Below are 81,539 nucleotides of genomic sequence, written 5' to 3'. Positions count from 1 at the left end.
TTATAATCAGCGAAGAATTCAAAAAGGCTTGGATTTTAAGACACCAAATCAAATGGCAGAAGACTTTTATCGGTTAGCTGCCTAGAATCTCCCAAGTGAAAGTCTCCTGCTAATTCAGCACACATCAAAGCGAATGCGGATGGTGTAAGGATAAATGGGGGGTATCTTGGCAAATCATCCCTAAAGCTTTGCTTGAAGCATCATACAGTTCAGACCGTGGTGTTGCTAAAAGAGCTTTTGATGCCATGATGACCATGAAGAAAATTGATGTCGCTGCAATTGAAGCTGCCATCCGAGGCTAAGGCATGGTCTCGATATCAGTGATTAATGCCATGTATTTAGTTTAAGCGTTTGGCCTTATTACTTATATAAAGTGAGAGGTCATTGATAATAATCAGAAGTTCATCCTTTAAGGTATAGCCAGTGAGTTGCTTATGGCGGCCGCTGGCTAAAATCTATTTAAGCCTTCACAATAAATAATTTTTCTTTTTTAAAATAAGTAAATAAAACTCGAAGATATCTCTGAAAGTGAAGATTCATATTTGAAATATTTGGCTTAATGTAAGATGATAAAATAGTAAGTGACTAAAATTTAAAATCTTATTTCATCTGCTAGAAGAACGAGAAAGACATGCCTCATTCCCATCATCATGAAAAACACTATATACAACGTTCTGGCTGGTTGCGTGCCGCAGTGCTTGGTGCCAATGATGGAATTATTTCCGTGACCAGTCTGGTTGTTGGGATGGCAGCCAGTGGTGCTTCCTCACAAACACTTTTGATTGCTTGTGTTGCTGGCCTGATTTCTGGTGCAGCCTCGATGGCAGCTGGGGAATATATCTCGGTCAAGTCGCAACAGGATATTGAAAAAAATGATCTCGCCATGGAAGAGCGGGAATTAAATCTGCATCCCGTACATGAATTAAGAGAACTAAAAAATATTTATATCAAGCGAGGGTTAGAAGCTGATCTGGCCGAAGAAGTGGCAAAACAGCTTACTGCACATAATGCCTTAGATGCGCATGCGCGTGATGAAATTGGAATTCTGGAACAGACAGCTGCCCGGCCCTTTACGGCGGCATTTTCTTCAGCATCAGCATTTACGGTAGGTTCTTTATTTCCATTGGTATCCATTTTGGTTTTGCCTTCACATTTGCTAGATCAGGGCGTCATGCTGGTGGGAGTGCTTAGTCTGGGAATGATGGGAGCATTAGCCAGTTATGCAGGTGGTGGCAGCATGTGGAAAGGCGCACTGCGTGTCATGATTTGGGGCATCGTTGCCATGCTATTCAGTTTCTGGATTGGCTCTCTATTTAATATTGCTACCACCTAATCATTTAAAAAATATGGAATAAATTTTTATTAATCTAGATATATCCAAAATTTAATTGAAGTAGATAACTTGAAATTAAAATTTTCCTCATTGAATTGTATTAGACATATCTAGATTCTTAATTAGCTAACTCATTTAAAAAGTTTAAATTTTAACTACAAGTTTTTCTTTAATTAAAAATACCTGGTTTGATTATGTTCTTCCTTGCACTAAAGCTGTGCCAAATGGTGCAGTGAAGTGGCAATTTTAAAATCTGGATATGTATATTCTTAGGAAAATAAGAAAGAGCTTGGTTCGCAGTCAATATAATTTAGAAAAAATATAAAAGTACCTCTCGATAATTAATATAAATACAAATACTTATTCATAAATTTATTTTATTGGCACGCTTTGTGCTTAATAGAATTTGAGTCAAAGACGACTCTAAAGAAATTTGTAAGACGGCCAATGACGTCCGTTCTGATCGCATCTGGTGTGCAGCGATTCGCATAGCAGATAAGCCTATACGTTCAGTTCTGGAAGGAGATGGTGATGTCTTCAAATTTATATGAAAAGAAAGCAACAAAAATAAGTCTTTTGAATTTCAGCAGCGCAGCAATGAGAGCCTTCCATATGAGTTGGCTCGCGTTTTTTGTCTGCTTCTTTGCCTGGTTCGCCTGTGCACCGCTGATGCCTGTAATCGCAGGTGAATTCAGCTTAACCAAAGATCAAATCGCCAATATCAATATTGCAGCAGTCGCGATCACCATTCTGGTTCGACTGATTGTCGGTCCGCTATGTGACAAATATGGTCCACGGAAAACCTATACCGCATTACTCGTACTCGGCAGTATCCCGGTTTTTGGTGTTGCCTCTGCGAATAGCTATGAATCCTTCCTGTTTTTCCGCTTACTGATTGGTGCCATTGGTGCCAGTTTCGTCATTACCCAATATCACACCAGCATCATGTTTGCGCCGAATGTAGTGGGTACAGCGAATGCAGCATCTGCAGGCTGGGGTAATGCCGGTGGTGGTGCGACTCAAGCTCTAATGCCATTACTTCTGGCTGCACTGGTAATGTTCGGTGTTGAACAGGCGATGGGCTGGAGAATTGCCTTAATTGTTCCAGGCCTGATGATGCTGATTGTCGGTGCCTTGTACTGGAAATTCACTCAGGACTGCCCACAAGGCAACTTTAAAGAACTGCGTGCAGCAGGAATTCAGGTTGGTAGCGAGAAAAAAGGTGGCATGGCAATTCTGATGCATGCTGCACGTAACTACCGTGTCTGGATTCTATTTGGCGCTTATGCGGCCTGTTTCGGTATCGAAATCTTCATTCATAACATCGTAGCCATGTACTACGTAGAAAACTTCAGCTTTGGTTTAAAAGAAGCAGGTATGACGGCCGGGATCTTCGGTCTGCTAGCCCTATTTGCCCGTGCACTGGGTGGCATCGTTTCAGACAAAGTTGCCATCAAAAAAGGCCTGGACGGACGTACCAAAGTGCTGTTTGCCATGATCTTGATGGAAGGCTTATTCCTGATTTTATTCTCGCAAATGAACAGTGCCATGCTGGCCATCATCACCATGACTGTCTTCGCATTATTTACCCACATGGCATGTGGTGCAACGTATGCGCTGGTGCCATTTATTGACCGTGATGCCTTAGGTGGTGTGGCCGGCATTATCGGTGCAGGCGGTAACGTGGGTGCGGTCGCCGCAGGATTCTTACTTAAAGGCATGCTGGATATTCAAACCTGTCTGATGGCACTTGGCGGCCTGGTCGTGATTGCAGCAAGTTTTGTTCTGATGATTCGCTTCTCGGTTGAGCATAAGGCCAAAGAGCAAAAGCTATATGAAGAAGCTGTTCTTGAACGAAACAACCTGGCTTAAAACACAAGATACAAGATTTAGAAAATTTAGGAGAAGGAATATGAAACTGGTAATGATTGGCCATGGCATGGTAGGACACAAATTTATTGAATCTGTGCTTGAGCATGCGGGTGATGAGGTTGAAATCACTATTCTGGCAGAAGAGCCGCGTCTGGCTTATGACCGTGTACATTTAACTGAATATTTCACTGGAAAATCAGCCAAGGATTTAACCCTTTGCCGTAACGACTTTGCAGATGCGTATGGAATTGATCTGCGTTTGAGTACCAAAGCGACTGCAATCGATACTGTTAATAAAACAGTCACCACTAATCATGGCGATGTGATTGCTTATGACAAACTGGTTTTAGCTACCGGCTCCTATGCTTTTGTGCCGCCAATTCCTGGTAATGACCGTGAAAATTGCTTTGTTTACCGTACTATTGAAGATCTGGATGCCATTCGTGCAGCGAGCTTGAATGCCAAAAACGGTGTCGTGATTGGTGGTGGTTTGCTGGGGCTGGAAGCGGCAAAAGCGCTGCGTGACCTGAATCTGGAAACGCATGTGGTCGAATTCGCACCACGCTTAATGACAGTACAGATTGATGATCTTGGCGGTAAAGTATTACGCAGCAAAATCGAAGATCTGGGCGTTAAAGTCCATACCCAAAAAGCCACCTCGTCTATTGAAGATGGTGTCAATGCCAAGCACGTGATGAAGTTTGGTGATGGTGCTGAGCTGGAAACCGACATCATTCTGTTCTCTGCAGGGATCCGTCCACGTGATGAGCTGGCACGTCAAAGCGGACTGGCAATCGGTGAGCGTGGCGGGATCATGATCAATGATTATTGCCAAACTTCCAATCCAGACATTTACGCGATTGGTGAATGTGCGCTGTGGAATAACAAGATTTTTGGTCTGGTTGCGCCAGGCTACGACATGGCACGTATTGCTGCGAAACATGTACTTCAAGAAGAATGTGCCTCATTTACTGGCGCAGACATGAGCACCAAGTTGAAACTGATGGGTGTGGATGTTGCATCAGTTGGCGATGCACATGCCATGACACCAGGTTCACTGAGCTACTTCTATGCAGATGAAGCAGCGCAGATCTACAAAAAAATCGTAGTTAATGCTGAAAAAACCAAACTGCTCGGTGCAGTGCTGGTCGGTTGTGCCAAAGAATATAACGACCTGCTGCAAATGATGCTAAATGGTCTGGAAATCCCGGAAAATCCGGAAAGCCTGATCATGCCGGGCTTTGATCAGGCAGCAGCGAAAACGGGTGGCAGCGGTGTAGATTTGTTGCCAGACAGCGCAACTATCTGTTCATGTAACAACGTATCTAAAGCGGATATCTGTTCAGCGATTGCCGATGGTTCAACTTCGCTTGGTGCACTGAAAAAATGCACCAAAGCTGCTACAGCTTGTGGTGGCTGTGCACCGCTGGTGACGCAAGTTCTGAAATCTGAGTTACAACGTCAAGGCGTAACAGTAAATAACCATCTCTGCGAACACTTTGCTTATTCACGCCAGGAACTGTATCACCTGGTTCGTGTGAATGAAATCAAGACCTTTGATGACCTGATCCAGCAACATGGTCATGGTCTGGGCTGTGATATCTGTAAGCCAACAGTGGCAAACATCCTGGCATCTTGCTGGAACGACTTTGTCCTGAAACCAAGCCATGCCGGCCTGCAAGACAGTAACGACTACTACCTCGGTAACATTCAAAAAGATGGTACTTACTCTGTCGTTCCTCGTATGGCAGGTGGTGAAGTCACTCCAGATGGTCTGATCGTAATTGGTCAAATTGCTAAAGAATATGGTCTGTATACCAAACTGACTGGGGGCCAGCGTGTCGATATGTTTGGTGCGCAACTGCATCAATTACCAGAAATCTGGGAAAAACTGATCAATGCCGGTTTTGAATCAGGTCATGCCTACGGTAAATCGCTGCGTACCGTGAAATCTTGTGTCGGCAGCACCTGGTGCCGTTATGGTGTGGATGATTCTGTGGGCTTGGCGATCTATCTGGAAAACCGCTACAAGGGCTTACGTTCTCCGCATAAACTGAAAATGGCGGTATCTGGCTGTACCCGTGAATGTGCCGAAGCACAAAGCAAAGACGTGGGTGTGATTGCCACTGAAAAAGGATGGAACCTGTATGTTTGCGGTAACGGCGGTATGAAACCGCGTCATGCTGAACTACTAGCATCAGATCTGGATACACAAACTTTAGTCCGCTATATCGACCGTTTCTTCATGTTCTATATCCAGACGGCTGATCGTCTGCAACGTACTTCAGTATGGCGCGACAACCTCGAAGGCGGCTTAGATTATCTGAAAGATGTCATCGTCAATGACTCACTGGGTCTGGCAACAGAACTCGAGCGTCGTATGGAGCATGTGGTGGGCACTTATCAGGATGAATGGCGTACTGCAGTTGAAGATCCAGAAGTCCGTAAACGTTTCAAAACCTTTATTAATGCCAAGGCTGAACAGCAAAACGATCCGCACGTTCAATTTACTGAAGTGCGCGGTCAGATCCGTCCAAAAACTGAAGCTGAACGCAATGCCAGCCGTATTCCGGTAGTTGAAGCCTGATTCAAAGAATAAAGGAGCAAGAATATGACAATGTTTAAAGATATGAATGAACTGAATTGGGTTGAAGTGTGTGCACTGGATGACATCACGCCTAATACTGGCGTTGCAGCTTTGGTGGAAGATCAGCAAATTGCGATCTTTCGTGTAGGTTCAGAAAAACGTGTTTATGCACTCAGTAACCAGGATCCATTTAGTAAAGCGTTTGTGATGTCACGCGGCATCATTGGTGATCTGCAAGGTGAACGTGTAGTCGCTTCACCAATTTACAAGCAGCATTTTAGTCTGGCGACTGGCCGCTGCCTGGAAGATAAAGATCAAAAACTGCTGGTTTTTCCAAACAAAATTGAAAATGGCAAGGTGTTCATTAGCCCCGTGCCACAAAAAACCTATATCACCAACAACGGTGTTTCACCGGAAAAAATGAAACTGGTACTGGTCGGTAATGGTCTGGCAGGCATGCGTTGTCTGGAAGATCTGCTGGATATGGCACCAGAACGTTATGAAATTACTGTGATTGGTGAAGAGCCTTGGGGCAACTACAACCGCATCATGCTGTCGCCAGTGCTTTCTGGCGAGAAAACCATTGATGACATCATGCTGCATCCACATGCCTGGTATGCCGACAAAGGTATCCGTCTGATTGCTGGTGATCCAGCAGTACGTATTGATCGTCCGCGTAAGCAGGTGTATACCGAAAAAGGCGAAATGATCAGTTATGACCGTTTGATTCTGGCGACGGGTTCCAAGCCATTTGTTCCGCCAATTCCAGGTAGCGACTTAAAGGGCGTACTTAGCTTCCGCGACATTTATGACGTAAACAATATGCTGGACTACTGCAAAACCAAACAAAATGCGGTCGTCATCGGCGGTGGCTTACTGGGCCTGGAAGCTGCTTATGGCCTGAAACAGCAAGGCATGAATGTCACAGTATTGCATCTGATGGATCGCATCATGGACCGTCAGTTGGACAGTAAAGCCAGCCAGATGCTGAAAACTGCGATTGAACAGAAAGGCATCACCATTCTGACTGAAGCGAATACCGAATGCCTGATTGGTGAAGAAGGTCATGTGACCCAAGTGAAACTCAAAGATGGGACTGTACTGGAAGCTGATTTGGTGGTCTTTGCAGTTGGTATTCGTCCAAATATCGCATTGGCGCAAAGTGCTGGTCTGCGTTGTAATCGCGGTGTGCTGGTAAATGACACCATGCAGACTTTTGACCCAAGTATTTATGCGGTGGGTGAATGTATCGAGCACCGTGGTCAAACCTTTGGTCTGGTTGAACCACTTTGGGGCCAGGCGTTCATTTGTGCATCACATCTGGCCGAGCATGGCAGCTTGACCTTTAAAGCGCCGACGGTTCCGACTCAGCTGAAAGTGAGTGGTTGTGATGTGTTCTCTGCAGGTGACTTCGAACCAAAAGATGATTTTGAAGATATCGTACTGAATGATGAAAAGCGTCAGATCTATAAACGCATTATTATTCAAAAGGATAAAGTCATTGGTGCGGTGCTGTTTGGCGATACTGAGGATGGTGCCTGGTATGCCGAGTTGATTGCAGATCAAACCCCAATTGCAACGATTCGTAATAAGCTGCTTTTTGGTCGGGATTTTGCATTAAAGAAAGCAGGCTAATTAGTTCTCTGTAATTAGTACTTCATTAGGGTCGTCACAGCCTCACCTGAAGCGCTGAAGCGACTGTTTACGTGTAGGCATTCCCTTACTTTTGAAAGATCAAAAGTAACAAAAATCTTGGATTCCCATACATTACGTCCTGTAATGATGGGAATCGGTGGCATCCATGCCACCTCACGATAGTGAATGCTTACACAAATTTCGTATTTCAAATAAAGCCAAGATAAAAATCGGAATTACGTGAACTTAGATAATTTAGGAGCACAGCAGCAATGAATAGTATCCCAGTGGTGAAACTGCCTAGCTCCACAGAATTAAAAACTAAAACTACACAGACCACGTGCCCATATTGTGGCGTGGGTTGTGGTGTGACTGCACATGTAACGCCGACCACATCAGGTCCGAAAGTGACTGTTGAAGGCGATGCCAATCATCCTTCTAATTACGGTAAGCTGTGTATTAAAGGCAGTAATTTGGCCGATACCCTAGGACTTGAAACTCGTTTACTGCAGCCAATGCTGGGTCGGAAAGATCAGCGTGAAGTCACGAGTTGGGATACTGCAGTTTCGTCCATTGCCAATAAATTCCAGCAATGTATTGATCAATATGGCCGAGACAGTATCGCGTTTTATGTCTCAGGTCAGTTGCTGACCGAAGATTATTACGTGGTGAATAAATTCGTTAAAGGCTATCTTGGTACGGCGAATATTGATACCAATTCACGCCTGTGCATGTCCTCTGCGGTTGCGTCACATAAACGTGCCTTTGGCGAAGATTTGGTCCCAGCCAGCTACGAAGATTTCGAACATACTGACATGGTGGTACTGGTCGGTTCCAATACCGCTTGGTGTCATCCAGTGCTGTATCAGCGCATTATGAAAGCCAAGGAACAGCGCGACCTGTTTGTGGTCGTGGTTGATCCGCGTTTTACCAGTACCTGTGAAGCAGCAGATTTGCATTTGCCAATTCTGCCGGGGCAGGATGTGGCGTTGTTTAATGGCTTGTTGCAGTACCTCTGGAAAAATGGTTACGCAGACCAAGACTTTATTGCTCAACATACACAAGGCTTGGAGCAAGCCTTAGTACAAAGTGAAGCTGAGTCTTCGATTGAAGAAGTTGCTCAACGTACCGGTATTGCTGTCGAGAAACTGCAAACTTTTTATCAGAAATTTGCTCAAACTGAAAAAGTCATGACTCTATTTTCAATGGGGGTCAATCAGTCTTCGCAAGGGGTGAATAAAGCCAACAGTATTATTAACTGTCATTTGCTCACCGGTAAAATCGGCAAACTCGGTGCAGCGCCATTTTCCATGACCGGTCAGCCAAATGCGATGGGAGGGCGTGAAGTCGGTGGTCTGGCCAATATGCTGGCTGCACATCTGGATTTAGAAAATTCGGGACATCAGCAGTTGGTACAAAGCTTCTGGCAAAGTCCAACCATCGCGACTCAGGTTGGCCTCAAAGCAGTCGATTTATTCCAAGCCGTTGAAAGTGGCAAGATTAAAGCGATCTGGATTATGGCAACTAATCCGGTAGTCAGCTTACCAGATGCCGATCAGGTTAAACGTGCCCTGGACAAATGTGAATTCGTGGTGGTGTCTGATATCTGTCAGGACACGGATACCACACAATATGCTGATGTCTTGTTACCCGCTTTAGGTTGGGGTGAAAAAGATGGCACCGTGACCAATTCGGAACGTCGTATTTCACGTCAGCATGCATTTTTGGATGCACCGGGTGAAGCCAAAGCGGACTGGTGGGCCATTGCTCAAGTGGCAAAACACATGGGCTTTAATGGCTTCGATTTCCAGAATAGTTATGAAATCTTTAAGGAGCATGCAGGGCTTTCTGCCTATCAGAATGCCGAACTGCATAAACCTACAGACACCTCATATTTCCGCTATTTTAATTTAAAAGGCCTAACCGATTTAAGCCTAGCTGAATATGATGAACTGAAACCGGTACAGTGGCCAGTATGGAGAAAAGATCAGGCAAAAGATTCAGTAGCTCGACTCTATAGCGAAGGCCAGTATAGCCATGCAGATGGCAAAGCCAAATTCATTGCAATTTCAGCGGTCAATCCGGTTCATCAAACCTCTAGTGAATATCCTTTAATTTTGAATACTGGCCGGATTCGTGACCAATGGCATACCATGAGCCGTACCGGTCTCTCTGCCAATTTAAGTACCCATCGTGCTGAGCCGTATTGTGAAATTCATCCACATGATGCCTTGAAATATGGGATTCAGGATGGTGAATTGGTTGAGGTGAAATCGCAGTGGGGCAATTGTGTCTTGCGTGCGACTGTCAGTGACAATATCCGCCGTGGACAGGTCTTTGCCCCGATTCACTGGAATGATCAGGTCGCATCCGATGCCCGGATCGGCAAGGTAGTAAATCCGGTAGTGGATGCCATTTCGGGTGAACCTGAGTTCAAGCATACTCCGGTCATCATCCATCCATTTTATAGCCAGTGGCAAGGCGTATTTTATGTGCGTCAAGGCTTTGAAAAAATCGTACAGCCGTCGATTGAAGCTACCGTGTGGTGGACTAAAATCACTACCAGCAAGGCAATACGTTATGAACTGGCAGACCGGAAGAAATTTAGCTATACCACTGAGCATTTAAAAGAATTATTGCCATTTCAGGATGAAAGTTTTGAATGGCTGAATCTTGAAGATCAGACCGCCCATATCAGTCATAGCGTGATACTTCAGGATGGTCATGTGATTGCCAGTCTATATATTGCACCGAAGGCCTTATTGCCGGACCGCGACTGGGTGGCAAGTCTGTTTAAACGTGAACGTTTAAGTGCTATGCACCGTAAGGCTCTACTTGCCGGACAGCCGATGTCGATGGCAAATAATGAAGGTCCACTGGTGTGTAGCTGTTTTAAAGTCGGTAAAAACCGCATCATTGAAACCATTAAAACTAAAAATATTACGGATGAAAAACAGGTGACCGCATGTTTAAAAGCCGGAGGGAATTGTGGTTCGTGTTTACCTGAAATCCGTGGCCTGATTAAAACATGTCAATTGGAGACGGTAGAATGAAAAAAGGAGCCGAGAGAGAAAATAATAAAACAGCCTATCCGCGTACTGATCTGGTGATCCTGGCGGGTGGACAGGCAAGACGCATGAATGGCATCAACAAACTGTTGCAGAAATTCGATGACCAGATTCAGCTGATCAAGATTCACCAACAGCTGAAATCGAATGTTGCACAGGTCTGGATTAACAGCCATCGCGACTATTCCATTTACCAGAAACTTATTCCCAGTGTTCATTATTATCAAGATGATGAGCCGGGCTTTCAGGGGCCGTTAATGGGCATGAAAAGTGCCTGGTCGCATGTGCAGTCGGATTATGTACTGTTTGTCCCTTGTGACCTAACTTATATTCCTTCCAAAGTATTGCTCAAGTTACACCAGGCTCTAGCCAAAAATAGTCTGGCTGAAGTGGCCTATGTGGAAATTAACGGCAAGCCACTTTATCCATTTTGTCTGGTCAAACGCAGCAGTCTGGCAACCCTGAACTTACATCTTGAACAGGAACAGCGCAGTCTTAGACACTGTTTTGCTGATTTGCACGCACAAGTGGCACGTTTTAAAAATCGTGCGCTATTTTTTCACAGTATTAACTCGCTGGATGAACTGCAACAGTATCAACAGCTCAAATTTCTGCACTAAAAACTGAATATTTTGCTTTTGGCACAAAGTTGGAACACTTATTGCAATTCTAATTATTACAAGATTGGGCGATTTGAGTTTCGCGCACCGCATGTGTGCAACAACCCACCCAATGCCTGAAGATGGATGTTCAACATGAATATGATGACACAGCTTAAAAATGATGCCTTGTTTGTCGATCAATTCGGTCGTGGCAAGCGCAAGCTAAGGATTTCAGTGACCGATCGCTGCAATTTCAAATGTGTTTATTGTATGCCTGAACATCCTGAATGGATGAAAAAACACGATCTGCTCAGTTTTGAAGAGCTGTATCAATTTTGCGATTTTATGGTGCGTCATGGCATCCAGTATATCCGCATTACTGGTGGTGAGCCGTTAATGCGTCAGGGCGTAGTGCATTTTGTTGAACAACTGCAAGCGCTGAAAAAGCTGGGACTACAACGCATTTCCATGACTACGAATGCGCATTACTTAAAACAATATGCACAGGCCTTAAAGCAGGCGGGACTGGATGACCTGAATATTAGTTTGGACAGTCTGGATGCTGATCAGTTTAAACAGCTGACTCAAAAAGATTTGGCACCTGTGCTGGAAGGAATTCAGGCAGCACAAGTCGCTGGATTACCGATTAAGATCAATACCGTATTGATGCAGGGTATCAATGATGATCAGATCCTGCCATTGGCGCGCTGGTCAGTTCAGCAAAACATTGTCCTGCGCTTTATCGAATTTATGCCACTTGATGGTGATCACCATTGGTCTACTGAGCATGTAGTCAGTGAACAATACATTTTAGAAACTTTGGCGACTGAATTTACGCTCACTCAAAAAACTAATAATTCTGCCCAATCAGCTTCGGAACCCGCACGCCAGTATCTGATTGATGGCCATCCGATTGGAATTATTTCAACCATTACCAATTCATTTTGTGGCAGCTGCGACCGCTTGCGATTGACTGCACAAGGTGAATTTTATAACTGCCTGTTTGCACCTCAAGGTTTGAATCTTAGAAAGGAAATCAAATCACTAAATGCATCTGTAGCTCTAAGTGAGTTGAATTTGTATGGTGCTTTATCCCGATATATCTGGAACAAAGAACAGGGCTTTCATGCCATAGAGCAGCGTTTAAAAAATCAAAGTATGAATCAAAACAGCCGCAAAATTAGTATGCACATGATAGGAGGCTAAGATGTCACAGATCAGAATCAGAATTGAAGCCTTCGGTGCGGTAGAGCGACAGTTACCGCAAGATCTCGAAATTATCTGCAAATCTCAAAGTACCGTATCTGAAGTTTTGAATCAGGTGGGACAAGATTATCCTGATGCATTTGGCATGATTGAACGCTGTGCCTGTGCCATCGGTGAAGATATCATTTCACGTCAGACACCTCTTCATGCTGACAGTACTTTGGTGCTGTTGTCACCTGTCGCAGGAGGCTGAAATGAGCAAATTCAAACAGATATCCCGGATCCAAGATACTGCTTTAGATCTGGAAAGTTTTGATCCGATCCAGTCTTTTCCTGAATGTGGTGGAGTCGGCGTATTTATCGGAACGGTACGTAATCACCATGAAGGTAAAGCAGTCAAGGCACTGAAATATACGGCCTATACACCTGTTGCAGAAAAAATGATTCGCCAGATTGAACAAGAAATCCAGGCCAAATACGGCGTGTCCTATGTGCGGGTGATTCATCGAATTGGGGCACTAGATATTGGTGAAAAAGCCATTATTGCAATTGCTTATGCTGCACATCGACGTGAAGCTTTTGCTGCTTGTGAGGAAGCAGTAGAGCGGGTCAAACATGAGGTGCCAGTCTGGAAAGAAGAGTTTTATATGGATGGCAGCAGTCAATATGTTGAGGGGTGTTGTATCCGTAAAGATGTAGAAATTACTCATACGCATCGTCATTCAGAACATTCAGATGAGACGCATCAACATTGCCATCATGCCAAAGAAAATATGCCATTCATCTATCAATGGCCGATATAAGTCAGAACAGACACACGTTTTAAGAAGAAATGAACTATAGGAACATGCAATGAAAAATGTCGGGATGAAAGCAGAAAGTTATCGGACTGCAGTAGCTACAGGGATTCTGCATGCACCGCCACATTGCATTGAATTATTACGGAATGGCAATACGGAAAAGGGTGATGCACTAAAGACAGCTCGCATTGCCGGAATTTTAGGGGCTAAACGAACCGATGAACTGATTCCACTTTGTCATCCCTTACCAATTTATCGCGCAGATGTGGAATATGAACTGTTTGATGCGCATGTCGAAATTATTGCCACAGTAGAGACTATTGGTCCAACCGGTGTGGAAATGGAAGCCTTGACTGCCGTTAGTCTGGCTGGATTGACCCTCTATGACATGCTCAAACCACATTGTGAACCGGAAGACTTATGTCTGGATCAATGTAAATTACAAAAGAAAAAAGGCGGTAAATCGCATTTTGCCCGTGTTTTAAAAGAAGCATTGCCAGCATCTATCATTGTGCTTTCAGATACAGTCGCTGCCGGTAAAAAAACGGATACAGCAGGGCAAAATGTTCTGGAAATATTACAAGAAGCCAATTTTGAAAATATAGCCTATCAAGTGATTCCAGATGATCCTGAACAGTTATTGGCATTGGTTCATCAACAAAAAAATGACTATCCATTGATCCTGACTGTAGGTGGAACAGGCTTAGGTCCTAAAGATCTAACAGTTGAAACTTTACAGCCTTTACTGAAACGGGAAATTCCTGGACTCATGGAAGCTTCACGCAGTTTCGGCCAGAAACGCACGCCGTATGCAGCTTTAAGTCGTGGCGTTGCGGGCTATATTGATAACAGTTTGGTAATGACTTTACCGGGCAGCCGACAAGGGGCTAAAGAATCTTTAATTGCTATACTACCAGCGTTGGTACATTTATTTGATGTGCAAAAAAATATTCCACATCAAGGCGGTTATCAATAATGTCTGGATGCGGAGCAGAACATGGTCTGATTACAGTCGATCAAGCTTTAGAATTAATTTTGCAGCATACTCAAGTGTTAGCAACTGAACGACTGAAGTTAAACCAAGCCCTAAATCGTTATCTAGCAGAAGATATTTATTCTGGGATTAATTTACCGTTATTTTCGCAAAGTGCCGTAGATGGTTATGCACTGTGTACCCAAGCTGCAATTGAACCAGAAAGTGAGTTTCAGCTTATCGGTGAAATTCGGGCGGGACAACAGGGTGAACTGCAACTTCAGGATGGTCAGGCAGTCAGGATTTTTACTGGCGCTAAAATTCCGCTTGGGACTACTACGGTCGCACGTCAGGAAATTGTTCAAGTGATTGATTCATCCAAAATCAAAATTATGGAACAGCTCAGCGCTCATGCCGATATTCGCGATGTGGGCGAAGAAATTTCAGTCGGGCAATTATTGGCCAATAAAGGTCAGCAGCTGTCAGTCGGTGCAATTGCCTCTTTAAGCATGGCGGGGATCAATACTGTTAAGGTTTTTCAATATCCTAAAGTGGCTGTGGTCATTACAGGTGATGAAGTTGCTGAAAGTATCGAGGATTTTGCAGCGGGTAAAATTTTTGATGCCAACGGTCCCCTGATTGAAGCCTGGTTTCAGCAAGCTGGGCAGCAGGTTGAGATTTTTCATGTTGCAGATACTGAAGCGGCAGTATGGGATCTCATTCAAGAATTATCAGCAAGCCATGACCTGATTTTAACCACGGGCGGTGTATCTGTCGGAGATTATGATTTCATTCGGCCTGTAGCACTAAATTTAGGTTTCGACCAGATATTCTGGAAAGTAAAACAGAAGCCGGGCAAGCCGATGTTCTTTGCCCAGCTACAGCGCAATGATAGTTCACATTGTTATCTGCTGGGGTTGCCAGGCAATCCCGCAGCAGTGTATGTGGGCATGCAGATCTACACCGCAACTTTATTAAATGCCTTACAAGGACACAAATCTCAGCCGAACTGGTTTAATGCTGTACTCACCCATGATCTGAAAATGAATGCCAGAGAGCGCTTTTTAAGAATGTCTGCCAGCTTTGAGCAGTCGGTTTTACGAGTTAAAAGTCTGTCCAAACAGCAATCACATATGCTGAGCAATCTCATGCAGGCCAATTGTCTGGTTCGCATTCCGGCAGGAAAAAGCCTGAAAGAAGGGGATCTTGTTCAAGGCTTATTTATTCACTGATAAGGGTAGATGCACATGAAAAAATCTCTGTTTTTATCCATGTGCATTGCCATGATGTTTTCCTCAGTCCATGCAGGAACAGTGAAGGTTTACGCCGCAGCGAGTCTAAATAATGCTGTGACCGAAATTTCCAGGATTTACCAAGCCCAACATCCACAAACTAAGATTATTTCCGTATTTGGTGCATCTTCTGCTTTAGCCAAACAGATCGAAGCAGGAGCTAGTAGTGATCTATACTTTTCAGCTGATCAGGATTGGATGAATTATCTGGTACACAAGAAACTTATAAATTCCAGTTCAGTTCATCCCATCCTGTTAAATCAGTTAGTGGCGATCAGCCCGAAACATCTGAATATTCATTTTAAACCCCAGTCCAGTTTTAATTTTGCCCAGTCCTTTAAAGGTTATGTATGTACCGGGCAAATGGAATCAGTGCCTGCCGGAAAATATGCCAGGCAAAGTCTGACCAAACTGAACTGGTTAAATGGCTTAAAAGGACGAATTGTTGGAACGGATGATGTGCGCTCGGCTTTGGCTTTTGTAGAACGCGGTGAATGTGAAGTTGGGATTGTCTATAAAACTGATGCCTTGATCAGCCGAAAAGTAAAAATCATCGGTACTTTCCCAGCAAATTTACATAGTCCGATTATTTATCCTTTAGCTTTGACACGGCAAGGTGTGCAGAATAAAGAAGCAGTGCAATTTGAACAATTTATACAAAAAAGCGTGCAGGCTAAAGCCATCTTTCAAAAATATGGATTTAGGCTGAACCCCTAGACAATGGCTGGAGAAATAACTGCAAGATGTTAAGTCCAGAAGAACTCAGTGCGCTCTACCTGTCTGCCAAGGTGGCCAGCTTTGCTACCTTATTCTGTTTACCTTTTGCAGTAGCATTGGCTTGGGTTTTGGCCAGATATGAATTTCGGCTTAAGTTTCTGGTCGAAGCATGTTTGCAATTGCCGATGGTGCTGCCACCTGTGGTTTTGGGTTATCTGCTTCTGATACTGTTTGGTAATCAAGGCATGATTGGCCAATATCTCAATACACTCGGGTTGCAACTGGCATTTAACTGGAAAGGGGCGGTATTGGCCTCGATGATTGTGGCATTTCCGCTGATGGTGCAACCGATACGTTTGTCATTTCAGCTTATGAACCAGCAACTCGAACATATCGCAGGTTCATTGGGAGCAGCACCGTGGAAAGTGTTTTGGAGTATCAATTTACCTCTGGCGATTCCCGGTATGCTGATTGGCAGCATCTTATGTTTTAGCCGCAGTCTGGGTGAGTTTGGTGCCACCATTACTTTTGTGGGAAATATTCCGGATGAAACCCGCACTATTCCCATCGCAATTTATTCCTTACTGCAACAACCAAATGGTGAAGAAATGGCGATGCGTCTGGTGACATTGTCTATTTTCTTGGCATTTACTGCCTTAATTGCCAATTATTTTATTTTGCAAAACTATCAACGGAAATTGGGAGGCTGAAATGTTGAAATGTGATTTTCAATATCAACAAGCCGATTTTGGGTTAAATATTAAACTGGAAATGTCGCAGCAACTATTAGGGATTGTCGGTGCATCTGGGAGTGGAAAAAGTACTTTACTCAAAAATATTGTCGGGCTATTAAAACCTGATCAAGGATATATTCAGTTTAAACATCAGGATTTAATCAATACAGAAAAGAAAATTAATATTCCAATGCATCAGCGCAAGATTGCATTAGTTTTCCAGAATGCTTTGCTGTTTCCACATATGAATGTGCAGCAGAACCTATGTTATGCAGAAAAACTGGTATCTAGAGCAGATCGAAAATTCCAGTTTGAAGACATCGTAGAATTATTAGAATTAAAACCTTTAATATATCGTAGAGCACACCAGCTCTCAGGTGGAGAAGCGCAGCGCGTTTCTATTGGCCGAGCATTACTGTCTTCACCGAATCTATTGTTGCTGGATGAACCTTTAACGGGACTGGATCAACAGTTAAAACAACAGATTTTACCCTTCCTAAAACGGATCAAAGACGAGCTAAATCTACCCATGATTTATGTGACGCATCATTTAGAAGAGTTAGCTTACTTAGAAGCTGAAACTGTACAGCTCAAACAGGGAACATTAATCAGGAACTGATTAACTCTAGCTGATTGAGCTGGGCAGGTTTTGCATAGTAAAAACCTTGCAGATAATCACAATGATGTGATTTTAAACACTCAGCCTGTTCAGGATTCTCAATTCCTTCCGCAACAACTTCCAGATCCAGCTTATGCGCTAGGGTAATCATGGCTTCAATAATTGCCTCATCTCGTGCATTGCCGGGTAAATGCTGTACAAAGCTACGATCCAGTTTGATCTCATCGATCGGAAGACTACGTAAATAACTTAAACTCGAATAACCAGTGCCAAAGTCATCTACCGACACTTTAATACCCAAAGCCCGGACATTTTTTAAGATCTCAATCGACTTATCACCGCTAGCAATCAACATACTTTCAGTTACTTCCAGTTTTAGTAACTCATGTGGGAATTCAATTTCTGCTAATAATTGCTGTAGATCGCTCAGGAACCCGCTTCTTTTAAACTGTAAAGGAGATAGATTGATGGCAACCGAAATTTGAGTCTCATGCTGCATATTCCAGGCTTTGACTTCCTCACAAGCCTGTCTGAGTACCCATTCGCCGATCGAGACGATTTGACCGGTCCTTTCTGCAAAAGGAATAAAATCGGCAGGAGAAATAAAGCCTTTTTCTGGATGTTGCCAGCGGATCAAAGCTTCCAGACATTTGACCTTACCCGTTTCACTGTCCAGAATTGGCTGATAAAACAGTTTAAATTGCTGTTCATGCAGCGCGACCATCAGTTCATGACGAAGCTGTACATAATCTACCTTCGGTAAAGGCTCTTTCGTGAAATTATACCAGTGCCAAGTATTACCCCCTTCGGCATTGGCGTCACGCATGGCATCTTTAGCAGCATTGATAAACTGCTTAACACATTTAATGTCTGGATCAGCATCAGCGACACCAATACTGGCACTCAGGTGAATATCATAGCCATCCACATGGAAAGGTTGAGATAATCCCGCGATGATTTCTTCGGCACGTACAGCGACTTGCTTGAGATCAGTCATTTGAGTTAATAAAATTGCAAACTCATCTCCTGAAAATCTGGAAATTACATCTTCCGGCTCCAGGTTTTGGCTCAGACGATTGCCCACTAGTTTTAAAATTTTATCGCCAATATCATGACCGAGGCTTTGATTCAAAGGTTCAAAATCATCCAGATCCAGATATAAAAGCACTAGATTTGCAGAACCACTCTGCGCTAGATGCAGTTTTTCCTGAACCACTTCTTCAAACAGCTTATTGTTGATAAAGCCGGTTAAATGGTCATGTGATTCCTGATAAGCGATTAGTTCTTGCTGGGCAACATGCTGACTCACATCCTGTTGAATGGCAATAAAATGAGTGCATTTATGATTATCATCAAAGACCGGGCCGAGATTCAGCTTGTTCCAGAACCAGTGTCCATCCTTACGATAATTTTTCAGGACAATCTTGATTTCAGATTTATTCTGAATGGCTTCGCTGATTTGCTGGACGCTTTCCGCGGAAGTATCAGGTCCCTGCAAGATGCGGCAATTTTTTCCTTTGAGTTCTTCCAGGCTATAACCGGTAATCTGCTCAAAGGCCGGATTAACATATTCAATAGGCTGGTCATTTTCTGCCGAAGTTAAAATAATGCCATGCGGATTTGCATCGACACTACGTTTCATTAATCTCAGCATTTCATTGTTTTGATAGCGTTCAGTTATATCGCGTGCCACGCTAAAAATACCGACAATTTCACCATTCACTTTAATTGGCAAAAAAGTTAAATCGAGCCAGTATTTCTGTCCTGCCGAGTTATGTGCCTGAACTTCAAGGTGTCCAGTCAGACCATGCTTGGCCTGCTCAAAGGCTTCTAAGGCAAGAGGGCGATGTTCAGGTTCAATAAAATGATCAATTTTAGTTCCGATATGCGATTTAACACCAACTTCGTTAAAAAATTTGGTGGCCAGATTGGCATCTACAATATTGCCATCCAGATTGTGCTCAAAAATTGCATCGGGATGAAAAGAGAAAAATGACTGATATTTATCTTTGAGCTGATTTCGTTTTTTGCGTTCTTCATACAGCTCAAAGGTTAAGGCGATCAGCGAAGCTGCATATTGCAGCAGGTCAATTTCATTGGGAGTAGGAGACTTGATCGAACGATAATAAGTACCAAAAGAGCCAAAAAGTTTGCCACTCCCGTTGGCAATTGGTACCGACCAGCAGGCTCTTAAACCATTTTGTTTAACCAGATCTTTATATGCGACCCAGTTCGGATCATTGAGTAAATCCTCACAGACCACTAAACGACGATGATATGCAGCTGCACCACAAGCGCCAACATTCGGGCCGATTTTTAGATCTTTTGAAGCTTCTACATATTCTCTGGAAAAATAGGCTGGTTCTTTTATTAAATTAAGCGTTTGTTCCTGTTCCGAATACAACATGACAGATACCAGTGCATCCGGGATTTTGTCCCCTAACCATACGGTAATCGCATCTATGATATCCTCTAAGGCAGCAGCTTGACCAATCAGATTAAAAATCTCTTGGCTGGTGCCTCCATTATAAAAAGAAGTCATATTGTATCCTTAAGTATAAACCTCTATATAAACCTAGAAGTATTAGAGAAATTATACTGTTTTTTTGAATAAAAGATCTAAACCCCATAACACAATAACAAAATAATATATTTAAATTATCTACTTAATAACTGTATAAAAATATTATTACTAGGCACTTTTTTCACCTGTCACCACACGATTTCTCCCTAAATGTTTGGCTTGATATAAATTCGTATCTGCTTGTTTTAAAACTTCTTTAATATCGGAAGAAGTTAAAGGCCAGTGTGCAATACCGAGTGAGGCAGTCACTACACCAACTTCAAGTAAATAAGTCGATGCCAGTTTATGTCTTAATCTTTCAGCAATTTTAGAGGCTTGTGAAATCTCTTTGACTGGCGCAAGAATAATAAATTCTTCACCACCAACGCGACAGCAAATATCCTGTTCGCGAAAACTTGCCCGAATAAATCCGGCAACTTTGGTTAATACCACATCACCCATATCATGCCCATGACGATCATTAATTTTCTTGAAATAGTCAATATCCAAAACCACCACAGCAAAATAAGTTTTATTGCTAATTAAATCATTTAAAAATAGTTCAAAGCCACGACGATTATAAAAGCCGGTTAAAGGATCGGTTAAAGTATCCTGTTTAAGTTCTTCAATCTCCTGATTAAAAACGTTTACACTAGATAATAGGGATCTCTTGAATTTAAAAACTTCAAAATACCAAGGCGTAATATGATTAATCTTTTCAGTGATACCTGGATCATTCAAATGACTTGCCATTTTGGCAAGATCATTTAATGGAGAGGTAATAAATTTTGAAATACGCCAGATGATTAAAAAGATAATAATATAGATAACAAAAATTGTGCCAATCACTTTGTAGGCGAGAAGACGGGCTTGGGCGAATAAATCTTCTGTAGGCTGCTGAAACACCACGGTCCAGTTAGTCGTAGGAATTTTTGCAAAACCTGCTAGTTCGCTAACTCCCATATCGTTGTTTAATTTTATTTTACCTGAGCTATGAGACTCCATATAAGCTAAACCGGTATTGTGTTGGAATGTTTTTCCAATTCTCTCTCTTTCTGGATGATAAATAATTTTATGTTCTTTATCAAAAACATATAAGTAGCTATTTTTATAACCATAATTTTCGCTTAAAAGTGTCTTTAATAAGGATTCTTCATGTAAATAGATAAACCCTGCAATAAAGCCTTGGTATTTATTATTCTGATCAAAGATGGGAAAACTAACCAGGACGACCAGATTACCTTTTAATGAATAATAGGGTGAGGAAATATAAGGCTTCTTTGATTCGAGTGATTTGCTAAAGCCCAAAGACCGGATAATCGCAACTTTATCTAATTTCAAGATTTCAGGCGCATATTCGATGACATGACCATCTGCATCGCTGATCAAAACACTGCTAAAAGAATTAGATTGTTGAATCAATCTGTTTAATTCAGTTTTTAATAACTGCTCATTATGAAAGCCATTCTTAATAATATTGGCACTGAGGCTTAAATCATTAAATATATTTTTAAAATATAAATCAGAAATAGAAGCAACTTTAGCTGCATACTCATAATTAGTTGCAAGAGAATTATTAATCAGTTGCTGTCGGTGAATTACATTGCTCACAATCAATGTAATTGAAAAAAGAATCACCAGACTCACAAGTAAAAGGATTAAAATCAATTTACGTAAATTAAGTTTGAGTGAAATGAGCAGCTTTTGAACACTCATAACTTAATCCCCTGAATCTTTCAGAAATACAAAATGTATACAATATATTTCAATAATTATATTATGTGATGTGGTTCTCTATTTTAGATGAATAATATTCAGTTTGTAAGCATTTTTGAAGCTTAATCTGTTGCTTATTTTGTAAGCAGAAATGGTTTGGTCCATTTGTTCAATATATTTAAAAGATATGGAAAAAGACTGAGATCAAAAAAAGTGATTAAATGCTGATTTAGTAAAAATTATATTTTTATAATATAAGAAATTTTTATTTAAAAGCCAAATTCCCTATCTAAGCTAATATAATTAAATAGATAATAAATAAAGATTTATTGATTAAAAAATAATTTCTTAAAAGGTAAATATTTATTTTTCAAAGCCTTCACTATAGGGTGGAAGGTGAGATAAATAAGTGCTCAAAAGGATATGACTTAAATTTGAGCACTTATTTGTTCTAGAAAAAGCTAATTTTCTGATTTTACAGTTATTTTCTCAATGAGAAAAGTTAATTACTCTAAAGTACTTCTTAACATCCAGGCTGTTTTTTCATGCACATCAAGACGTTGCGTGATTAAATCTGCAGTCGGTTGATCGTTGACTTCATCAACAACTTCAAAAAGATTGCGTGCGGTACGAGCTACCGTTTCATGAGCATTTACCAATAAACGCAACATTTCTTGGGCATCTGGTACACCTTCTACTTCTTTAATAGCAGTCAGCTTAACAAATTGCTGGTAAGTGCCGGGTGCGGCAAAGCCTAAGGCCCGGATACGTTCTGCAATCAGATCAAGAGCATTCCACTGTTCGGTATATTGGGTCATAAACATGCTGTGCAGACTATTGAACTGTGGTCCGGTGACATTCCAGTGAAAGTTGTGGGTCATTAAATAGAGGGTATAGCTGTCTGCCAATAATTTAGATAGACCTTCGACGATTTTGGCACGGTCTTCGTAAGAAATACCAATATCAATTTTCATAGCTTTAGCATTTTTTTCTGAAGAGCCCATGTTTTACTCCTTAACAATTTTGTAGAGAGATATCTTTTAAAATAGAAGTTTGCCAGTCATGGCTGAAAAGATAGGAAATCTTGGCAGCATGACCTTTTATATGAAATAGATTTTTGCCACTATTTATATGTGGAAATAATTTTAAGTACTTCTGAGTTATATAGTTTATAGGACGGGCAAAGATATAAGTATAGGCGTTCTGTATAGCCTGGTGACAGGATTGTAACTGTATAAAGAAATTAATTTTGCCTTATAAAACTCAAATGTCTGGATCAGTTTTTTAAAAACTTGTTTTCATTTTTAGATGATTAAGCCTTTATTTCATGATTTTATCTTTTAGTAAAAACTATCAGCTTTAAATTTTTCGAACTTTGTGATCGTTACTCGGCAAGAAAACTGTGTGGTTAAGAAAAATAACAGAACTGTGCCTTTATTAAACAAGCCACTACAAAGACTCAGCAATGTATTCGTCAAATCTCGTTATGTTAGGGATACAGACGAAATCAATAAAAAGATTTTCATACTCAGCAACAGCTCACCGCATGCAGATAAAAGTGGAACTTTATTTTTCTGTAAAAACGCCAAGATGTTGAATAAAACTCAAGCGAATTTGAGATAGGCAAAAAAAGACTTCACTAAACTCAAGATCAGCAAGGAAAATGTCATGAAAATTAAGGCGAACAGTCCAGCCGCAGGTAAAAATGGTTTAGATAAGCAGAATACCAATAAAAAAAGTGAGCAGCTTGATGCATATCGTAGTGACTCCACCGAACAGACACTGACTACTAACCAAGGTGTCAAAATTTCGGATAACCAGAACAGTCTAAAAGCGGGTGTTCGTGGGGCAACTTTAATGGAGGATTTTATTCTCCGTGAAAAGATTACCCATTTTGATCATGAGCGTATTCCAGAGCGAATTGTGCATGCACGTGGTGTTGGGGCACATGGTTTTTTTGAAGCTTATCCAGGCAATGAAAAATGGACTAAAGCCGGGTTTCTAACCAATACCGGTGCCCAGACTCCAGTCTTTGTTCGATTCTCTACAGTACAAGGTCCTCGCGGTTCAGCAGATACGGTACGTGATATTCGTGGTTTTGCGACTAAGTTTTATACGGATGAAGGTAACTTTGACCTGGTGGCCAACGATGCGCCAGTATTCTTTATTCAGGATGGCATCAAGTTCCCTGATTTTGTCCATGCGCTGAAACCTGAACCACAAACCGAGATTCCATCAGGTGCGTCAGCACATGATACTTTCTGGGACTTTGTCTCTCTTGTACCTGAATCTGCACATGCGGTGATGTGGGCAATGTCGGATCGTGCTATTCCACGTAATTTACGCTCGATTCAAGGTTTTGGGGTGCATACCTTCCGTTTCATCAATGCCGAAAATAAAGCTGTCTTTGTGAAGTTCCACTGGACGCCTAAACAAGGTTTGACACAGCTGGTATGGGATGAAGCGCAAAAACTGGCAGGTAAGGATCCGGATTTCCATCGTCGTGACCTGTATGAAGCGATTGCTTCCGGTAATTACCCGGAATGGGAATTAGGCGTACAGATCGTTCCTGAAGAAGATGAGATGAAATTTGATTTTGACTTGCTGGATGCAACCAAAATCATTCCGGAAGAACTGGTTCCAGTGACTCCAATTGGCCGTATGGTGTTGAACCGTAATGTTGATTATTTCTTCGGTGAAACTGAGCAGGTTGCTTTCTGTCCAGGTCACGTGGTTCCTGGTATTGACTTTACCAACGACCCGCTACTACAGGCCCGACTGTTCTCTTATACTGATACTCAGCTGAGCCGCTTGGGTGGTCCAAACTTCCATCAGATTCCAATTAATAAGCCGGTGTGCCCATTCCATAACAATCAGCGTGATGGTCTGCATCAACGTCTTATTCACACCGGACAGGCCAACTACGAACCAAACTCGATTGATGATAACTGGCCAGCTGAAGCGCCAGGTGCGACTCAGGCAGGTGGTTTTGAAAGCTATCAGGAGCGTATTGACGGTCATAAAATCCGCCAGCGTAGTGAGTCCTTTAACGATCACTTCACTCATGCTCGTTTATTCTATCAAAGCCAGGCACCGCATGAGCAGAAGCATATTATTGATGCCTATGTCTTCGAACTGAGTAAAGTGCAACGCCAAAATATCCGTGAACGTGAAGTTCTCGAAGTGCTGTGCAATATTGACTTGACGCTGGCTCAACAGGTCGCGGATCAATTAGGTATTGAAATCCCAGCTGAGAAAAAAGCCGCAAAACTGCCTGATGTTCTGATTTCTAAGCGCCTGTCTTTTGAAGCGTTTAAACCTGCCGATATTAAGGCACGTAAAATCGCAATTCTGGCACATGACAAAGCCAATGAAGCCAGTATTAAAGCTGTACAGGCTTGGGCTGAATCAGAGAGTGCTGTGGCTGATGTGTTAACACCTCGTCCAGGACCAGTTCTGAGCCAGCAAGGTACAGTGATCCCATCTGATGGTATGCAGAAAGCTGAACCGTCAATTGCCTATGATGCTGTGGTTATTGTCGATGGCGATAACTATGACATGGTGCTGAAAGATGGTATCGCGACTCACTATCTGCTTGAGGCTTATAAGCATCTGAAACCGATTGTCTTCTTGGGAGATAAAGGTCAGCTGATTGAAGATCTAAAACTGATTAGTGATGAAGGTACTTTAGCAAATTCTCAATTCGATACTGTGCAAGATAGCTTCAAGACCTTGATCATGAATCACCGTGTTTGGGCGCGTGAATTGATCTCAGAAACTATTCCTGCATAAATACCATGAGAATAGAAGCTTCGGCTTCTATTCTCTATTTCAAGGAATAAAACTTTTATGGCGAGACCAGATCCTAAAAAATTACTGGCACAGATGCAAAATGCGCAATGGAGCAGGGAGCAGGATATTTATCTGATCGAACATAACCACCTACCTATGAGTCAACTCAGAGAAGAGTTGCCTTTTAGTGAAGAAGAAATTATGGCACGCCGTAAGGTACTAGGACTGATGACCCGTTTAAAACAGATGAAAAGGCTTTTTCCTTAACTGGCTTTCATCAAATGACCACAATATCGATATTTTTGAGGAAGCACTTTTATGGACCTCAGTTCAATATTAGAAAGATTTAAAAATTCATCATTAGAACCTAAAGAAAATATTCAAACGACTTTGAAGGAACTGGTGCAACTTTCGGATCAGGTTCCTTTTCCTGCATCAGGGGAAACTTTAAAACGCTGGCAAATTTTAAGCCAGATCTCGGCAACCAATTTAAGCCTGGGAAAAATATTTGAGTCGCATCTGGATGCACTCGCAATTCTGCATGAATTAAATATTCCGGCAAATCCTCATCAGCTCTGGGCAGTCTGGGCAGCAGAAGGAGGGCCTCAACCATTGCAGCTAGATGAAGGCAAGCTGACTGGCATCAAAACCTGGTGTTCCGCTTCTGGCTGGGTAGAGTCAGGTTTACTGACGTATCGGGATGAACAAAATCGCTCTCAATTGCTAATTGTAGATATGCAGCAGCCCGGTATTCAGCATGACCATACTGTCTGGCAAGCTGTGGGAATGCAGCATACGTCCACGGCTCAGCTTGAATTTAATCAGGTCCCTGTCAAAAAAGTTGCCGATCCACATGCTTATCTGGATCGGGTAGGATTCTGGCATGGAGCAGCAGGCGTTGCCACTTGCTGGTATGGTGCGACAGTAGCTCTTGCTGAATATCTGCAGCAAGAACAGTTAAGAAAACCACATATGTATAAAGCTATGTATCTGGGTGAAATCAGCCGTGATCTTTTAGCTACCCAGGCTTTGTTCTATCGGGTTGCAGAATTGATAGACCAGCAACCTAAATTTCCTCATCAACTTCAGATTCAGGCTTTGCGCGCGCAGGTTGAAGCTACTGCATTAAATGTACTCAACCAGGTTGGAAAAGCGCTTGGCGCAGCGCCTTATTGTACCAATTCTTATTTTGCCCAGCTCGCAGCAGATCTGCCGGTATTTATCCGTCAAAGCCATGCTGCTTTTGATCTTGAGCGTATTGGAGAACTAAGCGCACAGGAGGAAGAACTATGGGCACTTTAAAACATGAGGTTGTCGAAGATCGTGTGATCCATGGGGAGGGGACACGGGTGGAAGAATGGCGTAACTGCGAAATACTGCAACAGATGTCAGAATTTGATATTTCCAGTGTAATTCCTGCAGATGCCAGAGTCTGTATTGTGGCACCGCATCCGGATGATGAAATTCTGGGATGTGGCGGACTGATGCAACGTCTGGATAAACTCGGCTATAAGATTGTACTGTTTGCAGTGACTAATGGAACGGCCAGCCATCCCGGTTCGAGTCTGTATACGCCAGAAGAACTGAACCAGATTCGTCCAGCAGAAACGCGTCAGGCTCTCGAAGAATTGTCCTTAGAACAGCCAGTTCTTCGGATTGCTTTGGATATTCAGGATGGAAAAGTGGCTGAGCAGCGAGACTTGCTCAAACAGCAATTGTATTCATATTTACAGCCTAATGATGTATTGGTCACGACTTTTGTTCATGATGGGCATCCAGATCATGAAATAACCGGGCAGGTCGTCCAGCAACTCGCGACTGAGCTACAGTTACCATATATTCAGGTTCTAATCTGGGCGTGGCACTGGGCCACACCAGGAGATACCAGAATTCCGTGGACTGTTGCGCACAAACTCAGGCTGACAGATGAAGAATTAAAATGTAAAGCCCGAGCTGCACGATGTTTCAAAAGTCAGATTGAGAATGACCCGACGACAGAACAGGCACCGATTGTTCCTGAACATGCATTGGAGCGTGTTTTACAGCCATGGGAGGTTTATCTGTATGAACAGTAAATCAACCTATGATCATGCCTATTTTGATGCTCTGTATGCCCTAAACCATGGAGATCCATGGCATTATGAACAGCGCTGGTATGAACAGCGTAAACGTCAAATTTGTAAAGCGCTCTTGCCCAAACTGCATTTTGAATCTGCCATAGAAATCGGTTGTAGTAATGGCATGTTAAGTCAGGAACTGGCTCCTCATACTGGAGAACTCATCTGTCTGGATGCCAATACGACAGCGATCCGGCTGGCGCAACAACGTCTGCAAGATTATTCTCATGTCAGTTTTGTCCAAGGCGTTGTTCCGGAAGACTTGCCAGAGCGTAAGTTCCAGCTAATTGTACTGAGTGAGGTTTTATATTATCTGGATCAGGCCGCTTTAGAGAAATTGACCCACTGGCTGCAGCACGCCCTTGATGCAGAAGGCTGTATTCTGGCTTGTCACTGGCGGGCATCAATTTCAGGTTTTAGCTTTACTGGTGATGATATTCATGACCATCTAAATGCACACTTACCTTATAGAAAGTGTTCACAACTACAGGAACCTGATTTTCTGATTGATGTCTGGATGAATAGCCCACAGTCTGTGGCAGAGCAAGAGGGCCTTAAATGAATAAAATTGGCGTGGTTATTCCTGCCTGTAATGAAGAAGCCTATATAGAACGCTGCCTGCTGGCCTTAAAAAAAGCACAATTTGAATTTTATCAATACCTTGGTTCATCAGAAAATATTCCCGAGATTAAGATTTTAGTTGTCTTAGACAGTTGTACCGATCAAACCGCGATCAAAGCGGTGCAACTGGGCATAGAAGTCATTAGTTGTAATTTTCGTTCGGTGGGTAAGACCCGTCATTTAGGAATTCAAAAAGTAATTGAACAAGGATGCGACTGGATCTGTTGTACTGATGCGGATTCAAGTGTACAGGAAGACTGGTTCAAAGCCATGTGGAAGCACCAACCCACTGACGCAATTTGTGGGGTCGTTGAAGTGGACGAATGGAAAAATTTAAGCTTGGAAGCCCGACTAAAATATTTAGGCCACTATCAGGACAAAATGGATCATCGGCATATTCATGGTGCAAATTTATGTTTTAAAACAAGTGTATATAATAATTCTAACGGATTTAGCCAGCTAGATTGTCATGAAGATGTCGACTTTGTTCGCCGTTTACAACAGGCAGGAGTCAACATTACCTGGTCCAATCAATTAAGGGTAACAACCAGTAGCCGTCTACGGTCAAAAGTTGCTGAAGGTTTCGCCTGTTTTTTACAAAAGCTTGAGTTACAGGAAGCAATGAAAAAACCGATCAGCGTATACAAATAAAACTATAAAATTATAAATTTTATACAATCAATTACTTGTAAAAAATTTAAAAATTCATCTCTAAAAGCTATTTCATTTAGAAAAATTCTGTTTATAATTCACACAAATTAAGCCCTGCTACTTATATTTTTCAGCTATAAGTCCGCGGGGTTTTTCTATGGATGATCGGTAATGGATGCCTGAGCTCTTTCTTTTGGAATGACAATGTTAAATTCACAGTTAATTTCTCGTCTTCAGTCTCCATCACCGTATCTCTGGCAGAAAATCGCCACTGCACTGTGTTTTTTTAGTCTAGGTTTTAGTACAGCTGCCTGGGCGCCATTAATTCCTTATGCGCAGCAGCGCTTATTACTGAATCATGCTGACTTTGGTTTGCTTTTGCTATGTGCCGGAGTTGGCTCAATGCTGGCAATGCCATTGGCAGGTCGTATGGCAAGTAAGTTTGGTTGCCGTACAGTACTGGCTGTTATTCTGGCTGCATTTCTGTTCATCTTGCCAGCGCTAGCGATTAGTCCTACCAGCTTGATGATGGCAATTACCTTGTTTTTCTTTGGTGCCAGTGCTGGTGCCTTGGGGGTAACCGTAAATATTCAGGCTGCCCAGATTGAAAAACTCATGGATAAAAGCTTGATGTCTGGTTTCCATGGCGTATGTAGCTTGGGTGGTCTGGTCGGTGTATTGGGCATGACCACGTTAATGGGATTTGGTCTGGCACCTTTAACTGGCACACTGGTCGTAAGTGTGATGTTGCTTGCGATTGCGATGCTGGCAATTCCATTCTGCTTAGGTGGTCAGTCATCAACTACAGAAGAAACTAATACAGCTACAGCAAAACCTGCGAAAAAAGCGCTACCAACATTCGCAATTTTAGGTATTGGCCTGATCTGTTTTGTATCTTTCCTGTCTGAAGGTGCAGCAATGGACTGGAGCGGTATTTATCTGGCAACCCAGTTTAATGTACCTGCAGCGCATACCGGTTTGGCTTATAGTTTCTTTGCTGGCTTAATGGTTCTTGGACGTTTTAGCGGTCATCTCATCATTCAAAGCTTGGGTGAAAAAATCACTATTTTACTAAGTGCTTTACTGGCTGCAGCAGGCTTATTCATGGTGATCTTTGCACCAGTATGGCAAGTCGTTTTAACCGGTTATGCGATCTTGGGTCTAGGTAGTGCTAACATTGTTCCATTGATGTTCTCTCGTGCAGGCCGTCAAAAAACTATGGCTTCTCATGTAGCATTATCTTATGTATCGGTATTTGCTTATACCGGTTCATTGATCGGACCAGCGCTGGTAGGTTTCGGTAGTGAAATTATTGGCTTGCGTTTAGTATTTACGGTCATCGCAGTTGCTTTAATGAGCATTGTAATCCTGAACCATCTGACTGCCGGTCACAAAGAATCAGAAAAAGCAGAAGGTCTTATTGCCGGCCTAGACCATAAAACACCAGCATAAAGCTATTGTTTTTTATGGGCTTTTCAGACTTATGCATGCATATTGAACTGGGTCGAGATGCCTTTGGCCACTGGTCGATAAATTCGCAAGCTTTGTGATTTTTTCAGGTCCGACAGGAACTGATCACGCCAGCGAATGATATCGAAATTCTTTAAGCCTTGCTGTAAATAGCGGTAACGTTCCAAACGTTCTGACTTAGGCATACGCAAGGCTCTTTTCAAGGCTTTGGCCATACTGTCCTGATCATAAGGATCGACCAGTAAGGCTTCCTTCATTTGCTCGGCAGCCCCGGCATATTTAGACAGAATCAATACGCCTGGATCTAATGGATCTTGCGCAGCAATATATTCTTTGGCGACCAGATTCATCCCGTCACGGATTGAATTCACCCAGCAAATATCCGCCTTACGATAGAGCTGCATCAGGGCTTCATGACCCAAAGTGTCATAGCTACAGTCAAAAGGCAGCCAGTCTGCATTGCCATGCTGATGGTTTAAATTCTGCACCGCAGCCTGGAACTGTTCATAAAGTTTTTTATAGCTGTTCACATCTAGTCGACATGGGCAGGCAATCTGTAATTGCTGGAACTGATTTTTAAATTCAGGCTGTTCATCCAGCAACTCCTGGAATGCATGAATTTTCTCCAGCAGCCCTTTACTGTAATCAATCCGGTCAACCGAAATAATGGTCTTATGGGCATGTGCTTTATCCAGATCAAAGGGCAGGTCAGTGACTTGGCTTTCAGCAGCCTGCTTCTGAATCTGCGCCGGGTGTACACCGATTGGATAAGCTTTCACATAAATCCGTTTAGACTGATAACTCAGGATTTCATCATTGCAATGCTGGATATTTAATACCTGTTCCAGGAAATCAATACAGTTGGCCTGATCGCGTGGAGTTTGCAGACCGATGACATCAAAATCTCCCAGATGTCGGGCCAGTTCCTGATAAGGAGGCAGCGTTTGCCAAAGTTTTAGTTCGGGGAAAGGAATATGCAGGAAGAACCCAATCCGGTTGCGCATACCTAATTTACGACAGTAATGCGCAACACTCAGAAAATGATAATCATGAATCCAGATGATGTCATGTGGTGAAGCCACCTGTTTCAGGTGTTTGGCAAAACGCAAATTGACATCTTTATAGGTTTTAAAATCCTGCGGCTGATATTCAACACGTTGATGCTGGTCATGCATTAACGGCCATAAGGCATTATTAGAAAAACCACAATAATAACCCTGGTACTGGGCTTCGCTCAGTGCACTGGTATGATATTCCACATTCTGATGTTTCAGAATCTGAAATTTCTGTTCCTTGTTCTGGTCAACTCTGGAGCCATTCCATCCAACCCAGATACCGCCTATATCTAGCAATGCATCCTGCAATGCAACAGCCAATCCACCAGCCTTCATACTTTCTGGGTTAGGTAGATTCACACGGTTTGATAACACAATGAGTTTAGACATGTGATTTCTCCAATCGTTGTTGTTCTTGTACTTCAATTACCTTTAAAAATTCTTTCAGGAAGGCCTGAACTTGAGAGACGTTTTCCAGTCTGTACCGTGCTAGGGTCTGGCCAGGGCCTACTTTGATTGAGCAGCCGTGAAGGGCATTGATGACTTTGAATCCGGCTTCATCGGTCAGGTCATCACCAATAAACATGGGATAATGATCATTGAGATGGTATTGCTGAATAATCTGTTGAATCGCTGAACCTTTATTGGCGCCTTTGGGCACCAGTTCAAAAACATACTTGCCAGCTTTTAACTCAAAGTCGGAAAACTGGTTGAGACATTCCAGCGCAAAAGCATGTACGCGATCTTCTAGTTGAGGATGTTCACGAAAATGTAGTGCAACAGAATAATCTTTAACCTCGATCCGCAAATCAGGGATTTGAACTGCCTGTTCCTGAATATATTGTTTTAGGGCTTGTAGCTGCGACTTATTTAAAGAGATTAATGTCTTTAAATTAGCTTGATAGATTAATTCCAGACCATGTGATCCAGCGATATTCCATTGCAGAGGGTGAATAAGTTTTTGTGCTTGTAAAATAGAACGACCAGTAACTAATATCAGCTGAATATATTGTTGTAAATTTTCCAATATATTTATAATTTCAGGTTGAATTATACTTTTATCTGGATCTGGGTGAAATTCAGAGATTGTTCCGTCAATATCAAGAAATAAAACAACCTGGTCTGAGTCCATATTCAGGTTGCAATCATTTAAAATCATCTTTGGCGATATATAAAAAGATGAGCTAGATGAATCTTCTAAATCTTGTTCCCTATATATGCCTGACATAAATCCACCTAAGTACTTGATATAAAATAGATTAAAATTTAGAGTTAAACTGTGTGATTTTTAATCTAATTAGTTTTATAACATATTCTATTTTTCAAAATGGCTTTAGGCGCAGAAAAGAAACACTTTTGACATGTAAAGTTACTTTGTAAAATTTGGAAATATTCAGCAGAAAAAGTTGATATTCTTTGTATATTTGTAAAATAATTTTTCAGTGATTTTTAATATATTAATAATGATATTTAAGGTATTGCATATTAAGTGATTGAGTAAGTTTGAGTGCTATAAATAAGATTCTTTTGATTATTTAATGTAAAAAATGGTTTTGATTTATATTTCTAAAAATTAATTCATTGGCTTTCTATTAAATAATAGGTATTAAATTGGAAATATTAAAAAACACATTTAATATAAAATAAGAATATAGTGCAGCCTATTAATTTTTTATTAAAGCCAGTTTTGAAAGGAAGGATAAATTATAAAATCTTGGTGCTACAAAGAAGAGTTAGGGTTATATCATTGAAGAGACTAGGTAGACATAACCCCATAAAGAGGAGAGCAGAGTGCTTATAGCTCTCTCCAGACATCGTTCTCATCTTTCAATGGAATAGTAAAGTTAAAGTCATCATCATTACTGACTAAAAGACTGGTAGGGGTTTGCATCAAAACTTTTAAAACAGTACCAGCTTCAAAAATAATCGGGTGACAGTTTTCCTTTTCCAAGGTCACTGGCTTAAGTAATTCAATCACAGAACTTTCCATATTTTTATTCCCAAATATTGATACTTCGCTGTTTTTTAATCTTAACATGATTTTTGCACATTTAACTAATTTTTGAAAAACCGAGACATAAGTCAACAAGTCGGTCAATTTTTCTTAAAAAGCGCTTAAGTCAGTAAATTAAAGGGATAGAGATTAAGATTTAATTTTCAAACGATTTGTGTTTCTTAAACTCGAATATTTTCAGTTTATTTACCGACGAAAAGAAGAGAAAAAGACAAACGGTACCAAATAGTCAATCTAGCGCAAAATCTGCTTGTCACTTTTTGACAGGCCAGTCATGATCTCCTCCATTATATTGCGTATGTTATGCGCTAGTATTAAAGCAAGAATCATATAATCTGATATTAATTTGGCTTTAGCGATTTTGTGTTTGTATGTAATTTTTTACATTGAATTGCAAATTTATGCTGCAGTTCGTTGAAAGTCTGAAAATAAGAATAAACTGTGCGTCATTTGGATGACCCCTACATCTATAAGGAGAATTAAGCCCCAATGTTTAAGTCATTTTTTCCACAACCAGTGTGGTTTTTTAGTAGTCTGGTACTGTGGTTTCTGATCAATCTTGGCCTTTGGCATAGTGGTGGATCAGGCTGGGGTGTCTATTTAGGTATGACTGAAGGTTATCATGATCTTAAAATGCCGATAGGAATCAGCCGTTTCTGGGCGCCAAAATTTCTCTGGTTCTATCTCTGGTTTTTTGTGAGTACCGCGATATTTGCTACCTTCTGGTATTTTAAAGCGAAACATCCCTGGCAGCGCTGGTCCGTGTGGGGCTCGGCCTTTATCCTGTTCAATATCTGGTTTGGGGTGCAGGTTAATGTGGTCTTAAATGAATGGTATAGTCCGTTCTATGACCAGATCCAGAATATGCTCACCCAAGGGGGCGGAGATGTCAGCCTACTATATCAAGGTGCATTGACCTTTATTTATATTGCCATGGTCTATGTCACGCTGGCAGTGTTTAACCTGTTCTTTGTCAGTCATTATGTATTCCGCTGGCGGACGGCAATGAATGACTATTATACGGCACATTGGGAAAAGTTACGTCATATTGAAGGGGCGTCACAGCGTATTCAGGAAGATACCATGCGTTTTGCCAAAACTACGGAACAGCTGAGTGTCTCACTCATTGAATCTCTGATGCTATTAATGGCTTTCCTACCAATCCTGTATGAGTTATCGAGTCATGTAAAAGTACTGCCCATTGTCGGTGAAATACCGCATGCATTAATGTGGGCGTCGATCGGATGGGCAGTTCTGGGAACTGTGATTTTAATGATTGTCGGAATGAAACTCCCTGGACTGGAATTCAATAATCAGAAAGTTGAAGCGGCTTATCGTAAAGAGCTGGTTTATGGTGAAGATTATGCTGATCGTGCTCACCCGCTTACCTTGCAAGAACTGTTTAGTCGGGTACGTACGAATTATTTCCGTTTGTATTTCCACTATGCCTATTTCAATATGGTGCGCATCTGGTATCTGCAATTGGACAATATTTACGGATTATTTATTTTGTTTCCAAGTATTGCCGCGGGTGCGATTACACTCGGTTTGATGATGCAGATCCTGAATGTTTTCGGTAAGGTTCGTGAATCTTTCCAGTATCTTATTCTATCTTGGCCTACGATTATTGAATTGCTCTCCATCTATAAACGTTTGAAAGCATTTGAATCCCATCTCGATTAATTTTTTTCTTCTATTCCTAGACAATTTTAAAAGCCAGATCATTATAGGTCTGGCTTTTTTATTGATTAATTTTTATTCAAAATCCAATTGAAAATTACGATCTGGAGAGGTGCTAAAAAATTAGGATGAATGGTACCCAAACATCCCAATATTAGGGTATTCAAGCTATTTTTTCTTGGCTAGAATTTTAAGGGCCAGCCAGGGTGCTGTTTAATTTCCAATAATATGGCGTATAAAAACAATTAGTGTACGTAAAGGAAATTATTCAAATTATAATCTCATTCAGACAGCGATAGAGAGCATAATTGCCGTTATTGTCCATGATAATAATATCTCTAATTTTTGTTGAATGAGTAACCGGAGAACTGATCTGTTTCTTCTGTTTTTTTATATCTTTTTTCTACTGCTTCATCTTTCAATTGATGAGTAATCCAGCGTATTTGTTGACTTGAAGAATGTTAATTTGATCAATTTATCTGGATTAAAGCCGGATGAATTAGGCATTTTATTCCTCATTTTTAGTGATAGGTCTCGCTATATTTTTATATTTATCAATCTGTTGAGATTGTTGTTTTGGCACATTTGCTATATGTTATAGAGGCCTGGGGGAGATAAGCAGTGAAGCTAAAATTAATAATTCCAACAATATGTGTAGCAAGCCTGGCTGGATGTAACAGTATTCAGCAAATGAAATCAGATATGCAGCATCCTTATGTAAGTCCTCAAGAACTGATTGTTAAAAGAAACTTGAATCAGGCTGACGGTTCGGCAAAAGAATATGTTTATTCATGGGAAAAATCCAAGCAGCATCTGGAGCCACAATCCCTCTATCCACGAACCACCTTAAGCCAGTATTGTCATGAACGGGGCGGCAAGTTTTCTCTACTGTATAAGAGCCAATTGGCTTCAGTAAAAGATTCTGCCCAGAAGAACCGTTTAAGCAAAAACCGTTATGTCACTCAGGGTATTGGTGCCTATCAATGTACGATGCCTCAAGGACAAAACTGGATTGTTTCTATTGAGCCGATTTCTGAACATCAGCCAGATAAGAATAATACTACGCGTGTAGTCCGGATCTTGAGCAAACTTCAAAGCCCAGCTGAAGCACGTCATTTCTATCAGGGCCATAAGACTACGACTAAGTCTAATAAAATTGCCGAGAAGAATGCAGCCAAAACCTCAGTCAAAGATGAGAAAAAGGAATTAGATAAAAAAGAAGCTGATAAGAAAGAAATAAAAATACCTGCTATTGAACCGACAGAGGTTGCTGTCCCTGCTGCTCGTACAACTAGTATCGAAACGCCACAACAGCAACAGATGAAATTGTATGTAGCTGCACGTCGTGATATCAATAGCGGCAAGAACCTGAACAATGCCTGCAATAATGCCCAGCGTGCCTATAACTATGGCAAATTACAGGGTACAGAAGGAACACGTGTCTATACCGAATCCGGCATGCTAGTGGCACGCTGTTTAAGCAGTATTCCAGCCTATGCCAACCGTATTCCAAATTCCAAGGTTCAAGCCAAACGAGTACTGCAGAATCTGGCCACCAACTATAACCATACTGGGGCAAAGAATCAGTTGAGACAGTTAAAATAAGTCTATTATTTTCACATTCAGTTTGATCATTTATTTGGCAAAGTAGATGCACATGAAAAGTCATCTACTTTAAATATTGGTGATATTTAAAAAAGTATTTCTTAAGCATAGCAGAACTTAAAAACAATATTTTTCTTTTGAAGATCAATGATAAAAGATAAATAGTTATTCTGTTGATAGGAATAAAAATTAATTATTATTGGGTCGCAAATCGAACCTCATTTCAGAGTAAATTTCCCGCCGCCATCTCAGATTTTCTCCTCTATCTCTCTTGTTAAATACAAGCCCATTCAACGGCATATTCTAAAAATTATTGGTATATCTCTTGCTTAAAAATTATCAGTTTTGTGCTTATGGACAGAGCAAGAAAAACTAATTGATTTTTAACATACACAATAATGAGATTTATCGCTTGAGAAAACATATTTTAAGTCATTTGATTCTTGTGGGTGCATTTCTACATTCACCTGTGAGTTATGCAGTGAGTACAACTTTATTAAAATCGGCAATTGATCTGAATGCGATTGATCGGACGGTTGATCCAAAGCAGGATTTTTATCAATTCGTGAATGGAAACTGGCTGAAAACCGCAAAGATTCCAGAAGATCAGGCATTGTCGGGTGCATTTGCTGAAGTGAGTATGAGATCAACCCAGCAGTTATTTGGCATTTTTAATGAGCTGGCCAAAAAACAGCATCCGCAAGGTAGCAATGAACAAAAGGTCGCGGATCTTTATGCCAGTTATATGGATACCGATCGGCTAGAACAGCTCGGACTTGAGGCATTGCAACAAGACCTGCAGCGGATTGAAAGTATCAAGACCAAAAAAGATCTGGCAGAATTTTTTGCCTATGCGGAAAAAATCAATCTGAATTTGCCATTCTCTACCCGTTTTTATCAGGACCGTAAAGCTTCTTCCAAGGCGATGATGTATGTAGGGCAAGGTGGTTTGGGAATGCCTGATCGTGATTTTTACCTGAGTGAGCAGCCTCGACAACAGGAAATTCGCAATACTTATATGCTTTATATCGCCAATACCCTGAATTTTGCCGGTCAGCCTAAGCCGATTGAAGATGCTCGCACTATCCTGGCTTTGGAAAAGGCACTGGCAAAAATTAGCTGGTCCGCTGTGGAGCTGCGCAATGATGAGGTGAGAACCTATCTCGTTGAAACTAAAAATATTATTAACTATATGCCTTCTTTTGACTGGATGAATTATTTCTCAGAACTGGGCTTAAAAGGAGCAAGAAAAGAGGTTGCGATCTCGCAGATTAATTATTTGCGTCAGCTGGATCAGTTATGGAAGGTTGTTCCAATTGAAACCTGGCAAACCTATTTGAAATTCAATCTGATCAATAGTTATTCGCCATTTTTAACAGAAGTTTTTCAAAATCATCATTTTGAATTTTATGACAAAACACTAGAGGGTGTACAAGCACGTTCTCCACGGAATGAGTCTGCCTTGAAGCTAACTAACGGTATTTTAGGCAATGTGCTTGGCAAGCTCTATGTAGAAAAGCACTTTAATGAAAGCCAGCGCCCAGCGATACTGGAAATGGTGGAAAACGTCCGTAAAGCCTTTCATCTGAAACTGGACCAAGCTGACTGGATGGGTTCGGACACTAAAAAACAAGTACGGCATAAGCTAGATAGCATCAATATCAAAATCGGCTATCCGAAAGCATGGCGGGATTATTCAGCCCTAGAGATTCGTAAGGATGATCTGATTGGGAATATCCAGCGGACCCGGCTATTCAATTACCAGCGTGAACTGGACAAGGTGGGAGAACCGATCGATCCAGAAGCCTGGCACATGTCGCCACAAACAGCCAATGCTTACTATAATGTCAAGCTGAATGAAATCGTATTACCTGCGGCCATCTGGCAGGCACCATTTTATTATGATGATAGTCATGATCCTGCAGTGAATTATGGTGCCATAGGGGCTGTTATCGCACATGAAATTAGCCACGGTTTTGACGATAGAGGAAGCCGCTTTGATGCCAAAGGCAAGGGTGAAGAAACCTGGAACGAGCGCGACCGTAAGAAGTTCAACGAACGCACCAAAGCTTTAGTCGAGCAATATAAACAATACGAAGCTCTGCCAGGGCATAAGGTGAATGCGGAATTAAATAAAAGTGAAAATATCTCTGACAACCTGGGCTTAGGGATCGCTCATATGGCTTACAAGTTATCGCTCAAGGGTCAGCCAGCACCTGTCATTGATGGCTTTAGTGGAGATCAGCGTTTTTATATAGGCTGGGCACAAGTCTGGCGTAGCAAAAGTAATCCTGAATATTTGTTAAATAGCCTAAATATTGCCAGCCACGCGCCAGGTCATGTACGTGGCAATGGCGCCGTCCGCAATCAGCAAAGTTTCTATGAAGCTTTTGGGATTAAAGAAGGGGACAAGATGTATTTATCACCTGAAAAACGAATCTCCATCTGGTAACAGGATTTAAAAAAACAGGTCTGTTCATCTGAAAAGAAACTGGCCTATTTTTTTATCTAAATGACCAGCATGCAGAGTCAAGAACAGTTTAAAAATTGGCATATATGCTGCTTATAAAGATTTAAGTGTTTGATTATCAGGTCAACACGCATTGATAAATTCAACTGCGCAATGAAGCGCGAGGATAGCAAGCTTTGAAAATTTTTCTAAAAACCGCATTGGTAAGTGCTTTATTAGCCGTTTCCTCTGCAAATTATGCTTCAGATCAAACCGCTATTGCAGCACTTGGCTCGGGGATTCATCTTCAACATTTTGATAAAAAAATCGCACCACAACAGGACTTCTATCAGCATGTAAATGGGCACTGGTTAGAGCATGAGGAAATCCCGGCTGATATGCCAAACTGGGGCGCATTCACGATTTTGCGTGAAAACTCGACCCAGCAATTACATGACATTGTAGAAGAGCTGGCGAAAACCAAATCGGATTATGGCAGCAATGAGCAGAAAGTGGGGAGCTTATATGCCAGCTTTATGGACACGGAAACTTTAAATGCAAAAGGTATCCAGCCGCTAAAAGCAGATATCGCCAAAATTGATGCCATGAAAAGCAAAAAAGATTTCACTTTGTTGCTTGCAGACTATGCAAAAAACCGTGTCAGTACACCTTTTGAATTTGGCGTGATTCCTGACTTGAAAAAGTCTGATCAAATGGCGGTGTTTTTGGGTCAAAGTGGTTTAGGTTTACCGGATCGTGACTACTATTTAAAAGACGATGAAAAACTGAAAAGTGCCCGTGAAACTTATGTTAAACATATTGCTAAGCTGTTGACGCTATCGGGTGAAACAGAAGCAGATGCGGCTGCACATGCACAATCTATCCTGAACTTAGAAACTGAAATTGCCAAAATTCAGTGGGATAATGTGCAGAACCGTAATCTCGAAAAAATGTATAACGTCTATACATTAAAAGACGTCAAAAGCCTGGTGCCAGAATTTGACTGGAAAACCTATTTTAAAGCGACGGGTTTAGATAAAAAAACCAAAACCGTGATTGTGGCGCAAAAAAGTTATTTTGAAGATTTAAACAAGATTTTAAGCAGCACACCCCTCGATGTATGGCAAACCTATTTCAAATTCCATCTGATTGATGGCGCTGCACCTTACTTAAGCCAGGAATTTGCTGATGCAAACTTTGAAATGTACAGCAAAACCTTACGCGGTGTGACCGAGCAACGGGCACGCTGGAAACGTGGGGTTGATATGACTAATGCCGTACTCGGTGAAAGTCTGGCACAAGTCTATGTCGCAAAACATTTCCAGCCTGAACAGAAACAGCGTATGGAAAAACTGGTAGAAAACCTGTTGCTGGCATTTGAACAGAATCTAGAAAAACTGGACTGGATGGGTGCAGAAACCAAAGCACAGGCACACCGTAAGCTGAAAAGCTTTAGAGTAAAAATTGGCTATCCAAATAAATGGCGTGACTATAGCAAGCTGGAAATTAAAGATGGCGACCTGATTGGTAATCTGCGTCGTACCAACAGTTTCAATTATGACATTGCGCTGGATAAGTTGGGGAAACCGGTTGATCGTGAAGAATGGCATATGCTGCCGCAAACGGTAAATGCTTACTACAACCCAATGGGCAATGAAATTGTTTTCCCTGCTGCTATTTTACAGCCGCCATTCTTCGATATGAATGCTGATGATGCCGTGAACTATGGCGCAATCGGGGCAGTGATCGGGCATGAAATCAGTCATGGTTTTGATGATCAGGGTAGCCGCTTTGATGCAGATGGCAACATGAAAAACTGGTGGACCGAAGAAGACGATAAAAAGTTCAAGGAAAAAACCAAAGCTCTGGTCGAGCAATATAATGCTTATGAAGCGATACCGGGCTATCACGTCAACGGTGAGCTGACCTTAGGTGAAAATATTGCCGATAACTCAGGTCTGGCGATTGCCTATGAAGCTTATAAATTGTCACTAAATGGCAAGCCTGCTCCGGTGATTGATGGATATACCGGAGATCAGCGTTTCTATATTGGCTGGACGCAGGCATGGCGTGCCAAAGTTCGTCCAGAACTGGCATTACAGCTGTTAAAAACAGATCCGCATTCACCAGCAGCCATTCGTGGTCGTGCGACCTTACTTAACCAGAAACCTTTCTATGAAGCCTTTAGCGTCAAGCAAGAAGATCCAATGTATCTGGAAGAAGATAAACGGGTAAAAATCTGGTAAGTCTGATTTCCTCATTCGATTCCAAAAGTCCTGACTGATGTCGGGACTTTTTTTTATCTCTCAGGTTACAGAGTTCTACAGGTTTTCTAATCTTTTACATGCTACAAAGAAACTGCATTGTTCAAGCAGTTTGAACGGGTGAAAAAGGAAAGGAATATGGGATTCAAAGCTTTATCGGGTCTTCGGGCAGTCTTTATGACTACAGCATTGCTGGGTGCAACTCAGATTGCGACAGCCGGTCCAACAGTTGATCAGCTTAGTGACTGTTTAATGAAATCCACGACGGCCACTGATAAAACCACAGTCTTGCAATGGACCTTTGTGGCATTGGGTAATCATCCCGATCTGAAAGCTTTTAGCAATGTAACTGCAACTCAAAAGGAAACACTCGACAGAAATTTAGTGACGGTTTTACAGCGGATTCTGGTTGAGCAATGTCCAACCCAAACCAAAGCGGTGATTCAGGCTGAAGGAGTACAAGCAGTGGGCGAAAGTTTCCAGGAGCTTGGGCAGGTCACAGGTCAGGAAATACTGAAAAATCCGGAAATTAAAAGTCAGCTAAGTGGCGTACTTAAATATATCGATATGAGCAAACTGGTTACAACTTTTTTGACCCCTGAGGTGTGGAATAAATTAGGCATCACCCGTTAATGAATTGCAGATGCAGTAAACTTAAACCGCAAAAATGTAGTTTAAGTTTTATAGAGCTTGCCTGGAAACAGGCGGTCTCGAATTTCATTCCAGTTGGTCGATAGCCAGCAAATAAATGAACCTAAGGTGACCATCATCGTACCGATCCAAAAGGTATGCGATAGACTGGTATTCAGTACCCACATCGAAATGATAGACGAAAAGATCGGGCTAAAATAAGATAACGCGACCAGCATTGCGATATTACCCTGATTAATCCCGATATTCCAGGCTGCATAGCCCAATCCAGTTACGACCGAAACCAGCAACATATACAGCATAATATTCAAGTCAATATTAAGAAGTTGCGGCAGTTGTTCGTGATCTAACAGCAGCGTCTTGCTCCAGAGAACCACACTTACCATCGCGAAAAAGAACACGATTGGGTTATGTCCTTGGCTGTATTTTTTGGTAAATACACAATATAACGACCATAAACTCGCCCCAATGAATGCCAATATGTAACTGGTTGGATTGGCCTGCATGTTGTGAATGACGGTTGCTAAATGAATATCGCCGTTGCCCGTCTGGATATAAAAAATACCTGCCAGACTAATACTGAGCCCTACCACCACCAAGCTGTGAAATTTTAGTTCATGAAATAGAATGAGCATGGCGATGGTCATACTGGGCCACAGATAATTCACCAGACTAATTTCAATGGCTTGCTGTGCAGTTTGTGCGAGTGCTACGGCATAGGCAAAGCAGATTTCATATACCAGAAATAATGCAGCTGCACTGAGCAGATAAAATTTGGGTATGGTTTTGAGTTTGGGAACGCCAAAAACAGCCAGTAAGAGCAGGGTGCTTAAGCTATACATCATAAGTACAGCCAGATCAGGTCCAATACTAAAACTGATTTTTTTGAGTAATCCCACGATAGATGACCACTGTAAAATGGCACTTAAGCCAATCAGCGTAGCGAGGTTTTTCGACATGGTAAGGGCGGGATGGGAGAATGTGCAGATTGTATTCCTGTTGAGTGATTTTCAATATGGGACAGACACGATTTTATGATCAAATTCAAAAAAATCGTTAACAACCGCTTTATGATTTGAATATCCCGATCATGAGTTTAATGATCCAGAAAATGGGCGTGAAAATTAGCTCGATACCATCGGAAAGGTTGGCAATTTTGCTTTGTCTGGCTGTGAGTGTACGTGGTTTGATAGATTTACGTCTTCTTGACTGATATGCGCCAATGATGAACACAAGAATGATCAGGATAATGCTGAGTAAGATAATGTGATTTGACATGTTTTTATTTTTCTTCGGTTTGTTTTTGATTTTATAGCAGAAATTTGACTTTTCTCTAATCCTCACTTGTACTTCGTTTTAGAAATACCTCTCCCTAACCCTCTCCTAAAAGGAGAGGGAACTTCCAATATTAAATTTATAGCGGCTTTTAATTAGGAATGATTTCTCCCTCTCTCTATGGGATGAGAAGCACTGCTTCGCAAGGGGGTGAGGGAGAAAGAATTACAACAAATCAGGATAAAACTTTTCAAAATCTGGATTCACCACTTCACCTCGCAGCAAATAACCTTTTGGCTGAATATAACTATAAATTTCCCGTGCAGGCTGTTCATGCCAGCCAATATTAAAAGCGCAAAGTTTTGGGAAAAATTGTAGGTGGCTATAGTTCAGATTGTTATGAATCCAGTATGCAAGCTGTTGCCAGGTGGTTTGATCTTTTTCATACAGTTCTAGAAATGAAGGAATAACGATACACGCTGTTGCACCATAACCTTTTTCGTCTGGATAATCCCAAATATGGCTAGCAAAGTTTTTCTCGTTGCTGGCGCAATTATATCCTTTTTCATTACCAAGCTGATTGACGCTTGGTGAACGATAAGCAGATCGAATGGTGATACGCCCAAATTTGTCTTGGAGAGGTTAAAGTAATTCTTCACAGAGTTTTGTGCCTGTACGAATGGCAATGTCAGGATGGTCGGGGAAGTTTGGTACACCGTACCAATTAGCGATTTCGCTATACAGAAAGTCACGCATAAAGAAAGACTTTGAAAGTTGAATTCGTCCTAAGTCTTCGAGTTTGGCGAAAGAGGATACTTTTTTGATGGTCATATTCTTAAATGGCTTTCATACAATAGTTGAACTTTTTAAACTTGCTGATTGGTATTGATAAATGTTAAATAAAAGTATCTAAGTTCATAATAAAGTCAAAATGTCAGAAGAACCAAAGACAATTCTCAATCAAAAAAGTTTTAAATGTCCTCATTGTGGAGCTTTTGCTTATATGGAGTGGAATAACTTATATGTTATTTCACAAGATCCAGTGGGTAATGATTTTTATATTAGAACAAGGGTACATCAAGCTAATTGTGCTTCATGTGATAATAACAATATATGGTATAACCATGCGCCAGAGATGGATTGGTTGCCTCCAAATAATTTTCATGAGCCAAGAGATAATAATGAATTAACTAGATTGTATCCTATTCAAGAGATTGCGAATAAGGATATTCCAAATGCCAATGCTGATATGCCCGGAAATGTGAAAAAACTTTATATAGAGGCAGCCTTAATTTTTGAATTATCACCCCGTTCAGCTGCAGCATTGATTCGTTTAGCATTAGAAAAATTATGTCATCATTTAGATGTGAAGAGGAAAAATATTAAAGAGTCGATCGAAGAATTAGCAAAACAACAAATTATCCCAATAAAAGTTGCCCAAGCTGCAGATAATATTAGATTAATTGGTAACGCAAATGTTCATCCAGGAATTATTTGTGATGAAGTTCTAGAAGATATTAATCCAGCTATTTTCACCTATATAAATTTAATAGTGGATTATGCAATTACAAAGCCAAAGGAAATAGAGGAGATAAATGCACTATTTCCTGAACAAAAAAGAGCTTCAATTTAAATGTAAAAAACCCGCTTTAAAGCGGGTTTCTTTATAAAGAAAGATCAAATCAACCAATCAATTTCTTCATCAACTCATTCACTTGAGCAGGGTTGGCTTTACCACGTGACGCTTTCATCACTTGACCAACCAGACCGTTAAAGGCTTTCTCTTTACCAGATTTATACTCTTCAACCATCTTCTCATTGGCAGCGAGCACTTCTTTAATGATTGCTTCAATCGCACCTGTATCAGTTTCCTGTTTCAGACCTTTCTCAGCAATAATTTCATCCGCAGTTTTGCCTTCTTCCCACATAAAGCCAAACACCTGTTTCGCGATCTTACCGCTAATGGTGTTGTCGACAATACGCGCAATCATACCGCCCAATTTCTCACTCGACACAGGAGAGTCAGCAAGGTCTAGGCCAGCTTTGTTTAAAGCACCTGAGAATTCACCCATCACCCAGTTCGCAGCAATCTTACCTTGTGCAGCACCGCCAGCAGCCTTAACGACTTCTTCGTAAAATTCTGACATTTCACGAGTCAGTGTCAGTACGTGAGCATCATACTCAGTCACACCGAAGTCAGCCACGAAACGCGCACGACGTGCAGCAGGCAGCTCAGGCATTTGCGCTTTAATCGCTTCGATTTGCGCATCTGGAATCACCACAGGCAACAAGTCTGGATCAGGGAAGTAGCGGTAATCGTTCGCTTCTTCTTTAGAACGCATTGAACGGGTTTCCATCTTCACAGGGTCGAATAAACGAGTTTCTTGGTCGATGGTGCCGTCCCATTCCAGAATTTCCATTTGACGTTCAATTTCAACATTGATCGCCTGCTCAATGAAGCGGAATGAGTTCAGGTTTTTCAATTCACAACGTGTACCGAAGGGTTGACCCGGACGACGTAAAGACACGTTACAGTCCGCGCGGAACGAACCTTCTGCCATGTTACCGTCAGAAATACCTAACCAGCGTACTAGCGTATGAATCGCTTTAATGTAGGCTACTGCTTCTTCAACAGAACGCATATCCGGTTCAGATACGATTTCAAGAAGCGGCGTACCGGCACGGTTCAAGTCGATACCTGACATGCCTTCAAACTGGTCATGGATTGATTTACCCGCATCTTCCTCAAGGTGTGCACGTGTCACGCCAATGCGTTTTACTGTGCCATCTTCAAGTTGAATGTCGATATGACCCAAGCCCACAATCGGATTGTCCATCTGGCTGATCTGGTAGCCTTTTGGAGAATCCGGGTAGAAATAGTTTTTACGTGCAAATACAGAAGCCTGATCGATATACGCATCGATACCCAGACCAAAGCGAATCGCAAGATCAACCACTTCCTTGTTCAGTACTGGCAACACGCCCGGCATGGCCAAATCTACAAGGCTGGCTTGAGTGTTTGGATCATTACCAAACTCGGTCGATGAACCAGAGAAGATTTTAGATTTAGTCGCAAGCTGAGTGTGAATCTCGATACCAATAACGACTTCCCAACCGTCAATCAGGTTAGATTTTGGTTTAGCAGCGTTTTTAGCCATTATGCATTCTCCTCAGCAATTGCAGCGCGTTTAGTATGCCAATCCGTTGCTTGTTGATACTGGTGTACCACAGACAACAATTGCGATTCTGACCAGTAGTTACCAATCAACTGTAAGCCAACTGGCAAGTTGTCTTTGTCAAAACCAACAGGCGCGTTAATCGCAGGAAGACCTGCAAGGTTTACCGCGATGGTATAGATGTCACCTAGGTACATTTCAACCGGAGACAGGTTTGCACCGATACGGTATGCAGTAGTCGGTGCAGAAGGCGCAGCGATGACATCTACAGATTCAAATGCTTTTAAAAAATCTTGCTGGATTAAACGACGTACTTTTTGTGCTTTCACATAATAAGCATCGTAATAACCAGCAGACAGAGCATAAGTACCGATCAGGATACGACGCTGAACTTCAGCACCGAACCCTTCTGAACGGGAACGTTTGTAAAGGTCGAGAAGATCTTTTGGCTCTTCACAACGGTAGCCATAACGTACGCCGTCATAACGAGACAGGTTAGAAGATGCTTCAGCCGGTGCGATCAGATAGTAAGTTGGAACATAAGCTTCTGTCATGTTGAGATCAATCTCAACCAGAGTTGCACCCATTTCTTCCAGTTTTTTCAATGATTCTTCAACACGTGCTTTCACGTCTGCATCCAGACCTTCAACATTGAAGTACTGTTTTGGAATACCAATGCGCAGACCTTTTACAGAAGTCCCGTTCAGGTTTGCCACATAGTCATCAACATCTTTATCCATTGATGTTGAATCTTTAGCATCGTGACCAGCCATCACATTCATCAGGTAAGCACAGTCTTCAGCTGAACGTGCCATTGGGCCGCCTTGGTCTAGAGATGATGCATACGCGATCATACCAAAACGTGATACACGGCCATAAGTCGGTTTTAAACCAGTCAGACCACAGAAAGATGCTGGTTGACGGATTGAACCACCGGTATCCGTACCGGTTGCAAATGGCGCTAAATCCGCAGCAACAACTGCAGCAGAACCGCCTGAAGAACCGCCCGGAACGTGATCCAGTGCCCAAGGATTTTTGGTCGCGCCAAAATAAGAAGACTCGGAAGTTGAACCCATGGCGAATTCGTCCATGTTCACTTTACCAAGTGTGACTAAGCCCGCAGCTTTACCTTTCGCTACAACGGTCGCGTCGTAAGGAGAGATAAAATTGTCCAGCATTTTAGAACCGGCAGTGGTTTTAATGCCTTGGGTACAGAAGATATCTTTATGTGCAATGGGCACGCCAGTCAGGGCAGTGGCATTGCCAGCTTTGATTGCAGCATCGGCAGCATCAGCTTGAGCTAATGCCTGTTCAGCAGTCACGGTCACATAAGCTTTGACCTGTGCATCAATTTTTTCGATGCGTTTTAAATAGTGTTGAGTCAATTCGCGGGATGAAAATTGAGCATTTGCCAAACCTTCAGTCAGTTCACGAATGGATAAGCGGTGTAAATCTGTCATGAGAAATAATTCTTTACGTTTAATTTAATAAAAAGAATGAACTGGGTAGTAATTACTCAATCACGCGTGGGACGAGATACAAACCGTCCTGTACAGCAGGTGCAACTGCTTGGTATTCTTCACGATGATTGCTTTCCGACACGACATCTTCACGTAAAGGCTGTGGGTGGTCGAAAGGGCTTTTCAGTGGTTCAACACCGTCAGTATCGATGCCTTTCAGGGTTTCCATCATGCCTAAAATTTTATTTAAACTTTGAGCATATTCAGCAGATTGCGTATCATTAAGAGATAACCTTGCGAGGTTGGCAATAGCTGAAACTGTTTCTGCATTTAAATCTGCAGAAGACTGTGCATCCGATGTAGACATAATATTACCTAATCAGTATTAAAAAAATTCAAATTATCATGCCTTATGATAAGCGATTGACTTGTCCAAATCATCACATTTAGTTAAAGTGGCCACCTTGCGTCCATATAAAGTTTAACTGAGAACGTCCCCGTGATTCTAAAACGACTAATAGGCTTGTTTTCGCCAGATCTCGCTATTGATTTAGGTACTGCAAATACACTTATTTATGCGCCAGGACGAGGCATTATATTAAATGAACCGACGGTTGTAGCCATCCGTCACAGTGGTTCACATAAAATTGTTGCTGCCGTAGGTCTTGACGCGAAACAAATGCTTGGTCGTACCCCAGCAAATATTTCTGCAATCCGTCCGATGAAAGACGGCGTGATTGCGGATTTCGAAGTGACCGAAACCATGTTAAATCAGTTCATTGGTAAGGTACACGAAAAACGTTTATTCCCGCCAGCGCCACGCGTGGTGGTTTGCGTGCCATGTAAATCGACACTGGTTGAACGCCGTGCGATCCGTGAAGCAGTTTATAATGCGGGTGCGCGTGAAGTACGTCTGATTGAAGAGCCGATGGCAGCTGCAATTGGTGCAGGCATGCCGGTTGAGCAGGCGTGTGGTTCGATGGTTGTTGATGTGGGCGGCGGTACAACTGAGATTGCAGTAATTTCATTACAGGGCTGTGTATATGCAGACTCGCTGCGTATTGGCGGTGATGTATTTGATGAACAGATCATCAACTACGTGCGTAAGGCACATGGTTGCGTGATCGGTGAAACCACAGCTGAAGTGATCAAAAAAGAAGTTGGCATGGCACTTCCAGATGAAGGTGCAAAACCGCTGGAAATTGAAGTTCGTGGCCGTAACCTGGCTGAAGGTGTGCCTCGCGCGATTGTGGTGAACTCGGATGAAGTCACTCAAGCGATCTCTGATCCACTACAAAACATCGTGTCTGCGGTGAAATCTGCATTGGAACAAACACCTCCTGAACTGTCTTCTGACATCGCTGAACGCGGGATCGTGTTGACCGGTGGTGGTGCATTGCTGCGTAACCTGGACAAGCTGCTTGCAAAAGAAACAGGTCTGCCTGTTGTGGTTGCTGAAGATCCACTGTCTTGCGTGACTCGTGGTGGCGGTAAGGTACTCGAATTCTTCGACAATCCAAATCATGACATGTTATTTGTAGGCTAAGACAAGGATTCGGCGGGTGCAAGCACATCTGTTTTCTCGACAACCGCCATCTTTTCGCTCTTTTATCATTGCACTGATAACATGTCTGGTGGTGCTGTTCTTTGACTGGCGCATGCCACATGTTGTTCAACCTGCAAGGGATGTCTTGTACGCGGCCTATAACCCCATTTATGCCGTGGCCAGCTATCCGGTACTGTCGCGAGAATGGCTGAATCAACAAACCAAATCTGAAGCGCAACTGCGTCGTGAAAATACCGCGATGCAGGCTGAGCTATTGCAGGCGCAAGTTCGCCTACAAAAAATTGCAGAACTTTCTGCAGAAAATACTCGTTTACGCGGTCTTTTAGATACCCCTCTGATTCTTGATGGACGTATGGAAATTGCTGAGGTCATTGGTACCGATGCTGATCCGTTGCGCCATATCATCGTGATCAACCGTGGTTCCAATAACAAGCTGAAAGTCGGTCAGACCGTACTGGATGACATGGGGATTATGGGACAGATTATTGATGTCTATCCGCATAGTAGCCGGGTCATGCTGCTCTCTGATAAAGAACACTCCTTGTCTGTACGTCTGGAACATACCGGCATGCGTGCCATTGTGTCAGGGACCGGGGATCTGGGACGCCTGAAAATGGAATATGTACCGACCAGCGCCAATATCAAAGTTGGTGAAAAAGTTTACAGTTCAGGTCTGGGACAGCATTTTCCGGCAGGTTATCTGGTGGGAACAGTATCCAATGTGAAACGGCATAATTCAGGGGAATTTGCCCAGATTGATGTTACTCCAGCGGCACAGTTGGCCGGTGGTCATCATGTCGTCGTGCTGTTCTCTGACTCATTAGCGATGGAGCAACCGCATGTCAATCGCTAAGATGCGACCTAAAACACATCGTGATCCTTTATTTGCCATTGTCATTTCGGTGATCGTGGCTTCTGTTCTCTCAGTCTATCCACTGTCTTACGAGACTTCGGGATGGCGTCCATTATTTATGTTAATGGTTATGCTGTTCTGGGTATTGTGTCAGCCGACCTGGTGCGGGATCTGGTTTGCATTTGCTACCGGGATCTTCATTGATTTACTGCTTGATGCGCCTTTAGGTCTCAATGCACTTAGCTTTATCATCATTGCTTTTGTGACACGTTTCCTGACCCGTGAGCGCCGTATTCTGACCTTTGCTAATTTATGGGTCATTACGGCAATTGCGATTCTGGCACATTTGATGATTATCTTCTTTGCCCAGATTTCGACCGGCGTACAATTCTCATTTGCACGACATTGGATTCCCATGCTGACTAGTGTCATCATATGGCCAGTGCTTTATTACTTTTTGAGAAAATGGCGCATTTAATCCTCGCTTCCAGCTCACCCCGACGCCGTGAACTTTTGCAGCAACTCGGGCTGAACTTTGAGATCTGTAGCCCAGATGTAGACGAATCTGTACTGGAAAATGAGTCCATTGCAGCCTATGTCGAACGTCTGGCGCAAGTCAAAGCGGAAGCGGTGGCCAAGCTGTTTCCGGATGCCATTATTATTGCTGCGGATACCAGTTTAGGTGTGAATAATGAGATTTTGGGGAAACCTGAATCCAAACAGCATGCCTTTGAAATGTGGGAAAAAATTTCAGGGAGATGGCATGATGTGTATACTGGAGTGTGCGTCCGCACAAAAGAAGAAAAATACAGTATAGTAGTTCGTACACAGGTTGAATTTCAGCCACTAAATAGCCATGATATGGAAAGTTACTGGGCAACATGTGAGCCGCTTGGGAAAGCAGGCGCCTATGCAATACAGGGAATTGCAGCGCGTTATATTCCAAGAATAGAAGGTAGTTATTCGAATGTAGTGGGGTTGCCACTATATGAAACAGTACAGTTATTGCAGACGGTTAAGGCACTAAATTAACTGCTGAAAAAGAATTCTTATAATGTTTTGAGTGTTGTTATGTCTGACGAGTTGTTGATTAACGTCACACCGATGGAATGTCGGGTGGCGTTGATTGAAAACGGCACGGTGAATGAACTGTTTGTCGAGCGTACGGCCAAGCGCGGATTGGTCGGGAATATCTATAAAGGAAAAGTGGTCCGGGTCTTGCCGGGCATGCAGGCCGCTTTTGTTGATATTGGCCTGTCCAGAACGGCATTTTTGCATATCAATGACATGGTCTGGCCACGTAACCAGCCAACGCCGAATGTATTCGAACTGCTGCAGCCGGGTCTGATTCTTACCGTTCAGGTGATGAAAGACATGCTCGGTACCAAGGGCGCACGCCTATCTACTGATCTTTCTATTCCTTCACGTTATTTGGTCCTGATGCCATATGGCAATCATATTGGCGTATCGCAGCGGATTGAATCCGAAGATGAACGCAATCGTTTACGCTCGATCATTGAGCGTATTCAGGCAGAACACAAGTTGCCAGGCTCCGTGATTGTCCGTACTGCTGCGGATGGCATTGAAGAAGAGGCGATTGCACAGGATATGGCTTACTTAGCCAAACTGTGGGAATACATCCAGCGCAAACAAAAAGTAATCGCAGTGCCTTCATTGATCTTTGAAGAACTGCCTTTGCCACAGCGTGTCATTCGTGACCTGGCCAATGAAGAAACCGAAAAGATCTATATCGATTCACGCGAAATCCACGGCAAGCTGAAAGAGTTTGTGGATGAGTTCGTGCCGAACATGAAAGACCGTTTGCTACATTATCCGGGCGAGCGACCAATTTTCGATTTGTACAATGTCGAAGAAGATCTGCAAAAGGCTTTACAAACCCGTGTCGCACTGAAGTCCGGCGGTTATCTGATGATTGACCAGACTGAAGCCATGACCACCATTGATGTTAATACCGGTTCTTATGTGGGCGGTCGCTCGCTGGAAGATACGGTGTTTAAAACCAATATGGAAGCCACACAGGTGATTGCACGTCAGCTGCGTCTGCGTAATCTGGGCGGTATTATCATCATTGACTTTATTGACATGCAGGAAGCCCAGCACCGTGAAGAGGTGATGAACCAGTTTGTGAAAATGCTGGAACGTGATCATGCCAAAACCAAGATCACCCAGGTGTCTGAACTGGGGTTGGTGGAGATGACGCGTAAGCGTACCCGTGAGTCTTTGGAACACTTGTTATGCGAGTCCTGTCCGACCTGTCAGGGACGTGGATATGTGAAAACAGCAGAATCAGTGTGTTACGAAATCTTTCGGGAAATCCTGCGCTATGCTCGCGCTTATGAATCACAAAGTGGCTTTACTGTAGTTGCCCATCCGGCAGTGATTGATCGGCTGTTGACTGCAGAAGCCCCGGCTGTGGCGGATCTGGAACACTTTATTAATCGTGTAATTAAATTCCAGGTCGAAAATTTATACACACAAGAGCAATACGATATCATTCTCAGCTGAAATTGTAACAGAATATCGTTAAACACTTGTTACATCTGAAATTTTACAACTCTACTGATATTTACAATACTAGAAACATCAAATTAGCCAAAGCCTTTCTCCCAGTTCTAGGCTTAGCAAAAGGAGTCTATGATGAGTATGAGTAAAGTTGTAATCAATAAAAGCTTGAAACACGTATTAGAACCAAAGGCTGTGCATGCAGGATATATTGTGGATGAACGCGGGAATGAAGTTCAGATTACAGCTTCTATGATTCGCTCTGTCTGCCATCAGTTATTGAAACAATGTCGTACTATTAAAAGTTAATTAAACCAAAATAGATTGCGGTTGTATGAATTTCATTCAAACTGTAAAAAGAATAAAATAAAGGGGCTTAAATTGCCCCTTTATTTTTTACTAAATGATTGGCAAAAGTGCTCACACACTTTTTAGCAGTCCATTGCCAGATTTTATTCGTCCGCGGCTAACTGACCGCTTTCAACTTTGGGACGGGTTCACCATCCACAATCCGTTCGAAGCGTTGAATTTCTTCTTCAAGATGAGTCAATAGATTCTGCATTTTGGGTAGAGCATTACGGCAAGCAGTAAGACCTACTTCAAGCTTGTCCATATAACTGGTCATGGTGATATTCAGTGCCTGTCCATCCAGTACAATCGAAGCCGGATATAAGGCTTCCAAACGTGCGCCATTCCAGTACAGAGGTTCCTGAGGACCAGGGACATTGGAAATGATCACGTTAAATGCCTGACGTTTTGGCATTAAGCCAGATGCAATATTGAATCCTGCAAGACCGTAGACAAAAGCACTATAGTTCAGAATCTGATTGGCATTCATGCGCTTAAAGCGTTCTTTAGCACTGAGTACACTGCGACGTACCGTTTTAAGACGCTCCAAAGGATCATCCTTATGCGTGCCCAGATTCGCCAGAATCATGGTAATACGGTTGGAAACATCGGAGTCATCGCTACGTACAGAAGCGGGCACCATTGCAATTAATGGTTTTTTCGGCAAGGCATTTTGTGTGAGTAAATATTCGCGTAAGGCACCTGAACAGATCGCTAACACGATATCATTAATCGTTACACCTAAAGCTTTAGAAATATGACGCAGACGCGAGAACTCAAAAGATTGTGCTGCGAAACGACGTGAGGCACTGACACGCTGATTTAAAATAGAACTTGGTGCCTGAAAGCTGGACACATAATCCGGGTTACGCCCCATATCTTTTAGTACGGTTTGTGATAATTCATAAGCCACTCGTGGCGTACATTCCAGCTGGCCTTTAATCGCCTGTAACACATTCTTCATGCGGCTGACTTTCGGCGCTTTCAGACGTTTTGCTCGTGGACCTTCTACACACCAAGGTGGCACAATACTTTTCGCATGTGGATCATGGGAAAGTGATTTTTCTACCAGACGCATGCCTGCAATACCATCTACCATCGCATGGTGAATCTTGAAGTACATGGCAAAACGGTTGCCTTCAATGCCTTCAATAATATGACAGGTCCATAAAGGTTTAGCGCGGTCAATCAGTGCGCTGTGTTCTTGGGAAATATAAGTCAGCAGCTCGCGGATACGCCCAGGTTTCGGTAAGGCAATATGACGAAAATGATGATCTAAATCAAACTCTTCATCTTCATCCCAAAATAAACCGTTTAAATAGTTATTAAATGGAGGAATCGGTGAGGATTTGGAATTGCGAATATCAGTCACCAGATCCCGGATAAAAGAGGCTGGTGCATTGTCAGGAATTTGAAACAAAAATAACCCGCCTACATGCATAGGCTGCTGCCGTTTCTCTAAAGACAAAAAAATAAAGTCAATCGGATGTAATGGACGCATAGCGTAGATTGCCTCACTGCATTTTCTTCAGCTGCTCATGTATAAGCAACCTTGTTAGAATTATTGGTATCACATTACAAAGTATAGCGATTTTGTCGCATAAAGGTACTGATTTTTCTGTAGCCGATTGGTTCACAAAAAACCACCCGACGAACGGATGGTTTTTTAAGATTATTTTTTCAAGTTCCCGGCATGCAAGCCACATTCTTTATGGGTGGCTTCTTCCCACCACCAGCGTCCTTCACGTTCATGCTGATTTGGCAGCACAGGACGGGTACAAGGTTCACAGCCAATGGAGGTAAAACCTTTTTCATGTAGTGGGTTGTATGGAATTTCCATCATTCGGATATAATTCCACACATCTACACTAGACCAGTTGGCAAGGGGATTATATTTAATCAGCTGTTTGCCTGGACCAGAAAAACCTTCATCAGATTGAACCACTGGAATGTCATTACGTGTTCCCGGGCTTTGGTCTTTACGCTGACCGGTAATCCAGCCATCTAAAGTTGCCAGTTTTTTGCGTAAAGGTTGCACCTTGCGGATTCCGCAACATTCCTGATGGCCGTCACGGTAGAAACTGAACAAACCTTTTTCAGTCGTCAGTTGTTGAATCGCATCTGTTTCCGGGAAGCAGATTTCGATATCAATATTATAGTGCTGACGAACCTTTTCAATAAATTGATAAGTCTCAGCATGCAGACGCCCTGTATCCAGGCTAAATACCCGGAAAGGTTTACCTAAATTAGATGCCATATCAATCAGTACAACATCTTCTGCACCAGAAAATGAAATGGCAATTTCGCCTTCCTGCTCGAGAGCAAGCGCTAAAATTTCACTTGGTGATTTATCTGCATATTCAGATGCAAGCGCATCTACCATAGCAATAGTGGGGATTTTGGTCATATGAGTCCTGGCGGCATAGGCTTGGAAATGACGTGGCCTATATGAATTTATTTCAGATTTATTCTATTTTAATAGAAATGCCCAAAGCTACTTATCACTAAAAAATAAATACTTATGAAAAAAACAGATTTAAAAAAGAACAGTGCAAAATCTTTTTCTTCAGCTATGATAGGGCAAAATTTTTTCAATACAACTGAGGGGATGCTTCATGGAAGTCGTATGTCTAGATCTAGAGGGCGTTTTGGTTCCAGAAATCTGGATCAATTTTGCTAAAAAAACAGGTATTAAAGAGCTCGAAGCAACGACACGTGATATTCCTGACTATGATGTGTTGATGACCCAGCGTTTGAATATTTTAAAACAGCATGGTTTGGGTCTAAATGATATCCAGGCTGTGATTGCGGATATGGGGCCATTTGAAGGCGCCAAGGAATTTGTAGAATGGGTAAGTACTCATTTTCAGCTGATTATTCTGTCTGACACTTTCTATGAATTTGCTCATCCTCTAATGAAGCAACTAGGCTGGCCAACGATTTTCTGTCATAAGCTGGAAACTGATGAAGAGGGCATGATCACTGCTTATAAACTTCGTCAGCCGGACCAAAAACGTCAAGCCGTAAAAGCATTACATGGCTTGAACTTCCGTGTGATTGCAGCAGGAGATTCTTATAATGATACCACGATGCTAGGTGAAGCAGATCATGGTTTCCTATTTGATGCGCCTGAAAATGTGATTGCTGAATTCCCGCAATTCCCGCCAATTCGTGGTTATGATGCGTTAAAAGAAGCGATTCGTAATGCTTCAGTACGTGATATTCCAGCTTAATTTTTAAGTTTGAAATTAAAAAAAGGCACCAAAGAGTGCCTTTTTTTATTAGAGTAAAACTCTTTATTGCTTAGAAACGGTAGCCGATTTTTAGGCCATAACCCATGGCATGGTTGTCTTCAAAGCTACCTTTTACTTCACCACCTGTTTGTGCTTGTGCATCTCCTAGCCAGAAGTATTTAACCCCAGCCTGGATAAAATAGTTTTCTGCAGGGCTGTATTGGCCGCCTAGACCGACACTCCAATAACCTTCAGTTGGACCCAAGGTGGTTACCGGGTTTCCTGCACCAGAGTCATAACCTACAGCAGCAGAGCCTGACCATTTAACGTTAAATTTATGACCTAAACCCACATTTGCAGACCATTGATCATCTGAATAATCGACAAGATTCTGCTGTTTTCCGGTGAGTGCGCCAGTTAGCTGAGATAAATAAGCAGGTTTTACTGCAAACTGATCCCAATGTACCCAGCGAATATTAGCAAAGGCTAAGGTATTTTTTGCAATGCCTGACTGTAAGTCAATGTTGACTGATTGTGGTGTAGTAATTTCCGCTTTATGGTAAGTTGGAATTACTGGTTTACCCAATAATGTGCCAGTTAATCTAGGAATATATAAAGCCCCATCTGTACCAAAACCGAAGGTTTCTGTGGTATCTAATTCATGTTTAATTTCAGAGCGATAAGTCACAGCAGCTTTTAAGGCAATTTCAGGAATAGAATATGCAAAACCAGCTAACCAACCGTAAGCTTCACTTTCTTTAAGGTCAATATCATAACCGCCAAGAACTTGCGGGCCTCTATAAGCTGTACCACGTAGGGAGACTTTCGCCTTTACGCTTTGATAGACAGGTCCGGCATAAACATTCCAGTTCTCATTTGGCTGATACCCTATAAGTGCTGTAATGCTATTGGTTTTTACTTCAACAGAAGTGCCCTCCAATACACCAGTATTGGTATTTACTGTAGCAAAAGCATTAGATTCAGGCGCATATTGAGCGTCAGCTCCAAATGGCTGGTCATAAAGTAAACCCAGAGATATTTTATCAGTTGCCTGAATTTTTATAGCAGCAGTAGGGAAGTAGTAATCTTCAGCCATATCGCTGACTTTATTGCCGGCATTGTCTTTACCTTGAACTTCTGGATCTAAAACAGAAATACCCGCTTCCGCATAGTTACCAGGTTGTAAAAAAGCCTGAATAGACTGGCCTGAACGGTCTAAACCGGCAGCGAACACGAGAGAAGTAGGCAGGCTAGAAAGAAGAATAACGATAGAGATTGGCTTAAGCTTCATGGCTCATCCTTGACAATGTTGCATAAATATTAATAAAAGTTGTGGAAAAGTAACACAAATTTAAAAAGAGTAAATGCTCCACTTCGTCCAAGAAATGAACTATGGCGGTTATAAAAAATGATTGCTTAGAGTATTTATACTATATTTTTTTGATTAACTTAATGAAAATAAACAAATAATAATTTTTATCAAAATATATTAAAAACAAAATTTAGGCAAAATTTGATTGGTGATAAAAGCATCGAATAGTATACAGGTGTATAAAAATATAATTGGGATAATAAAAACCACCCGAAGGTGGTCTTTATTAACTATCAGGAATTAGAAGCGATAGCCCATTTTTAAGCCATATGCGATTGCATGGTTATCGCTGAAGTCACCAACAATACGGTTATCTTCACCGACTTGAGCTGCAGTTTGTGATTCTGCATCACCTAACCAGAAGTATTTCACACCACCAGCAATAAATGTAGCTGGAGTAGGACTAAATTGAACGCCTAAACCAACATTCCAATAACCTTCTGTTGGTCCAAGTGTTGAAACTGGATTACCTGCACCAGAATCCCAACCCACAGAGACATTCCCAGCCCATTGCTCAGAAAGCTTACGACCTACACCTACTGTTGCAGACCATTGATCTTTATCATATTCAACTACGTGGAAACCATCTGGACGATTCACAGAATCTAATTGTCCAACAGCTTCACTTATTTTACCAAACTGGTATGGGCGAATAGAGAAATTAGACCACTCTACCCAACGTACATTAGCAAATGCTACGGTATCTGCCATGATACCTGTTTGGAAGTCTAAGTTTACAGATTGCGGAGTAGTAATTTTGGTTTTACCAGATTCAGTCATTGCATCTGTATAAGTAGTTGGTACACCTAAACCATTTAAGAGTCCTGTAACTGATGCAGCAGCAAGAGGATTATTTAAAACTGATAATCTTTCAGTAGTGCTCGCATTATGGTCGATTTCAGAGCGATAAGTTAAAGAAGCTTTTAAGGCAATCTCAGGAATTTGGAAAGCCATACCTGCTAACCATCCTAAGTCTCCTGTCTCTTTGAAATTTGCATCATAGCCATTAAAAATACTATATGCCTGTCCGCGTAATTTTAAGTCGCCTTTAACAGTTTGATATACTGGTCCTGCATAGATATTCCAGTTTTGGGTTGGTTGGTAGCCAAAAACAAAACTAAGATTTTGTGTATGTACCTCAACCTCAGTATTGCCTTGACCTAATGCAGCATTAGCATTCACTAAAGCAGTTTGAGTTCCTTGTAATTGTTGTAAGCCTGCTGCAACGATTGGATTTGATGCAGCAACTTGCTGTAAAGCACCTAGTACTAAGCTCTGCTGTGGAGTGCCTGCTGGTGCAGCTGCTGTAACAGCAGTCAAAGCTGGAGCAAAACTAGCTCCAGCTGCTTGCACTAATTGACTAACTGAATTTTGAGTAATATTCGCGATACTTGATGGAGTGAGAACTTGGTCAGTTCCTTGAGATACAAAAGCGTTATTACCGCTATATTCTGCATTTGCACCAAAAGGTTGGTCATATAAGAGACCAAATGAAAACTTATCTGTAAGTTGTAATTTTAATGCAGCATGAGGAAAATAATAGCTGTCAGCCATATCGCTAATTGAACGACGTGTGTCTAATTCGCCAGCTTCTTGTCCTGAGACATCTGCATCTAAAACAGAAATACCTGCTTCAAAATAGTTACCAGGTTGTAGGAAGGCTGCAATAGATTGGCCTGAACGGTCCATTGCCGCAGCAAATGCACCCGTCATTGGTACAGTTGCGAGAATCATTGCAGTAGTTAATGTTTTTAATTTCATTTACGTCTTTCCTTGAGGTACAAATTTATATCTAGCGTTGTTGTTTGCACTTATTAAATTCTTGGAGATTTCGGGTATTTATCCGCAATCATTTGTTACTCCATGTGACAAAAATAGCACAATTAAAATAAGAGTAAATGCTCTAGAAAAAACTAATTAGTCTAAAAAAGCACCAAAATAGAGTTTTTGCACCAAAAAATAGCTGTATTTTAAAATAAGTATTTGAAAGTAAAAGAAATAAAATAATGGAGAAAAAATGATTTTTTGTATAAAAAATATTCTAAAAATATGAAGATTAACGCTAATTTTTTGAAGTATAGATCACATTTTGAAAGGATGGTGCGCCCTGCGGGACTCGAACCCACGTCGGTCGCTTAGGAGGCAACTGCTCTATCCAGTTAAGCTAAGGGCGCGAAAGAAGGCTATTGTACTGTAAAAAATGCAAAAAAAAAGTTATTGCCGAAGCAATAACTTTAAAAATCATCGATTAAAAGATTTTTTGATTAATTCTTAGGGCGCAGTGCCTTAAACAGAATAAACATGATCACTACCCAGATCGGAAGCATCAGTACTGATTCTTTAAAGCCTTGTGTCCACATGATGTAAAGAATGGTTGCAATGAAAGCTAAAACCAGAATATTACTTGCAGGTGACCACAATGCAGGGAAACTGGTCTTTTGTCCTAACTGCTTCATGCTTTGCATAAACTTGAAGTGGGTCAAGCTAATCATGGCCCAGTTCAGTACCAATGCACCTACCACCACATACATCAGGTGACTTAAGGCATCTTCAGGAACAAAGTAGTTTAGGAGTACACAGCCGAAAATCAGCAGGGCAGAGAACAGTACTGCAGGAATAGGAACCCCCTGTTTGTTCACAGTCTTGAAGATTTTAGGGGCATTACCTTGCTGTGCCAGACCATAAAGCATACGGCTATTGGCATACATACCACTGTTATAAACAGAGAGTGCCGCTGTCAGGATGATGAAGTTCAGCAGATGTGCTGCCCAGTCAATGCCTAGTTGGCTGAAGATCATCACAAACGGGCTTTTATCTAGGCCGCCAAGCTCTAACTGATTCCAAGGTACTAAAGACAATAGAATGGTCAATGCACCTACATAGAATACCAGAATACGGAATACGACCTGATTAATCGCTTTTGGAATGGTTTTTTCTGGATTTTCAGCTTCTGCTGCCGCCATCCCGATCAGTTCAATCCCACCGAAGGCAAACATCAGGAAGGCCAGCATATAGAATAAGCCTTCAAAACCATTCGGGAAGAAACCGCCTGCTGTCCAAAGGTTGCTGAAAGAAGCACCTGAAGAGGCATCAGCAGTCAGGATCAGATAGAGACCAAAGACAATCATGGAAACGACCGCAGTCACTTTCACAATAGACAGCCAGAATTCTGATTCACCGTAGAATTTCACATTGCCGAGATTGACCAGCGTAATTACGATGAAGAAAAACAGGACTGAGGTCCAAGCAGGAATATGAGGCCACCAGTAATTAATATATTTTGCAACGGCGGTGAGCTCGGTCATAGCCACCAGGATATATAAGATCCAGTAGTTCCAACCCGCAAGGAAACCAGGGAATTTGCCCCAGTATTTATAAGCAAAATGGCTGAATGAACCTGCTACAGGTTCATGAACAATCATCTCACCCAATTGACGCATGATTAAGAATGCAATTAAGCCACCAATGGCATAGCCAAGAATAATAGAAGGACCCGCAGATTGGATCACCTGTGCGGAACCTAAGAATAAGCCTGTGCCAATTGCACCGCCCATGGCGATCAACTGAATATGACGGTTCTTTAAGCCACGCTGAAGTTGTGAAGACTCGTTATTCAAAGTGTTCAGCCCGACAATGTAAGAAATAGGTATAAAGATTGTAATGGAACAAAGATAAGAAGCCTAGAGCACCCGTCTGGATGAAATATTATTATCGTATTTATAAAAAAAAATTATAAAAATAAATAGAATAAAAGATATGTGAATCAATATATTAATTTTATTGAAAATGTAACTGATGAGTTTGCTGTTTTTTTAACTCGACACAAATGCTGTTTTTTTATACTTAGGTCGGGCAAGGCAGCTACTTGGCTTTAAACCGATTATACTCGTCTCAGAAATATTCAATAATTTTGATCAGAATAAAGACAAGCCAGAGGAAGAAAGTATTCATGAGTTTCGCTGCCCAAATCAAAATCCCGGCCACTTACATGCGCGGAGGCACCAGTAAAGGGGTGTTCTTTAAACTGGACGATTTACCTGCTGCTGCACAACAGGCAGGCCGAATTCGGGACCAGTTATTATTAAGAGTGATCGGCAGCCCGGATCCATATGGCAAGCAGATTGATGGGATGGGCGGTGCCAGTTCAAGTACCAGCAAAACTGTGATTCTGTCTAAAAGTCAGCAAGAAAATCATGATGTGGATTATCTTTTTGGTCAGGTATCGATTGATCGACCTTTTGTGGACTGGAGTGGTAATTGTGGCAATCTGACTGCAGCAGTTGGGGCATTTGCGATTTCCAATGGCCTGGTCGATCCTGCACGTATTCCTGAAAATGGGCTGTGTACGGTGCGAATCTGGCAGGCGAATATTCAGAAAACCATTATCGCCCATGTACCGATGCAGAATGGTCAGGTTCAGGAATTAGGTGATTTTGAGCTGGATGGCGTAACTTTCCCAGCAGCCGAAGTACAGATTGAATTTCTGGATCCTGCCGATGATGATGCCGAGGGCGGTTCAATGTTTCCGACCGGAAATTTAACCGATACGCTAGAAGTACCGAATATTGGCAGCTTTGAAGTAACGATGATTAATGCCGGGATCCCGACAGTTTTCTTAAAGGCAGAAGATCTGGGCTATAACGGTACCGAGTTACAGGACCATATCAATAATGATGCAGCTGCCTTGGTGAAGTTTGAAACCATCCGAGCCTATGCTGCTCAACAGATGGGTCTGATTCAGGACATTAGTGAAGCTGTTACACGTCAGCATACGCCAAAGATCGCTTTTGTGGCTCCGCCAAAGACTTATACGTCCTCTAGTGGTAAGGAAGTCACTGAAACAGATAGCGATATTCTGGTCCGTGCCTTATCGATGGGTAAGTTGCATCATGCCATGATGGGAACAGCCGCTGTAGCGATTGGAACAGCGGCAGCGATTCCGGGAACTTTGGTCAATCGTGTTGCGGGTGGCGGTGAACGTGAATCAGTCCGCTTTGGTCATCCTTCCGGTACCTTAAGAGTGGGTGCGCAAGCAGTGCAGGAAAATGGAGAATGGAAAGTAAAAAAAGCCATCATGAGTCGTAGTGCGCGTGTGCTAATGGAAGGTTGGGTGCGTGTCCCTGAAGATGTTCTCTCTTAAAATTATTCCTTGAGAAAATTAGCCTAAGTAAAACCATCAGTTCTCTGGTGGTTTTTTTATTAAAAAAGATATTTCTGATTTGATTATTTTCAGTCTCAATACAGAATTATGAAACAACATTTGGATTTAAGAATGAAAATTCAATGCAATTCTAGGTACAATGCCTGATAACAGACAGGCACTTATAAACTGTCATTTTATTATTCTGGCTACGTATTCGAGGCGAATGTGTCATCTATCACTGACGTATCAACCCATGCACTAACTCAAGCACAACAACGGATTCAACACGATTTAATGACTGCTTTGGAAGCCTTTTCCATTCCAGAACCGTTAAAGTCGGCAGTACATCATGCCGTAATGCTAGGAGGAAAGCGGGTACGTCCAGCGCTCTGTTATGCCACTGCTGCATTAAAGCCGAATCAGAATAGTGCTGCGGTACGCCGTGCCGCAGTTGCGATCGAGTTTATTCATTGCTATTCACTGGCACATGATGATCTGCCATGTATGGACAATGACTTGTTACGTCGTGGTCAGCCAACCTGTCATGCTGCTTTTGGTGAAGATACGGCTCTTTTGGCGGGTGATATTTTGCAATCTATGGCGTTTGAAATTCTGGGTAGTCGTCTGTTTGATCAGGGGCCTGCAGTAGAACCTGCGATTGTCTTGAAGCAGATGCAGATTCTGGCGACTGCTTCCTCGAAAATGGTCAATGGTCAGGTACTGGATTTACAGGCCGAAGGCAAAAAAATTGATCAGGAAGCATTGGAAACCATTCACCGAAATAAAACCGGAGCTTTGATCAGTGCAGCGATCATGATGGCAGCGGTGACGATCTTTGAAGGGACTGATCTGGCCATTCCAAAATTGCGTGAATTCGGGCAAGCCATTGGTCTTGCTTTCCAGGTGCAGGACGATATTCTGGATATTATTTCTGATACAGAAGTGCTGGGTAAAACGGCGGGCAAGGATGAACAGGTGGAGAAGTCAACTTATCCAGCATTGATGGGTTTAGAGAAAGCCCAAGCCTATGCACAGCAATTACATGATCAGGCCATGACTGCACTGAATCATTTTGAAAGTCAAGCCGATGACCTGATGCAGATTACCCAGTTCTTGCTGACACGTAAAAGCTGATTTTAATAAACTAATCTTCCTGAAATCAGCTTAAAACAAGCATAAAAAAGAGGACTTAAAGTCCTCTTTTCTTTTATATTGAATTACTTGCTTTCGTTATACAGACGTTCTGCCTGTTCAAAGCGTGTCGTAATTTCAGCTGTTGGCGCTTTGCCTAATAGACTCACAACCACAATCGCAATCCATGAGCAGATAAAACCTGGAATAATTTCATAGATGCCGGCTGGAATAAAACCAAGACCTGTTCCACCAATAGTATTCTTCCACAGAATTACCATACATGCGCCAACGATCATGCCTGCCAAGGCGCCATTCAAGGTCATGCGCTTCCAGAACAAAGACAGAATAATCAGTGGACCAAAAGCAGCGCCAAAACCTGCCCAAGCATACGCCACCAGACCCAAGACTTTAGATTCAGGATTACCAGCCATCCAGATTGCCAATAAAGCAATGAGAAGCACCATCAAACGACCGACCCAAACCAGTTCTTTTTGTGAGGCATTTTTACGTAGGAATGATTTATAAAAGTCTTCAGTCAGGGTACTTGAACAAACCAGTAACTGACAGCTAAGCGTACTCATCACCGCGGCCAAAATTGCCGCCAGAACCACACCGGCAATCCATGGATTGAACAGGATTTTGGTCAGTTCCATAAATACTGTTTCAGGATTGGCATTCACTGCAGCTGCCAGTTCTGGATGCTGCTGGAAATAGGCGATCCCGAAGAAGCCGGCTGCCACCGCACCACCCAGACATAGAATCATCCAGGTCATGCCGATACGGCGTGCATTTGGAATCGACTTGACCGAATCTGCTGCCATGAAGCGCACCAGAATATGCGGCTGGCCAAAGTAACCCAGACCCCAGGCAAGCAGGGAAATAATCGCAACAACGCTCAGATCACCCAGAATATTCATTGCTTGAGGACGAGCAGCTTCCAGTGCCAAAGTCACTTGGGACATATCTGAAAATGCCATCAATGTCACGATTGGCGTCAGCAACAGGGCGAAAATCATCAGACCTGCCTGAATGGTATCGGTCCAGCTCACCGCCAGGAAGCCACCAATAAACACATAGCTGATGGTGGCAATGGCACTGATCCAGAGCGCAGTGCTGTAAGACATGCCAAACATGCTTTCGAACAGACGTGCGCCTGCAACCATACCGGAAGCACAGTAAATCGCAAAGAAAATCAGAATGACGAATGCAGAAACCACACGCAGGATTTTTTTCTGGTCATTGAAGCGATTCGAGAAATAATCCGGCAGGGTCAGGGCATTATGCTGGACTTCGGTATGGACCCTTAAACGGCCCGCAACCAGCAGCCAGTTCAGCCATGCACCGATAATCAGACCAATCGCAATCCACATTTCGGATAAACCTGAAAGATAAATTGCGCCCGGCAAGCCCATCAGCAGCCAGCCACTCATGTCGGAAGCCCCTGCAGAAAGTGCAGTTACGAAACTACCTAAACGTCGGCCCCCTAAGATGTAATCAGAAAAGTTGTTTGTCGCACGGTATGCCATCAGGCCAATCACGACCATGCCGACAATATAAAAAAGAAAGGTAATTAAGGTTGGATTTAGGGAGCTCATACGGTATCCATTTTTAAGTTGGACAGTAGATCGAAACAAGGATTATGACAGATGCGAAAGACTTTAATCCGAAAGCCAAGCAACATCGAATCCAGAGGATTTCAAAAATAAACGCGAAATTTAACCATAAATTCACAATCTTTGCTGAGATTTTCTTATTTTGAAAGAAAATAGGCAACCAATTGGTTGCCTATTGTGAAGTATCTCTGAAATTTAGTGACGTCCCATTACACCACGGATGGTATTCAGCACATCGGCAGGCAAGACCACAGTCTTGGCATTTGGAGATTTGGCCATATCCTGCATGGCTTTGACATATTGTTCACCCAACAGATAAGCCACAGGAATTTCCTTGTCACCAATTGCCTGACTCACCATATCAATCGCACGTTGGGAAGATTCTGCCAGTACGACTTGTGCTTCTGCATCACGACGTGACGCTTCCAGACGACCATCAGCTTCCAGAATAGCGGCCTGTTTTTCACCATCCGCTTTAGTCACGGTTGCACGACGTTGACGCTCTGCCGCTGCCTGTTCTTCCATCGCCGTCTGCATGGTTACAGAAGGTTTAATATCCTGAATTTCAACCGTCTTTAAGGTGATTCCCCAGTCTGAAATATCATCAGAAATGCTGGACTTTAAACGTGCCTTGATATGATCACGCGAAGATAAGGCATCATCCAGATCCATTTCACCCACGATTGAACGTAGCGAAGTTTGTACCAGGTTCTGAATTGCCCATGAGTAGTTCTCAATCCCGTACACCGCTTTTTCAGGAGTTGTCAGGTTGATATAAGCCACCGCATTCATCAGCAAGACGGCGTTATCGCGGGTAATTACCTCCTGAGAAGGAATATCCAGAACGATATCTTTGGTGGTGACTTTATAAGCCACTTCATCTACGTAAGGAATGACAAAATTCAGGCCAGGATTAAGCGTGGTGTGATATTTACCCAGACGTTGCACAATCCATTTATAGCCTTGTGGAACAATCCGTACACCTTTAAAAATGGTAATCGCAACAAAGGCCAAGAACGCAATAACAATGATAGTGCCAGCAGACATAATTTATTCACCTTTTTCGTTTTGATATTGAGTGCTGTGGGGCTGTACAACCAGGTCATTTCCCAGAATATCGACAACACGGACACGATCCCCAACCTGAACTTTATCCAGAGCACGGCAATCCCATTCATCCGAGCCTAGAACCGGTAGCGGAAAACGAACCCGAATCTGATCCTGTTCAAGATCGGTCTGAATCACCATGCCAATTTGGCCAATAGTGGCCTCACGCGACAAGCCGGCTTTGGTCTTGTCGATAGAAAGCGGCTTGATAAACTTAAACCAAAGCAAGGTACAAAGAACAGACAGGATGATCCAGGTCAGGATCTGGGTGGTCAGTCCCATCATCGGGAACATCCAGTACAGAATGCCGACCATAATGGCACCAATCCCGAACCAGAGGGCAGCAAAAGCGGGCAGGAGTAATTCTGACAGAATAAGAAGTATTCCCAATACAAACCAGTGCCAAGGTTCAAGAACTAATTCCATATCGTGACCTATATTGCTAAGTATTTAATTAATCATCATCTTTATATGATTTACTTCCAATGTAGCAGATGCTGCAGCAGATGAATATAAAAAATTTCTGATTAAAATTTTGCCGGTCGTGCAGGCTTGAATGCAGCCGGAGACTGCCTAAAATCACTGATGGCTTTTTCAATTGAACGGATTTTCAGTTGCGCGGCTTTTTCACCTTCAAGAATGGTCTCATTGCTGGCTTTTAAATCCAGCGTACCAATATGACCTACTTTAGGCTGGATCACGATATTAGCTTGCCTGAGTTCTTCATTGATACTTTGCTGACCCATGATATTAATCGTCTGGTCCAGTACGCCCCACATGTTGAGTGCTTTATTGCTGTCCGGACGTGCAGATATATCTACGGCAATAACAATATCTGCTCCCATATCTTTGGCCGTTTTTACTGGAATTGGACTAACCAGACCGCCATCGACATATTTTGTACCGCCAATTACAGCGGGCACAAAGACATTCGGAATACTGCAAGAGGCACGCACGGCTTGTCCGGCATTGCCTTTGATAAAGTCAGCTTTACGGCCATTGTCTAGGCGGGTTGCCACTGCCGCGAAGCGAATCGGGAACTGTTCAATCGGTTTATTCGCCACATTTTTATTGACGAAATCCTGCAGTTTCTGTCCGGCAATAATCCCTTGGCGGTTCAGGGTTAAATCACGAATATCGGATTCTTTAAAGTTCAAGGCGATTTGCTGCAACTGATAAGGAGATTTGCCGCTGGCATATAGACTGCCCACGAAGCTTCCGGCACTAGTTCCAGTAACAATCTTCGGTTTGATGCCGTGCGATTCGAGGACTTTGAGTACCCCGATATGGGCAAAGCCTTTGGCACCGCCACCACCGAGCGCAATAGCCACCACAGGTTCACGAGCCTGAAGAGGAGTAGAGGTTGTTGGGGTTTTAGTAGCTTTATCACATGCTGCAAGGCTTAAACCCAAGCAGCCAATCAGAGCATAACGGGTTAATTTCATTATAAAAAACTGGCGATTAAATCAACAAAATTCAGGCTATCACATCAAAAAAAGCCAGTTTTGCCTAGTCTTTTTTCAAAAGCTTTTGTAACGGCTTGGCGACCCAATCCGGATTTTTGGCCGAAAATTTACCTTCATAATGCTTATAGATCTGTTCCAGATCATATTCATAATCACCTGTCAGGTGATATACACCGAGGATATGAACGGTCTTGATGTCATAGTCAAAGGAAAACATCACAATCGGCAAATGGGCTGCCTTGGCAATATGATAAAAACCACTGCGGATTTTTTCTGGCGCCTTGCGAGAACCTTCCGGTGCCATACCTACCCAGATCCGATCAGTCTTATTAATGACATCAACAATCTGTCGGGTATGTCCTTGAGGGGTATCACGTACAACCGGAACCACACCAATCCATTCCAGGATCGGTTTAAGTGGTGTGCGGAATAAACTGTCCTTGCCAAAAATCGTGATCTGAATGCCGAGACCGAGCAAAGCATTGAAGCCCAGCCAGGCATCGATATTCGAGGTATGCGGGGAAATAATCGCTACTGCTTTAGGCAGGTTAGGGAATTCGCCTTTGAGCTGCCAGCCCTGAGCCAGAAATAGCTGTTTAAACAGGGCTTGGCTCAGTTTACCTCCGCGGGAGGGAACCAATGGAGGGAGTCTGGGGAAACGTGTTGTACTCATCAATGTCTCATCCTGAAACGTATTTTTCTTTATTTTTGATCATATTAGACTGTTGTAAAATCTGGATCATTGGCAAAATGTATAGCGATGATGGATGCTTTTAGCATTTTTACCTTAAGGACCTGCGCTGAATATGCGGAATACTTATATTTTACTGTTTTCCCTATATTGGGCACAGGGGCTTCCGGTCGGGTTTATGACCCATGCCTTGCCGGTCATTCTGCGAGCTGAAGGCGTATCTCTGGCACATATTGGTGGCTTTGGCCTGCTCATGCTGCCATGGTCGATTAAAATCTTCTGGGCACCTTTAGTTGATCGCCATGGATCAAAAGCTAGAGGTCATTATCGAAGCTGGATTATTCCTTTGCAATGGCTTTCTGTCGCTGTACTGATTGGGCTGTCCTTCTTGCCGATCCAAGCCTTAAACCAGCCGCTGTACCTGTTGATCTTTTTTATCACGTTGTTAGTGATGAATGGGATCGGTGCTACTCAGGATGTTGCCACGGATGGACTGGCAGTCAATATTTTAAAAAATGAACAGCAACACTGGGGTAATACCTTTCAGGTGATTGGTTCCCGCTTGGGCTTTATTGTTGGAGGCGGGGCAATCCTGTGGTTACTCGACTTTTTGCATTGGCAGATGACCTTTTTACTGCTGGCAGTTCTGGTCTTTCTGAATACTTTACCGGTGTTATGGTTTAAAGAACCAGATCATCAAAAGATGATTTCTTCATCATCCGAGAAATTACCTGCTCGGACTAGAATCAAAGCTTATTTTCAATATTTTTTAGCTGATTTTACCTTGGCGACATGGCTGCTGGTTTTACTGACCTTTAAAGTGGCAGATGGTCTGTCTGGGCCTTTATTAAAACCTTTGATGGTCGATTTGGGACTGAGTTTTAGTCAGATCGGTATTTATGTCACCATGCTCGGCGCTTTTGCAGCATTAATTGGCGCAGGGCTAGCAGGCTGGTGTTTGAAATACTGGTCGCGCAGTTGGAGTTTAATGATTTTCTCTATTCTGAAAATACTCAGTCTAATCGCTTATGCCTGGCTGGCTGCACAGTATGAAGCCCAAAACAAAGTGGCAAACTGGATCATTTATCTCATTAATGCTGCCGAGGATATGATATCGGCCATGCTCTTAGTCGTTATGTTGACCTTGGTGATGCAATACAGTCGCAAGCATCTGGCAGGGACTGATTTCACCTTTCAGGTTGCCTTGATGGCTACTATAAGCGGGGGACTTTATAGCCTGAGCGGGCTACTAGGGGACGCTTTAGGTTACCAAAACTATCTAAATTTGATCGTAATCATCGCGATTTTTTGCCTGATTCCTATTTTCCGATGGATGAAAGTAGCAAAAAATATTTAAAATCTCTTATGAATAAATAGGTTAATTGACTCCCCACCTAAAGTATTAAAAAGAATATGTAAATATTATTTTAATAATTTTGTAATATAGGCGCCGTGTGTATTATTTGTAACAAAATAAGTTAAAGGATTTTTTAATGAAAACTAAGTTAGCAACAGCAATCGCACTCAGCCTTTTAGCGGGGACTACATTTGCAGCACCAACTTTCTATGGTGAAATTGACGTAACTGCAGATTACCTACCTGAAGACAATGTAGGTAAGAATCGTGACGTTGTAGAATTAAATAGTAATAATTCATTCATCGGTATTAAAGGTGATGAAAAACTGACTGACCGTTTAAGCGCACTTTATCAAGCTGAATTAACCTTCTATACAGATGATGGTCAGGGTGGCGAGGGTAATGATACTTTTGTACCGCGTAATATCTTTGTTGGTTTAAAAGATGAAAAACTGGGTGCTTTAAAAGTAGGTAAAATTGATACGCCTGTAAAACAGCTTTCTGCGGTTGTAGATACTTTTAATAACTATATTGATAATAAAGCCGATGTCGCAGGTATTTTTACTGGTGAAAACCGTATTGATAACGTTGTAGTTTATGAAGCTCCAGCTCTTGCGGTAGGTGAAGGTAAACTTAAAGCGACTGCACTATTAGCAACTGGTGAAGCGAGTGGTGTATCTAAATCCAATGGTGGTTCTAAAGTTGCAGGCCGTGGTTTAGGCGATGCATGGTCAGCATCTGTAGTCTATGACAGCAAACCTGTAGTTTTAGGTCTTGGTTATGACAAAGCGATTCCATCAAACTTTGCAGGTCGTGGTTTTGTAAATGCTTCTGCTCCGGAAGTAACAGGTGGGGTAGCAGGTAGTGCATTTGCTGCAGCGAACACTATTCGTGCGATTGGTCGTGTAAACCTTGATGGTGGTCTGTCTCTACGTGCTTTATACCAAACTTCAGAAGTTGAAGGTGTTGCAGGTAATGATGCTGCAGCTGCATCTATTGATGATGCACAAGGCTGGTTAATTGGTGCAGAATACAACCTGCCAAATGCAAAAAACTGGACAGTAAAAGGTCAATATAGCCAGAACACGACTGAATTTACTACGGCTAAAGCTGATTATGAAGCACAACAAATTATTGTTGGTGCAGACTATGCTTTCTCTAAACAAGTCAAAGCTTATGGCTATGCAGGTTATCTAACACTTGAACAAGGTTCATTAGAAACTAAACAACCAGTGGTTGGTACAGGCGTCGAATACAAGTTCTAATTTTAGAACAAAATAAAAGCGGTGCTCCGGCATCGCTTTTTTTATGTCTGAAACAACAAAACTTAGCAATTTTAGGTCTAATCCTGAAAGTTCCCAGCTGTTACCATGACAGAAAATCCTCTATTCCTTTTTAAATTATGACCATTCAAGCTGTTTTATTCGATCTTGACAATACCTTGACGCATCGTGACCTGACGACACAGGCCTATAGCCGTTATCTGGCAGAATATTATGCTTCAGCATTTGCACAGGTTGAGCTTGAGAAAATTATCGAAATTGTACGACGCATTGATAATGGCGGTTATCCGAAAAAGGAATTGCTGACTCATGGCAGTATTGGCGCTTCAGCTGCATATGCATTGTTGCAGGAATTATCCTGGTTAACTCCACCAGATCTAGAGGAGCTAGCGCAGTTCTGGTTCAGCGAGTTTGGACGTTTCGCCGTAGAGATGCCGCAAGCAGGGCAAGTATTAAAACAGCTTAAAACTGAAGGTTATCGCTTGGCCATTGTATCCAATGGCGGACATGAGACCCGATTAAATACCATTCGCGGTTTAGGTATTGCAGAGTATTTTGATGAGATTGTCAGTTCAGGATTGGTCGGCTTTAATAAACCGCAACCGGAAATTTTCCAGATTACCGCAGAGCGTTTAGGCGTGCAGCCAGAGCAGTGTCTATATATTGGTGATCATCCTGTCAATGATATTCAAGGCGCAACAGCCGTAGGTATGCATGCTTTGTGGATGCAAGGTTTCCATCCGGATGCCGGACATATTCAATATAAGATTCAGCAATTACCAGAAATCTTTGATCATTTGCAGCGGCTTAAGCAGCTTTAAGTAATCCGGTGACTATTCATGGCTTTTGCCCATTGGTGAGAATGACAGCGTGGACAAGTTTGTTCCGCTTCTTTTAAATGCTGGACTTGACCGCAATAAATACAAGCATAAAGCTCTTCTGGCTTGACTTCTTTGACTATGCAGCAGGATTTAGGGAAAAGTGGGAGCCCATGCCGAACATCATCTGGATGGAAATATAGAATACTGAATTTACCATCTGTTTCCAGTAAACCTAAGCGCACCTGACCCAAATGTTCAATGCCTTGCTGACGCATCTCAGCAAAGAATTCATCATGAGACATTTTGCCTTTTTTAATTTCATCAATGACCAGTAAACCATCTTCCACAATATGAATCGGTTTGCCTTCGAGCAGGTCTTCAAACCATTGAAATTTCATCATGAGCCAGGTGGTCAGACGATACAGGAAAATGATCACCGACATGATCAGCGCTGCCTGGATCAGAGGAAGATCTTCCGTAAACATCGGATCGCCAGCAATGGAACCCAAAGCAAGAATGATGGTGACTTCAAAGATCGAAAGTTGTCGTACCCCACGTTTACCTGTCAGCCGCAGAAACAGGATAATCATCGCGTACATGACTACGCAGCGTAGCAAAATCTCTGTGGCAAATTCCCAGGTCGTATCATTTATAAATATGGTGGCCCAGTCCATTGTTATTATTTCCAGAACACTCTTTGTTTCGAGTCTAGCAATCTCAGCTGTTAATTTGCTGCTGTAATTGTGTAAGTTTTTGAATAAAAATAAATTATGTTTTTTGAATATGATCGCTGTGAATAAAAGATATAGCGATTTTGAGAAAATAAGATAGATATTTCATGTAAATATTGATTGATTATTCAACAGATTAAATTTGAACCAGTTCATATTTTACTCTGTATGACTTTTAATCAGTATAAATAATATCCTGCTGAAATATATCAAGATAAAATCTGAGTAATTTCCTAGGAATAATGAGAACTATTTAATGATTTGTAATCAAATAACGTGATACTTATAAATTTCTGTATGTTGTGGCCTGAAAAATATAGCGATTAAAGCAAGCTAAAAATCTGTTTTTTAAATTAAAAATATTGATTTTGACTTCCAAGAAAGGATGTATTGTGAAAAAGATATTCACGCTTTTAACGGTTATGGGCTTAAGTACAGCGGTATTTGCAGATGCAGACTGGAACTATGATCAGCCTGAACAGTGGTCGACTCTAAACCAGAAATATTCAGCCTGTAATGGATTGAACCAGTCACCAATCAATATTGAGCGAACTGTCAAAGCCGAACTGGAACCGCTCAAGTTTAGCTATAACACCATGATTCACGCAATTGAAAATAAAGGTCATACCGTTCAGGTAGACTTTGCCCAAGGCGGAGAATTACAGCTGGATGGTGAAACTTTTGTGCTGAAACAGTTTCATCTACATAGCCCAAGTGAGAACCTAATTAAAGGCAAGAGCTATCCTCTAGAGATTCATTTTGTCCATGCCAATACTCAAGGTGAACTTGCTGTAGTGGCGATGATGTTTGCGCAGGGTACAGAAAATCCGATGCTTAAACGTATGTGGAATCGCTTGCCGAAAAAGCAAGGTGAAAAAGTCGTCTTGAAAACTCCGCAACCTGTAAATGAGATGTTGCCTAAGAATCTGGATTATTACCGCTTTAGTGGTTCGCTGACGACACCACCATGTTCTGAAGGTGTGCGCTGGTTGATTTTGAAAGAGATCCAACAGGCCTCTGCGACACAGATTTCAGAATTTTCCAAGTTAATGGGTCATCCAAATAACCGTCCAGTGCAGTCCTTAAATGGCCGTGTGGTACTGGAATAACAAAAATCTGGATGAAAAAGCTGACTTAGTTCTGCTTTTTTTAATTCTGATACAAATTTCAATAGCCTAAGGTGAAAAGAACTTTGTGGCGAATGCTGAAAGAATTAATATAGATAAGATTTCCTTGGGTCTTTCTGCTGCCATGCTCTTTGACTTAAAAACCATGATCCAGCCATTCACAGCGCTTTCGCCACAGCAGAAGAAGCTGGATCGTCTGATTGATAAAATCGAACAGCAGAAGTTGGAGTTAAAACAATGGCAACAGGCTGAAGAAGACCTACAGCAATATACGCATAAAACTTTCATGCCGGTCTATCATGAATTACATGGTGTGCTGTTTGAGCAGCTCGAACAGCTCTGGAAGCACTTGCAGGAAACAGATTTTACCAAGGTCGAGTTGGTAGTACTGGATGAGAAGATTCAATACCTGGCAGATTATCTGCAAGATTCTCAGGCGATGTCAGCGCAAGAAGCCAATAAGGTCAATGAAATCTTCATCTATTATCAGCAACGCGCTGAACATGCTCAATTCAGAAAAAGCCAAAAAAAGACCAATGAACTGGAAAGGTTTTTTAAGAATGAAAATGTCCCAGATCCGGCTGATGCTGAGGGATTTGAAGAATGGGCCTCTGATCATTTTCAGCAAATCCGCGAGCAGGCCAAACTAAAACGCCAGCAGGAAAAACAGGAACAGGCGGCTGCGATGGCAGAGCAGTCAGTGAAATCTGTATATTTAAAGATTGCTGCGGCGATTCATCCGGATCGTGAAGCGAATGATGTAAAGAAGATTAAAAAGACTGAATTGTTGCAACGTGCCAACGAGGCCTATGCAGAACAGGATCTGTTTGCTTTACTAAAAATGCAGCTTCAGATTGAGCAAGATCGAGATCCTTCGCAAAAGAGTTTAAGTGCAGAGCAAGTCAAGCTGTATCAAATGGCTTTGGATGTGCAGAGCCAGAAGTTACAAGAGCAGATTGATGCATTGATCAATCGATTGGTCTGGTCATCAAAAACCAGAATTGCAGTCAAAAAGGCAAAAGGTAAGGTTCAAATTGCTGATCTGTATAAGCAGATTGATGAAGACACTTCAGCCATAAAACAGCAGATTAAGGTCGAAAAAGAACGCCTGATGTATATCAAAAAGGTAAGTGGATTAGAGATGTTTTTAAGGCGTGGGATGCTTTAAGGTTTTTCTACCTCTTCCTTGGGGAGAGGGTCGGGGTGAGGGCATTTAAAATTTCTGTTATCCTCAATAAAATAATAAAAACAAAATCCTATGAACAAAAAACTCGATTCCCAACTACTTATCTTTGCCAAATCCCTGCGCCATACTGCCACCGATGCTGAGCACCTCATGTGGCAAATCCTTCGTGCCAAACGTTTTATGAATCTTAAATTTCGTCGTCAGCATGTGATTGAGCCTTATATTGTGGATTTTTACTGTCATGAAATTGGTTTGGTGATTGAGTTGGATGGCAGTCAGCATGGAACGGATGATGCTATGGAATATGATGCTGAAAGAACCAAGTTTTTGGAGGCTTTGGGTTTGAGAGTTGTGAGGTATTGGAATAATGAAGTGTTGTTAGAAACTGATGATGTATTAGATGATTTATGGAAAGTGTGTTTAGGGCTTAAAAGTAAAAACACCTCTCCCTAACCCTCTCCTAAAAGGAGAGGGAATTTCATTACTAAATCCATGCAAGCATTAATTCAAATGACGCTCCCTCTCCCTATGGGAGAGGGCTGGGGTGAGGGATTATTTAAATTAAAAACTTAAATTATATGATTTAAGTTGGCTTAGTTTGAGAATTCATCTCTTCAATATTTTCTATAAGCTTTTCTACTAATATGTGAAGATTTTTAGCTTCTTCAATAAAGAGGTCTTGATGATTTAACCACGCAGCGTGGTATCCACGGCGTTGTAGATAAGAGTTTTCATTAAGATGTTCTTCGGCTTTAAATAGTTCAAAGCAGAATCTAGTTAATAGGTCATGTTTAAAATCACTATCCATTAAAGATTGGATTTTTTGGGAAAAATGAGGAATTAATTCAAAATAATTACTATTAAACTCTTCTATGTCATCTCCAAAGAGGTCTTTTGTATTAGGATTATTTTCCTCTAAAAATTCAAATATAGTTCTCTTAATCAAATATAGAGTTGGTAGAAGCAGTAGTAATGTATTTTTTCTTCGTAATTCAGCACTTGTATTCTGTATAGTTAATTGATTTTTATTGGATTGATAAGGAACCCATGCTGCTATTAGTATAGCGATAATGCTTCCAATCGCTTGTATCCAAGCTGGTAGATCAGTCAAAATGAATTCCTTTTTTATAAAAATAAAGGGCTGAATAATCAGCCCTTTATACATTGAATTAGATTAAATTGCCAACAATTATAACGCCGCAATCTGTTCCATATTCGCTTTAATTTTCGCTAACTGATCAGCAAACTCAGCCAGTTTCGCACGTTCACCTTCAACTACAGCAGCAGGTGCTTTTGCCACGAAACCTTCATTCGAAAGTTTGTTGGCAATCTGGTCATGCTGTTTTTGAACCTTGTCTAAGTCCTTTTGTAGACGACCCAATTCCGCTTTAGGGTCAATGAGGCCCTTCATTGGAACGAATACAGACACGTGACCAACGACTGAAGATGAAGAGAGCGGAGGTTGCTCGCTGTCGCCTAAGAAGGTGATACTTTCAACTTTCGCCAATGCTTTGAACAATGCTTCAATACGCGTGATCTGTGCTTTTTCAGCTTCAGTGGTGTTCTGAAGAAGAACTGGTAACAGACGCGCATTACCTAAGCCCATTTCACCACGGATGTTACGTACCGCACCGATCAAACCTTGCAGCCATTGCATATCTGCTTCAGCCTGTTCGTTGATCTTCGCTTCATCTGCAACAGGGTATTGAGCCAGCATGATAGTTTCGCCAGAGATCCCCAGTTTAGGTGCAAGCGTTTGCCAGATTTCTTCAGTCAGGTAAGGCATGATTGGGTGAGCAAGACGTAAAGACGCTTCCATCACAGCCAATAACACACGACGAACTTCAGCTTTACGCTCTTCAGATACGTTTTCATCGTTTAGAACCGGTTTAGTCAGCTCGACATACCAGTCACAGTATTCATTCCAGATGAACTCGTAGATCGCTTGTGCAGCCAGGTCTAAACGGTAAGTCGCGAATGCTTGCTGAACTGCTTGTTCCGCTTTTTGCAGACGGCTTACGATCCATTGTTCAGGCAATTCCCAAAGATCAGGACGTGCAGTTTGACCAACGGTTTGACCTTCCACGTTCATCATCACGAAACGGGTACCGTTCCAGATTTTGTTGGCGAAGTTACGGTAGCCTTCAACACGCTTCATGTCGAACTTGATGTCACGACCGGTGTTGGCAAGCGCACAGAAGGTGAAACGAACCGCATCGGTACCGTAAGACTGAATCCCTTCAGGGAATTCTTTACGCGTTGATTTTTCAATCTTCGATGCCTGTTTCGGGTTCATCAAACCTGTGGTACGTTTTTGTACTAATGTTTCTAAATCTACACCGTCAATCAGGTCTAATGGGTCAAGTACGTTACCCTTAGACTTAGACATTTTCTGACCTTCGCCATCACGTACCAGACCATGAACGTACACAGTCTTGAACGGCACTTGTGGCGTACCATCTTCATTCTTCATGAAGTGCATGGTCAGCATGATCATGCGGGCAACCCAGAAGAAGATGATGTCAAAACCTGTCACCAGTACATCTGTCGGGTGGAAGGTATTCAAGAAGTAGTTGGCTTTGTCTTTTGCTTCGTCGCCAGTCCAGCCTAAAGTCGAGAATGTCCAGAGACCTGAAGAGAACCATGTGTCCAGTACATCTTCATCCTGATTCAACTCAATATCGGCAGGAATATTGTTTTTCGCACGAACTTCTTCTTCGTTACGACCGACAAATACATTGCCTTCAGCATCGTACCAGGCCGGAATACGGTGACCCCACCACAATTGACGCGAGATACACCAGTCCTGAATGTTATTCATCCATGACATGTACATGTTGCTGTACTGCTCAGGAACGAACTTGATACGGCCATCTTTAACCGCTTCAATTGCAGGTTCAGCCAGTGGCGCAATTTTTACATACCATTGGTCTGTCAGTAATGGCTCAACGATCACACCTGAGCGGTCACCGCGAGGTGGTTTTAGTGTGTAAGGTTGGATTTGGTCTAACCAGCCTTCAGCTTCTGCTTGCTCAACCAGTTTTTTACGTGCTTCAAAACGCTCTAAACCAATGTAGTCTGCAGGCGCAGGGATGGTTTTAGAAATCTGTTCGCCCGCTTTCGCGATGTATTCAAACTCAGCCAGAACTTCGGCATTTTTGTTGAAGATGTTGATTAGTGCCAGACCACAGCGTTTACCCACTTCATAATCATTGAAGTCGTGTGCAGGTGTAATTTTTACACAGCCTGTACCGAATTCTTTTTCAACATATTCGTCAGCAACAATGGCAACGGTACGGCCAGTAATAGGCAATACGATATTTTTACCGACAAGATGTGCATAACGCTCATCTTCAGGGTTGACCGCAACCGCAGTATCACCGAGTAATGTTTCTGGACGAGTGGTTGCAACGACAATATGGTCTTTGCCATCTTGAGTGCGAAGCGATTTATCTTCAAAGAAATATTTGAAGTGCCACAATGAGCTTTGTTCTTCTTTATCAGATTCTACTTCAAGGTCAGACAGGGCTGTTTGCAGTTTAGGGTCCCAGTTCACCAGACGTTTGCCGCGGTAAATCAGGCCTTCTTCATGCAGTTTCACGAATACTTCTTTAACTGCGTTGGATAAACCTTCATCCATGGTGAAGCGTTCACGTGACCAGTCTACTGAAGAACCCAAACGACGGATTTGACGGGTAATGTTACCGCCAGACTGTTCTTTCCATTCCCAGACTTTTTCGATGAACTTTTCACGGCCCAGATCATGACGACTTACGCCTTGAGCACCTAACTGACGCTCAACAACCATCTGGGTTGCGATCCCCGCATGGTCAGTGCCTGGCTGCCATAAGGTATTTTTGCCTGACATACGGTTATAACGAGTCAAGGCATCCATGATGGCATTGTTAAAACCATGACCCATGTGCAAGCTACCAGTGACGTTTGGCGGCGGAATCATGATACAGAATGATTCACCTTTTTGAGACGGCTTGAAGTAACCGCGCTCTTCCCAGGTTTGGTACCATTTTTTCTCGATCTCGGTCGGATCGTAGGTCGTAGCAATATTTTGCGCTGAATCAGTCATAGTCTAAACAGATCAAAAGTGGATAAAAAATTGCATCTATTGTAGCAAAAAAATCAAGGCATGCGGCAGCTTAACCAAAAGCAAACTTTCGCCAATTGGCAGTTGCCTGAACTCAACGTATGATAGATTGATAAAACGCGACTCATCGCAGACGATTAAAAAAAGGATAACAAGATGAGCTATAGCATTTCTCTCAAGATTCACCCCGATACTCATCAACGGTTTAAAGACCTGCATTCCCGATTTAATGCTGGTGAGCAGGAAAGCCTGGCCAAACTGCTCGGTGAAAATCTGGCCGATATTGCCTGTGAAATTATTGACCAGATTTTTGGCCGTGTGGTGCAGCTCTCAAGCTCCCCAGATCAGGAATCTGAAAAAGTCATTCAACAGATTTTAGAAACGACTCGCAAATATATGCCATGGTCAGTTTCGTTTTTTGGTAATGACCGACTGATTCCTATGGTGAACTATCTGTACAAAATGACCCATGAAAATGAGGACGGATATTTTGTTCGCTATCCGGTAGAGCGCATGCTGATCATGGAACTGCTGGGCTGCGTGGAGCAGATGAAAAGTGGCAATAACCAGTATGTCTCACCGGCATTGAAAGCTTTTATTCAGGTGGTGGATCAGGGTGTGACGCATCTGGTGCGTGAACCAAAAAAGATGCTGAAATTTAATGTGGTGGTGGATAAAACATTGAATGGTGTGATTCACCTGACCACACAACTGGGTTATAAACGTTTTGATAAACTCGGTAGCCTCTATGATGCGGATACCATGAGTTATTATTTTGAGCAGTTGCTGGCATTTCTGGAAGATGAAATGCCGCCAGGAACACATTCATATAAAGAGGGTGACAGGATTTAATGGCAAAACTAGAAAATTTACAGGGAAAAGTAGTCTGGATTACCGGAGCATCTTCAGGAATTGGTAAGGCACTGGCTGAAGAATGTGCTGCCCAAGGTGCACAGATAGTATTGACTGCACGACGTTTGGAAGAACTGGAAAAAGTCCGTTCAGGACTGGTGAATCCTGATCAACACATCTCAGTCGTGGCCGATATTACTGATGAAAGTCAGGTACGCACGGCTTATGAACAGGTGCTAAGTGAGAAAGGCCGCATTGACTGGCTGATCAATAATGCCGGACTCAGCCAGCGTGCCCTGATTCAGGAAACCACCATGCAGACTGAACGCGCCATTATGGAAGTCGATTATTTCTCTCAGGTGTTTTTCACCAAAACAGTTTTACCGACATTTTTAAAACAGAAATCTGGCCGGATTGCTTTTATTTCCAGTGTGGCCGGCCTGCTTGGAACTCAATATCGGGCGTCTTATTCAGCAGCCAAAGGCGCGATTCATATGTGGGCGAATAGCCTGCGCGCTGAAATGGCAGATCAGGGTATTCAGGTATCCGTGATTTTTCCGGGCTTTATTAAAACTAATGTGTCTTTTAATGCCTTAAATGGGGAAGGCAAACCTCAGGCCAAGCAGGATGAAGCGATTGAAAATGGCTTGGAACCGGCTGATTTTGCCCGTCAGACTGTAGAAGCGTTGAAACGTGGTGAAGAATATATCGTGGTGGGGGGCTCTAAAGAAAAACTAGGTGTTCTAGTGTCACGTCTATCGCCAAAAGTATTGTATAAGATGATTCGCAAAACTAAGGTGAAATAATCTGTTTGCAAGATCAAGCTGGTTGTCATCGGTTACAGGTTTATTGCTCGATAGAAATAGACCTGTAATCTGAAAATAGTATGCTCATCTTTATAATTTATCTAGGGTGTGTTGACACTTTTAGCTTAAAAAAATAGCGAAGTAGTAAAATCAAATCGCCAAACCCAATTTTACTATTCGCTATGCCTCGTACCATGCTGACAGATCAACACTGGCAAAAGTTGAAAG

General features: G+C 42.2%; 68 protein-coding genes, 1 tRNA gene and 1 pseudogene. 45 read left to right on the top strand and 25 right to left on the bottom strand.

Annotated elements, in window-relative coordinates; translation table 11 throughout:
- Positions 1-116: 116 nt before the first annotated feature.
- The 15 genes and pseudogenes from FTU72_RS08485 to FTU72_RS08415 all read left to right on the top strand — a co-directional run.
- Positions 117-302: pseudogene (locus tag FTU72_RS08485) on the top strand (VOC family protein); the annotation flags it as partial.
- Positions 303-631: 329 nt separating this feature from the next.
- A complete protein-coding gene (locus FTU72_RS08480) occupies positions 632-1,333 on the top strand; it encodes a VIT family protein (RefSeq protein WP_180025572.1) in 702 nt (233 codons plus the stop codon).
- A gap of 531 nt (positions 1,334-1,864) precedes the next feature.
- A complete protein-coding gene (locus FTU72_RS08475) occupies positions 1,865-3,205 on the top strand; it encodes an MFS transporter (RefSeq protein WP_180052686.1) in 1,341 nt (446 codons plus the stop codon).
- Positions 3,206-3,245: 40 nt separating this feature from the next.
- The gene (gene nirB / locus FTU72_RS08470) at positions 3,246-5,792 is read left to right on the top strand and encodes a nitrite reductase large subunit NirB (protein WP_218947513.1); all 2,547 of its coding nucleotides are present in this window, start codon (positions 3,246-3,248) and stop codon (positions 5,790-5,792) included.
- A gap of 24 nt (positions 5,793-5,816) precedes the next feature.
- Entirely contained in the window at positions 5,817-7,427 is a 1,611-nt protein-coding gene (nirD, locus tag FTU72_RS08465) for a nitrite reductase small subunit NirD (protein WP_180052685.1), read from the top strand.
- A 272-nt stretch (positions 7,428-7,699) separates the two neighbouring features.
- Positions 7,700-10,480 (top strand): nitrate reductase, encoded by a 2,781-nt coding sequence (locus tag FTU72_RS08460; protein ID WP_180052684.1) that lies wholly within the window; start codon positions 7,700-7,702, stop codon positions 10,478-10,480.
- Complete coding sequence (locus tag FTU72_RS08455; RefSeq protein WP_180052683.1) at positions 10,477-11,115, top strand: molybdenum cofactor guanylyltransferase; 639 nt, start codon at positions 10,477-10,479, stop codon at positions 11,113-11,115. The genes FTU72_RS08460 and FTU72_RS08455 overlap by 4 nt, the downstream gene beginning before the upstream one ends.
- Positions 11,116-11,250: 135 nt before the next feature.
- Entirely contained in the window at positions 11,251-12,303 is a 1,053-nt protein-coding gene (moaA, locus tag FTU72_RS08450; protein WP_180052682.1) for a GTP 3',8-cyclase MoaA, read from the top strand.
- A gap of 1 nt (position 12,304) precedes the next feature.
- A complete protein-coding gene (locus FTU72_RS08445) occupies positions 12,305-12,556 on the top strand; it encodes a MoaD/ThiS family protein (RefSeq protein WP_034170381.1) in 252 nt (83 codons plus the stop codon).
- A 1-nt stretch (position 12,557) separates the two neighbouring features.
- On the top strand, positions 12,558-13,106 hold the full coding sequence (locus FTU72_RS08440; protein WP_180052681.1) for a molybdenum cofactor biosynthesis protein MoaE: 549 nt from the start codon (positions 12,558-12,560) through the stop codon (positions 13,104-13,106).
- A gap of 49 nt (positions 13,107-13,155) precedes the next feature.
- Complete coding sequence (gene moaCB, locus FTU72_RS08435; RefSeq protein ID WP_180052680.1) at positions 13,156-14,079, top strand: bifunctional molybdenum cofactor biosynthesis protein MoaC/MoaB; 924 nt, start codon at positions 13,156-13,158, stop codon at positions 14,077-14,079.
- A complete protein-coding gene (locus FTU72_RS08430) occupies positions 14,079-15,308 on the top strand; it encodes a molybdopterin molybdotransferase MoeA (protein ID WP_180052679.1) in 1,230 nt (409 codons plus the stop codon). Before moaCB ends, FTU72_RS08430 begins: the two co-directional genes overlap by 1 nt.
- A 15-nt stretch (positions 15,309-15,323) precedes the next feature.
- Complete coding sequence (gene modA, locus FTU72_RS08425) at positions 15,324-16,085, top strand: molybdate ABC transporter substrate-binding protein (protein ID WP_180052678.1); 762 nt, start codon at positions 15,324-15,326, stop codon at positions 16,083-16,085.
- Between the two features lie 26 nt (positions 16,086-16,111).
- Entirely contained in the window at positions 16,112-16,795 is a 684-nt protein-coding gene (gene modB, locus FTU72_RS08420; RefSeq protein WP_180002452.1) for a molybdate ABC transporter permease subunit, read from the top strand.
- Between the two features lies 1 nt (position 16,796).
- On the top strand, positions 16,797-17,438 hold the full coding sequence (locus FTU72_RS08415) for an ATP-binding cassette domain-containing protein (protein WP_180052677.1): 642 nt from the start codon (positions 16,797-16,799) through the stop codon (positions 17,436-17,438).
- Here FTU72_RS08415 and FTU72_RS08410 read toward each other — a convergent pair.
- The 3 genes from FTU72_RS08410 to FTU72_RS08400 form a co-directional block, all read right to left on the bottom strand.
- On the bottom strand, positions 17,428-19,980 hold the full coding sequence (locus FTU72_RS08410; RefSeq protein WP_180052676.1) for an EAL domain-containing protein: 2,553 nt from the start codon (positions 19,978-19,980) through the stop codon (positions 17,428-17,430). The genes FTU72_RS08415 and FTU72_RS08410 overlap by 11 nt on opposite strands.
- A gap of 150 nt (positions 19,981-20,130) precedes the next feature.
- On the bottom strand, positions 20,131-21,717 hold the full coding sequence (locus FTU72_RS08405) for a sensor domain-containing diguanylate cyclase (RefSeq protein WP_180052675.1): 1,587 nt from the start codon (positions 21,715-21,717) through the stop codon (positions 20,131-20,133).
- Positions 21,718-22,223: 506 nt separating this feature from the next.
- Positions 22,224-22,721 carry a Dps family protein gene (locus FTU72_RS08400; protein ID WP_004783133.1) on the bottom strand — a complete coding sequence of 166 codons (498 nt, stop codon included), beginning with the start codon at positions 22,719-22,721 and terminating at the stop codon, positions 22,224-22,226.
- A 664-nt stretch (positions 22,722-23,385) separates the two neighbouring features.
- On the opposite strand from FTU72_RS08400, the gene katE reads away from it, so the two are divergent.
- The 7 genes from katE to FTU72_RS08365 all read left to right on the top strand — a co-directional run bounded on the left by katE (position 23,386) and on the right by FTU72_RS08365 (position 30,350).
- Positions 23,386-25,509 (top strand): catalase HPII, encoded by a 2,124-nt coding sequence (gene katE, locus FTU72_RS08395; protein ID WP_179993163.1) that lies wholly within the window; start codon positions 23,386-23,388, stop codon positions 25,507-25,509.
- A gap of 57 nt (positions 25,510-25,566) precedes the next feature.
- Positions 25,567-25,776 carry a hypothetical protein gene (locus tag FTU72_RS08390; protein WP_166135421.1) on the top strand — a complete coding sequence of 70 codons (210 nt, stop codon included), beginning with the start codon at positions 25,567-25,569 and terminating at the stop codon, positions 25,774-25,776.
- Positions 25,777-25,827: 51 nt separating this feature from the next.
- Positions 25,828-26,811 carry an acyl-CoA dehydrogenase gene (locus FTU72_RS08385; protein ID WP_179993164.1) on the top strand — a complete coding sequence of 328 codons (984 nt, stop codon included), beginning with the start codon at positions 25,828-25,830 and terminating at the stop codon, positions 26,809-26,811.
- Positions 26,799-27,584, top strand: coding sequence for a PIG-L deacetylase family protein (locus FTU72_RS08380; protein WP_179993165.1), 786 nt, complete (start codon positions 26,799-26,801; stop codon positions 27,582-27,584). Before FTU72_RS08385 ends, FTU72_RS08380 begins: the two co-directional genes overlap by 13 nt.
- Positions 27,574-28,188 (top strand): class I SAM-dependent methyltransferase, encoded by a 615-nt coding sequence (locus FTU72_RS08375; RefSeq protein ID WP_180052674.1) that lies wholly within the window; start codon positions 27,574-27,576, stop codon positions 28,186-28,188. Before FTU72_RS08380 ends, FTU72_RS08375 begins: the two co-directional genes overlap by 11 nt.
- Complete coding sequence (locus tag FTU72_RS08370) at positions 28,185-28,898, top strand: glycosyltransferase family 2 protein (RefSeq protein WP_179993167.1); 714 nt, start codon at positions 28,185-28,187, stop codon at positions 28,896-28,898. The genes FTU72_RS08375 and FTU72_RS08370 overlap by 4 nt, the downstream gene beginning before the upstream one ends.
- 204 nt (positions 28,899-29,102) lie before the next feature.
- Positions 29,103-30,350 carry an MFS transporter gene (locus tag FTU72_RS08365; protein ID WP_179993168.1) on the top strand — a complete coding sequence of 416 codons (1,248 nt, stop codon included), beginning with the start codon at positions 29,103-29,105 and terminating at the stop codon, positions 30,348-30,350.
- Between the two features lie 29 nt (positions 30,351-30,379).
- Here the strand turns inward: FTU72_RS08365 and FTU72_RS08360 are convergent, their stop codons facing one another.
- The 3 genes from FTU72_RS08360 to FTU72_RS08350 form a co-directional block, all read right to left on the bottom strand.
- Entirely contained in the window at positions 30,380-31,813 is a 1,434-nt protein-coding gene (locus FTU72_RS08360) for a trehalose-6-phosphate synthase (RefSeq protein WP_179993169.1), read from the bottom strand.
- Positions 31,806-32,651 carry a trehalose-phosphatase gene (otsB, locus tag FTU72_RS08355; RefSeq protein WP_179993170.1) on the bottom strand — a complete coding sequence of 282 codons (846 nt, stop codon included), beginning with the start codon at positions 32,649-32,651 and terminating at the stop codon, positions 31,806-31,808. The genes FTU72_RS08360 and otsB overlap by 8 nt, the downstream gene beginning before the upstream one ends.
- 567 nt (positions 32,652-33,218) lie before the next feature.
- Positions 33,219-33,413 (bottom strand): hypothetical protein, encoded by a 195-nt coding sequence (locus tag FTU72_RS08350; RefSeq protein ID WP_125279298.1) that lies wholly within the window; start codon positions 33,411-33,413, stop codon positions 33,219-33,221.
- Positions 33,414-33,926: 513 nt separating this feature from the next.
- Here FTU72_RS08350 and sbmA point away from each other — a divergent pair.
- The 5 genes from sbmA to FTU72_RS08325 all read left to right on the top strand — a co-directional run bounded on the left by sbmA (position 33,927) and on the right by FTU72_RS08325 (position 42,068).
- Positions 33,927-35,120, top strand: coding sequence for a peptide antibiotic transporter SbmA (gene sbmA / locus FTU72_RS08345; RefSeq protein ID WP_179993171.1), 1,194 nt, complete (start codon positions 33,927-33,929; stop codon positions 35,118-35,120).
- 618 nt (positions 35,121-35,738) lie between these two features.
- Positions 35,739-36,722, top strand: a complete 984-nt coding sequence (locus FTU72_RS08340) for a hypothetical protein (RefSeq protein ID WP_179993172.1) — start codon at positions 35,739-35,741, stop codon at positions 36,720-36,722.
- Positions 36,723-37,134: 412 nt separating this feature from the next.
- The gene (locus FTU72_RS08335) at positions 37,135-39,174 is read left to right on the top strand and encodes a M13 family metallopeptidase (protein WP_179993173.1); all 2,040 of its coding nucleotides are present in this window, start codon (positions 37,135-37,137) and stop codon (positions 39,172-39,174) included.
- 194 nt (positions 39,175-39,368) lie between these two features.
- Complete coding sequence (locus tag FTU72_RS08330; RefSeq protein WP_179993174.1) at positions 39,369-41,417, top strand: M13 family metallopeptidase; 2,049 nt, start codon at positions 39,369-39,371, stop codon at positions 41,415-41,417.
- Positions 41,418-41,573: 156 nt separating this feature from the next.
- Complete coding sequence (locus FTU72_RS08325) at positions 41,574-42,068, top strand: hypothetical protein (RefSeq protein WP_179993175.1); 495 nt, start codon at positions 41,574-41,576, stop codon at positions 42,066-42,068.
- 41 nt (positions 42,069-42,109) lie between these two features.
- On the opposite strand, the gene yddG is transcribed toward FTU72_RS08325, so the two are convergent.
- A complete protein-coding gene (gene yddG, locus FTU72_RS08320; protein WP_180052673.1) occupies positions 42,110-43,045 on the bottom strand; it encodes an aromatic amino acid DMT transporter YddG in 936 nt (311 codons plus the stop codon).
- Between the two features lie 109 nt (positions 43,046-43,154).
- A complete protein-coding gene (locus FTU72_RS08315) occupies positions 43,155-43,364 on the bottom strand; it encodes a hypothetical protein (protein WP_179993177.1) in 210 nt (69 codons plus the stop codon).
- Between the two features lie 928 nt (positions 43,365-44,292).
- Here FTU72_RS08315 and FTU72_RS08305 point away from each other — a divergent pair.
- Positions 44,293-44,994, top strand: a complete 702-nt coding sequence (locus FTU72_RS08305) for a DUF4145 domain-containing protein (RefSeq protein ID WP_257220258.1) — start codon at positions 44,293-44,295, stop codon at positions 44,992-44,994.
- A 49-nt stretch (positions 44,995-45,043) separates the two neighbouring features.
- Here the strand turns inward: FTU72_RS08305 and gatB are convergent, their stop codons facing one another.
- The 3 genes from gatB to gatC are packed head-to-tail and all read right to left on the bottom strand — an operon-like array spanning position 45,044 to position 48,364.
- Positions 45,044-46,519: an Asp-tRNA(Asn)/Glu-tRNA(Gln) amidotransferase subunit GatB gene (gatB, locus tag FTU72_RS08300; protein ID WP_034703392.1), complete on the bottom strand. Its 1,476-nt coding sequence runs from the start codon at positions 46,517-46,519 to the stop codon at positions 45,044-45,046.
- Complete coding sequence (gene gatA / locus FTU72_RS08295; RefSeq protein ID WP_004783101.1) at positions 46,519-47,997, bottom strand: Asp-tRNA(Asn)/Glu-tRNA(Gln) amidotransferase subunit GatA; 1,479 nt, start codon at positions 47,995-47,997, stop codon at positions 46,519-46,521. Before gatA ends, gatB begins: the two co-directional genes overlap by 1 nt.
- 52 nt (positions 47,998-48,049) lie before the next feature.
- Positions 48,050-48,364, bottom strand: a complete 315-nt coding sequence (gene gatC / locus FTU72_RS08290) for an Asp-tRNA(Asn)/Glu-tRNA(Gln) amidotransferase subunit GatC (protein ID WP_005234479.1) — start codon at positions 48,362-48,364, stop codon at positions 48,050-48,052.
- 132 nt (positions 48,365-48,496) lie between these two features.
- On the opposite strand from gatC, the gene FTU72_RS08285 reads away from it, so the two are divergent.
- The 6 genes from FTU72_RS08285 to FTU72_RS08260 all read left to right on the top strand — a co-directional run bounded on the left by FTU72_RS08285 (position 48,497) and on the right by FTU72_RS08260 (position 53,249).
- A complete protein-coding gene (locus FTU72_RS08285; protein ID WP_005234480.1) occupies positions 48,497-49,543 on the top strand; it encodes a rod shape-determining protein in 1,047 nt (348 codons plus the stop codon).
- Between the two features lie 16 nt (positions 49,544-49,559).
- On the top strand, positions 49,560-50,417 hold the full coding sequence (mreC, locus tag FTU72_RS08280) for a rod shape-determining protein MreC (RefSeq protein ID WP_166139623.1): 858 nt from the start codon (positions 49,560-49,562) through the stop codon (positions 50,415-50,417).
- Positions 50,404-50,895: a rod shape-determining protein MreD gene (gene mreD, locus FTU72_RS08275; RefSeq protein ID WP_180052672.1), complete on the top strand. Its 492-nt coding sequence runs from the start codon at positions 50,404-50,406 to the stop codon at positions 50,893-50,895. The genes mreC and mreD overlap by 14 nt, the downstream gene beginning before the upstream one ends.
- The gene (locus FTU72_RS08270; RefSeq protein ID WP_180052671.1) at positions 50,883-51,449 is read left to right on the top strand and encodes a Maf family nucleotide pyrophosphatase; all 567 of its coding nucleotides are present in this window, start codon (positions 50,883-50,885) and stop codon (positions 51,447-51,449) included. The genes mreD and FTU72_RS08270 overlap by 13 nt, the downstream gene beginning before the upstream one ends.
- Before the next feature lie 39 nt (positions 51,450-51,488).
- Positions 51,489-52,943, top strand: coding sequence for a ribonuclease G (gene rng, locus FTU72_RS08265; protein WP_005234484.1), 1,455 nt, complete (start codon positions 51,489-51,491; stop codon positions 52,941-52,943).
- A 132-nt stretch (positions 52,944-53,075) separates the two neighbouring features.
- Positions 53,076-53,249 (top strand): PA1571 family protein, encoded by a 174-nt coding sequence (locus FTU72_RS08260; protein WP_004783090.1) that lies wholly within the window; start codon positions 53,076-53,078, stop codon positions 53,247-53,249.
- A gap of 157 nt (positions 53,250-53,406) precedes the next feature.
- On the opposite strand, the gene FTU72_RS08255 is transcribed toward FTU72_RS08260, so the two are convergent.
- Positions 53,407-54,789 (bottom strand): wax ester/triacylglycerol synthase family O-acyltransferase, encoded by a 1,383-nt coding sequence (locus FTU72_RS08255; RefSeq protein WP_004783088.1) that lies wholly within the window; start codon positions 54,787-54,789, stop codon positions 53,407-53,409.
- A gap of 171 nt (positions 54,790-54,960) precedes the next feature.
- The gene (locus FTU72_RS08250; protein WP_180052670.1) at positions 54,961-55,695 is read right to left on the bottom strand and encodes a phosphoadenylyl-sulfate reductase; all 735 of its coding nucleotides are present in this window, start codon (positions 55,693-55,695) and stop codon (positions 54,961-54,963) included.
- A gap of 208 nt (positions 55,696-55,903) precedes the next feature.
- On the opposite strand from FTU72_RS08250, the gene thrH reads away from it, so the two are divergent.
- On the top strand, positions 55,904-56,521 hold the full coding sequence (thrH, locus tag FTU72_RS08245; RefSeq protein WP_179993412.1) for a bifunctional phosphoserine phosphatase/homoserine phosphotransferase ThrH: 618 nt from the start codon (positions 55,904-55,906) through the stop codon (positions 56,519-56,521).
- Positions 56,522-56,591: 70 nt separating this feature from the next.
- Here thrH and FTU72_RS08240 read toward each other — a convergent pair whose 3' ends face one another.
- The 4 genes from FTU72_RS08240 to FTU72_RS08225 all read right to left on the bottom strand — a co-directional run bounded on the left by FTU72_RS08240 (position 56,592) and on the right by FTU72_RS08225 (position 61,510).
- Positions 56,592-57,812, bottom strand: coding sequence for an OmpP1/FadL family transporter (locus tag FTU72_RS08240; RefSeq protein WP_180052669.1), 1,221 nt, complete (start codon positions 57,810-57,812; stop codon positions 56,592-56,594).
- 321 nt (positions 57,813-58,133) lie between these two features.
- A complete protein-coding gene (locus tag FTU72_RS08235; protein WP_179993355.1) occupies positions 58,134-59,654 on the bottom strand; it encodes an outer membrane protein transport protein in 1,521 nt (506 codons plus the stop codon).
- Between the two features lie 337 nt (positions 59,655-59,991).
- Positions 59,992-60,067, bottom strand: a tRNA-Arg gene (locus tag FTU72_RS08230).
- A 90-nt stretch (positions 60,068-60,157) separates the two neighbouring features.
- Positions 60,158-61,510 (bottom strand): amino acid permease, encoded by a 1,353-nt coding sequence (locus FTU72_RS08225; RefSeq protein ID WP_179993356.1) that lies wholly within the window; start codon positions 61,508-61,510, stop codon positions 60,158-60,160.
- A 332-nt stretch (positions 61,511-61,842) separates the two neighbouring features.
- On the opposite strand from FTU72_RS08225, the gene prpF reads away from it, so the two are divergent.
- Together prpF and FTU72_RS08215 are read left to right on the top strand one after the other, a co-directional pair.
- A complete protein-coding gene (gene prpF, locus FTU72_RS08220; RefSeq protein WP_180012293.1) occupies positions 61,843-63,033 on the top strand; it encodes a 2-methylaconitate cis-trans isomerase PrpF in 1,191 nt (396 codons plus the stop codon).
- Positions 63,034-63,261: 228 nt separating this feature from the next.
- Positions 63,262-64,170, top strand: coding sequence for a polyprenyl synthetase family protein (locus tag FTU72_RS08215; RefSeq protein WP_004783076.1), 909 nt, complete (start codon positions 63,262-63,264; stop codon positions 64,168-64,170).
- An 83-nt stretch (positions 64,171-64,253) separates the two neighbouring features.
- On the opposite strand, the gene putP is transcribed toward FTU72_RS08215, so the two are convergent.
- From putP to FTU72_RS08190, 5 genes are all read right to left on the bottom strand, one after another.
- The gene (gene putP, locus FTU72_RS08210; protein ID WP_180052668.1) at positions 64,254-65,765 is read right to left on the bottom strand and encodes a sodium/proline symporter PutP; all 1,512 of its coding nucleotides are present in this window, start codon (positions 65,763-65,765) and stop codon (positions 64,254-64,256) included.
- A 213-nt stretch (positions 65,766-65,978) separates the two neighbouring features.
- Complete coding sequence (locus tag FTU72_RS08205) at positions 65,979-66,830, bottom strand: SPFH domain-containing protein (RefSeq protein ID WP_005234507.1); 852 nt, start codon at positions 66,828-66,830, stop codon at positions 65,979-65,981.
- A 3-nt stretch (positions 66,831-66,833) separates the two neighbouring features.
- Positions 66,834-67,316: an NfeD family protein gene (locus FTU72_RS08200; protein WP_004783073.1), complete on the bottom strand. Its 483-nt coding sequence runs from the start codon at positions 67,314-67,316 to the stop codon at positions 66,834-66,836.
- 101 nt (positions 67,317-67,417) lie between these two features.
- Complete coding sequence (locus FTU72_RS08195) at positions 67,418-68,335, bottom strand: patatin-like phospholipase family protein (RefSeq protein WP_004783071.1); 918 nt, start codon at positions 68,333-68,335, stop codon at positions 67,418-67,420.
- A 64-nt stretch (positions 68,336-68,399) separates the two neighbouring features.
- Positions 68,400-69,029 carry a 1-acyl-sn-glycerol-3-phosphate acyltransferase gene (locus FTU72_RS08190; RefSeq protein ID WP_180052667.1) on the bottom strand — a complete coding sequence of 210 codons (630 nt, stop codon included), beginning with the start codon at positions 69,027-69,029 and terminating at the stop codon, positions 68,400-68,402.
- A gap of 133 nt (positions 69,030-69,162) precedes the next feature.
- Between FTU72_RS08190 and FTU72_RS08185 the strand changes: the two genes are divergently transcribed.
- The 3 genes from FTU72_RS08185 (at position 69,163) to FTU72_RS08175 (ending at position 72,507) form a co-directional block, all read left to right on the top strand.
- Positions 69,163-70,404 (top strand): MFS transporter, encoded by a 1,242-nt coding sequence (locus tag FTU72_RS08185; protein WP_180052666.1) that lies wholly within the window; start codon positions 69,163-69,165, stop codon positions 70,402-70,404.
- 136 nt (positions 70,405-70,540) lie between these two features.
- Positions 70,541-71,668, top strand: a complete 1,128-nt coding sequence (locus tag FTU72_RS08180) for a porin (RefSeq protein WP_005234516.1) — start codon at positions 70,541-70,543, stop codon at positions 71,666-71,668.
- 137 nt (positions 71,669-71,805) lie between these two features.
- A complete protein-coding gene (locus FTU72_RS08175) occupies positions 71,806-72,507 on the top strand; it encodes an HAD family hydrolase (protein ID WP_180052665.1) in 702 nt (233 codons plus the stop codon).
- Here the strand turns inward: FTU72_RS08175 and FTU72_RS08170 are convergent.
- Positions 72,504-73,181, bottom strand: a complete 678-nt coding sequence (locus FTU72_RS08170) for a DUF421 domain-containing protein (RefSeq protein ID WP_104426479.1) — start codon at positions 73,179-73,181, stop codon at positions 72,504-72,506. The genes FTU72_RS08175 and FTU72_RS08170 overlap by 4 nt on opposite strands.
- A 479-nt stretch (positions 73,182-73,660) precedes the next feature.
- Between FTU72_RS08170 and FTU72_RS08165 the strand changes: the two genes are divergently transcribed.
- The 3 genes from FTU72_RS08165 to FTU72_RS08155 all read left to right on the top strand — a co-directional run bounded on the left by FTU72_RS08165 (position 73,661) and on the right by FTU72_RS08155 (position 76,004).
- Positions 73,661-74,347 (top strand): carbonic anhydrase, encoded by a 687-nt coding sequence (locus FTU72_RS08165; protein WP_180052688.1) that lies wholly within the window; start codon positions 73,661-73,663, stop codon positions 74,345-74,347.
- 142 nt (positions 74,348-74,489) lie between these two features.
- The gene (locus FTU72_RS08160) at positions 74,490-75,533 is read left to right on the top strand and encodes a molecular chaperone DnaJ (RefSeq protein WP_180052687.1); all 1,044 of its coding nucleotides are present in this window, start codon (positions 74,490-74,492) and stop codon (positions 75,531-75,533) included.
- Between the two features lie 90 nt (positions 75,534-75,623).
- Positions 75,624-76,004 (top strand): endonuclease domain-containing protein, encoded by a 381-nt coding sequence (locus tag FTU72_RS08155; RefSeq protein WP_159122839.1) that lies wholly within the window; start codon positions 75,624-75,626, stop codon positions 76,002-76,004.
- Between the two features lie 130 nt (positions 76,005-76,134).
- Here FTU72_RS08155 and FTU72_RS08150 read toward each other — a convergent pair whose 3' ends face one another.
- Together FTU72_RS08150 and FTU72_RS08145 are read right to left on the bottom strand one after the other, a co-directional pair.
- Entirely contained in the window at positions 76,135-76,662 is a 528-nt protein-coding gene (locus FTU72_RS08150) for a hypothetical protein (RefSeq protein ID WP_180052664.1), read from the bottom strand.
- Positions 76,663-76,740: 78 nt separating this feature from the next.
- Positions 76,741-79,635 (bottom strand): valine--tRNA ligase, encoded by a 2,895-nt coding sequence (locus FTU72_RS08145; RefSeq protein WP_180052663.1) that lies wholly within the window; start codon positions 79,633-79,635, stop codon positions 76,741-76,743.
- 174 nt (positions 79,636-79,809) lie between these two features.
- Between FTU72_RS08145 and FTU72_RS08140 the strand changes: the two genes are divergently transcribed.
- Both FTU72_RS08140 and FTU72_RS08135 read left to right on the top strand, forming a co-directional pair.
- A complete protein-coding gene (locus FTU72_RS08140) occupies positions 79,810-80,505 on the top strand; it encodes a hypothetical protein (RefSeq protein WP_159122836.1) in 696 nt (231 codons plus the stop codon).
- Entirely contained in the window at positions 80,505-81,311 is an 807-nt protein-coding gene (locus FTU72_RS08135; RefSeq protein ID WP_159122835.1) for an SDR family oxidoreductase, read from the top strand. The genes FTU72_RS08140 and FTU72_RS08135 overlap by 1 nt, the downstream gene beginning before the upstream one ends.
- Positions 81,312-81,539: the final 228 nt, after the last annotated feature.

The organism is Acinetobacter sp. YH12137 (assembly GCF_013418535.1).
Taxonomy (GTDB): domain Bacteria; phylum Pseudomonadota; class Gammaproteobacteria; order Pseudomonadales; family Moraxellaceae; genus Acinetobacter.
This window is presented reverse-complemented; position numbering and strand designations above follow the sequence as displayed.

Excerpts from the sequence above, each read along its gene's own strand:
- FTU72_RS08480 (WP_180025572.1), top strand. The coding sequence starts at position 632 with ATGCCTCATTCCCATCATCATGAAAAACACTATATACAACGTTCTGGC.
- FTU72_RS08475 (WP_180052686.1), top strand. The coding sequence starts at position 1,865 with ATGTCTTCAAATTTATATGAAAAGAAAGCAACAAAAATAAGTCTTTTG.
- nirB (WP_218947513.1), top strand. The coding sequence starts at position 3,246 with ATGAAACTGGTAATGATTGGCCATGGCATGGTAGGACACAAATTTATT.
- nirD (WP_180052685.1), top strand. The coding sequence starts at position 5,817 with ATGACAATGTTTAAAGATATGAATGAACTGAATTGGGTTGAAGTGTGT.
- FTU72_RS08460 (WP_180052684.1), top strand. The coding sequence starts at position 7,700 with ATGAATAGTATCCCAGTGGTGAAACTGCCTAGCTCCACAGAATTAAAA.
- FTU72_RS08455 (WP_180052683.1), top strand. The coding sequence starts at position 10,477 with ATGAAAAAAGGAGCCGAGAGAGAAAATAATAAAACAGCCTATCCGCGT.
- moaA (WP_180052682.1), top strand. The coding sequence starts at position 11,251 with ATGAATATGATGACACAGCTTAAAAATGATGCCTTGTTTGTCGATCAA.
- FTU72_RS08445 (WP_034170381.1), top strand. The coding sequence starts at position 12,305 with ATGTCACAGATCAGAATCAGAATTGAAGCCTTCGGTGCGGTAGAGCGA.
- FTU72_RS08440 (WP_180052681.1), top strand. The coding sequence starts at position 12,558 with ATGAGCAAATTCAAACAGATATCCCGGATCCAAGATACTGCTTTAGAT.
- moaCB (WP_180052680.1), top strand. The coding sequence starts at position 13,156 with ATGAAAAATGTCGGGATGAAAGCAGAAAGTTATCGGACTGCAGTAGCT.
- FTU72_RS08430 (WP_180052679.1), top strand. The coding sequence starts at position 14,079 with ATGTCTGGATGCGGAGCAGAACATGGTCTGATTACAGTCGATCAAGCT.
- modA (WP_180052678.1), top strand. The coding sequence starts at position 15,324 with ATGAAAAAATCTCTGTTTTTATCCATGTGCATTGCCATGATGTTTTCC.
- modB (WP_180002452.1), top strand. The coding sequence starts at position 16,112 with ATGTTAAGTCCAGAAGAACTCAGTGCGCTCTACCTGTCTGCCAAGGTG.
- FTU72_RS08415 (WP_180052677.1), top strand. The coding sequence starts at position 16,797 with ATGTTGAAATGTGATTTTCAATATCAACAAGCCGATTTTGGGTTAAAT.
- FTU72_RS08410 (WP_180052676.1), bottom strand. The coding sequence starts at position 19,980 with ATGACTTCTTTTTATAATGGAGGCACCAGCCAAGAGATTTTTAATCTG.
- FTU72_RS08405 (WP_180052675.1), bottom strand. The coding sequence starts at position 21,717 with ATGAGTGTTCAAAAGCTGCTCATTTCACTCAAACTTAATTTACGTAAA.
- FTU72_RS08400 (WP_004783133.1), bottom strand. The coding sequence starts at position 22,721 with ATGGGCTCTTCAGAAAAAAATGCTAAAGCTATGAAAATTGATATTGGT.
- katE (WP_179993163.1), top strand. The coding sequence starts at position 23,386 with ATGAAAATTAAGGCGAACAGTCCAGCCGCAGGTAAAAATGGTTTAGAT.
- FTU72_RS08390 (WP_166135421.1), top strand. The coding sequence starts at position 25,567 with ATGGCGAGACCAGATCCTAAAAAATTACTGGCACAGATGCAAAATGCG.
- FTU72_RS08385 (WP_179993164.1), top strand. The coding sequence starts at position 25,828 with ATGGACCTCAGTTCAATATTAGAAAGATTTAAAAATTCATCATTAGAA.
- FTU72_RS08380 (WP_179993165.1), top strand. The coding sequence starts at position 26,799 with ATGGGCACTTTAAAACATGAGGTTGTCGAAGATCGTGTGATCCATGGG.
- FTU72_RS08375 (WP_180052674.1), top strand. The coding sequence starts at position 27,574 with ATGAACAGTAAATCAACCTATGATCATGCCTATTTTGATGCTCTGTAT.
- FTU72_RS08370 (WP_179993167.1), top strand. The coding sequence starts at position 28,185 with ATGAATAAAATTGGCGTGGTTATTCCTGCCTGTAATGAAGAAGCCTAT.
- FTU72_RS08365 (WP_179993168.1), top strand. The coding sequence starts at position 29,103 with ATGTTAAATTCACAGTTAATTTCTCGTCTTCAGTCTCCATCACCGTAT.
- FTU72_RS08360 (WP_179993169.1), bottom strand. The coding sequence starts at position 31,813 with ATGTCTAAACTCATTGTGTTATCAAACCGTGTGAATCTACCTAACCCA.
- otsB (WP_179993170.1), bottom strand. The coding sequence starts at position 32,651 with ATGTCAGGCATATATAGGGAACAAGATTTAGAAGATTCATCTAGCTCA.
- FTU72_RS08350 (WP_125279298.1), bottom strand. The coding sequence starts at position 33,413 with ATGGAAAGTTCTGTGATTGAATTACTTAAGCCAGTGACCTTGGAAAAG.
- sbmA (WP_179993171.1), top strand. The coding sequence starts at position 33,927 with ATGTTTAAGTCATTTTTTCCACAACCAGTGTGGTTTTTTAGTAGTCTG.
- FTU72_RS08325 (WP_179993175.1), top strand. The coding sequence starts at position 41,574 with ATGGGATTCAAAGCTTTATCGGGTCTTCGGGCAGTCTTTATGACTACA.
- yddG (WP_180052673.1), bottom strand. The coding sequence starts at position 43,045 with ATGTCGAAAAACCTCGCTACGCTGATTGGCTTAAGTGCCATTTTACAG.
- FTU72_RS08315 (WP_179993177.1), bottom strand. The coding sequence starts at position 43,364 with ATGTCAAATCACATTATCTTACTCAGCATTATCCTGATCATTCTTGTG.
- FTU72_RS08305 (WP_257220258.1), top strand. The coding sequence starts at position 44,293 with ATGTCAGAAGAACCAAAGACAATTCTCAATCAAAAAAGTTTTAAATGT.
- gatB (WP_034703392.1), bottom strand. The coding sequence starts at position 46,519 with ATGGCTAAAAACGCTGCTAAACCAAAATCTAACCTGATTGACGGTTGG.
- gatA (WP_004783101.1), bottom strand. The coding sequence starts at position 47,997 with ATGACAGATTTACACCGCTTATCCATTCGTGAACTGACTGAAGGTTTG.
- gatC (WP_005234479.1), bottom strand. The coding sequence starts at position 48,364 with ATGTCTACATCGGATGCACAGTCTTCTGCAGATTTAAATGCAGAAACA.
- mreD (WP_180052672.1), top strand. The coding sequence starts at position 50,404 with ATGTCAATCGCTAAGATGCGACCTAAAACACATCGTGATCCTTTATTT.
- FTU72_RS08270 (WP_180052671.1), top strand. The coding sequence starts at position 50,883 with ATGGCGCATTTAATCCTCGCTTCCAGCTCACCCCGACGCCGTGAACTT.
- rng (WP_005234484.1), top strand. The coding sequence starts at position 51,489 with ATGTCTGACGAGTTGTTGATTAACGTCACACCGATGGAATGTCGGGTG.
- FTU72_RS08260 (WP_004783090.1), top strand. The coding sequence starts at position 53,076 with ATGAGTATGAGTAAAGTTGTAATCAATAAAAGCTTGAAACACGTATTA.
- FTU72_RS08255 (WP_004783088.1), bottom strand. The coding sequence starts at position 54,789 with ATGCGTCCATTACATCCGATTGACTTTATTTTTTTGTCTTTAGAGAAA.
- FTU72_RS08250 (WP_180052670.1), bottom strand. The coding sequence starts at position 55,695 with ATGACCAAAATCCCCACTATTGCTATGGTAGATGCGCTTGCATCTGAA.
- thrH (WP_179993412.1), top strand. The coding sequence starts at position 55,904 with ATGGAAGTCGTATGTCTAGATCTAGAGGGCGTTTTGGTTCCAGAAATC.
- FTU72_RS08240 (WP_180052669.1), bottom strand. The coding sequence starts at position 57,812 with ATGAAGCTTAAGCCAATCTCTATCGTTATTCTTCTTTCTAGCCTGCCT.
- FTU72_RS08235 (WP_179993355.1), bottom strand. The coding sequence starts at position 59,654 with ATGAAATTAAAAACATTAACTACTGCAATGATTCTCGCAACTGTACCA.
- prpF (WP_180012293.1), top strand. The coding sequence starts at position 61,843 with ATGAGTTTCGCTGCCCAAATCAAAATCCCGGCCACTTACATGCGCGGA.
- putP (WP_180052668.1), bottom strand. The coding sequence starts at position 65,765 with ATGAGCTCCCTAAATCCAACCTTAATTACCTTTCTTTTTTATATTGTC.
- FTU72_RS08205 (WP_005234507.1), bottom strand. The coding sequence starts at position 66,830 with ATGTCTGCTGGCACTATCATTGTTATTGCGTTCTTGGCCTTTGTTGCG.
- FTU72_RS08200 (WP_004783073.1), bottom strand. The coding sequence starts at position 67,316 with ATGGAATTAGTTCTTGAACCTTGGCACTGGTTTGTATTGGGAATACTT.
- FTU72_RS08195 (WP_004783071.1), bottom strand. The coding sequence starts at position 68,335 with ATGAAATTAACCCGTTATGCTCTGATTGGCTGCTTGGGTTTAAGCCTT.
- FTU72_RS08190 (WP_180052667.1), bottom strand. The coding sequence starts at position 69,029 with ATGAGTACAACACGTTTCCCCAGACTCCCTCCATTGGTTCCCTCCCGC.
- FTU72_RS08185 (WP_180052666.1), top strand. The coding sequence starts at position 69,163 with ATGCGGAATACTTATATTTTACTGTTTTCCCTATATTGGGCACAGGGG.
- FTU72_RS08180 (WP_005234516.1), top strand. The coding sequence starts at position 70,541 with ATGAAAACTAAGTTAGCAACAGCAATCGCACTCAGCCTTTTAGCGGGG.
- FTU72_RS08175 (WP_180052665.1), top strand. The coding sequence starts at position 71,806 with ATGACCATTCAAGCTGTTTTATTCGATCTTGACAATACCTTGACGCAT.
- FTU72_RS08170 (WP_104426479.1), bottom strand. The coding sequence starts at position 73,181 with ATGGACTGGGCCACCATATTTATAAATGATACGACCTGGGAATTTGCC.
- FTU72_RS08165 (WP_180052688.1), top strand. The coding sequence starts at position 73,661 with ATGGGCTTAAGTACAGCGGTATTTGCAGATGCAGACTGGAACTATGAT.
- FTU72_RS08160 (WP_180052687.1), top strand. The coding sequence starts at position 74,490 with ATGCTCTTTGACTTAAAAACCATGATCCAGCCATTCACAGCGCTTTCG.
- FTU72_RS08155 (WP_159122839.1), top strand. The coding sequence starts at position 75,624 with ATGAACAAAAAACTCGATTCCCAACTACTTATCTTTGCCAAATCCCTG.
- FTU72_RS08145 (WP_180052663.1), bottom strand. The coding sequence starts at position 79,635 with ATGACTGATTCAGCGCAAAATATTGCTACGACCTACGATCCGACCGAG.
- FTU72_RS08140 (WP_159122836.1), top strand. The coding sequence starts at position 79,810 with ATGAGCTATAGCATTTCTCTCAAGATTCACCCCGATACTCATCAACGG.
- FTU72_RS08135 (WP_159122835.1), top strand. The coding sequence starts at position 80,505 with ATGGCAAAACTAGAAAATTTACAGGGAAAAGTAGTCTGGATTACCGGA.